The sequence below is a fragment of the Altibacter sp. HG106 genome (assembly GCF_028561755.1).
GTDB lineage: Bacteria > Bacteroidota > Bacteroidia > Flavobacteriales > Flavobacteriaceae > DFVG01.
Map to the genome: position 1 here is coordinate 288358 of NZ_JAQQTD010000005.1, position 88642 is coordinate 376999.

Genomic DNA, 88642 nt, shown 5'->3' on the forward strand with positions numbered 1-88642 from the left:
CCGATTCGGGCACAAACGCAATACGGACTCTCTTTTAGATATAACCTACAATGAACATAGCGATTCTCGGGTACGGAAAAATGGGACATATCATCCAGCAAAAAGCAGCGGATAAAGGACACGACATTGTGTACACCAAAACCTCTTCTCAAGCGTCAGGCAATTTGGAAGATGCCGATGTGGCCATAGAGTTTTCAGTAGCTTCGGCGGCGCCTAAAAATCTAGAAACTTGTTTTGAAAAGAGCATTCCCGTGGTGTGCGGCACGACGGGCTGGCTCAAAAAATATGAGGAGGTGGCAGCCCTTTGTAAAAAACGTAACGGCGCCCTACTCTATGCGTCTAACTTCAGTGTGGGGGTAAATTTATTTTTCTCCTTGAATAAAAAACTCGCGGAGTTGATGGCACCGTGGAGCGATTATTCGGTAGCGATGGAGGAAATTCATCACACCGAAAAACAAGATGCCCCCAGTGGTACGGCTATCACTTTGGCAGAAGATATCATTGCAAAGACTGCCTACGATCATTGGAATTTAGGAGAGGCTTCATCAAAGGGTATTCCTATTATGGCAAAGCGAAAAGGGGATGTAAAGGGAACGCATAACGTCACATATGCATCCGAGATCGACACGATTTCGATTACCCATGAAGCACATTCGAGAGACGGATTTGCACTCGGAGCTATTCTGGCCGCCGAATGGATCCAGGATAAAAAAGGGATTTTTAGTATGAAGGATGTCCTTCAGATGAAATAACATATTATGACACTTACCGGTTGGTTATTATTTATTTTGATCCTGCAACTTATTCATTTTGCAGGGACGTGGAAATTGTATCAAAAAGCGGGACGCAAAGCTTGGGAAGCGGCGGTACCGGTCTATAACGCTATTGTATTAATGAAGATCATCAATCGCCCGCGCTGGTGGGTGATTTTGCTGTTCGTACCCATCGTCAATCTTATCATGTTTCCCGTGGTTTGGGTGGAAACCATCCGAAGCTTCGGCAGGAATTCTACGACCGATACAGCACTGGTTTTGGTAACTCTCGGACTGTATATTTACTATATCAACTACACTCAGGAGGTGACTCACATCCCCGACCGAAGTCTTAAACCACGCACCTCGGCCGGAGAATGGATAAGCTCTATTCTGTTCGCCGTGGTGGCGGCCACTATAGTACATACCTATGTGATGCAACCTTTCACCATTCCTACCTCCTCCTTAGAAAAGACCTTGTTGGTGGGAGATTTTCTGTTCGTGAGCAAATTCCATTATGGGGCCCGACTTCCCATTACGCCCATTAGTTTCCCTATGGTGCATGACACTATTCCCGTGGTAAAATCACGTTCGTATGCGAAAACAGTAGAATACCCGCATTTTAGATTTCCGGGGTTTCAAAAGATAAAACGAAACGACATCGTAGTATTTAGTTGGCCGGTCGACACCTTAGAAAACATCTTGAACCCCTACGGCGGCGTATATATTAAACCGATCGACAAGAAAAGTAATTACGTGAAGCGAGCCGTAGGCTTACCGGGAGACTCCCTGGAAGTCCGAAACGGTTATGTGTACATAAACGGTACTCAGAATGAGCTTCCGGATCGGGCGAAGCTACAGTTTTCCTATGCCTTTAAAACCAGTGGCAATTTAAATCAACGACTCTTTAAAGACCTCGGCATCACCGATGGCGTTGGAACCATCCCACAGGAGAATGCTTATTTTGTTCCCGCAGCTACCGAAGAGGCGGCCGCAAAATTAGCACAGCACCCCAATGTTGCCGAAGTATACCGCTATGAAACAGAACAAGGAGAATGGGATCCACAAGCCTTTCCCCGCGATGATCGCTATGCTTGGAATCACGATTTTTACGGGCCTATTTACATACCGAAAAAAGATGCTACCGTAGCGCTTACCCCTGAAAGTTTGCCCTTGTATAAACGAATCATCGAAGTGTATGAAGGACGCGAACTCGGTATTGACAATCAATTGAGTGTTGCCGGAGATCAAGTGTTGCTAAACGGAAATCCTATTTCAGAATATACCTTTAAAATGGACTACTACTGGATGATGGGAGACAACCGAAACAATTCACAGGATGCCCGCAATTGGGGATTCGTACCGTTTAATCATGTGGTTGGAAAGCCCGTATTTATCTGGATGAGCATCGACGGAATCAACAACGGAATGAGCAACTGGAAGTTCAAGTGGGACCGTTTCTTTACTACCGTTGGAGGAAGCGGGAAACCGGTGTCTTATTTCACTTACTTTATTGTATTACTCATTGGGTGGTTTGTCTTTGACTTCTTCAGAAAACGAAAGAAGAAAAAGAAATAGTAGCACCTATGGAAATTGTGGTTCAACCCTCTTACTTTCCATGCATCGCGCAGATGGCGGCCTGTGCGCAAGCTACTACCGTTATCTTTGAAGTATGCGACAATTACCAAAAGCAAACCTACCGCAATCGAGCCCGTATTGCGCACGCAAACGGCAGACTTCAGCTAAATGTTCCTATTCAGCACAGTAGGGACGGAAGACGACAGAAAACGGCAGAAGTAGCCCCCGACAACAATTTTCCATGGCAATCGCAGCATTGGAAAAGCTTGCAAAGCGCCTATAGAACATCTCCCTTCTTCGAGTTTTACGAAGATGACCTGGCACCGCTCTTCAAAAAACGAGTGAACAAACTCCTATCGCACCATCTTGAGATTTATGAAGTCCTTTGTGAATTGATCGGGATGGAAGGAAGCTATGAGCAAACGACAACCTATCAAAAGGAAATTGAGCCCGTCGATCTCCGGCATTGGGTGCGTGGCAAGAAGGAGCGTTCGTATGCATTAGCGCCTTATACACAAGTTTTAGAAGAAAAGCATGGGTATCTGGAGAACTTATCGGTACTCGACCTATTGTTCAATGAAGGACCTAATGCCTTGAGCTATTTAGAGCGACAGCAACTTAGCTGGGCGTAAATCGGATTGTGGTCTGAGAAGGTTTCAGTGATATTCTTAAAGCCGGTAACTTCAAAATCAGATGACGTAAAGATGTAATCAATTCGCAACGGATAAGAATCGAACGAGAAGGTAGTTCCCAGTCCGCTACCCTTTTCCTTAAAAGCATCGGTATAGCGCTCTGCCACCTGCCGGTAGATATAAGAATGACGCGTATTGTTGAAATCGCCTGCCAGAATCGTCGGATAAGGTGAGGTTTCGGCATGGGAAAGAATTTGCTCGATCTGTGCTTGCTGTTTCTTAAAATTAACGGTCATGCGACGCAGCATGCGTTCCGTATTTCCCTCTTGAATATATTCTACGGAAGGCATTACACCCATAGATTGCAAATGCAAATTATAGAGGCGGATGGTATCCTGTCCTTTTACCACATCGGCGTATAGGCTATTGTTATAGGTATTCGAAAAATTGAAAGCGCCCGTGTGATGCAAAGGGTATTTGGAGAAAATGGCATGCCCCAATATGTTTTTTTCCTTGAAGTGAATGTACCTAAACGGATAGGCCGAAAAGGACACCTGATGCTCTCGATAGAATTCTTGAAGCAGTACCACATCGGGGTGGTACGTTTCGAGCAGCGATGCGATCACTTTCTTGGGGTCTTCTTTGGGAGATTCTTCATAGGCATTGAACAATCGAACGTTGAATGAAAGAATACCGAGGGAAGCTTCCGATGTAGTTGTAGCCTCCGGAGCCGAAAGCCGCAAGGCTGTTTTACTTAGGAAAAAAGTCGCCGAGAGCATTAAGAAGGAAAGCCAAGCATGGCGTCGTTTCCGAAGCAACCAATAACCAAAAAATGCGATATTGATAAGCACCAGGGGAGACACTGCTAAACTGAGCAGGGATAGAGCAGCAAATTGTTTTGGAGGCAGGTACTGGGCACAACTGGCCAATAGTAAGAGTAGGGCGAAGATACCATTCACCCCAAATACGATTGTATTGAAAAACCCCAACTTTTTCACGCCTCAATTACTCTTCTTTTCCTGCCTGAAACAAGAAATCTTTTTCAGCCTTGGTGAGACTGTCGTACCCACTTTTGCTAATCTTGTCTAAGATAGCGTCTACTTTCTTCTGATGCGTGCTTTTGTTTTCTTTTTCCGGAAACCCCTTCGCTTTTTTCTTGGATGCCTGATTGCGATGCACTGTTTTGAAAGGACGCTGCTTTCGTGTTTTAAAGAGATTCGCCACTCCATCCATTAAGGTTTCAAACCAGGCACCAATATCGTTCCCTTTCGCCATTTGCACCGCATAGAAATACCCAAAAATGGCACCACCAATATGCGCTAATAATCCACCCGCGTTGCCTGAAGTGGGCAATCGAACCAGATCCATAAGAATAAAGAAAACAGCGATGTGCCATAACTTTACTGTAAAGAAAAAGACACGTACCTCCGTATTCGGACTGTAAGTAGCCATAAACACCAGCAGCGCGGTCACCGCCCCGGAGGCCCCCAGCAGATACCCACGTTGAAAATCAAATAACGGAAATAAATTATAACTCAATACAAATAGAACTCCCCCGCTTATAGCCCCTAAGAAGTAAATGGTGAGAAGTCGTTTTTCACTAAACAAATTCAGAATAATTCTTCCGAAGTAATACAACAATAGCATGTTGAAAAGTATATGGAAGAAATCAAAATGAAGAAAGCTATAAGTGATGAACGCCCAGGGTTGCAGGATAAATTCACCGAAGGCATCCGGCAATACAAACCACCCCATCAACTCCGCAATCGGAATCCGAAAGAAGGCTGAAATAATGCGAGAAACTAAAAATATGATGGCATTGATCACAATCAACTTGATGGTGATATCGGCCCTTTTGAATTTATATGTGAGATTGTTGGTACTCATGTCAATTCCAACGCGTATGATTAAAGCTATCTTTTCGCCAATAATAGGCCATCAGGAAGCCAAACAGCGCCCCACCAATATGCGCCCAATTCGCAATATTCTGTCCAAATAACGAGAACCCAGTCACTCCCGAGAACAAATCGAGCAACAATAAGCCAGGAATAAAATATTTTGCTTTGATAGGCACGGGTAAGAAGATCAGCATTAATTCGGCATTCGGGAACATCATCCCAAAGGCTACTAACACCCCGTACACCGCTCCGGAAGCGCCTACCGCCGTACTCATATAACTAGAAATCATGCTTCCTACAGTATCGCCGTCTACACCTTCCGGAATATTAATGGAGTAACGTCCTAAACTTCGCCCTTGGGATTCGGCATCACGCATCAACTCAAATATCTGGGACTCAGACATGCCTGCTTGAAGCAGCTCGGTAAAACCGGCATTAACATGATAATAATTAACCAACGAATGAATCAACGCTGCTCCGAGTCCGGCCGAAAAATAAAAAAACAAAAAGCGTTTCCGGCCCCAGCGCATTTCTAAGGGGGAACCAAAGGCCCAAAGCGCATACATATTGAACAGTATGTGCAAGAAACCACCATGCATGAACATATGCGTCACCGGCTGCCAGTACTGGAAATTAGGGTGTTCTACGTAATACAGTGAAAACAGTCGATAGGCAAGATCGGAACTGAGCAACGTAAACCCAAAGAAGAGAACGTTGACAATGATTAGCGCTTTGATGGTTTCGGTAATTCTTCCCATTTACATAAATTTTGCGTCGAGATCGGTTCCTTCTAACGTGATCAGCACCGGTTTATTTTCGGGGGAAACACTGGGTTCCTTACACGCGAATAGTTGATGAATTAAATGTTCGCGAGCTTCTTTGTTCAAGGGGGTTCCGGTACGCACTGCCATGGAGCGCGCCAGCGATTTCGCCAAAACATCGTTTAAACTGAATCCGGCATCGGGTACTTCTGCCAGAAGGTCGTCGGCCAACCGTTGTAAAATAGGCGCTACATTGCTCTCGGAGATCCCCACGGGTATTCCTGAAATGGCCATTCCGTCACCGTCTTGTTTTTCAAAAATAAAGCCGGTATGCAACAGCGCCTCTTCCAAAGGCTCGAGCACCGCCCATTGCTTTTTGGTAAGCTCCAAGGCGATAGGAAATAAGAGTTGCTGACTTGTGGCTTCTTGCACCGTAATGTTTTTAAGTAGCTCTTCGTACAACACCCGCTGATGTGCCAGGTGCTGATGGATCACCATGAGACCGCTTTTTATCGGGCTCACAATGTATTTGTTTTGTATCTGAAAGGTGGTCTGTACGGTTTCTTCCTCCTGCGGAAAAAGCTGCCCGGTTTCGGGATCACTCTCCACCGTAATTTGTTTGGAAGTATTCCAGTCTTCAGAGGTAGTGAGCGTTTCTGAAGCACTGTCATCATTGAGTCCGATATACAACGATTCCCACCCCTTCTCTTGTTTTTTAAAACGAGGAGCTGCTTTTGTAGCAGTATCGGTGTGAAACGGATTGAAGTTACGATCTACCGAAACATGAGGCTGTTGGGGAGCTTTTTTGCTGTATTCATAGGGTGTCTCAAAGCCGCTATCTTTGTTGAAATCTAACACAGGCGCGACGCTAAATTGCCCCAGGCTATGCTTTATAGTTGCCCGCAACATGGTGTAGATGGCGTATTCTTCTTCAAATTTGACCTCTGTTTTGGTAGGATGAATGTTAATATCGATGGCTGCGGGAGGCAGGGTAAGAAAAAGAAAATAGCCGGGATGGGTTCCGTCTTTAATCAGGCCTTCAAAGGCATTAACTACCGCATGATGTAAATAAGTGCTTTTTATAAATCGATCGTTTACAAAAAAGAATTGCTCGCCCCTACTCTTTCTAGCGAAGCTCGGTTTCATTACATAGCCTTCTACCTTTACGATCTCTGTTTCTTCGGAAACAGGTACTAGTTTCTCGTTCGTTTTATTTCCGAAGATATTCACAATACGTTGCCGAACATTACTCACCGGAAGGTTGAATACATCACTTCCGTTGTGAATCATTTTAAAAGCTACTTGAGGATGTGACAGAGCGACGCGATGAAACTCATCGATGATGTGCCGTGTTTCTACAGCATTGCTTTTTAAAAAATTACGCCGCGCCGGAATGTTATAGAATAAGTTTTTTACGGCTATAGTAGTACCGATAGGAGTTACGGTAGCCTCTTGATGAAGTACTTCGCTACCGGAAATGGCAATTTCGGTGCCTACTTCTAACTTGCTTGTTCTCGTTTTAAGGGTCACCTGAGCGATAGCCGCAATAGACGCTAACGCTTCCCCGCGAAAGCCTTTGGTATTCAGTTGAAAGAGATCTTCAGCAGATTTAATTTTAGAGGTAGCGTGTCGCTCAAAAGATAGGCGTGCATCGGTAGGACTCATTCCGCAGCCATTATCGGTCACTTGAATAAGCGTCTTCCCAGCATCTTTCACAAGTAAGGTTATGTGGTCGCTTCCGGCATCAATGGCATTTTCCAAAAGCTCCTTCACTACAGACGCAGGTCGTTGTACCACCTCGCCTGCCGCAATCTGGTTCGCTACATGATCGGGAAGTAACTGAATGATATCTGCCATCTATCGCGTTTGCGTAAAAATAGAAAGGTCGAAATCAATAATGTAAAGAAATAAAAAGACTAAGAGTGCGGCTATGAAAAGAATCAATCGATTGCTTTTTCGATTGTTGCCTTCCCGCAATTCCTGAAAGGCCGATTTGAACTTACTTTTCAAATTTCCACTAGAACCAACCGTCTTGCGATACGCGTCGAATTTGTGTTCCATTTGAAACGGACTCCCCTCTTTATCACTCTTGTAATACCGAGGTTCATAACTGAATTTCTTGTTCTTTCTTCTACTTATTAATCCCATAATTGTTACATGTCAAAGGTACTTAAATTTCACTGGTTTTAGAAGTGAAATCCCCTCTATTCTGTCAACAATTACCGTACCGTTATTGTAAGCTGAGCGTATTCTGATAGCAATGCCGCTTATTTGTAGAAGGCGCTGTCTTTCTTAAGTTGCGCCATTTTCAAGGCAGCAATGGCGGCTTCTGTGCCCTTGTTTCCGTGCGCACCACCACTTCTGTCCTTGGCTTGTTGCCAATTGTTATCGGTAAGTACGCAAAAAATCACCGGGATATCTCCCGAAACATTGAGATCCTTAATGCCTTGTGCTACCGCTTCACAGACATAATCGAAATGCTTGGTTTCGCCTTGAATAACACTCCCAATGGCTACAATCGCATCAAGCATGTCGAAACTTTCCGAAAGTTTTTTACAGCCATAGATAAGTTCGAAGCTTCCCGGCACATTCCAACGAACAATGTTTTCCTTCATCGCACCACAATCAGTTAACGCATCAAAGGCACCTTGAAACATTCCTTGGGTGATCTCGCTATTCCATTCTGAAACGACGAAGCCGAACTTAAAGGGTTTGGCATCGGGTAATTCCGATTTATTATAGGTAGAAAGATTTTTAGACGCGGTGGCCATGACTATTGCATTGCCTGGGCCTTCCCGAGATACACTTTGGCATCTGCGGCTTCGATGGCGTCGCTGTACTCCTCGGTGATGGTCTCAAAATACCCTACTGCTTCTCCGGTTTTCCCGAGGTTGAGTGCAGTAACACCGGCTTTCAATAAAAAGCGTGGAGTGGTCACTTCGTTGTCGCGCATGTTGGCCGCTTCTTTGTAATAGCTTAAGGCCTCATCGTTCTGTCCTAACTGAATAAACGCATCGCCAATAGCTCCTTTGGCTAAGGGGGCCAACATATCGTCATCGCTTTTAAACGCATCTAAGTAGTCGATAGCTGCCTGATAGTTGTTTGTATTCAAGTAGGCCATTCCCGCGTAATAATTGGCTAAGTTGCCAGCGGGCGTACTTCCATAATTATCAATAATGTCTAAGAAACCGTATTTTCCAGCACCACCGTTCAACGCTAAATTGTACAACGAATCGCTTTCCTCGGCAGCTACTGCCTGCTCAAAATACGACTGAGCGCGGTACATTTCGTTCATGGCTTCAGCCGACTTAGGGTTCTGTACAAACTGCTGATACCCTAAATATCCCAAAACACACACAGCGATGGCTCCCACCACGATCAGGATGTACTTTTGGTTCTTCTCCACCCAGGCTTCCGTTTTAGAAGCTCCTTCGTCCAGGGTGTTAAACACCTCAGCCGTTGCACTTCCGTCTTCAAGCTGCTCTTCCTTCTCTGCCTTCGTTTTCGGTTTGTATCCGCGTTTTTTGTACGTTGCCATAGTTTCTGTTTATTGCGGGGCAAAAATAAAATTTTTATTAGAAATTAAAAGGGAAAAAAGTTGTTATTTTTAGATCTTTGGCAGGGGTAAAAGCAGGCGTAATCGCTTTACTGTTTTTAATTTCTTGACATCTAGAATTGCGAAACATTCATGATATTAACTTCCTTATCTTTAATAAATTATAAGAATTTCGAATCTGAAACCTTTGCGTTCGATCCAAAGATCAATTGTTTCGTAGGACCTAATGGCGTTGGAAAAACCAATGTATTGGATGCTATTTACCATCTTTCCTTCGGAAAAAGTTACTTCAACCCCATAACGAGTCAGAATATTAAACACGACGCCAATTTTTTTGTAGTGGAAGGTCATTATGAAAAAAGTGAGCAGCCCGAAAAGATCATTGTCAGTGCGAAACAAGGACAAAAAAAACTGATCAAACGCAACGGAAAAACCTATGAAAAGTTTAGCGATCATATTGGTTTTCTGCCGTTAGTCATTATTTCTCCAGCCGATCGCGACCTCATCATCGAAGGCAGCGAAACACGACGCAAGTTTATGGACGGCGTGATCTCACAAGGTGATTCCAATTATTTAAAAACATTGATTTCTTACAATAAGGTACTCGCCCAGCGCAACTCCTTATTGAAATATTTTGCCGCGAATAATACCAACGACCCGGACACCCTTGCCATCTACAACGAACAGTTGGACGCCTTGGGTAAAGTAATATATGACAAACGAGAACATTTTTTGTCCATCTTCACGCCTATCTTCCTAGAACGTCATCAAGCCATTAGTCAGTCGAAAGAAACGGTATCGCTTCACTATAAGAGTCAGTTTCATGAGACCGACCTCTTATCCCTCTTGGAAGATAACATTCAAAAAGATAGAATGCTTCAATATACTTCGGTGGGAATTCACAAGGACGACCTCTCCTTTGAGATAGAAGACCATCCCATCAAAAAATTTGGATCTCAGGGACAACAAAAATCATATCTGATTGCGCTAAAACTCGCGCAATTCGATTTTATCAAAGCACAAAGCAAGGTAACCCCTATTTTACTCCTGGACGATATTTTTGACAAGCTCGATGAACACCGTGTTGAACAAATCATTTCTTTGGTTGATAATGAAAATTTCGGACAATTATTTATTAGCGATACCCATGGCGACCGAACCGAAGCGGTCATTAAAAAAGTACATCAAACCTATAAAATGTTTCCCCTTGAACACGATTCATAACCTTCTCTTGTGCTTTTTTTTGGTCCTTTTTGTTTCCTGCGGATCTGAGGATCCGGAGACCATGATCCCTTATATTGAAGGGTATTGGGAGATCAAAGAGGTAACATTGGATGATGGTTCGGTAAAATCATTTCGCGTCAATACGACCATCGATTATATAGAACGTACCGATCGTGAAGGATTTCGAAAGAAGCTACAACCCAATCTGGATGGTAGCTTTCGAACGTCGAATCTGGCGGAATCGTTTACGCTAAGTATTTCCGAAGACAGTCTCCGTATGCATTATACAACACCGTACGATAGCTGGACCGAAACCGTACTTCAAGCCGAAGATTCGCTCCTGCAAGTGTTAAACCGCGATGGAAAAATATATACCTATCAAAAGTTTCGTACCTTCTCAAATAAGCTAGAAATAAATGAGTAAACGCACACGAGAACATATGTCTTTGGCCGAAGGCCTGCAAGACTTTCTTGGCAACAGTAAATTGAAAAAAGGTCTTAATAAAGTGTCGGCAGAAGAGGCCTGGCATCAAGTGATGGGCGATGCCATTTCAAAATACACGGCACGCGTCAACTTAGATCGCGACACCTTGTATGTTGATCTTACCTCCTCGGTGCTACGAGAAGAATTGAGCTATGGAAAGGAAAAAATCATCAGATTGCTCAATGAGGAGTTGCAAAAAGAGCTCATTAAAAAAATTGTCTTAAAATAAAAAAGCCTCCCATGGGAGGCTTTTTTGTGTGGTCTTGTATCGCTATTAGAAGATCTCTCTTCCTGCAAAGTGAAACTGACTTTCAATTTCAGCATTTTCGTCACTATCACTTCCGTGTACGGCGTTTTCACCAATAGAAGCCGCGTATAATTTACGGATCGTACCTTCGGCTGCCTCTTCTGGATTGGTCGCTCCAATCAACGTACGGAAGTCTTCTACCGCGTTGTCTTTTTCTAATACCGCTGCCACAATGGGACCGCGGGTCATGTATTCTACCAATTCTCCAAAGAACGGACGTTCCTTGTGAATGGCATAAAATTGCTTCGCATCATCTTGTGTCATCTGCGTAAGCTTCATGGCTACAATTTTAAATCCTGCTGCCGTAATTTTTTCTAAAATAGGCCCGATGTTACCTTTTTCAACACTATCAGGCTTTAACATGGTAAACGTTCTGTCTGTTCTCATGAGCTGTTTTAAATTTGGTGCAAAAGTACATATTTACCGTGTACTGGCAAGTCCTTAACGGTTCTTTAATATTGCTGCTGAAATTGCTCATAGAGAAAATTATCCCGCCCTCGAATTTCGAAAGTGACTCGCTTCGTTTTAAAATCGAAGTGCATCACCCCAAAATTAAGGCGTTTGATGATATTGCTTACGCGGTATTCATTGCCCTCGGTCCCGTAGGTAGGCCACGTATGAGTGAGTCCGCTGCTGGTAAAATCCACCAAAGGATAGGGCAACGGCACTTCCAAATTCACTGAGATTTCCGCCATATGCCGATCGCCACTTACGAAAAAGATATTGCGGGCCTTCGCCCTTTCCAGTACCTCGTACATTTTTTGAACTTCCGAAGGATGATTGCCCCATTTCTCCCAACCGTGTTCCTTACTTAAAAACTGAATGCTACTAACGATCATGGTAAAATCCGGAATCGAGTCTTGCAATTCGCTTTGCAACCATTCCCATTGCGGTTCGCCTAAAATGGTGCCACCCTCTCCAAGACTCCATTCGTCATAGCGCCGTCCTTCTGTGTTGCTTTCTTTCAAGGGATCACGGAAGTATCGCGTATCCAGCAAGATTACTTTTACGGTACCGCCTTCCCCCTGAATCGTTTCGGAAGTATACACCCCCGGTCTCGTTCTTCGTATATCATCTTCCGGAACGTCTAGAAAGTTCAATAGCAAGGTTTGCGCTTCTTTTTTCTTCTCCCATTCCCTACCGGCATCATTCTTCCCAAAATCATGATCGTCCCAGGTGCCAATTACAGGCACCGATTTCCGAAGAACTTGATAATCGGGATGCCTCTTGACTTTTTGATAATCGGATGCCATTTTCGCCATGTCGTTGGTATCGGCATAGATATTATCGCCCCCCCAAATAAAGAGATCGGGTTGGATTTCTAAAATGGGTTTCCAAAGCGGTTGATCGCGTTCCTGATCGCTACAACTGGCAAAGACCACGGTGAGATCGTGTGCTTCCCGTGCCGCGGTGGTTTGAGAAGCAGCCGGATTAGGGGTTTCTGACTTGGATTCTGGTTGTTTGCAATTCAGTAGCAGCAAACAAATAAAGAGGAGTAATGGTGGTTTCATAAGCGTTGTTTCTACTTCAAAAATACAATGAGAAGTTTACAACCGTGTTAATAAATTGTATCTTCGCACCTTTATGAATACACAAACTACGTCGGCGGTCAAAAAAGCGCTGGATTCGGCTCAAAACATTGTCATTATTGGTCACAAAAACCCCGATGGCGATGCCATTGGTTCTTGTTTGGGACTGGCTGGTTTTCTTCGGAAAAAAGACTACTCAGCTACGGTGGTAATGCCCAATGATTTTCCGGAATTCTTAAAATGGATGCCCGGCTGTGATGACGTCCTTATTTTTGAAAAGCAAACCGAAACCGTCAAAACGATCCTGGACGCCGCCGATGTTATCTTTACGTTAGATTTCAATGCGCTCAATCGCAGTGGCGATCTGACACCGCTTCTGGAAGATTCTGAAGCCACTTTTGTGATGATCGATCATCACCAACAGCCGGACGACTATGCGGCTGCTACCTACAGCGATGCGAGCATGAGCTCTACCGCGCAAATGGTGTTTCATTGTATCGAAGCCCTGGAAGGCGTTTCAGAAATCGACGCAGACATCGCAACCAACCTATATACCGGCATCATGACCGATACAGGGTCATTTCGTTTTCCTGCCACTACGGCAACTACGCATCGCGTGATTGCTCAGTTGATCGAAAACGGTGCCGTTCCCAATGTGATCCACGAGAACATCTACGATACGGCAAGTCAGAATCGAATGAAACTTCTGGGCGTCGCCTTAGATAATCTTACGGTTCTTTCAGAATATCGAACGGCCTATATTACATTGTCGCAAGAAGAACTAGACAGGCACGAATTTAGAAAAGGAGATACTGAAGGTTTTGTAAACTACGCCCTTTCCATTAAAGACATCGTATTCGCCCTGATATTTATTGAAAACCGACAAGAAAATATAGTAAAGATATCCCTACGAAGTAAAGGGCCCTTTTCAGTCAATGAATTTTCGCGCAAACACTTTCATGGAGGCGGACACAACAATGCGGCCGGGGGAAGAAGTTTACAGTCGTTGGATGAAACCGTTCATGAATTTATTAGTATCTTGCCGCAATACCAAAAAGCCCTGATCGATGCATAAATTCATTGCTATATTTGGCAGTGTGCTCTTATTATTAGTTTCCTGCCAAACGCCGGAAGCACGCCGACCGCTACAACGAAGTTCGGGCTCGTTTATTAAAGAATCCACCGCGCGAAACAAAGAACTCTTAAAACAGGAGGAAGAACGCATTCAGGCGATGATCAACGCCGATACAACGCGTGATTATATTACTTCTGAAAGTGGATTTTGGTATTACTACAATGTGAAGGACTCCCTCGCCACTCCCATGCCGGAAGTGGGAGATCAAGTAGCCTTTCGGTATGATATCAAGGACTTAAACGGAAACGTGATTCTTTCCGAAGAAGAAAATGGCACACAAAATTACGTGATCGATCAAACCAATCAAGATCTTATTTCGGGTATTCGAGATGGCCTCAAATTAATGAAAGAAGGCGAACAGGTTACGTTCTTATTTCCGTCTTATAAGGCCTATGGATACTACGGAATTCAAGAAAAGCTCGGTGTGAACGTACCCGTTCAAAGTACGGTTACCCTACAATCAATAAAACAAACATTAGAAAATCAATAAGCAAATCATGAAGAAACTCACTTTTTTAGTTGTTTTACTTACGCTCACCTTTGGCGCCTGCCAAGACAAATATCCCGACTTGCAGGAGGGGGTGTATGCTGAATTTATTACCAACAAAGGAACGTTTGTCGCAAAACTATATCACGATCAAACCCCGGTGACCGTTGCCAACTTTGTATCGTTGGCGCGTGGAACCAACCAAATGGTTGATTCTTCGTATAAAGAGCAACCGTTTTATAACGGACTTACCTTTCACCGTGTAATTAAGGACTTTATGATCCAGGGGGGAGATCCTATGGGCGATGGTACCGGCAACCCGGGATATCGTTTTCCAGATGAAACCACTCCAGAACTTACCCATAGCGGAAAAGGAATTCTTTCGATGGCAAACAGCGGTCCCGACACCAACGGAAGTCAGTTTTTCATCACGCTGAAAGAAACGCCATGGCTCGATAACAAGCACACCGTTTTTGGTGAGATCGTGATGGGTCAGGAAGTTGTTGATTCTATCGGAATGGTTGAAACGACCAAACCTGGAGACAAACCGGTAAATCCTGTGGTGATGGAAGAAGTAAACATTATCAATAAAGGAAATATCAAGGTGGCGTCTTTCAGCAAAGCGATGGAAGATATTGAGCGGCAGCAAAAGGAAAAGGAAGAAGCCCTGGCAAAGGTTGCTTCGGAAACCGCAGCACGATTAAATCCGTTGATGAATGATGCCGAAGAATTAGAAAGCGGACTAAAGATCTACTGGAATCAACGGGGTAAAGGTCAGAAGCCTGACGAAGGTGTTAAGGTGATGATGAACTATGCCGGTTATTTCAGTGACGGACGTCTGTTCGACACCAGTATGATGGACGTAGCCGAGCGTTACGATGCCGTAGACCCACAACGTGTGGCGCGTAATCAATATGGCCCAATGCCTTTCGATTACAGCAAAGAAGCCCGACTCATCCCAGGATTCAGAGAAGGAGTGCTGCAAATGAGCGTAGGTGATAAAGTCACCTTATTCATCCCATCGCATCTTGCTTATGGAGAAAAAGGATATCCACCGGTAATTCCACCAAACGCCGATTTGATCTTCGAATTGGAACTTCTTGAAATCATGGAGTAACATCTTCGAAACACCCATAAAAAAAGCCCCAATCTTGGGGCTTTTTTATGGTAGGCAGTGCGTTATTATTTCTTCGGAATATTCGCCAAAATAGCCTTGGTAAACGTCCAAAATTTCTGAGTAGATGTGATACTGGCGCGCTCGTCGGGTGAATGCGCCCCTTTGATAGTAGGTCCATAGGAAATCATATCCAGCTCAGGATAGTGTTGTCCTATGATACCACATTCCAATCCGGCATGACAGGCAGCGACATTTGCTTTTTCTTCATGAAGTTCTTCATACAGGCGATCAAGCACCTTTAAAATCGGACTTTCCATATTGGGTGCCCAGCCCGGATAAGCGCCTGAAAACCGAACCTTGCATCCCGCCAGCTCGAAAACCGACTGTAACGCATTTGAAAGATCGGTTTTAGAAGATGCTACCGAAGATCGGGTAAGGCATTCTACCGTAATATTTCCTTGCGACACATTAATCTTTGCAATGTTGTTGGAAGTTTCTACCAGTCCTTGCATTTCCGGACTCATGCGATATACGCCATTATGAGCTGCGTAGATCATCTTGATAAAACGTTCTTGTGCTTCCGCATTCATTCCTTTGGAAAGGTCATGACCTCCCGCCTTCCATTCAATGGCAAGGTTGGGCTCCAGTCTTTTAAATTCTGCTTGAAGGGCTTCCGTAGTACGTGCCACTTGTTCAGAAACCTTTTCGAGTGCCGATTTCGCAACGGCAACCTTCGCCACACTTTCTCTCGGAATGGCATTCCGAAGACTTCCTCCTTCTAACGAAACAAGCATGACCTGCTCCCGAAGATCGTACAACAATCGATTCATCAATTTATTGGCATTTCCCAAGCCTTTGATGATATCCATACCACTATGACCTCCTTGTAGCCCCTTTACCGTCAGGGTATACGCAATGGCATCTTCAGAAGGCGACACCTCTGTATACGATTGGGTCGCAGTAATATCTACACCTCCGGCGCAGCCCACACCAATTTCGTCATCCTCTTCGGTATCGAGATTTAACAGAATGTCTCCCTTCAACAATCCACTTTCCAAGCCCATGGCACCCGTCATTCCGGTTTCTTCATCAATAGTGAACAACGCCTCTAAAGCAGGGTGCGGAAGGTCTGTACTGGCTAAAATAGCCATGATAGTGGCCACGCCAAGCCCATTGTCGGCGCCTAATGTGGTGCCTTTCGCTCGTACCCAATCTCCGTCTACATACATCTCAACACCTTGTGTGTCAAAATTGAATTGAGTATCGTTATTTTTCTGATGAACCATGTCCAAATGACTCTGAAGCACCACCGTTTGACGATCTTCCATACCGTTCGTAGCCGGCTTTTTTATAATCACATTTCCTACCACATCTTCTATAGTTTCCAACCCTAAAGAAGCGCCAAAATCTTTCATGAATTGGATCACTCTACCCTCATCCTTGGACGGGCGTGGCACCGCGTTCAGATCGGCAAAATGGTTCCATATATCAGTAGGCTCTAGTTGTCGAATAGCTTCGTTCATACGTCTTCTGTTTTTCACAAAAATACGGCTTTCGACACGCTGTTGCCAAGAAAAGCAATAAGGATTTTCGTATGTTTGACGCATGCAAAATCGAACGCGTGTTATTTTGGCGTTGCTGCTACCGGTGCAGTATATCGTGCTTAAAGTATTGCTTCAGTTCCCTGAGTTTGTGGAACACGCGTACAGTCGCGGACTCTACCCCATGCTCTCAACAATGGCGCGGTACCTCTTTGGCTGGGTTCCGTTTTCTGTGGGTGATATTTTTTATTTACTGATCGGAATACTCGCGATTCGGTGGTTACTTCTAAATGCGAAGCGTCTTAGACGAGAACCGCTTCGTTTTTTCGTTGATATTTTTGCGACGGTTTCTATCGTATACTTTATGTTTCATATGCTGTGGGGACTCAATTACTATCGGGTTCCGCTGCACGAAACGCTAGCTCTCGAGCGAGATTACACTACCGAACAGCTCGTCAGCACCACGAAGCGTTTGATTCAAAAATCAAACGAGATGCATCGGGCACTGGGCTACGAGGAGAGCGTCAAAATAGATCTTCCCTATTCGCAAAAAGAGATTTTTGAAAAGTCGTTGAATGGGTATGAACATTTGTCAAAAGAGTTTCCCGCCCTAAGCTATCATCCTAAAAGCATCAAGAAAAGTGGGTGGAGTCTTGGTTTAACCTATATGGGCTACAGTGGATATTACAATCCTTTTTCAGGAGAAGCCCAGGTCAATAATTTGATTAAGACCTACAAGTTTTCGGTGGTAAGTTGTCACGAAATGGCACACCAGCTGGGTTATGCCGCAGAAAATGAGGCCAACTTTATTGCCACGCTAGCGACCATTAACAATACTGATCCCTACTTTCAATATACCGGATACATCTTTGCCTTACGATATTGTGTAAACGAAGTGGCGCGAAGAGACATGGACACCTACAATCAATTGATTGAAACTATCTATCCGGGAATTCTGGCGAGCTATAAAGAAATGCGTGATTTTTGGGATCGGTATCAAAACCCATTTGAAACGTTCTCAAAAAATTTCTGGGACCAATTCCTCAAAGCGAACAACCAATCAAAAGGAATCATGAGTTACAGTTACATGGTGGCATTGGTCATTAATTACTTCGAGGACCGACCGTTTTAAAGAAATCATAACAATTTGTTAAAGACGTCCTAAGAGAGGGACAAAACGCTTTCGATTTCTATCTTTAGAAAACAATAATTTCAACCACAAAAAAATGAGAAAAAGTCTCCTCCTCATGGCTTTTTTCGTGGGAATTTTTTCCGCATCTGCGCAAGAGTATTTTCCGAAGAATGACGGCCTGAAAGAAAAAAACACAAACTACACCCTATTTACCAACGCTACCATACACGTTTCTCCTACTCAGGTGATTCGCAAGGGTAGTCTATTAATTAAGGACGGAAAGGTCGCCGAAGTAGGGCGCTCGGTTTCCGCTCCCGAGAATTCGTTAGCGATCGATCTGGAGGGAAAACATATCTACCCTTCCTTTATTGATCTGTACACCGACTTCAGCGTTGAAAAGCCAAAACGCGCCGAAGGAAGTGGGCGTTCCCCTGTCTACGAAAGTACCCGCGAAGGGTTTTACTGGAATGATCACATCATGCCTGAAAAAGACGCGATCAATTCGTATGAATACGATAAAAAATCGGCTGATGAATACCGTAAGGCGGGATTTGGCGTTCTGGGAACGCATGTCATGGACGGAATCGCCCGCGGTTCTGGAATGCTTGTGGCCCTTAACGATGAAGGTGGAGACGCCGCTCGAATTTTAGACGACCGCGCGGCGCAGTTCTTCTCTTTTGAAAAGAGCCGGGCGAGTCGACAATCATATCCTACGTCCCTCATGGGTGCAATGGCGCTCTTACGACAGTTCTATTGGGATGCCGAATGGTATGCCGAAGGAAATAGTGATTCTAAGGACCGCTCACTAGAAGCGCTGAATGCGAACAAAGGAATGGTCTCCATTTTTGAAGCAGGAAGCAAAGACAACAACCTGAGAGCCGATAAGATAAGCGATCAGTTCAACCTGAACTACATTATTGTAGGAGGTGGTGACGAATACGAATGGATCGATAAAATCAAAGCCAGTAACGCGAAATATATCATTCCTATCAATTTCCCGGATGCCTACGATGTTAGCAATCCATATGCGGCGAAGTATATCTCACTGGCTGATATGCGTGAATGGAACCAGGCGCCCATGAACCCTAAAGCACTGGATGAAAACGACATTACCTTTGCCTTGACCACCTTCGAACTAAAAAAGCCTTCAGAGTTTAAGGATAAGCTCATGAAAGCAATTGCCTACGGACTTAATAAAGAGACGGCTTTAGCGGCTTTAACGACAGTACCGGCTGCTCTTCTGGGGAAAAGCAATGAACTTGGGAGTTTAGAAAAAGGACGCTATGCGAACTTTTTGATTACCAGTGGCGATATATTCGACAAAAGCACCACCCTTTTTGAGAATTGGGTGCAGGGTACAAAAAATGTAATCAATACGCTTGATCAGAAGGATATTCGAGGGAATTATAAAATTACCGCTGGCGGAAAGACCTATGACGTAGCCATTAGTGGAGATGCAGCAAAACCTAGTTCTGAAGTAAAAATCGGAGAGACCAGTTACCCCTCCAAATTAGACTACAGTGACAATTGGGTGAGCCTGTCATTTACCGATGAAAAAACAAAAGAAGTTTTTCGAACGACCGGTATTGTTCCGAAAGATGAGCAAAACTTCTCGGGTCGACTGCTTTTACCGGACGGAAGCGAAACCGAGTTCACAGCAACCCGGCAAAAAGGAAGTACGGAGGATAAAAAGGACGATGCAGATGAAGACGAAGGTCCTTCCGAAATCGTTCCCCTCACCTATCCCAATATTGGATATGGCTATGCCACCACACCAAAACAGCAAAATGTACTCTTTAGAAACGCAACGGTGTGGACCAGCGAAGATGCGGGAGTACTGGAAGGCACCGATGTTCTTGTAAAGAACGGAAAGATTGCTGCCATTGGAAAAAACCTGGGAGCTGGCGGCGCCAAAGTAATTGATGCCACCGGAAAACACCTTACCGCGGGCATCATCGATGAACATTCGCACATCGCTGCCTTAGCCATTAACGAAGCAGGACACAATTCTTCCGCAGAGGTAACCATTGAAGATGTGGTTGATCCCGAAGATATCAATATCTATCGCAACTTGGCCGGTGGTGTTACCTCGATTCAGATTCTTCACGGGTCTGCAAATCCAATAGGCGGACGTTCCGCAATCATCAAGTTAAAGTGGAGCGAAGATGCCGATGCTATGATCTATGATAATTCGCCCAAGTTCATCAAATTTGCTCTTGGGGAAAATGTCAAACAATCGAATTGGCAGAGCTACAGTAGATTTCCACAAACGCGAATGGGTGTGGAGCAGGTCTATATGAACTACTTTACCCGTGCCAAAGAGTACGATGCCAAAAAGAAAAGCGGTCAACCGGTTCGCTACGATGAAGAAATGGAAGTATTGGCCGAAATTCTGAATGGGGAACGCTACATCAGTTGTCACTCTTACGTACAAAGTGAGATTAATATGCTGATGAAAGTAGCGGAAAAGTTTGATTTCCGGGTGAATACCTTTACCCACATCTTGGAGGGGTATAAGGTCGCCGATAAAATGGCGGAACACGGAGTGGGCGGTTCTACCTTCAGTGATTGGTGGGCGTACAAATTTGAAGTAAATGATGCGATCCCTTACAATGCGGCCATTATGAACAGTCAAGGAGTAACCGTAGCCATTAACAGTGATGATGCCGAAATGAGCCGCCGTCTTAATCAGGAAGCGGCCAAAACGGTAAAGTACGGCGGAGTTAGTGAAGAAGAAGCCTGGAAAATGGTCACCATCAATCCCGCCAAGCTATTGCATATCGACGCTCGTGTAGGCAGTATTAAGGAAGGGAAGGATGCCGACTTGGTATTATGGAGCGACCATCCGTTATCGGTATACGCGAAAGCGGAAAAAACCATGATCGAAGGCCGTACGTATTTCGATCTTGAAAAAGATAACGACATGCGCACCAAAATTGATTCCGAACGAAATAAATTAATGAAAATGATGCTTTCCGAAAAGAACGGCGGAGGAAAAACCAGACCTCCCCGTGGTAAAGACAAGCAATATTTTGAATGTGAAACTATAAATTAAACCCCATGAAAAAAGTAACACTATTTATTACCCTATGTCTTTTTGCGGTTGGATTTATAGGAACTGCACAACAGACCCCTGCTCCTAAGCAAAGTGAAGTCATCACTATTAAGGGAGCCACCGCCCATATTGGAAACGGAAATGTGATCGAAAACAGCGTGATCGTTTTTGAAAACGGAACCATTACCGCTATCGGTGGAAGCACCACTGGAACACAAGGCCGTGTTATCGATGCCACGGGAAAACATGTGTATCCCGGATTTATCGCACCGACAAAGTCATTAGGTCTGGTGGAAGTAGATGCGGTTCGCCCCAGCGACGATCAGGACGAATTAGGAGAAATGATCCCAAACGTGCGTAGCTTGATTGCCTATAATGCCGAAAGTAAAGTAGTAGAAAGCATGCGCCCCAATGGTGTATTGATCGGGCAAACCACTCCCAATGGTGGACGTATCAGCGGAACTTCTTCTATTGTGCAATTTGATGCATGGAACTGGGAAGATGCTGCGATAAAGACAGACGATGGTATCCACCTACATTGGCCGAATACCTTCAGACGTGGACGCTGGTGGGTTGGCGAACCTCGAGGTTGGCAGCCTAACAAAGACTATCAAGAAGACGTGACATCGGTTCGACAGTTTTTGCTCAATGCAAAAGCCTACGGCGATGGAAATGCTTCCGAAGCGAATAACGAATCGTTTAAAGCAACTCAGGGTGTTTTCGACGGCAGTAAAAAAGTATTTGTGTATGCACACGGAGAAAAGGAAATGATCGATGCCGTAACGGCACTTAAAGAAAGTGGTGTTCAAGACGTCGTTGTGGTAGGTGGCTATGAAGCCCATAAAATCATTCCGTTTTTGAAAAAGAACTCCATTCCGGTACTGGTTCGGGAGCCCCATTCGCTTCCGTATCGCGAAGATGACGATTACGATCATTCTTATAAACTTCCGAAGCTCCTGGCAGAGGGAGGCGTATTAGTGGGTATTCAGAACGAGGACATGGCTAATTTCCAGACACGGAATATGGCCTTCTATGCCGGTCATGTGGCGGGACAGGGACTTGAAAAGGAAGAGGCCTTGAAGCTCATCACTTCAAATAGTGCGAAGATCTTAGGGATCGACGATCGTTACGGAACCTTAGAAACGGGTAAAAGTGCCACACTCTTCGTAAGTGAAGGCGATGCGCTCGACATGCGTACCAACAAACTTACCCATGCCTTTATCGATGGGCGTGAAATTTCGCTAGAGACACACCAAACCGAACTCTGGAAGCGCTACATGGATAAATACGAACGGGAACAATAATCAGAAAGCGGGCCAAGGCCCGCTTTTTTTATGGGGTTTGGAAACCAACTTCAATGTGGGTGTTTTCTATGGTTGAAAGTAATTGAAGAGAATCTTCCTGAAACCAATCGTCTAGTTCATGTAACGATACCTCTACCGTTTCGGGTTTGAAATTGCGATAATCTACAAATCGAATGCCGTTTATGACGCGAGGGTTATAGGCTTCACGAAAACGAATTCCGCCGCCATCGGTCGCATATGAATAGGCTAAGTAGTCCACGGTATACTCCTGCGCATGGATCCAGTAGACAAACTCATCTTCAAAATCGGTACCGCCGCCTTCCTGCTTGAACGTCACTTGTATTTCATAATAGGGCTGATTGAAAATGGTATCTCTTCCTAACACTTTCTTCTGAACCGCTGGATCATTGAGTCCGAATGGAAGCTGTGTAAAGTAATGTACCGAATTCACGCTATTACCGTACAAGGTCTTCAAAGAGTCTGAAAGGTGGACCACCGTATCATTACGCTTTCTTATAAACCCATTATTATCCAAAACATCAACGATAGAGCCGGTGCTATCCACAAAGCGACGTTCCAATCGATATGCACCCGCCTGGCGTTTGCTTGTATACTGTTTCCCCCGAAATTCAAATGAAATCTCTGCGTGCTCACATCGGCCGGAACAGGCATTCGCAATGGCCTTATCTATAATTTGCCGCGCGGTTTCAGGCGTCTTTGGTTGGCACCCTGTTAAGATGATTCCTACACTGAGGAGAACAAACTTCCAGTTCATACGAGTATCTTTGTAACAAATGTAGCCAATGGGTCACAGATGGCTATAGAACCTTACACCTTTTCAGAATGAAAAATTATATCACACTTATTGTGTTGCTACTTCTGGCAGTTACTTCGGTAGCGCAAACTGAATCGTACGTGGCGATGCTCAACGTCTTTCAAAAGCATTTTAATGGCCAGAAAGGGGCCACCATCTACCAAATGATGAATCCCCAAATGCAACAGGCATTAAGTGAAGAACAAGTGATCAGTATCGTAAAGATGCTGAACTATAATCTAGGTACGATGGAATCTTTTGAGTATGTAGAAAAAAAAGGGCGTACCGAGATTTATGAGGGCCGTTTCAAAGAAGGAAACCAATACATAGCCATTTCGCTGGATGAGGAAGGGATGCTCAGTGGACTCCGGTTTTTACCCGTTCCGGAAGCTGAAAAAAAGGCGACCATGGATCGCAACGTCACTCCCCTTGCCCTTCCCTTCAAAGGTACCTGGTTTACCTTCTGGGGTGGAGATACAAAAGAACAGAACTACCACGTAGTCTCCCAACCACAGAAACATGCCTTCGATTTCCTGATCATCGGACAGTACAATCGCACCTATCGACGAAGCGGTACCCGCAATGAAGACTATTACGCCTTCGGAAAACCTATCTACGCGGTCTGCGATGCAACTGTTTTTAGGGTTGAAACAGGAATACCCGATAACAAACCGGGAACGATGAATGCCGCCCAACCGCTAGGAAATAGTGTGGTTCTTAAAACCGAAGCAAACGAATATATTGTCTATGCGCATTTCGAAGAAGGTACTGTGAAGGTTGTAGAGGGACAACAAGTAACCAAAGGGCAGTTACTCGGAAGATGCGGTAATTCAGGGAATTCTTCAGAACCCCATTTACATCTGCACATTCAAGACGGCCCGAACATGATGACCTCTGTTGGCGTCAAATGCTATTTTGAATCCCTGCTCGTCAATGGAACGCAAAAAACGGATTATTCACCGGTACGGCTCGACGTCATTGCCCCAGTAGAAAATTAAGATGCGTACTACTTTTCTTCGTGAAACCTTCTTAAAATGGCTATTTTTGTGTGATTATGGCGCAAACAGGAAACGTATCAATTAAAAACCGTAAAGCGAAGTTCCAGTACGAACTCATGGACACTTATGTGGCGGGGATTGTACTGCAGGGAACAGAGATCAAAGCGATTCGCGAAGGAAAAGCTTCGATTGCTGAAAGTTTTTGTGAGTTTAATAGCAAAGGCGAACTGTTCGTAATCAATATGACGGTTCAGGAATATTCGCACGCTACTCACTTTAATCACAACCCCAAAAGTGAGCGGAAGTTATTGCTGAATAAGAGCGAATTAAAAAAATTATATAAAGAGGTAAAAAATAGTGGACTTACCATCATTCCGCTGCTGCTATTTACGAACGACCGGGGACTGGCAAAATTGAAGATCGCGCTCGCCAAAGGAAAGAAACAATTTGACAAGCGGGAGAGCATTAAAGATCGCGACAGTAAACGCCGACTCAGTCGGATCAAAAAGTCCTTCAACAATTAAATGCTAAAGTTTTGTAAATCGGGCACGGGTTCCAGCGCCTTTTCTATTTCTTTGAACATCATGACTATATTTCTACGAAGCATTTTCGTATGCCTTGCGTTTATAGCAAGTTTTAGTGTTTCCGCGCAAATTGTTGGAAAAGTAACCGACGCAAAAGGCAATTCACTTCCTTATGTGAATATTTATTTGGAAGGAAGCTATCAAGGCACCACTTCAAACGAAGAAGGAAATTATGAGCTCACGCTTTCCAAACAGAGTAGCTATACCATCTCATTCCAGTATTTGGGCTACAAAAAATTATCGAAGACCATCCAGCCAAAACAGTTTCCGTTTGTGTTAAATGTAATGCTCGAAGAAGAATCCATCAGTTTAGACGAAGTGATCCTTAGCAATACTGAAGACCCCGCCTATCGCATCATTCGTGAAACCATCGCTCAACGGAGAGAAAATCTGGCGAAGATTTCTGAGTTTACTGCGGATTTCTACTCACGCGGACTCTGGCACGTGGAGAATATTCCGGAACGGGTTATGGGACAGGAAGTGGGTGATTTCAATGGGGCCTTAGATTCTACCCGTAGTGGGATTGTATACCTTTCAGAAACCATTTCAGAAATTGCCTATCAGCATCCTAACGAATTCAAAGAAACCATCATAGCGAGCAAAGTGAGTGGGGATGACAACGGCTTTAGCTTTAACAGCGCCCAAGAGGCCAATTTTTCGTTCTACGAGAACTCCATTGAACTCTATAGCGCTATGGTATCGCCTATCGCCAATAATGCGCTGAACTACTATGAGTATCAGCTGGACGGCGTGTTCTACGAAGGAAACAAAATGATCAATAAGATCAAGGTCATCCCAAAACGCCCTAAAGACCGGGTGTTTAATGGCTATGTGTACATTGTAGAAGATGATTGGCAGCTCTACGGCCTCGAACTCGCTACCAATGGGCAAGCCATCCAAGTGCCTATGGTGGAAGATTTGGTGTTTAAGCAGAATTTTAAATACGACGAAACACATGATTTTTGGGTGAAAATTTCGCAATCTATCGACTTCGGTTTCGGCTTTCTAGGGGTTGATGGCGACGGAAGGTTTATCGCGGTATACAGCAATTACGATTTTGAACCTCAATTTGAAAAACGTTCGTTTACCAATGAAGTGCTATCTTTTAAACCGGAAGCTAATAAAAAAGACAGTCTGTTTTGGAAAGGATCGCGCCCCGTGCCGCTTACCGATGAAGAACTCAATGACTACATCCGGAAAGATAGTATTCAGACCTTACGAAATTCGAAGCCATACTTAGATTCTATTGATCGTAAAAACAACAAACCGGGAATTCTCAGTTTGTTGACCGGTTACTCGTTTAAAAATAGTTTTGAAAAATGGAGTCTCAATTATGACGGCCCCCTTTCGGAAACACGTTTTAATACGGTTCAAGGATGGAATAGCAAGGCAGGCGTTTCCTATTATAAATGGTATGACGACAACCAGACAAACTGGTTTCGAGTGGGCGTGAATGCTGCCTACGGAATCGCAGAAGATCGCGTACGCTTTACGGCTAGTGTATCCCGAATGTTCAACTTGAGAGACCGCTTGCGGTTTTCCCTTTCGGGTGGAAGTGAACTCACACAATTCAATCCCAGTGAACCTATCTCTCCCTTAATCAATAGTGTGTCTACCCTTTTTTTTGAACGGAATTACATGAAGCTATACGAGCGAAATTATGCACAACTCAACTACAGTCAGGAAGTGGTGAATGGACTGCATCTCTATGCGCAAGTAGCCTATGAAAATCGACAAGCAGTATTCAATAATACCGGCTATACCATCTTTCCGCAAGACGACGTTCAATATACCTCTAATAATCCACAGCTTCCGTTGAATGAAGGAATTCCGGGAGTTATAGACCACAACATAGTAAAAACACAGCTTTCCGCACGGATCAATTTTGGGCAGAAATATTTCAGCAATCCTGAAATGAAATTTAATATCGGAAACGAAAAATATCCGGAACTCATTGTTACCTTCGAGAATGGCACCAGTACCAATCGGTCTAATTACGATTTTAGTCAGCTGCGCGCCTCTTTGTATCAGAGCATCGGACTCGGAAACAAAGGTCAGTTTTATTATCGCTTAAAAGGAGGCACCTTCTTTAATGGAGACGGCATTTCCTTCATCGATTATCAACATTTTAATGGCAATCAAACGCGGGTAGGTACCTCGATAAATTACACCAATAATTTCAACCTGCTCCCCTATTACGACCTAAGCACCAATTCACACTATTTTGAAGGTCATCTGGAGCATGATTTCCGCGGTTGGATTCTCGGAAAGATTCCGGGCATCAATCAATTGAACTTTAATCTCATTGCCGGAGCACACGTCTTATCAATCGATTCAAAAAAACCGTATACCGAGTTTTCCATTGGTATCGATAATCTGGGGATCGGGAAATTTCGGTTGCTTCGGTTAGATTATGTACGTTCCTATTACAACGGTGTTGGCGATGGCGCGTTTATCTTCGGACTCAAGTTTTTAGACCTACTCGACTAACACGCAACCGTTTGAGCATTCTAGCATCTTAAAAATAAAACGATATGAACCTCGGCTACGTTCTTTTATATCTCTGGGTGGGGCTCAATATTTCATCATGTAATAATAATGACAATATTGCACAAGATGACACAACTTCTTTTACGCTACGCTTGAAAACCAATCCCTTTGGCGGAGCTAGTACCGAATACCCTTCAGAAGCGATCATTTGGAAGATAAATTTTGACAAGCAACGAATTGAAGTAATCCTAAAAGATGACAGCACCCCGGTTTATCTCGAGCAAGGAACCTATTCGTATCAACTCATTGATCATCCTTGCAATTATGGTGAGAATCAATTTCTTCGGGTCGACAATCAGGATATCGGACTGATGATCTTAGATGATCTGGCCTCTGGAACTTTGATTATTACCGGCGAATGTTATGACGGCGACCGCCTTACCTTCCAGAAAATAGAATAGGAATTAGTTCTTATCTTCCAACATAGGCACAAAACGGTATTCGCCAAATTCTTCTTTTTCGAAAGAAGTAGCATCCGTTCTCGTGAAAACGGTCATGATCTGTACCCCTTCCCCCACAGGAATGACGAGTCGGGCACCAATTTTCAATTGTGCGAGTAAGTCTTTAGGAACATGCGGTGCACCAGCAGTTACAATAATACCATCGAAAGGCGCATCGTCGGGCAGGCCTTTATAGCCGTCACCAAATACCAGTTTTTTGGGACGATACCCCAACCTGGGTAAAAACCGTTGTGCTTTTTTGAATAATTCGTTTTGTCGTTCAATAGAATAGACCTGTACGCCCATGGCTAGTAAAATAGCGCATTGGTACCCACTTCCGGTACCAATTTCCAAGACGGTATCGCCAGCGCTTACCTTCAGCAATTCGGTTTGTCGGGCCACTGTATAGGGCTGTGAAATGGTTTGATTGGCACCAATGGGAAAGGCCTTATCGACATAGGCGTGATCTATAAAACCGGAATCCATAAACAAATGCCTGGGCACCTCATTGAACGCCTCCAACACTCGAGAGTCGGCAATACCCTTGTCTTTTAAAGTGGCCACCAAACGGTTGCGCATGCCCTTGTGAGTGTAGGTATCCTTCATGACTACAAATATGAAAAACCATGGGGCAATACGCAAATATGCGTCGAAAAAAGATGCCGAATTGACCCCATACGGTTCCTTCGAGTTACACGAAAAACCGTTACCTTTGTGAAAAACACGAAAGTATGCTAAAAGCAGGCGTTTTGGGGGCTGGACACCTCGGAAAAATTCACTTGAAGCTCCTACAGCAATCGTCCCGTTACGAGCTCATAGGATTCTTTGATGCCGATACAAAAGCTGCAAGAAAAATTGAAAAGGAATTGGGGTATCAAAGTTTTCCTTCCATGGAAGCGCTTATTGATGCCTGCGATATGATCGATGTGGTAACTCCAACGGTATACCACTTCGAATGTGCCCAAAAAGTGATTCAGGCCGGGAAACACCTATTTATTGAAAAACCGATTACACAAACCGTGGACGAGGCGCAACAGTTGTTGGCCCTGGTTGAAGAACACGGAGTGAAGGGGCAGGTGGGGCACGTAGAGCGTTTTAATCCGGCCTTTCGCGCTGTGCATCACATGATCGATAACCCTATGTTCATCGAAGCCCATCGCTTGGCAGAATTTAATCCGCGTGGTACCGATGTTTCGGTGGTACTCGACCTGATGATCCACGACATCGATGCCATTCTCAGTGTGGTTGATTCCGAAGTAAAACAAATTAGTGCCAGTGGCGTGTCTGTCATCTCTGAAACACCCGACATTGCCAATGCTCGCATTGAATTTGAGAACGGCTGTGTGGCAAACCTTACAGCGAGTCGGATTTCCATGAAGAAAATGCGAAAAGCGCGCTTTTTTCAGCGAGATGCGTACATTTCGGTAGACTTTCTAGACAAGAAGGTGGAAGTGGTTAAAATGAAAGACGCGCCTAAAAAACCAGATGACTTTGCGATGGTGCTCACAAATGCCGAAGGCGTAAAAAAACAGATCTATTTCGACAATCCCACGATTCATCCTAACAATGCCATTCTAGATGAATTGAACGCTTTTGCCGAAGCCATCGAAAACAATACTACTCCTGTGGTCACACTAGCACAGGGAACTCAGGCGCTCACCGTCGCCATGCAAATTATTGAACATTTTAAAACCTTATAACTAATGAAACAGGTAGCTGTTATTGGTGCAGGGACCATGGGAAATGGAATTGCCCATACCTTTGCGCAATTCAATTATAACGTTCGACTTATTGATATCTCACAAGATGCCTTGGATCGCGGGCTTGCCACCATTGGTAAGAACCTCGACCGAATGGTCGCCAAGGAAAAAATTTCGGAAGACGACAAACAACAAACCCTCGACAACCTGAGCACCTATACGTCCTTAGAGGCGGGTGTCAAAGGAGCAGAATTGGTTGTGGAAGCCGCCACTGAAAATTTAGAACTAAAACTGAAGATCTTTAAGGAATTAGATTCGCTTTGTTCCGAAGAAACCATCCTTGCGAGCAACACCTCCTCTATCTCAATTACGCAGATCGCTGCGGTGACTTCTCGGCCTGAAAAGGTGATTGGTATGCACTTTATGAATCCTGTACCCATCATGAAATTAGTAGAGGTCATTAAGGGATATAGTACCAGCGACGAAACGTACCAAGCGGTAGCTACGCTTTCCGAAAAGCTCAACAAAGTACCGGTGGAGGTAAACGACTACCCGGGCTTTGTGGCGAATCGAATTTTGATGCCTATGATCAACGAGGCGATCGAAACACTGTACAATGGCGTGGCCGGTGTACAAGAAATCGATACCGTAATGAAACTGGGGATGGCACATCCTATGGGGCCCTTGCAATTAGCTGATTTTATTGGGCTAGATGTCTGCCTCTCCATTCTGAAGGTAATGCACGACGGCTTTAAGAACCCAAAATACGCTCCTTGTCCGCTGCTAGTCAATATGGTCATGGCAGGTAAACTAGGCGTAAAAAGTGGCGAAGGCTTTTATGACTATTCTGAAAGCCGGAAAGCCGAACAGGTTGCCGCAATGTTTAAATAAGTCCAGACATGCCTACCATTCTTCCATTTCGTGCGGTACGGCCAACGCGAGATAAAGTGAGCCTTTTAGCGGCACGCTCGTATGAAAGCTATACGGAAGCCGAACGGGAATCGCGACTGCGGGACAACCCTTTTTCATTCTTACATATCGTGAATCCCGGATACAAGTATCAAAAGGAGATCTCGGGTGTAGAGCGCTACCAATTGGTACGTAATCGGTATTTAGAATTTAAAGAGGACGGCATTTTTATTCAGGAGGAACAACCGTGTTATTATATCTATAAGATCGTGAATCGCGACGGACTCGAATTTAACGGTATTGTGGGGGCAACACAGGTTTCCGACTACGAAGAAGATCGGGTGAAACGGCATGAGGATACCATTGAGTTCAAGGAAACCTTGTTCAAACAATATCTCAAGACCGTGGGCTTTAATTCCGAAGCGGTACTCCTCACCTACCCAGACAATCCGTCACTGGAAGCCATCATGCAGCAGGTGATGGAAACTCGAGCAGAATACGAATTTACGACCACCTATAGAGACACCCATTATCTATGGTGCATACAGGAACCGCAAATGGTGGCTAAGATTCAGAACATTTTTTCGCAGATGGAGGCGGTCTATATCGCCGATGGGCATCACCGCACCTCCTCTTCCTATCTGTTGGCTAAAGAATGGAGAGAAGAAAACCCAGACCATAACGGAACGGAACCATATAATTATTTTATGAGTTTTCTCATTCCGGAAAGCGATCTGAAGATCTACGAATTTAATCGGTTGGTAACGGATCTTAAAGGGATGTCGAAAGAAGAGTTCTTGATCGCTCTCGATACGCACTTCCGTATTGAAAAACGTGGCACAGAATATTATAAGCCTTCGAAGAAACACCACTTTAGTATGTACTTGGACGGTGCCTTTTATTCTTTGTACCTTCGAAAGAGTGCGCACGAATTTAAAAGTGCTCTGGATGCCTTAGACGCCCACATTTTACATCAGCTTGTGCTGAAGCCGCTCCTGGGGATCACAGATGCCCGAAACGATCAGCGACTCACCTATGCTCATGGAAAAAAAGATCTGGCCTATGTGAAAACACAAGTAGATTCGGGAGAAGCTGCGGTGGGCTTTGGCTTACTTCCGGTGAGTACCGATGAGATGAAACAAATAGCTGATGAAGGAGGGATAATGCCTCCAAAAACCACCTATATTGAACCTAAGTTGCGTAGTGGGGTGACGATATATGAATTTTGACATGAGTATTTCAGAAAATGTAATCGCTTTCAAAAAACAACTTCCGGAATCGGTGACACTGGTTGCCGTTTCCAAAACCAAGCCTGCTTCAGACATTCAGGAGGCGTACGATAGTGGACATCGAGATTTTGGGGAGAATAAAGTACAAGAGATGGAGAGCAAATGGGAAACGCTTCCGAAGGACATCCGTTGGCATATGATTGGTCATGTACAGCGGAACAAAGTAAAGTATATGGCACCCTTCGTTCATTTGATTCATTCTATTGACAGTCCGAGATTGCTAAAAGAAATCAATAAACAAGGAAAAAAAGCCGAACGCGTCATTCAGGGGTTACTTCAGCTTAAAATTGCCGATGAGGACTCTAAATTCGGACTTACCGTCGCAGAAGCAGAAACCTTGCTCACTTCCGAAGCCTTTCAGAAATACGAACACGTTAAGATCGTCGGACTCATGGGAATGGCAACATTTACCGAGGACACGGAGCAAATTTCCAGAGAGTTTCAACAATTAAAAACTGCCTACGACCGTTGGAAAGATCGGTACGGGTTTCACACCTTATCCATGGGAATGAGCGGCGATTATACCATCGCGTTAGAAAAAAACACCACGATGGTGCGCGTAGGAAGTGCCATCTTTGGGGAGCGAAATTATTCGTAACTTCCCGATTAGACAATTGCTACATGTACGCTATTTTAGATATTGAAACCACCGGAGGAAAGTACAATGAAGAAGGTATTACCGAAATTGCTATCTATCGATTTGATGGTCATGAGACGGTTGATCAATTTGCCAGCCTCGTCAATCCGGAACGAAAAATACAGCCCTTTGTTGTAAACCTAACGGGCATTAACAATGAAATGCTGAGAAACGCTCCGAAATTCTACGAGGTGGCAAAACGCATTGTAGAGATTACCCAGGATTGTACCCTTGTGGCACATAATGCGCAGTTTGACAATAGGATTCTCACCACCGAGTTTGAACGTCTGGGCTTCAGTTTCGACAGAGATACGCTTTGTACGGTAGAGCTTTCCAAAAAGCTTATTCCCGACCTTCCCTCCTACAGCCTGGGGAAACTCGTCCGATCGTTGGGCATACCTTTAAGCGACCGGCACCGTGCTCAGGGAGACGCTAAAGCTACGCTACAATTATTCAAAATGTTATTGAATAAGGATAATGAGAAAGAGATCATTAAAAAAACAGTACGCAAAGATCCGAAACGTCAATTAGAGCCAAAGTTGCTCGATATGATTGAAGCGGCTCCAACGAAAACAGGGGTGTATTATATGCATCGGGAGGACGGGGAAATTATCTACATCGGGAAAAGTAAAAATATCCGGAAGCGATTGGTACAGCACTTTACCAGCGACAATCGTAAATCGAAACGCATCCAACTGGAAGTGGCGGCGGTAAGCTATGAAGAAACCGGCAATGATCTAATCGCTCAGCTCAAGGAGAGTCAGGAGATCAAACAAAACAAACCCACCTACAACCGCGCCTTGCGTCAGACCCTGTTTAAATATCAATTGCGGTCGCAACTGGATGCAGATGGCTATCGAACGCTTCATATTGAAAAGGCAGACAAACGGAAAGCGGCCATTACCACCTTTACGACCTATCAACAAGCCAAAAACGTGGTACATCGCATTACGGAAGAATTCGGACTATGTCAACAAAAGACAGGGATTCACAAGACCTCCGGCAACTGTTTCAAATACACCATTAAAGAGTGTGCGGGGGCATGCATCGGAGAAGAATCACCCGAATCGTATAACGAGCGTGTTTCCGAATTCATAGAAAAGCACAGTTACCACAACAAGGATATGCTTATTATCGATAAAGGGAGAAGCGTGGAGGAACGTTCTGTGATCCTTATCGAAAATGGCGCTTACAAAGGTTATGGTTATTACAATTTGAATTATCAGATCAACCAACCGGATGTACTTCGATCGATCATCACTCCGATGAAAAACGATCGAGACGCCCAACATATCATTCAAAGTTACTTGCGGAAACACAAAGTTCATAAAATCGTAACTTTAGATCCGAAACATCAAACATAAGCGAGCAACACCATGGGGGTTCCGTTAGAAAAACCAAAGAGCGCTTGGCGCAAGCGACTACACGACATTATCTATGAGGCAGACACGCCCATGGGGAAGCTGTTCGATGTGGTCTTACTGGTGCTCATCTTTATTAGCGTGATCTTCGTTATGGTAGAGAGTGTACGCGGCCTCCCGGAACATGTGTACGATCTTCTGTATTACGGAGAATGGGTGATCACCATCTTTTTCTCGTTAGAGTACATTGCCCGAATCATTACGGTAAAGAAACCGTCTTCATACGTCTTTAGTTTCTACGGAATTATTGACCTGTTATCTACCCTGCCACTCTATCTATCGTTTATTCTGGTGGGAAGTAACTACTTGCTTACCGTACGTGCGCTGCGCCTGCTCCGGGTGTTTAGAATTTTAAAGGTCACTCGATACATAGGCGAATCCAACAAACTGAAAAAGGCCCTGATTGACAGTCGGCCTAAAATCCTGGTCTTCCTTTTTGCCGTACTCATTGTTTGCATTATTGCCGGAACCTTGATGTATTTGATCGAAGGGGAGGCCAGCGGATTCAAAAGCATCCCGGTAAGTGTGTATTGGTGTATTGTAACCTTAACCACTGTAGGTTTTGGAGACATTGCCCCGGTCACCCCTTTCGGACAGTTTCTGGCGGCCATAATTATGATCATGGGGTATGGAATTATTGCGGTACCCACGGGGATTGTAAGTGCCGAATATACGAGAAGCAGTGATTACGTTCACGTTAATAGCAAGGCCTGCCCCAATTGCAACGCTCTGCGCCACAGAGACGACGCAAAATTCTGCCATAAGTGCGGAGAAGATCTCTATCCTGAAACTTCAGAAAATGCCTCCTAAACCGTTACTTATTGCGGTGGTAGGCCCAACTGCGATTGGCAAAACGCGAATCGCTATCGCACTTGCCAAAGCGTTTCAATCGGAAATCATCTCAGCCGACTCGCGTCAGTTTTTCAAAGAAATGCGTATTGGAACGGCGGTGCCTACTTCGGAAGAATTGGAGGCGATACCGCATCATTGCATTCAGCACAAATCGATTCACCAATCGTATAATGTAGGTGATTTTGAAACGGAAGCGCTCACCGTATTAGAGCAACTTTTTCAGCGACATCAAATCGCTATAATGGTAGGCGGCTCGGGTTTGTACGTAGATGCGGTGGTTAACGGACTCGATCATTTTCCGGAAGTACCCAAAGAAGTCCGTGATGTTCTCATGACCCAATGGAAGCGTGATGGTATCGAAGCCTTGCAGCACGAGCTACAGGCCACCGACCCTGACTATTATGAAGGGGTTGATATCAATAATCCACATCGATTAATTCGGGCCTTAGAGATCATTCGGGCGACCGGACAGCCGTTTTCTTCTTATTTGCATCAAGAGAAGCCCCAGCGACCTTTCGAAACACGCTATATAGGGTTAACGGCTCCTAGAGAAACTGTCTACGACAGAATTAACCAGCGGGTAGATGCGATGCTTTCCGAAGGACTTATAGAAGAAGCCCGAAAGTTATTTCCATATCGATCGTTAAACGCGTTGCAGACGGTAGGATACAAGGAATTATTTCAATATTTTGAAGGTCATTGGAGTTTCGACAAAGCGATCGCTGAAATAAAGAAAAATACGCGGCGTTTTGCCAAACGACAAGGCACCTGGTTTCGAAAAAATGAAACCATTCAATGGTTTGAACATACGGTAGCGCCAGAGGAAATTGCACATGCTATAAACGAAAAAAACGCCTAGAATCCAGGCGTTTTTTTTACACTTAACGTTTTCTATTATTGGTCGACTTCATCTTTTACTACCAATCGGAATCCTTCTCCATGGATATTGATGATCTCAACACCATCGTCTTTCCCTAGATATTTCCGAAGCTTTGCAATATAAACATCCATACTTCTCGAGGTAAAATAGTTATCGTCACGCCAGATTTTGGTAAGCGCTAATTCCCGTGGCATAAGATCGTTTTTATGCAAGGCTAGCAAACGCAATAGATCATTTTCCTTAGGCGATAATTTTACCGGATCTTCTTTTTTATAAGTAAGGAAACGAAGCTTAGAATTGAGGTGGAAGTTTCCAATTTCAAACTCGAATTGTTTGCTGTCTGCGATAGAGTCGGTTGCTTTTCGCTGGATGATGGCCTTGATCTTCATGAGAAGCACCTCACTGTCAAAGGGCTTATTCAAATAATCGTCGGCACCCACCTTATATCCTTTTAGGACGTCTTCCTTCATGGCCTTAGCGGTTAGGAAGATAATGGGAATATCTTCATTCTTTTCTCGAATTTCTTTCGCCAATGTAAATCCGTCTTTATACGGCATCATTACATCTAAAATACAGAGGTCGAAATCGTCTTTTTTAAACTTCTCGAAGCCTTCCATTCCGTTTTTCGCATGGGTTACTTCATAGTCGTTCATGGACAAATAGTCCTTTAATACGGTTCCAAAGTTTGGATCGTCTTCAACCAATAAGATTTTTTTATTCTCAGTTTCCATATATTAAGATATTAAGTGTACTTTAATGATAAATGTGCTGCCTTTGTTCTTTTCGCTTTCCACGTAAATATCTGCATCGTGATCTTTTAAGATACGCTGCACATACGCGAGACCAAGGCCGTGTCCCTTTACGTTGTGTATATCTCCCGTATGTTCACGGTAGAATTTTTCAAATATTTTTTTCTGTGTGCTTTTGCTCATTCCAAGTCCCTGATCGCGAATCTTAAGTATGATGCTATTCTTGACGTTTTCGGTATAAATGTCAATTTTAGGAGGTTCTTCGGAATATTTGATCGCATTATCCAAAATATTGACCACCACATTCTCGAAATGAGAGGGGTTGGCAAGGATAGAAGATTTCAATGCGCCAAAATGTGTTTTAATATATCCCTGTCTGTCTTCCATGATGAGACTCACATGAGAGATGGCGTCTTCCACAATGTCATGTAATTTGATACGCTCCTTAGGTAGGTCTAGTTCGTTCTTTTCGAGTTTCGAAATACGCAACACATTTTCTACTTGCGCGTGCATTCGTCTGTTTTCATCGCGGATCATCTTCAAATAACGCTCTAAATACTCCTTGTTATCTGTGATCTTTGGGTTCTTCATCGCATCTAACGCCAAATTGATCGTAGCGATAGGCGTTTTGAATTCATGGGTCATGTTATTGATGAAATCACTTTTGATCTGAGAGATCTGACGCTGTTTAAAGATCTGTGAGAGTGCGCTCGCATAAGCAATGATAATCACCGACGTAAACGCCAGCGACAAAACGGCCATTCCTAAAATAGAACTTAGTACCTGCTTCTGCTTATCAAAAAAGTTGACATAAAGGTTATAGTTGTTTCCGTCCTCTTCTTCACCAAATAAAGGTACCAAATACGTAGTTTCCGGATCTAGTTCAAAATCCTGACTTCGCACGCGAGTAGCGAGACTTTTACTGTACACGGCAAATTCGAAATTGGCGTCTAATCCGCGTTCACTGACCCCTTTTTTAAGTAGGGATTCGATCTCTTCTTTGGTAACCCGTTTGTGAATGGGAAGTTTGGCAGAAATATTCTTAACAGCACTTTCAAATTGTTTCTTTTCGTATTCGGGTAGCCGTTTAAACGACTCGACGGTCGATTTCGTTCCAGCTCCACCATCCACGCCATCACTAAAGCGTTGCGTCTTTTTGGAATTGATTATTTTTTTGAATTGTACGCTGTCTAATTCGGAATCTAAAAAACTAGATGATAATTTAAAGTCTTCTTCGGAAATTCGATCGGTATAAATGATGGTCTCATTATTGTCGTTATTCCGAATGGTGTAAATAAGTTCTGTAATGCTAACATTTTCTGGGGCTTCAATGCTATCTAATAAAGAGTTGTAAACGTTGTAGTAATCTTCCACCTCTCTATTCCGTACTTTTTCAGCAACATGTAGTAAAATTTGCCGTGCATTGAATGAAAACTGATCTTTTTTCTGCTGATATGAATTTCGAATCCAATAGCCCTGAATAAAGATAATTCCAAGCAGGGCCAGACTCATGAGCGCGATCAGTAAAGCGAATAGCTTTTTATTCATAGCTCAAAAGTAAGATTTTAACATTTAGGCAATGGGGTGTTTAACCAAATGTTAACAAAATCAATAAAACTAAGGCTTCAGGGCATTTTTAACAGCTTTCTATGGAGGGCTTCTACCTGTGTTTTCGTGGCTTCGAGGTCTAGATTTTCAATAACGAAATCGGCTCTGGCTACGCGCTCGGCATCCGATAGTTGGTGTGCCATTCTAGCTTTAATGGAAGCTTCATCGGTATCATCTCGTTTCAAAACGCGCGCTAGTCTTGTTTCTTTCGGTGCCGTTACTACCACGACCGCATCGCACTGTTTATAGGCTCCGCTTTCAAACAATATGGCCGCTTCTTTAATACAATAAGGAGCGTCTAGCGATTGTGTCCACGCTTTAAAATCGGCTCCCACCGCCGGGTGTATAATTTGATTCAATTGTTCCAACAAGGCAGTATCCTGAAACACTTGTTGTGCGATCCAGGCCCGATTCAAAGTGTTGCCCTCGTACGCTTCCTTTCCTAGCAATTTGCAAATCTCGTTGCGAATAGCATCAGACGTGTTCATAAGTCGTTTTGCGGCTTCATCTGCGACGTATACAGGAATACCTAAGGCTCCAAACATCGTTGCCACGGTAGTCTTTCCGCTACCAATTCCACCGGTAAGTCCGATAATCTTCATAGCATCACTTTTTACTTAAAGATTAGAAAGTCGATCTTTTTATCTTCAAACTCGACATTCCGCAGCCAATCTGGCTTTTTTAGCAATTCCGGAAGCATAAAGTTTTCATCACGATTTCGTTTCGAATAGTCACAAACCACAGAAAAATCATTGGCGGTGACCTCCTGAAACTCATTGATGGGAAGGTTCATACGAAGTAAGACGGTTTCCGGAACTAACTTCACCGAAACATCTGAGGGCACATTAATTAATTGGATGGGAACTGTTACTTCCTTTTGCACAAACTCGGCCACCTTGAGGGCAACCTTCACCTGCACAGGATCCCAGGTAACATGTTCGCGTTCTGGTAGGTCCAGGCGAACCGTTTCTGATAGATCGTTGTCTACATTCTGTGCCTCTAGCGGCAACGTACTAACGGTCCCTAAGGAATCGATAGAACTTTTAGGCGCACGTACCGAAACAGAATCTGGTATCGCATAAGCACTATCAATAGCTTGAAAGCCTTCACGAAATACAATGTCGGTCATAGGCATTACGGCCACTTTCTTAGAAATCATTTGGTCGAAGGTGATTTGTACGGAAGTTGGTTGCAGGTTTCGCACCACCACATCACTTCCCAACTCACGTTGAATCAAGCCTAATAACTGTTCGTTCGATAGCGTAATGCTGTCCTTACCTTGCTCAAAATAGGTGCTCACTGAAACGGGTATTTCAGGGCGTCTTAGCTTGAATAGCAACAATTTGAACCCATTGGCGCTGATATCAAAAGTGATTTTTTCGGAAGAAGCCTCCGATAATATTACTTCTTGCGGAATGGAAACATAGGAAAGCATGACGGAGGAGCTGCCATTGATTTCTTTAGAAAATTTGGTAAGAATCCAAAATACAATGGCTAAAATCAAAAAGAAGATGAACACTCGAGGTTTGGTGTTCTTATAACTTCTGCGCGGCTTTCTTGAGTCCTTCATGAACGCTAAAATTACTCAAAAAATAAGTGAGGAAATTGTGTTTTAGGATCTTTCTTGCACCAACGAATATGGTAGGTAGATCGAAGGAAGGCCCAACCATATCCAAAAAACTGAACAAATACGGCGGCCACGGAAAGTAGCCCAATGTAGGCACTTTTATTCTGAAGAGTGGAAAGCAGAAAAACGGTTAGTACGTACAGCAATAATGGCACTGCAAAAAAATAGTGGATGCCGGCAGCGAGTAGTACTGAGCTAATGACAAATACAATAAACCAGGTAGGAAACCAATACGTAATCTTTGCACTCTTGGGATGCCAAGACGTGAGAATCGGACGTACGAGTCCGAATTTCTTTACCTGTAGATGAAACTTCTCCCAGGAAATACGGCGTTTGTGAAAAACCGCAGCATTGGGGATAAAAGCAGTTTCAAAACCCTTAGCCTTGATGCGCTGGGATAAGTCGGGATCTTCTCCCGGGTGAATTTTTCCAAACCCTCCGGTAGCTTCAAAGGCTTTTTTAGATATGCCCATATTGAAACTTCGTGGTTCGAAAGAATTGACGCGTTGTTCTTTTCCTCGAATTCCTCCCGTGGTTAAAAAAGATGTCATGACAAAGTTGATCGCTTTTTGTAACGGACTAAAACTGGGGTGTGCAGCATCGGCCCCACCAAAACAATCTACGTAGTGAGATGCTAAAAATGCTTCTACGGTTGGTAAATAGTGTTTTGGCATTAAGATGTCTGAATCCAATATGATAAAATAATCACCTTTGGCGTTCTTCATTCCAAAATTACGGGAGTCTCCGGGACCCGAATTAGGCTTGAAATAATAAGAAATGGGAAGTTGTTCAGAATAATGTGCCACGACAGCTTCGGAAGTTTCCGAAGAGCCATCTTCAACAATGACGATCTCATAGGGAATATCCCACTTGGCATCAGCAACGCTCTCTAGCAATTCCTGAATTTCCTGCGGCCGATTGTACACAGGAATGATAAATGAATAACGGCGATTCATGCCGTCAAAAATAGTCAAAAAAAAAGCCACCTACCTCATGGTAGATGGCTTTTGGTTCTAAGGTTTTAGAACTTATTGCTTAATGATCTTGTACGTTCCTAGCTGACCATTAACAGATACTTGCATAATGTAAGCACCTACTGGCAGTTGTGAAACATTCAATTGACCTGAAGTCGCATTCACATTTAGGTCGATCACTTTTTGACCAACGATATTGAATACTTGAGCGCTTTCAATAGGCTCTACAGATCGTAGATTGATCATGTCATTCGCAGGGTTCGGATAGAAATCAAACCCTTGAATGGTATTGTCTGCAGTACTTAGGTTTTCACCATCGATAATAATATCGGTAGCATCTCCTGAATTCACTACAAATACATAGTAGGTTTGTCCTGCTGTAGTATTGATTGTAGTTTCCGTACCTGGAAGACATTGGTTAGCAGTTTGATCTACTAACACTAGGTCATCTTCAGTTGCATTCTCGTCTGGAGCTTCAAACCAAATAACAACACTTGTTCCAGAAGGATTATCAATAGTTGCGGTTACGGTTCCATCTCCAAATGGAGTAATGTTATACCATACACCGGCAGCACCAGAGATATCACAATCTGTTGGAACACCACCTTCGGTAGTAGCCGCTGGAGTTACTACACCTGGATCGGTATAAGGAACACCTGCATCATCTACGTCGATAGAGTTCACAATCATATCGTTTGGTGGTGGTACTGGGATACAGTCTACATTTAATGAGTAGTTACCTGTTGCACCGCCAAAGCCGTGAACTAAGATATAGTACGTGCTATTTCCGTCACCTGTGAAGGTTACTTCCGACTGAAGACCACAAGAGTCATCATTGTCAGTTACACACACAAGGTCACCACAGTCACCGGTATATACAGTAAGCTTAGAATCATAGTCGGTTCCACCATCACATAGAGAAACTACATAATCGCTTGGGAATCCGAAGTCATCTGTAAATACATACCACTCACCTGGAGAAGTAATTCCGGTAGCACATACGGGAGAGTTATCCACTGTTGCATCAGACGTATTTCCAGTGACGGTATCTCCACAGCTAAGCTCGATTGCTCCTTCACAGAAATCTTCTGTTACAGGACCACAAGTGGCTTCAAGGCTGAAGTTACCTGATGCGGTACTAAATCCTTCTACCATTACGTAGTAGGTAGAAGTTCCGTCTGAAATAAAGGTAAGCTCTGATTGAAGACCACAAGAGTCATCGTTAGAAGCTACTTCTTCCGTGAGGGTACAATCTGTGAATACGCGTAGTACAGAATCGTAATCCGTTCCACCATCACACAATGAAAGTGTTACTGCTTCTTGTGAACCACTACCTGTGAAGGCGTAGAATACATCTGGAGCCGCATTTCCACCAGAGTCGGTAGCCAATGCAGTGCTTCCAGTTACTACGTCACCACACGTTAGATCGTATGCATTATCACAAAGATCGTTTGTAGGACAGAAAGTAATGGAGAATGCATTTACGGTACCAGAGTCTCCACTGGCCGTATCACAAATCTTCAATTGCCAATCACCTGCAGTATCTTCTCCTGCAAACGTAGCCGCGAAAGAACCACCTTCAGCAGCATACGGACCTGCACCATAAGGAGCAGTTGCTGCAGTAATATCGGCACCACCATCCTGGAACATAGTTCCGTTATAGGCGTCGTCTGTGTTACCACTATTGTTGTCACTTAACAATAATTCGGTTCCAGCAGGAGAAACTAATGAAATTTCAAGGTCTCCAGACCAAGTGTGTGCGATGTCGATCATTACATTGTCGATCATTACACTTCCACCGATAACATTAGAATCCGGTACGTTTACAGGAATTAGGTTGGGTGCAGCAGCACAATCGGCTGTAGTGGTAGCTCCACCGTCGATATCGAATGGTACCGCAGCAGAATCGTAGGTGTCACAAGGACCTCCACCACCACCTCCGGGTACTCCGTCGAGTGAGAACATACCTAATTCAGAACCAGCTGTGTTGTACACTAGCGTAGTAGCACCTGTAGCAGTATCTACGATATATACGTTACTATCACCAGAGAACAAATAACCGCCCATGTATAGGGTATTGTCGAAGTGATCGAAGGCTACATCCTGTGCAAATGAAATATCAATTCCCAAAGCACCAATAACGGTAGAGGTTCCTGTAGTTAAATCTACAGAGTAAAGGCTATCGTCTCCGATATCCGCCATAAAAGCGTTACCGTCATTATCGATCGCTAACCAGATACCAAGAGCGTTCCCAGTACCCGATCCGATGGTGGTAAGTGTTCCTGTAGAAAGATCTACCGAATACAATTGTGTGATCACGCCATCGGTACTAGAAGCGTACATCGTATCGGTTGTAAAGTCCCAAGAGAGACCTGTTACCGTATGCGCCGCTAGCAAGTTCGTAAGTGGACCTACTACGGAAGAAGTTCCAGTTGAGGTATCTACAGTAATTAGTTGATTTGCAAGGAAGTCTAAGGCATATAAGGTTCCGCTTCCGTCGAAATCATCAGCAAATGGCTGCTCATTCAAACCAGGTCCGATAGGTGAAATGGCGTATGGACCTGCAATAGGAGTCGTTCCGAATGGAAATGGAGCGGTTGCTGGGAAAATTTCCGCAACGTAGAAATCGGTTGGACCGGTTCCTCCACCGCCTCCACCGCCACCGCCACCGGCGGATAGGATTTCAATTTCCCAACCTAGGTAGTTGATCACAGCGGAAGCGCTAAACTCGAACGTTAGGTCTCCAGAAGTACCACTAAACGTCGTACCACCAAATTCAGCAATTAATTCCGCAAGGTCGTCAACGTCCCCTGGTCTACTATCAAAAATAACAGGATCTGCTGTTGAGGTTCCGTCATAGATTACCAACCAATCGAAGGTATTGTTGACACCGTAATCGATAAAGTCAATTTCATCTACCCCTTCCAAGGTAGTCACTGTAATACAACCACAGTTTGGGTAGTTTCCTGGAGTTCCATCAGAGTTAGCTCCTCCTGGTCCTCCCGGATCAAAAAAGAAGTCTCCTGTTGCAGGAGTAAACGTTTCGGTTGCTCCGGCCGTAGGAATAATATCCGCCTCCGGATTTCTATTTTGCATTCTGAAATGTCCTCTTAGGCGCGTCGCTTCCGCTTCAGAAAGAACATCCATTATACTACCGACATGATTCTTAGCCGCAGCCAATTTGGCCTGAATATCACCAATGGTGGCTTGAGGCGTACCTTGTCGATTCGCCGCAGCTTGCAATTCTTCCTTTTCCGAAGAAGAAGTCGAGGCTATTTGAGCACTCATTGTCCCCACAAGACAGAACAAAAAGCACCATAACAGAGTAATTCTTTTCATAATTAAATTTAAATTATAGTTAATAAGTCTTAAAAATATCCAAAAAATGCTGAATGACAAAAGAATTTAAACAACTTATTTATTCTTCCGATGTACTTCTCAAAACATCGACCATCATCAAAAAAGCCCATTCTTCAATGGGCTTCAGTATATTAGTTATGTCAATTGGTGTTATTCCTCCTGCTTTAAAAAGGGCTCCATGACAGCATCACTCACTCCCATATTCGAGAAACCACCGTCATTGTATAAGTTTTGAAGCGTCACCCGCTTGGTAAGATCACTAAACAAGGAAATGGTATAATTGGCACAATCCATCGCGGTGGCATTGCCCAACGGAGACATTTTGTCCGCATACGCGATAAAGCCATCGAACCCCTTTACCCCTTGCCCTGCGGTGGTGGGTGTAGGCGATTGAGAAATGGTATTGACGCGTACTTTTTTGTCTCTTCCGAAGAAATAACCAAAACTGCGTGCAATCGATTCCAAATAGGCTTTGTTATCGGCCATATCATTGTAATCGGGGAATACGCGCTGTGCTGCCATATAGGTAAGCGCGACGATACTACCCCATTCATTCATCGCATTTTGTTTGTACAACACTTGCATGGTCTTATGGAAGGAAAGCGCCGATACGTCCCAACCTTTGTGTGTCCAATCGTAGTTAGATTCAGTGTAATGTACGCCTTTTCGAACATTTACAGACATTCCGATACTGTGTAATACAAAATCTAATTTGCCTCCTAACACTTCTTGGGCCTTGCTTACCAAATTTTCCAGATCCTCCAAGTTGGTCGCATCTGCTGGAATGATTTCGGATTCGGTCTTCTCAGCCAGTTCTTTGATTTTTCCCATTCGCATCGCAATGGGCGCATTCGTTAATACAAAGGCCCCACCTTCTTCTTTTACTCGCTCGGCCGTTTTCCAGGCAATAGAGTTTTCGTCTAGCGCCCCAAATATAATTCCTCTTTTTCCTTTCAATAAATTGTACATATCGTATCCTAGTTTTTCTGAAACCCACGCTTTTCGTGGGAGTTGGTTGTTCAAATATACGTTAATTCAATAATTCTTTCGCATGCGCAATGGCCGAATCGCTTAATTGCTTCCCTCCTATCATCTCTGCAATTTCCGCAATGCGTTCTTCCTTCGTTAAGCGTTTCATTTGCGTTATGGTAGTAGTGGCCGTTTCCTCTTTGAAAACCTTTAAATGATTTGTGCCTTTGGCGGCAATTTGCGGAAGGTGTGTTATACTCAACAGCTGCATCTCTCCGCTCATGCGCTGCATCAAATTGGCCATTTGCTGCGCTATCTCTCCGGAAACTCCTGTATCGATCTCGTCGAAAATAAGAGTGGGCATGTGCTTGTATCGCGATAATATCGCTTTGATCGCCATCATAATCCGACTCAATTCGCCGCCGGAGGCGACTTTTTTCAAGGGGCCTAGTCGGCTGCCTTTATTAGCCGAGAAGCGTAATTCTAAGTGATCCATCCCGATTTCTCTGAAGGTTTCAGAACGTTCCAAATGAAAGTCGAATTGCGCATTGGGCAAGCCGAGTTCCCCAAGAAGAGCGATCAATTCTTCCTGAAGTGCCGGAATGGCCGCTCGCCTCTTTTCTCCCAGTTCGGTTGCCGTACGGGTTGCTTTAGATTTCCATTCGGTCTCTTCTTGCACCGCGTTTTCTATTTTCTCGGCAAGGGTTTCGGTTTCGTGCTGCGCCTCAGATAACTCCTTCTGAATGGCAACAAGTTCCGCTACCGTCCCTACCGCGTGTTTCTGTTGCAATTGATGGATACGTTGTAATTGTGCGTTCGTATCGTAAAGCGCTTGCGGGTCGCTTTCGATTTCTTCCGCCAACTGTACCAGGGTTTCTTCCAGGTCTTCTAATTCAATGATCACACTGTGAATGCGCTCCCAGGCTTCCTGATATTCGCTGGCAAAACCTTGTAGCCTTGCGAGCTCTTTTCGCGCTTCCTTCGCATTTTCTAGGATTCCCGCTGGCTCCTGAGAGAAGAGCTGCACCGTTCTTGACAGTCCTTCAGTAATGCTTTCTGAATTGTTGAGCTTCTCATAGGTTGCTTCCAAGGCTTCCTGATCGACACCTTCTAAGCGGGCTTCCTGAAGTTCGTTCAATAAAAACGTGTTGTAATCTGCCTCCTTTAACGAGGCTGCCTGTCGTTCTCGAAGTGTTTCCAAGGCTGTACTCGCCTGAAGATAGCGCTGTCTTTCCTGTTGATATTGCGCTACGATTGCTGAAGTATTGGCAACCGCATCGATCATTTCCAACTGAAAGGTTTCTGAGTTTAAGGATAGGGTTTCATGCTGACTGTGAATATCGATCAAATAAGGGCCAATGGCTTGCAATTGTTGTAGGGTTACCGGCGAATCGTTCACAAAAGCACGTGACTTTCCGCCCGGTAAGATTTCGCGACGCAAAATAGTATGTGCGTCGAAGTCCATATCATGTGCTACGAATAGTGGTTCCAGATCGTATTCGGCGATGGAAAACTCGGCCTCAATAACACATTTCTTGTCAGGATTTTTGGCGCTGTTTAAGTCGGCTCGTTTTCCCAACAATAACGAGAGCGCTCCTAGTAAAATCGACTTACCCGCTCCGGTTTCACCTGTGATAATGGTGAGTCCGCCCTCCATATTCACCTGAATATCTTCAATGAGGGTATAGTTTTTTATGGTAAGGCGTGTAATCAAGCAGTACTAGAATTAGATCTCTTTCTAGGTAAAAATACAAGGGTTTTTACACCGCCGCAAGAAAAAAATACCTAGTATTTAATTTCGCTCCAAAAGGTGTTTTTGGTAGGCGCCATGCGGTTCAATATTTCTGTGAGACGCGTAATATCCACCTTGGGCCCGCCGCCGTAGATTCCGGCAATCTCCTCGGCCTTGGCATCAAAGAACGTTCTCAGGAGAAACGAGTTAGGACGTCGATCGTTGATGTTCTTCAGTTTTTCTAAGGCAAGGATGATGTTTTGTTTGGCATCCAATTGATTGGAAGTCATATTGTCCATTCCAAACCGATGATAGTCGTACATCGCGGTGTGAAATTCAGCATACACGGTCGATAACATGGCATCATTATACTGAAAGCGAGACTGCCTTCCACTCGTGGCTTTCCAACCTGCGAAATCCGACGCACTGGCAGTATTTACAATCTGTTTTGCGGTTTGAAAGTATTCGAGGCCGCCATTCTCTTGAAAAGTATCTGCATCCAGGCCAATGATTGTATACACGTGATATGCGAGTACCGAAACTAAATTGCTGCTGAAGGTGTTCGGGTTGAAGTTCAACGGTTGGAATTCAACATAATCAAAATTGAACTGTTGATCGTTGTAGTTGTAAATAGGCGAATCGTACGTAGAGCCATACACCGGTCGCGACGCCTGAATTTGTAGGGAAGCCAGAAAGGTGGTGCTTTCAAAGCTCGAAATAATAATCGAGAAATTACAATCGATGCGCTCCTGGTTTTTATACACTCGATTGGTCCATTGCGTTTGATTCAAAAACTCGGTAAGCTGTTGTTCTAAGGTTCTAAACACCTGAAGGTTTGGCTGCCCGGTTTGAACAGCATCGATAACTACAGAAGCATTTAATTCTTGCGCCTGCGCGCCAGCAATAGTACCTAGAAATAGTAGGGTGAGTAAAAAATTACGCATAAAATTGATCCAGTATATATTTAAAAATATCGTTAGCCACCTCGGCCTTTGGTTTAACTTCAAAAGATACTACATTATTGTGATAGTCTATCAAAGTTATCTTGTTGGTATCTCCCTGAAATCCCGCGCCCTCGTCTTTGAGCGAATTTAGCACAATTAAATCTAAATTCTTTTTTTTGAGTTTGCTTTTTGCATTTTCGAGTGCGTTCTCGGTTTCCATCGCGAACCCCACTAAGATCATGTTTTCTTTCTCTGCACCCAAGGAAGCCAAAATATCTTGAGTTCGTTCTAGTTCGAGCGACATGCCAGAAGCCTTCTTTTTTATCTTTTCTGAAGCCACCTGCTTAGGTCGAAAATCGGCTACGGCAGCACTTAAAATGGCAATATCACAATTTGTTTTGTGGTCGTGAACGGCGGAGTACATTTCGGCTGCGGAAACCACACGTACTACCGTGATGTGGTCGTGATTTAATTCGAGAGTCGTGGGTCCTGACACCAACACTACATCAGCACCCAGCGTGGCCGCCTTGGAAGCAATCGCATACCCCATCTTACCGCTGGAATGATTGCCAATAAAACGCACGGGGTCGATGGCTTCATAGGTAGGACCTGCTGTTACTAGTATTTTTTTATCTCGAAGCGGAAGTTTTGAACGAAGGTCCGTTTCCAAAAAGGAAACGATGTTTTCCGGTTCTGCCATACGTCCCTTTCCTACAAGTCCGCTGGCCAGCGCGCCCTCTTCTGCTGGAATTTGAATGTTTCCGAAGGAGGTCAGGGTTTCAAAAGAATGTTGGGTAGAAGGATGCGCGTACATATCAAGATCCATGGCCGGCGCGTAATAAACGGGGCATTTGGCCGAAAGATAGGTAGCTAATAATAGATTGTCTGAGGTGCCTTGGGCCATCTTGGAAAGCGTATTGGCCGTGGCCGGAGCGATCACAAACAAATCGGCCCACAAACCTAGTTCTACGTGGTTGTTCCAGGTAGCACCCTCTCGTTCTTCGGAAACAAAATCTGACCAAACTTCGTTGTTCGAGAGGGTGGATAGGGTCAGTGGTGTGACAAAGTCTTTGGCAGCCGGAGTCATAACGACACGCACATCAGCGCCCTTTTTCACCAGTAATCTCACTAAGAAGGCGGCTTTATAGGCAGCAATACCGGCAGTTACGCCAAGGAGTATTTTTTTACCGCTTAAAACCGACATGTTTCTTATTGGTTTTCCAGGTCTTCCTGAGTGTTTCGGTGATAGATTTTATCTTCTAACCACTCTTGGATCGCGATGGCATGCGGTTTCGGCAAACGCTCGTAGAATTTAGAAACTTCAATTTGTTCTTTATTCTCGAAGATCTCTTCTAAACTATCGTTATACGTAGCGAACTCATCTAATTTTTCAAGGAGTTCCTTTTTGATATCAGAATTGATCTGTACCGCTCTCTTTGCAATAATAGAAATTGCCTCGTAGATGTTGTCTGTAGGGTCGTCTACACGATTCTTATCGATCGTTACCGTATTGATAGGGGCTTCAGAATTTTTTACGTCGCTCATAATGATACTGCTCTTTTAACTTGTAGGTTGTTGTGCTGCGAGACCTTCATTGATCGCCTCCAAAATTTGATTGGCTTCTTCTCCGTACTCGCCTTCTTGATAATATTTTGTAAATGAATTATACTCGTTTTTCGCTTCTTCAAGTCGCTCCTGTACTAAGGAAGGCAGACTGTTAATAGCGAATAAATAGGTGGCTTTCAACTTTCCGAACGCGGCTTGCTCTCTATAGATAGAACCCGGATGGTCTGAAATGAAATTTTCAAAGCTCTCAATGGCCGGTCTGAAACTTCCAAGGTAATCTCCTAATTCTAACATCTGCTCGGCAACCTCAATGTCTTTCTTCTCTAGCTTCTGACGGAGCTCCACTACCAATTCATTCGCTTCAGGGCGATAAGGAGATTCGGGATAGGTGTTAACAAACTCCTGTAACTTTTCAAGCGCCGTGTTGGTTTCTTCCTGATCTAAACTGAAACGAGGTGATAGTTGATAGTAGCTCTTAGCCGATTTATACGCAGCCACCTCCGCACTGTCGCTTTGAGGATAAGACGTCTTAAATCGATCAAACTGATAGCCGGCCAAATAGTAATCTTCTAATTGGTAGAAGGTATTGGCATATTGGAACATTAACGGTTCTGCCTGAGGCTTCCCGCGGTAGATCGGCACAATTTGCTCCATGAGCTTCAGTGCCTTCTTGTATTTTCCAATCTCATACAAGCTATCCGCAAAGGCGTATTTTTCAGACGGACTCTCACTTCGTAAGACCGACTGATATTTGCTGCAAGACCCGAACATCACTGCCACTAAAAGGAAAAACAATAGGCTTCTCATAGAATTCAAAAACATCGTGCAAAAATAAGGAATTAAAGCGTATTATAAAAACTTATTATTAGGGGGGATTATTGTGCGTCCCACAGCAAATTTTAGACGGAGAAGTCCTTCACAAAGGCGGCGATTCTTTGCTGCAATCCTTCCGAAGCAGGCACTAATGGCAGCCGTACTCCCGATTCGCATAATCCGAGCGTTTGAAACACGGCTTTAATACCAGCCGGATTCCCTTCGGCAAAAATGTAATCAATGGCCGGCGCTAGTTGATAATGCAATGCATAGGCTTTGGCCACCTTGCCTTTTAAACCCAAGCGTATCGCTTCTGAAAATTCCTTCGGAAAGCCTTGGCCGATTACCGAGATCACACCACTTCCCCCGGCCAATGTCATAGGAAGCGCTAGCATGTCGTCTCCCGAGATCACCATGAATGCATCTGGCGTTCCGGCGATCATACGCATGGCTTGTACCAAGTCTCCCGCCGCTTCTTTTATGGCCACAATATTTTGGAAATCCGTTGCCAGGCGAATCACCGTATCGGGCAACATATTACTCGCGGTACGGGCAGGTACATTGTATAAAATGATAGGAAGTGGCGACGCTTGAGCAATGTGTTTAAAATGTTGATAGATCCCTTCTTGCGTAGGTTTGTTGTAGGAGGGAGACACCGAAAGTAGGGCCGTAAAGGGCGACAGGTCCGTCGCTTCTATTGTGTTTATCACGGCTTGCGTGTTATTTCCGCCGATGCCCAACACCAGAGGTAATTCTCCCGCATTTGCTTCCACCACTGTTTCTATTACTGTTTTCTTTTCAGCTGTCGTCAACGTAGCGCTCTCGGCAGTGGTTCCTAGTAACACCAGATAATCAATACCATTATCAACTTGATAGCGCACGATGTTTTGTAATGCCTTCACATCCACGCTTCCATTCGCTGTAAACGGTGTGATTAGGGCGACTCCGGTTCCTTTCAATTCATTCATCATAATTTATTTAAAACAATCATATATTTTTTTAGCTCTTCCAAAAACAAGGCGTTCTGTTCGGGAGCAATGTCTAACAACAGATCATAAATACCGGGAGTCCCTCCTTTACACCCTACTTTAAATTTGGCCTTACTTCGCGACATCATCAGGTCTAGCATCGGTTGTGTTCCCGCATAATATCCTACCAACACATCAAACGGTCGATCGAGAAATTCTACGGCATTTACATTGCTAATGACACCCTTCCAACTTACGTCCTTATTGGTCATTTGATTGCTTCGTAAGCTAGGGGCCGATTTTTTTACTTCCAAAAAAGAAAACACCTTGACATCCTTCGGCTGCAATTCAAAAAACTGCCAACTTTCCTGCAGCGTCTCCAACTCGTTGAACATGCCTTCGTGCACCAAAAACCCCAAGGTTTTTAGAGGATCATTGATGTGAGAAGTATCTCGTTTTTCTAACAATTGGCGCGTTTGCCTCTGTATCGCCTTTCGTTTTAAACTATCAAACATGGTGTGCTACGGTGCTTCGTGAACAAAAATACAGGAAAGCGGCTACTTCCGTATGCCTTTAACGGATCATTTGCATAAAATCATCCTCAGAAATTACAGGGATACCCAGATTCTCGGCCTTTGCCTTTTTACTTGGCCCCATATTTTCTCCGGCGACCACATACGAAGTTTTTCCTGAAATGCTTCCGGAGACTTTACCGCCATTGTCTTCAATCAGTTTCTTTAAGGTATTTCGAGGCATCTCAAAAACTCCGGAAACCACAAACGTCTTCCCTTGTAAAAGATCGGTTTGGTTCGCCAGTTTTTCTTCGGAAATAGCCAACTGAACGCCATACGTTTTAAGTCGATTCACTATTTCTCGATGCTCTTCGGAAGCAAAAAAGGCCACTACACTTGCTGCAATCCGATCACCAATTTCGTCAACAGCTACCAACTGCGCTTCGGAAGCCCCCATCAAGGCCTCGATGGTCTTAAAGTGCTTCGCAAGTTTCTTGGCGACCGTTTCTCCGACATACCGAATTCCCAGCGCGAAAAGCACCCGCTCAAACGGAATTTTTTTCGAGGCCTCAATCCCCTCAATCAAGTTATTCGCGCTTTTTTCAGCCATACGCTCCAACGGAAGTACCTGTTCCACCGTGAGTGTGTAGAGATCGGCGTAATTTTCTATTAACTGATGGGTTACCAGCAAAGTAACCGTTTCACTGCCCAAGCCTTCAATATCCATTGCCTTTCGGGAAATATAGTGCTGAATCCGTCCCACGACCTGTGGCGGACAACTTGCCGCATTCGGACAATAATGCAGGGCTTCTCCTTCCGCTCGCACCAAGGCGGTTCCACATTCAGGACATGTCTCAATATACGCCGTGGGCGAACTTTCCGGATCTCGTTCCTGAAAATCAACACCTACGATCTTGGGAATGATCTCGCCTCCTTTTTCCACAAAGACCGTATCGCCTTCTCGAACATCCAGTTTCGCAATCTGATCGGCGTTGTGCAACGACGCTCGCTTTACGACCGTTCCGGCGAGCGTAACAGGCGCTAAATTCGCAACCGGAGTGATGGCTCCGGTACGCCCCACCTGATAGGTAATAGCTTCTAGTTGGGTACGTGCCTGTTCTGCCTTGAACTTGTACGCCATGGCCCAACGCGGCGCTTTGGAAGTATATCCCAATTCCTCCTGCTGCTGTAAGCTATTAACTTTGATGACCACTCCATCGGTCTCATAAGGCAGGTCGTGACGGTGCTGGTCCCAGTAGGTAACAAAGGCCAGGACTTCTTCCATGTTCTTCGCCAGCTTGGCTTCCTTTGGCACCTTAAATCCCCAGGAACGCGCTTTTTCTAAACTTTCAAACTGAGTAGCAATCGTTAATTTTTCCGCTTTAATACTGTAGAGTAAACAGTCCAGCGGTCGCTTCGCAACTTCGGCGCTGTCTTGTAGTTTCAAACTTCCGGAGGCCGTATTTCTCGGATTTCGATACGGCTCCTCCCCGGCTTCTACGCGGGCCGCATTCATTTGTGTAAAGCCTTCAAACGGCAAGACAATCTCCCCGCGAATCTCAAAAGTTTCCGGAAAATCTCCTTGTAAATGTAGGGGCACCGAATTGATGGTCTTAACGTTGGCGGTCACCTCGTCGCCCTGGACGCCATCGCCTCGGGTGACCGCACGAACTAATTGTCCTTTTTCATAGGTCAAATTAATCGAGGCTCCGTCGTATTTAAGTTCACAGGTGTATTCCACCGGACCTTCTACCCGTTTTTTAATTCGCTTTTCCCAATCTTCCAGATCATCCTTAGAATACGAATTATCCAACGAGTACATACGAAAGGTGTGCGTCACCGTGTTGAAGTTTTTTGTGACCGTACCCCCTACTCGTTTAGTGGGCGAGTTTGGGTCCTCAAATTCGGGATGCGCTTCTTCTAACGCTTGCAGCGCTTTCAGTTTTTGATCGAATTCGTAATCGGAAATCGTTGGGGCGTCGAGTGTGTAGTATTGGTAATTATGTTGGCGTAATTCTTCGCGAAGTTGCTGGATCTGATCGGCTATTTTCATGAACACAAAAATAGTATTTTATCGCAAGTACCCTACCGGCAAATTACGAACGTTCTTCATTCAGCCAATGGGGTTGTTGCGGAGGTTTAAAGGCATCCATTTTTTCTAATAATCCTTCTACGGTAGGAGCTACCAAGAGCAACTCGTAGGTCTCCATGGTAACAAAACCGGAGCGCACCATGTGCTCTAACTGTGACAATAGGGCATCGTAAAATCCATTGACATTGAGCAATCCTATGGGCTTGGCATGCAGCCCTAATTGGAGCCAGGTGATGATCTCAAAAAGCTCCTCTAAGGTACCCAAACCTCCCGGCAACGCGATAAAACCATCGCTTCGTTGTTGCATCAACAATTTACGATCGTGCATGCTCTCCACGGTAACGAGTTCGGTTAGTCCCAAATGAACCACTTCCTTCTTTTTCAGAAATTCCGGAATAATACCTACCACGCGGCCATGGTAATCGAGTACCGTTTTCGCAAGAACTCCCATGATCCCGATTTTGGCAGCGCCATAGACCAAGGTAATTCCTTCCGAAGCCAATACCTTCCCTAAAGAAATAGCCGACTCCGTAATGACAGGATCATTGCCTTCACTACTGCCGCAAAAAACACAAATGTGATGTAATCTACTCATAGGCTACAGCGAATCATTCGAGGCTTTGAAAATAGATCTTTTCTCAACACAACCTCTTGAAAACCAATAGTTTTTAGTTCTTGTATCAATTCACTTCCAAGATACTCATTAATCTCGAAATAGAGTGCTCCAGAAGCTGTTAAATGTAGGATGGCAAGTTGTGCGATTTTTCGGTAAAACAGCAACGGATCCTCATCTTCTACGTATAGCGCTGATGCGGGTTCATAGCGGAGTACGTTGGGTTTCATCCGGGCTTTTTCGGAATGTCTTACATACGGTGGGTTCGACACGATGATGTCATATTGGGCTGGCAGAGATGTTTCTTGTAAAATATCTAGTTGCTGAAACGAAATGACTACCTCCTGTGAACTAGCATTGGTAGCGGCGATTGTAAGCGCCGCTTCTGAAACATCTATCGCCGCTACTGCAGCTTCCGGCCAGTGCCTGGCGAGTGCGATGGCGATGCAACCACTCCCGGTCCCTATGTCAAGGATGCTGCCAGGTACTTCTTTAGTGTCCTCAGCTATCCAGCGTACCAAAGTCTCGGTTTCAGGACGGGGAATTAACGTGTGCTTATTTACCTTCAGCTCCATTCCCATCCATTCTGTGGATCCTAAAATGTGTTGTATGGGTTCAAAGCGTGCGAGTCGGTGTAACGCTTCTTCAAACTGCTGCTGCTGCGCTTCTGAAATTTCCGACTCTTTATGGAGAGAAGCCTCAAATCGATTCCAGCCCAAATACGCTTCTGTGAGCCAGGCAAAAAAAGTGGTGACTTCTTCTTCCGGATACTGTTCTAGCAGTCTGGTTTCAAAGTGTTTTTGAAGTTCTCGCAGTTGCACCCTATAAGGTTTTTATCATATGCACAGGACAGGCATGGTGTCCGGTATTACCCATGGGACCATCAATATATTCGAAACCCGCCAATTGATATAACTTTTGAGCATTCTCCATGTTGGGCATGGTTTCTAGATAGCAGGATTCAAAACCGTATTTCCGTGCTTCTAAAAGACACAGTTTCATCATGGTCTGACCGATTCCACGACCGCGCGCCGCTTTCAGAAAGTACATCTTTTGCAATTCACACACATTGCCATCGTAATTATCTAAAGGAGCAATGCCCGCGCCACCTATGAGCGTTCCATTCTCTTCCACTACGAAGTAGGTAGCGCGTTCTTTTTGATAGGTCTCGAACATCTCATCTAAGGCTTTATCGGCATAGGCGGTTCCTACTTTAGGAACGCCGTGTTCGATAAGCACAGTACGAATCACCTTGGCGATCTCAAGGTTGTCTTTTTTCTGAATAGGCCGTAAGGTAGGAGTGATCATTTGGCTAATTACTTGTACTTTTACGCGGTGAAATTACAAGAAAAATACATGAATCGCTGTATCCAATTGGCAAAAAACGGATTGGGTACTACCTACCCGAATCCCTTGGTGGGAAGTGTGATTGTATGCGATGATAAGATCATTGGTGAAGGCTGGCATTTTGCCGCCGGGAAGGCACATGCTGAAGTCGTTGCCATTCAGAGCGTAGCTCCTCAGAATGATCTTTCGAAAGCGACCTTGTTTGTGAATCTCGAACCCTGTAGCCACTTCGGAAAAACACCTCCCTGCGCTGATTTGATTATCGAAAAAGGCATCAAAAAGGTGGTGGTAGGAACCACCGATCCAAATCCGAAGGTTGCCGGACGCGGGATAGACCGATTGAAAAAAGCAGGATGCGAGGTTACTGTTGGGGTTCTGGCAGAAGAATGCGAAGTGCTTAACAAGCGTTTTTTTACCTTTCAGCAGCAACAACGACCCTATGTGTTTTTAAAGTGGGCGCAAACTCGTGATGGCTTCATCGCTCCACCAGACAAGAAACGAACCACAAAAGCACCGGAGTGGATCACACAACCGCTGGCACAACAGCAGGTACACCAGCAAAGAGCTCAGGAGGCAGCCATTCTAGTAGGTACTACCACGGCAGAAAAAGACAACCCCAGCCTCACCACGCGACACTGGAAAGGGCTTAATCCCGTACGGATAGTGCTCGATAGAACCTTGCGACTACCTTCCTCCGCTACCCTATTTAATGGGGGTACCTCTACCATCGTCTGCACGGAAAAACAAGTCGCGAATACCGAAAAGGTAACCTACCGACGTCTCGACTTCTCCAAACCGCTTCCGAAACAACTATTGGAAATGCTTTTTGAACAAAACGTACAAAGCCTGATCGTGGAAGGAGGTGCACAAACGCTTCAGCAATTTATTGATGACGAAGCCTGGGATGAAGCCTGGGTGTACGAAGGAGCGACTTGCTTTGAATCGGGAATGCCCGCTCCCACCTTCCGTGGAAACAAAATAAAAACTACCGGCATCGGTCCCGACTGGTTACATCACTACAAAAACAGCGCTTCTTGATCTATTTAATTTTAAGCATTCTAGCGTCTACCCTCATTTTTGTGGTGTTCAAATTATTTGATCGGTTTCAAATAAACACCCTGCACGCCATTGTGGTGAACTATGTAGTAGCCTGTAGCTGCGGCCTTGTTGGGTATGAGGGGGCGCTATCTCTGGCAGCCATTCCAGAACGGGGTTGGTTCTATTTTACCTTAGGATTAGGGGCCCTTTTTATACTCATATTCAACTTAATGGCCATTACCACTCAGCGAAGCGGACTCTCGGTGGTTTCGGTAGCGACGAAGATGAGTGTGGTAGTGCCGATTGTATTCGGACTCCTTTACTACAAAGAGCAACTGGGCGTCTTCAAAGCTATCGGGATCGTGTTGGCGCTGGTAGCGGTATATTTAGCCTCAATAAAGAACAAAGAGGGCCTCCACGTTCAAAAAAAGAATTTGATCTTTCCCATTCTGGTATTCCTTGGCAGTGGCATCATTGATACCAGCATCAAATTTTTGGAAGATCGATATGTAGCCAACGATGAAGTACCGCTTTTCTCAGCAACCATTTTTGCCGCAGCCGCGGTCATCGGACTCATCATCGTGGGTGCACAATACTTCAAAGGTACCTTTTCCTTCACCTGGAAAAATGTTTTGGGCGGACTCGCATTAGGAGTACCAAATTACTTTTCCATCTACTTTTTAGTAAAAGCCCTTCGAAGTGGTATTTTGGAAAGTTCGGGTATTTTCACCGTCAACAACGTGGCTATCGTCATGTGCTCGACCCTCCTCGGAATCGCATTGTTTAGAGAACGATTGCTTCCGAAGAATTGGCTTGGGATCGCCTTGGCCATCGTAAGTATTATCCTGGTCGCAGTAACTAAATTGTAATATGGAAGAACGCAAAGCCGATCAATACCGAACCCTGGCAGCGCCGTCTGAAGGTGCGATTTTCAAAGATAGAGGCAGTAAGTTCTATGGGTTTGCTTTTCCGGTCACTTCCGAAGAAATCATCAAAGAACGTATTGAAGAAGTGAAGAAAACGCATTATAATGCGCGGCATTGGTGTTATGCCTGGCAACTGGGAAAAGCCTACGAACATTACAGAGCGAATGATGACGGTGAACCCAACAACAGCGCAGGCATGCCTATTTACGGACAATTACAAGCTTTTGATCTAACCAATACTTTGGTGGTGGTAGTCCGTTATTTTGGAGGCACCAAGTTGGGCGTAGGCGGACTCATACAAGCGTATAAAACTGGAGCTCAATACGCCTTAGAAGCTGCAAAAATAGTCACCCGTACCATCGATGAAGAATTCCTACTCAGCTTTGAATATCCCGAAATGGACCTCGTAATGAGAACTTTAAAAGAACACCAAATTGACATACTCGAGCAAGATATGCATCTGACGTGCCGCTTTCACATTAGCGTTCGGAAAACAGAGGCGGCTCACATGTTCGAGCTCTTTTCTGAGATGTACAAGGTTACTATTAAAAAGGTGGAGGAATAACTAGGAGCTCGTAAGCTTTTGGAGCAGATAGTCGGGTGCCTTTCTCAATTTTCTGCTCTCGGCATCCACGAATACCAGGGTGGTACTTGCAGTGATTAATAACTCGTTTTCTTCATTGTGAATTTCATAGTCAAATTCAATTTTAACCGTGGGTTCTTTCTTGAGTTTTGTGGTTATTGTAATAATGTCATCATAACGTGCGGGTAACTTGTAGTTAATGTGGAGTTCGGTCACTGGAAGCAGAATGTTATTGGCCTCCATCCACTTGTAGGAAAAGCCTAACGCACGAAGCCATTCGGTCCTTCCCTGTTCTAAATATTCGGCATAGGCACCATAGTACACCACGCCCATTTGATCGGTCTCGCCGTAACGCACACGTAATTTTGTTCTATTATTTTTCAAGATTTAAAGAGAAAGAGTGGTTGGTTTTTTGTATGTTTGAAGTAGCAACATATTGCGAAAAAAAAACAAGATAATCAATAGGGTTTCCGTTTTTTTTTTAAATATTTTGTTCACATATTTGCACTGTTAAGGAAATGTTAGAAAAGACCTTTTCTATCTCCCTAACCTTCTATAATAACTAACTGAATATCTACTAATTTCACTATGGGCAAAACTGCGGAATCGGTTTGGAAAAATTGTTTGGCTTTTATTGAAGATAATATAACCTCACAAGCATACAAGACCTGGTTCGAGCCCATCAAAGCGGTGAAACTTACGGACAACGCGCTAAGCATTCAGGTTCCTAGTAAATTCTTTTACGAGTGGTTGGAAGAGCACTATGTAAAATTGCTCAAGGTAGCACTCACAAAAGAATTGGGTAAAACAGCTAAATTGGTGTACATCATCAAGATGGAAAACACCTACGGGAACAAACAACCGTTTACCGAACGCATTCCAAGTGCCGATCGATCTCAAGTCCGTTCCCAAGAAGTAGATGTTCCAGTAAAAAACAAAAGTCCTGAGCTCAAAAATCCGTTTGTCATTCCGGGCATCCGAAATGTCAAGATCGAGAGCCAGTTGAACCCCAACTATAATTTCGATAGCTTTCTAGAAGGTGAATCGAATCGTTTGGCGCGCTCAGCGGGAATGGCGGTTGCCAACAAACCCGGCGGCACCTCCTTTAATCCGCTATTGATTTTTGGCGGAGTGGGTTTAGGAAAAACCCATTTGGCGCATGCCATTGGCGTTGAGATCAAAGAAAAGTACCCAGAGAAGACGGTATTATATATTTCCGCGGAAAAATTTACACAACAATACATCGAATCGGTTAAAAAGAACAATCGAAACGATTTTATCCATTTCTATCAAATTATTGATGTTTTGATCGTTGATGACATCCAATTGCTTTCCGGAAAAGCGGGAACACAAGATGTATTTTTTCATATTTTCAATCATTTGCATCAAAATGGGAAGCAGGTCATTTTAACCAGTGACAAGGCTCCGGTAGATATGATCGATATTGAACAACGGTTGCTGTCTCGCTTCAAATGGGGACTATCTGCCGAGCTCAATCACCCAGATTACGATACACGGGTTGCGATTATTAAGAATAAACTCTATCGCGATGGCGTGGAAATGCCGGAAGATATAATCGAGTTTTTGGCCAATAATATTAAAACCAATATTCGCGAGTTGGAAGGCGCCATCATTTCCTTGATCGCTCACTCTTCGTTCAACAAAAGAGAAATCACTATTGATCTCGCTAAAAAGATCGTTGACAATTACGTAAAGCACACCAAGCGCGAAGTATCTATCGATTATATTCAAAAAGTGGTGAGCGAGTATTTCCAAATGGATGTGGAGACGCTACAATCGAAAACTAGAAAACGTCACATCGTTCAAGCACGCCAACTGGCCATGTTTTTTGCAAAGAAGTTTACCAAGGCGTCCTTAGCTTCTATCGGTTCTCAAATCGGTCAGCGTGACCATGCAACGGTACTTCATGCTTGTAAAACGGTCGACAATCTTTCGAGTACCGACAAGCAATTCCGGAAATATGTAGAAGACCTCAATAAAAAATTAACCTTATAATAGAAACCGACCTAGTGTCGGTTTTTTATTTTTACTCCTATGAAGAAAATAAACGTCTTGATGGTATGCCTAGGCAATATTTGTCGTTCTCCCCTAGCGGAAGGCATTTTGCGATCAAAAGTGAATAGCAACGAAGTGGAAGTCCGTTCCGCTGGTACCGGTGGCTGGCATGTGGGCGAACAACCCGACCCGCGAAGTATCGCAGTAGCTAAGAAAAACGGACTGGACATTACCGACCAACGCGGTCGGCAATTTAAAGTATCCGATTTTGATGCGTTCGATCATATTTTTGTGATGGATGCTTCCAACAAGAGCGATGTACTCGCCATGGCGCCTTCCGAAGAAGCGAAAGAAAAAGTACAGATGATATTGGAAGAACTATTTCCTGAGGAACACGTAGATGTGCCCGACCCTTATTATGGGGGCGATCGCGGTTTCGATCAGGTATATGACATGTTGGAAAAAGCGTGTACCAAAATTGCGGCACGCCTCTAGTTTCATATTACATCCCTTTTGCGTATTTTTAGAAAAAAGACACTCGTTATGAAACATGCCTTGACCCTACCCCTACTACTTTTTTGTGCTACGCTGCTACATGCACAGTCCATCGACCTCAGCCTAACGCTGGTTTCTGATGAATTTTCTTCACCCCTAAACCTGCAACATGCCGGCGATGACCGCTTGTTCGTTGTTGAACAGGGCGGATTGATTCGAATTCTAAACAATGATGGTTCGGTAAACGCCGTTCCGTTTTTAGATCTCTCGGGACAGATTTCAGTTGGAGGGGAACGCGGACTCTTAGGATTGGCCTTTCACCCAGACTATGATACGAACGGGTTCTTCTATGTAAATTATACCGATACCGCCGGAGATACTCAAGTGTCTCGTTTTTCGGTAAGTACTGGCGATCCTGACGTCGCCGATCCGGGGAGTGAGCTTCCTATCCTTGGTTTTGACCAACCGCAATCCAATCACAATGGAGGATGTTTGGCCTTTGGACCCGACGGCTATCTCTACATTTCATCTGGTGATGGTGGCGGAGGTGGCGACACCAACAATCGCGCGCAGAATACTGAATTATTACTCGGAAAAATGCTGCGAATTGATATCGACACGCCTTCAGGTGGCGAGAATTATAGTATTCCGGCGGATAATCCTTTCGCAGGAGATCCCTCGAAGGCAGAGGAAATTTGGGCTTATGGACTTCGGAATCCGTGGAAGTTTTCTTTTGATGCTGATACCGGAGATATATGGATTGGCGATGTAGGGCAAGGAGATGTTGAAGAGATCGATCGAGCCGGAAGCACCGAAGCGGGTCTAAACTACGGCTGGCGGTGCTATGAAGGATCCGATCCGTTCAACACCTCGGGATGTCCTGACCCTTCTGAGTTAACCTTTCCAATTGCAGAATACTCCTCCTCTACTGGTTCGGGGAATCAGGCGGTTACAGGAGGCTATGTTTATCGTGGAGATACCTATCCGGCCATGGAAGGCCTGTATTTTTTCGCCGACCTTACCGGTGGTTTTATCGGAACGGTAGATGATAGTGGCACCCTTACCGAATACGATGGCTTTCCTGGTTTTTGGGTGTCTTTCGGAGAAGATGTGAACAACGAACTTTATATTATTGATTTGAATGGGGGGGTGTATCAAATGGAGGCCACTTTTGGGGTGGAGGACGTTGTGAATACTTCCGTAGCGCTTTATCCCAATCCAACATCAGATCGTGTTACCCTGTCAGTTTCGCAAGGCGTAATGGAGCGCGTCGTGATTACCGGTGTTCAGGGAAATCGCATGATGGAAAGGAGCGATATTTCTTCCGAAGAAATAACTGTTACTACGGCTTCTTTGGCCACGGGCATTTATTTTGTACGGGTCACCTTAGACTCTGGGGCCTCGATCGTAAAAAAACTAGTGGTCCGTTAATCGTGGAAGCGCCCAAAGGAAACGTATACCTTATTCCGTGTACTCTTGGGGAAACTCCTCCCCTGGAGGTGTTGCCACTGCTCGTAAAAAAAGCGGTAGAGCATATTGATCATTATATCGTAGAACATGAAAAAACAGCGCGACGCTTTATCAAAAGTATTGTCCCTAGAAAATCGCAACCCGATCTTCGCATATCGATGATCAACAAATTTACTGATCCCTTGGAAATCCCGGAGATGTTATCCCCCTGCTTAGAAGGACTTGATGTGGGCGTCATTAGTGATGCCGGGTGTCCTGGAATCGCCGATCCCGGTGCGCTGGTGGTACAATCTGCCCATCGCCAGGGAATTAAAGTGGTGCCCCTGGTAGGCCCTTCTTCTCTACTATTGGGAATGATGGCAAGCGGTTTCAACGGACAGAATTTTGCCTTCAATGGGTATTTGCCTATTGACAAGCAAGAGCGGAAGAAAGCCTTGAAGCGCTTGGAGAAACGCTCGCAAGAAGAGGCACAATCTCAGTTGTTTATAGAAACTCCTTATCGAAACAATCAACTGCTGGAAAGTATGATGTCTGTATTGCATCCCGACACTCAGATTTGCGTGGCTTGCGACATCACCCTACCCTCGGAATACATCAAAACAGCCACCGTCTCAGAATGGGCCAAAATAAAAGTGGATCTCAACAAGAGACCCACTTTATTTATCCTTCAGAAATAAGTTTCTTAGAGCAATCGAACTTTCGGGCGCTGATTCGGAAGAATCGGTGTCATATCGAACCCGCTAAACTTCTTCAAATAATATCCAATGGTGGTTCCAAAGGCATCGCTAAAGGCATGCGCCCCGCCGCTACGAAGGTACTTTTTTACGTTCCCAGCTCCCGCCAAGTGGGCTGCGGCCAGTATACCAGACTCCGTAACCCGTACCCCATTAATCTTCTTCCCTACGAAACGTTTGATATCACGACGTAAAATCCATTTGTTGCGAGAGGTATAAGCATCAAAGGCAGCTTCCTGTAATCGAGTGTCCGATAAAAAGTCGGTCGCATCATAGATACCAATCATTTCCAGCGTACTGGCAGAGAATTGATATTTCCCCATGTATCCAAACGGATTTACCACGGAGTAATCTCCTTGGGATTCTTTAAATCCGAGCGCTTCTTTAAAGCCAAAATAGGTATTCCCTAAATAAAGTTCGAATGGGCGCGTCGGTTTTTTAACAACCTTTAACACCTCGTCTTCGTTCGGCACCGTATAAAACAACTCCATGTCATCTACACGATACTTTGAGAGATCAATTGTACTGTTATCTGCCGAGAACCCCATAGAGAACTGGATGATGACAGCCATAATTCCACAAAAAACGATTATTTTAGTTTTCATATAGTTAAAATTAAGAACCTGATAACGTTCTAATTTCAGCGCGCAAAAGTACGATAAATTTTACAAATTTGATATTCAGGTAGTTAAAAAATGTTAAAACCCAGCATTCGCTGTAGTGTAGCCCGTCACATCAAACAATGTAAAGACGGAGTATCCAGTAATTTGTTACAGGAGTACTATAAAAACTAAGGAAGATCATGCTCAATTCGAAATGTCTAGCATCATGTGTAGGAAAAGGTGTAAAATGAAAAAATCAGGCTGTCAACCTGATTTTTTCAATAATTATAATGCCACCTTGGCATTTGGATCGGGGAGAATTGATGATAGGTCATAGTGCGCGAACTTCGTCATGTACTTTGTGATCGGTACATTGTTAGCGTCTGCAAAAATGTTATCACCATTACTCTCCAAAAATCTTTTTACATTTTCGGCTCCCCCCAAATGAGCTGCGGCAATTAAGCCCGATTCGGTTACTTTAACACCATTCACTACTTGGCCGTCGTAAGCTGCAATATAATCTCGTAACACCCATTTATTCAGGGAAATTAGCGTTTCTAACGCCTGTTCCTGCAACAAAGGGGATTGTAAGAATTTACTGCGACTACGAATACCTACCCAATCAAGGGCAGAACGACCAAATTGGTATTTACCTGCGTAACCCAATCTGTTCACAGCTCTGTAATTTCCACTGCTCTCACTAAAGCCGAGGTCCTCACAAAATCCAAGGTAAGACTTCCCAACAAAAGGAACATTCTGCTGGGGACTCATGTCTAAATCAATTATATCAGGAACATAGGCAAGTTCACCGATAACATTTAACTTAAACATTGAACTGCTGAAAGTTTCTGCTTTTTTGGCAGAAAACCCGGTGGCTACAAACGTAGCTACCAGCAGCAGCACAGACAATTTCATAAAACGTTTTGCCATGTTCTACTTATTTTAGAATTATAATTATTGCCCTAAGGCTTCGTGCCAAAGGGAAATAAATTCTAAGTAGACATAATTGCGTGAACAATATGTCCACTCGAATTATTCAATGTCTGCGCAATAATATTTTTAAGAACGTTATACGCTTTCTCAACGTATACCCCTAATATACGGCCGCTACAGTTGCTACACCCGCTCCTTAACAATCTTTAACCGGTATATTTACAAAGGTTTAACGGTATCAAATCGACTATCGATTTACCCCTTGCTGTGAAAGCCATCGCACATAGGCGGCCTTATTTTGATTGTGTTGCGCCAGGGTTTTGGCGAATTTGTGATAGCCGAAGTTAGTTACATCAGCAACAAAATATAAGTAATCGTGTTGCTCGTAATTTAGAACGGCATCTATGGAAGAAATGTCGGGCATGGCGATGGGCCCGGGCGGAACTCCGCGATATTTGTAGGTGTTGTAAGGAGAATCAAGGGTGAGGTCTTTATATAACACCCGTTTGATCACCTGATCGAAATCGCCATCCATTCGCTTTTTGGCATAAATAACCGTAGGGTCGGCTTGTAACGGCATCCCCAACCTAAGTCGGTTGATATAGACCCCAGCCACTCGTGGACGCTCGTCGGTCTTAGCAGTTTCTTTCTGAACGATAGCGGCTAATGAAATCACTTGCATGGGAGTCATGTCCAGGTCGGCTGCCTTTTGTTTTCTACTATTTGTCCAAAAGCGTTGGTACTCTTCACGCATGCGGTCGCGAAATGCTTCCGCGGAAGTATTCCAATAAAATTCATAGGTGTTGGGCACATACATACCGAGCGCAGTATCTTCAGAATACTCGGTGTTCTCAAGAAATTCCGCCGCGCGAAAACCCTGTAGTAACGAAAGGCTATCGGCTTCAATTTGCTGGGCTACATGGCCCGCTAAATCTTCCAATCGCTCCTGATTATTAAACTTCACCTGAATAGGAATGTTCTTACTGCGAATAGTATTTATAATGTCATTGTTATTCATTCCCTTCCGAAGTACGTAATGCCCGGCTTTTATATTGGACACATATCCTTTTCGTTCTGCGGTGCGCTCAAAGGTGGCCTCATTCTGTAGCAACGGACTCAATTCTTCCATTACCTCGGCGAAGGAAGCATTGGTAGGAATATATACATGCGCTTCATCGTTATTGAACGCGGTATTGGGTGCAAATATGTTGTGATAGACGTAATAGGCAAAGCCGGCCATGCCTATAAGCCCCAAAAGGGCGACTGCTACTAGAATTTTTTTCAGATACATGGTATTAGACAGTGGGTTGAAAACATTGGTAAATTGCTTCGTCCTTAAATCCTTCCTTGGTCTTTATCCAGTCCTTACGGACCGAGGTTTGTGAAAACCCGCAGGCGGTAAACAATTGTTTACTTCGTTCGTTATCGGTGGTAATGTGCGCGTATAATTGATGTACCTCCAAGGTACGAAACGCATAACCGCACAATTGCTGTAAGGCCATGCGTGCAAACCCCTTCCCGCGTGCGTCCTCGTCAAAAATAATAATTCCTACGCCGGCACGACGGTGCTTTGGATCAAAATCAAACAAATCGACACACCCTACAGGCGCATCGTCACTTGTTGTTGTGATGACCAGTCGCAGTTGTTTGACTTCATAGATGTCGCGATGGGAATTTTTGAGGTACTCTGTCAATATGTGCTTGGAAAAGGGCGTAAGTGTATGACTTACTTCCCACAAAGATTCGTCATTCTCCAGCGCATGCAACCAGTGAATATCTTCAGGCTCCAAGGCGCGAAGGGTAATCGTATCTCCCTCTAACGTGATCATAGTGTGAATGTACCTTTGAATACTTCTTTCGCCGGACCTTTTAGATAAATGTTTCGGAAGCCTACTTCGGAAGCATCAAATTGCACCTCAAGCATGCCTCCCATGGTTTCAATGGCAATGGTTTCCGCTTGCGCCTTTCCCATGGAGTACATCGCCAGAGCGACTGCCACCACTCCGGTTCCGCAGGAAAGTGTCTCATCTTCTACCCCTCGTTCATAGGTGCGCACCGTAAAAGTGTCACTTTCTTTGGCGCTCACAAAATTGACGTTGGCCCCTTGTGCGCCATAGACTTCGTTTCTTATACGCCTTCCTTCGGAAACGACCGCATGTTTAAAAACATCGTCTACCATAGTCACATGATGTGGCGATCCCGTGTCTAAAAAGCAATGCGACGCTTCCACGGAAACATTGGAAACTTCCTGCATTTTCAGGGAAACCGTCTCGCCTTCAATAGTGGCATAATGCATGCCGTCAACAGCTTCAAAAGAAGCTTCTGTATCAATAATTCCCAACGTTTGTGCGAACAGAGCAATACAGCGCCCACCATTACCACACATCGAGCTCGGCCGACCATCAGCATTAAAATACACCATGGTAAAATCGGCCTCAAAATGATCTTCCAAAAGTATCAGGCCGTCTGCCCCTATGCCAAATTTTCGGTCGCACATCATTGCGATTGCTTTGGTATCATTTTTGGGGAATAGTTCCTGACGATTGTCAATAAGTATAAAGTCGTTTCCGGTTCCTTGATATTTGTAAAAAGTTAGTTCCATGTAGGAACAAAGGTACAAAAAGCCTGTGGCAATCGCCGGGGGCTGTGCCTGTTAAATACTCGTTAAATAGGAAACAGCGGCGCAATACTGTCGTCATTAATATGTTATTTTAATAGTAAAACTTTGAAGATATGAAACAGACCATGCGATTACTTTTAGTGGCCTTGGTAGCCGGGGCTGTCACCTTAGGAGGCTACAAATTATTTGTAGAAGAAGCCAATACGATTGCCTATGTACAATCTGATGAGAATGCTTCCTTTATTCCTACCTCAAACACCAAAGCAGCGGCCTTCGCTTCGGGAGTAGAATTTACCGAAGCAGCTGAAAAAACGGTGAATGCCGTGGTGCACGTAAAAAACACCACCATCAGCAGACAGCCATCCAACATCATGGAATACTTTTACGGCGGTGGCGAACCTCGTGCCATGTTAGGAACGGGAAGCGGAGTGATCATTTCTCCCGATGGCTATATCATTACCAATAACCACGTGATCGCTAACGCATCACAATTGGAGGTTACCCTTAACGATAACCGAACCTACGAAGCCGAATTGGTGGGAACCGACCCCAAAACTGATATTGCACTGATCCGTATTGATGCCGAAGGCGACCTACCTTTTGTTCCCTTTGGTGACAGCAATTCGGTTAAAATTGGCGAGTGGGTGTTGGCCGTAGGGAATCCGTTTAACCTCACCTCTACGGTGACCGCCGGAATTGTAAGCGCCAAGGCGCGTGACCTTAATGAATTCGACCGCAACCCGCAGTCCTTTATCCAAACCGATGCCGCGGTGAATCGCGGTAACAGTGGTGGAGCCCTCGTCAATACGCGCGGAGAGTTGATCGGGATCAATACAGCGATCACTTCGGAAACAGGTTCGTATGTGGGATACGCTTTTGCAGTACCTAGTAATAATGCCCGAAAAGTGATTGAAGATATCATGGAGTACGGAAATGTACAACGCGGGATTCTTGGTATTTCCGCAGCCAATGTAAGCAACCCTGCCCTGCGTCAGCAAGGCATTAATGAAACCGAAGGGGTGTATGTGGCCGGAATCGAGCCCGGAAGCGGAGCCGATAAAGGCGGAATCAAAGAAGGCGACATTATTAAAAAATTAGACGGCTATAAAATTGGCAAGTTTTCGGACCTCAGCGGATACCTGGGAGCCAAACGCCCTAATGACGTAGTACAAGTTACCGTCTTGCGTAATGGAAGGGAGAAAGTAATTCCGGTAACCCTCATTAAACTGGAGACCTATGAGATGAGTGATATCGGACTCGAAGTACGAAATACCTCCCAAGCGAACTTGCAACAACGCAACTTAGAATATGGCGTAGAAGTATCGCGTTCACTTACACAGGAAATGCAACGCTATAATTTAGTAGGCATTATCATTACACAAATCAATGATCAGCCGGTACGCGACATTGATGACGCCAAACGCATCATGAATCGACGTGACGGTCAAGACCCTATTAAAGTTACTTTTGTTGATCAAAAAGGAGAGAAAAACTCCTTTATTTTCAGATAAATAGAACTGCATAATAACAAAACCCGCTTCCTACGTAGCGGGTTTTTTATTTTTGTGAAAATTGCTTCTCGAAAACGTTTTAGTTAACTATTTTTGCAGCCAAATAGAAACACCCTAAACCCTTTTAACTATGTCTTCTGACAACGTGTACGAAAAAGAGCTTTCCTTTCAAACCGATCGTCGTAAAGCTTCTGTTGAATTCATTCAAGCCGTAAGCGAATTATGGTACGATAAATCAATTGAACTGGTGCTCTTTCGCAATACGCTTATCGACCGTAATGTGAGTGAAATTTTACAGCTGCATGAGTATGCTGGAGCCTTCGTTCAGAAACCTATTTCCATCTTTGATTCCGTAGAAATCGCGGAAGCGATCAAAACATTAGATCTTCCACCGGCGAAACTCGATATCGGAAAATTGACGTACGAATATCATTTAGAGGACAATAACTATGCAAATGCTATGGCGTTTGTAAGCGATAAGTTGAAAGATGCCAAAAAACAAAAAAATATCGTTCCTAAGGATGTGGTGCTGTATGGCTTCGGAAGAATTGGCCGATTACTCGCTCGTGAGCTAATGACGCGCACCGGAAAGGGTAACCAAATGCGCCTTCGTGCCATCGTAACTCGTGGCGCTATCGATCAAACGGTGTTGGAAAAAAGAGCGTCGCTGTTAGAGTGTGATTCGGTACACGGTGATTTCCCTGGAACGGTTTCCGTAGACCTGGAAAATAGTGCCTTGATCATCAACGGAACAACTGTCCACATGATCTCTGCCAACCAACCGGAAGACATAGATTACACTCAATATGGTATTGATAACGCTCTGGTGATTGACAATACCGGAGCCTTTAGAGACGAAGAAGCTTTGTCTCGCCATCTAAGCGCCAAAGGCGCTGCCAAAGTGTTACTCACGGCTCCCGGCAAAGGAGTACCGAACATCGTACATGGTGTCAACCATAAAGAATACAACCCAGATGAAATAGATATCTTTTCGGCAGCCTCCTGTACCACCAATGCGATTACTCCGGTGCTGAAAGTTATGGAGGATAGTTTTGGGGTGCATCACGGACATTTAGAAACCATTCATGCGTACACCAACGATCAGAACCTGGTGGATAACATGCACAAGAAATACCGAAGAGGTCGTGCGGCAGCGTTAAATATGGTGATTACCGAAACTGGCGCGGGAAAAGCAGTATCCAAAGCGTTGCCTTCTTTTGAAGGTAAACTCACATCGAATGCAATTCGGGTTCCCGTTCCTAATGGTTCGTTAGCGATCTTAAACCTATCGTTAGAAAAAACCACTTCGGTAGATGCGATTAATGCGACCATGAAAAAATACGCGCTAGAAGGTGATTTGGTAGAACAGATCAAATACTCCTTGAGCAATGAGTTGGTATCTAGCGATATTGTAGGGACTTCGGCTCCTGCAATTTACGACAGCAATGCGACCATCGTGACAGCCGACGGAAAGAATGCCATCTTATATGTTTGGTATGATAATGAATATGGCTATAGCCATCAGGTAATTCGCCTGGCAAAGTATATTAGTAAAGTACGTCGTTATACCTATTATTAACAGCTAGGTTTAAAAGGTAACTTCAATAAAAACCTCGCAATGCGCGCTTCTGCATTGCGAGGTTTTTTTATGGTCTTAGTGAATGATTATTCGTTTCTGAATGGTGCGATCATCGCTTTTGATGCTTAAAAAATACATGCCTTTGGAAAGCCCTGCTACGGAAAATCGAGTATTACTCCGGCCATACACCTTGACAGTTTGACCTCGAAGGTTTGTAAGGCTTACCTCAGTCACTTCAGAAAGTCCGTCAACATAGAAAAAATCGCGTGCCGGATTGGGATGTATCGTTAGCGCTGATAAGGTAGTTTCCTCAGTTCCTAAATCGTCGCATTTGGCTTCGGTTTCTACAAAGGTGGTTACAGGGTCTACCTCCGTCCAGTTGGCGGTGCTATAAGCCGCACCATCTACAAAAACACAAATTAAGTTGGGAGTGTTGGTGGTATTATAATTGGTAACATTGGTGTTATTGCCATTTCGCAAATCTAGATATTCAATAGGTGTATTGCGAGCGTCAAAAGACACCAAATTGACAGTATTCTCAAGATTCAAAGAAACAATATCACTGAAGGAACAAACTAATTGTAATAACTCATGGTTATTACTAACGTCAATCTCTGTGATAGGGTTGTCACCCACAATTAAATTTTCTAACAATTCATTTTGAGTAACATCAAACTGTGATAGGATATTACTTGAAATATCGCATGACTTTAGCGCTGTACACCCGACAGTGGTAATGGCCGCTAAGTTCAAGTTGAAGTTTGCTAAAACAATCTCTAATGAATTGTTTGTTCCAAAATCGATAGAAGAACAAGATGTTGCTATAGCCTGAAAATTAATCATTGATGAAAACGCTTCAATCCCTGAAAAGTCAGCTACATCGTAAGTGGCACCATCAACTATCACTTCCGTTATGGCTTGAGCATCGGTGGTAAGAATCTGTCCATCTAACACCCCTTCACTGTCATACGCACTGTCTATTAAATATTGTTCAAAAGCAGGGTCGGGGATCTGGGTGTATTGGGCGTGGACAATAGTGACGCTGAGAAGCGTGAGTAAAAAGAGTAAATGTTTCCTCTTCATTCGATCAATGAATAATAAGTTTTTCAATTGAAACTCCGTGAAGAGTCTGAATGTTTAGAAAATACATCCCTTCGGAAAGCCCAGCTACGGAAAATCGAGTATCACCCCTGCGATACACCTTGACAGTTTGACCGCGAAGGTTTGTAAGGCTCACCTTAGTCACTTCAGAAAGCCCATCCACATAGAAAAAATCGTGTGCCGGGTTGGGATGTATGGTAATCGTTGGCAAGGTGACTTCCTCAGTTCCTAAATCGTCGCATTTGGCTTCGGTTTCTACAAAGGTGGTTACAGGATCTACCTCCGTCCAGTTGGTGGTGCTATAGGCCACATCATCTACAAAGACACAAAATAAGTTGGGAGTGTTTAAGGTCCGATACGTTTGGATATTAGTGTTATTTCCATTTCTTAAATCTAAAAAAGATAAATTTGTATCATTAGCATTGAATGCGATCAGGTTAACATTATCGGAAAGATCTAGAGCCTCCAGCGGGTTTTCCGTACAAAGCAACGAAAGTAACGAAAGATTCATGGATACATCTAAACTGGATATATTATTTCCATCGATGGATAAGGATGTTAATACTGAATTCTGACTTGTATCCAAGCTTTGTAAATCATTAAAAGCGATATCTACTGTGCGCAAATTAATACATCCAAGGATATTAATGCTTGTCAAATTTGGATTGTCCGTTATATTTAGATCCTCGACTGAGCTGTTCATTCCGAAATCAATGCTAGTACAGGATGTTTCAATAGCTATAAAAGTTATCATTGACGTAAACTCCTCAATCCCGCTAAAATCTGCTACATTATAAACAGCACCATCAACCATCACTTCCGTTATGGCCTGGGCATCGGTGGTAAGAATCTGCCCATCTAACACTCCTTCACTGTCATACGCGCTATCTATTAAATACTGTTCAAAAGCAGGGTCTGGAATCTGGGTGTATTGGGCGTGGACATTGGAGATGCCAAGCACAATACATAATAATATAGCAAGGTGTTGCAAATCGTGTGTTATAAATTCAACAATCTAAGCGTTTATTATATCATAAGCCGGTGGTATTCCCTTACTCTTTGTAGGGTATTTTGTGTTTTAACTATAGCTCCCATCCTTCGCGATAGTCGCGCTTCACCCAATTATTGGCAAAGTCCCAATTGGTTACCTTCATATTTTCACCATCCCATTTAATGGTGCGACGCCCCGGATAGTTATACGGCGCCCAATCGCCCACTTTCTTTCCTTCCTTTAACGTCTTGTATTGATAAGCTTTGATCGCCAGATTTCCCATAAGTACCGCTTCCGTTAACGGTCCGCCGTACGAAAAGGGTGAGGTCGTTTCTCCTCCATTCAAACAAGCGTCTACAAATACTCCGGCATGTGATGTTTTTACTCGTGGCAAGCTAGGCGCCGGAGGCGTAAAGTTCGCCATACGTTCCGCAGGTAACAGTCGCGGGTTTGCCGAGTAGGTATCGGTTACCATGATACCTTTCGTTCCGTAGAAAATACTTCCACCACCATTATCTCCGGGTACTTCGCCATCTCCTAATTCAGGCGGAAGATCAGGCATAATACCTCCATCGTACCAGTTCAGTGATAAGTCACCGTGTTTTTCGGTATCAAATTGTAAGCGAACGATAGAGGAAGGCGGGCATGCTTCGGAAAAATCTGCTTCCACAAAATCGCCCGACCAAACCGTGGTGCAACTAGCTTCCGCTTCGTACGGAAATTTTAGGCCTAAGGTCTTAAAAGGCGTTTCCATAATGTGACAGCCCATATCACCCATGGCACCCGTTCCGAAGTCCCAGAACCCACGCCACTTAAACGGTAGATAATTGGAGTTGTACGGGCGCATCTTTGCGGGCCCCAGCCATAGGTCCCACGCTAATGTTTCCGGAATGGGTTCCCCTTCGGTAATATGTTTAAAGCCTTGCGGCCATACAGGGCGATTTGTCCAGCAATCCACACGTTCTACCGTACCGATTACCCCGGCATCAATCCACTCCTGCGCCTGGCGAATACCGTCCCCAGAGGAACCTTGATTCCCCATCTGAGTTACGATCTTATTTTCCGCAGCGACCTGCGTCATGAGTCGGGCTTCATAAATATTATGCGTCAACGGCTTTTCTACGTAGGCATGTTTTTTCGCACGCATAAACGGCAAGGCAATGGTCGCATGGGTATGATCGGGTGTCGCTACCATCACCGCGTCGATATCTTTTAAGTGAGCATCATAGACCTTCCGAAAATCTTTGTACTGTTTCGCATTTGGATAAGCGGCAAAAGTGTTTGCAGCGCGTTTGGCATCCACATCACATAACGCCACAAATTTGACCTTTCCGGTTTGATTGAGTTCGTTGATGACTCCGGCACCTCTTCCGCCGACGCCAATAGCGGCGATATAAAGCGTGTCACTGGGGGCCGTGTGCGTACCGCCTAATACAAAGCTTGGCACTATGGAAAAAGCGGCTCCAGCGGCCGCCGATTTCTTGATAAAGGATCGTCTTTTCATGGTTGGATGTTTTTGATGCTTCTAAAGGTACAAAATGACGGCAAATCATTTTTGAAGAAATATACATTTGCGTTCTTTCAACCGATTTATGACTTCATTAACTGTATACCATGGGGTAATGACGGAAATTTGTTAAAAAAGGTGTGATGGCTACACAAGAGAAAAAGAAAAGACGGGCATACCGAAAGAAGCGGTATACGATACCAATCATCATTATTGTATTGCTTATCGCATTTCGAATTTATTTACCTACGCTGGTTAAAAACCGAATCAATAAGGTGTTGGCAAATATTCCCGGCTATTATGGGTATGTGGAGGATGTGGATATTGCGCTGTATCGCGGGGCCTATGTGTTGAATGGTTTTTATCTGAACAAAATCACCAAGGAAACGGAAGTCGATTTTCTTGATTTTCCAAAAACCGACATCTCTATTGAATGGAAATCGCTGTTCAAAGGAAAGATCGTCAGTGAGATCGATATGTTCGATCCTACGGTGGTGTATATATTTGAAGATCAACAACAGGAAACACCTGGAGAAGCCGACGTGGACGACTGGACGCAAGCCCTAAAGGATATTGTACCGATTGATATCAACAATTTTGAAGTGTACCGTGGAACAGTAGCCTTTGTGCAATTGCAAGCCGACCCCAATATCGATGTGAATATTCACGATATCCGACTCACCGCCAAGAACCTTCGTAATGTGGTGGATACCGAACGAGCGCTCCCCTCACCTATCAACGCCACTGGAGTGTCTATCGGAAATGGTAATATGACATTAAACGGTAATTTGAATCTCTTGAAACAAATACCAGATATGGACCTGGCCTTCAGTCTGGAGGAAGTCGATGCCACAGCGCTGAACGAATTTACGCGTCATTATGCGGGATTAGACTTCGATAAGGGTACCTTTGCACTCTATAGCGAGGTGGCAATAGCCGACTCTTATTTGAAAGGCTACATCAAACCTTTGTTTATAGACACCAAGCTAATTGGGGAAGATGACGGATTTTTAGGAGTTCTTTGGGAAGGCTTTGTTGGATTGTTTAAATTTATACTGAAAAACCAACGAACTGATACCGTGGCTACTCGGGTTCCTATTGAAGGAGACTTGAGCAATGTGGACGCTGGCGTGTGGACGACGGTGTTTAGAATTTTTGAAAATGCGTGGTTGCGTGCTTTTCGGGGAGAAGTAGACGATGATATTAATTATGAAGATGCGTTGAACGATCCTACCCTCACCAGAGAAGAAAAGAGAGCCCTTCGGAAGCAACGCAGAGAAGAACGACGGGAAGAACGTAAAAATGATACGACCGGGTTCTTCGACAAGATCTTTGGGGGTGATGGTGATGAAGGTGATGAAGAAGACCCCACAGATGATGGTTGGTTTGGTGGTGAAGAAGATACAACAGACGACGGACAATAAATTTTATTATGACAGTACAACGAGCCAACGAACAACATCTCGACCTATTAGTACCCTTATTTAACGCCTATCGCGTGTATTACAAACAACCCAGCAATCTGGACAAAGCCCGCGAATTTCTCTCGGAACGGATCAAAAATGATGATTCCGTGATTTTTATTGCGTTAGATGACGACGGTGCCGCATTGGGCTTTACACAGCTCTACCCTATTTTCTCTTCGGTATCTGCACAGCACATCTATGTATTGAATGATATCTATGTGGATTCTTCAAGACGCGGATTGGGGACTGGGGCAGCCTTGCTGAACAAGGCGAAAGAATACGCCACCGAAAAAGGCGCAAAACGCATTGAACTGGAAACTGATATTGGTAATCCGGCACAACGTCTCTACGAACGTATGGGTTGGGTGAAAGACACCAAATTCTATCATTTTTATTGGGATGTCTAGTTAATAGATTTCTGTGTATTTTTACGGTCTAAACATTTACGTCATGGACCACCTTACCAAACTGGAAGAAATGCTTGACCGTGCTAATATGGATATTAAAAACGGTAAGTACGAAGAAGCGTCTAATACCCTGGAAGAGATCATCAATATTGATCCTAACTTCGGAAAGGCGTATAATCACCTTGGGTATTTGCATGAAGTAAAGTTCAAAGAATACGATAAAGGAGAGACGCTCTATAAACTGTGTTTGGAAAAAACTCCGATGTATCCTTCGGTGTATTACAACTATGCTGTTTTGCTTTCTACCATTGGCAAATGGGAAGAATTGAAAGAATTGTTAGATCAATCACTCAACGTTCCCGGCATAGCGAAAGCAACCATCTACAACGAATACGGCATCATGTACGAACAGCAAGGCGAGTTGGATAAAGCGATCGAGTATTACAAGAAAGCCGGACTCAACACCTTGGATAAAAACGTGTTAGAACGCGCCAAAGGATCTATTGAGCGCTGTAAATCGAAAAAAGACCTGTTTTAATGCGTATTGACATCATTACGGTATTGCCCGAGCTATTAATGAGTCCGTTTGAAGCTTCCATCCTTAAACGTGCTCAGGACAAAGGATTGGTTTCGGTACATCTGCATAATCTGCGTGATTACAGCAACAATCGGTATAAGCAGGTAGACGACTATCAATACGGAGGAGGTGCCGGCATGGTAATGATGATAGAACCCATCGATAAATGTATCAGCAAGCTGCAGGCGGAACGGGCTTACGACGAGGTTATTTATATGACACCCGATGGCACGACTTTGAATCAAGGGATCGCTAATGAACTCTCCGTTAAAGAAAATATTATTGTGTTGTGTGGTCATTACAAAGGTGTAGATCAACGGGTACGCGATCAAATTGTAACCCGGGAGATCTCCATCGGGGATTTTGTATTGAGCGGTGGCGAATTGGCCGCGGCTGTGCTTTGTGATAGTGTCATACGATTGTTGCCGGGCGTTTTGAATAATGAAACCAGTGCGCTAACCGATAGTTTTCAGGATAATCTACTAGCGCCGCCCATCTATACCCGACCGGCAGAATACAAGGGATGGACCGTACCGGAGATCTTGACCAGTGGTAACACCCCAAAGATTGAAGAATGGCGTGAGGAGAAAGCGCTGGAACGTACCCGCGAACGACGTCCAGATCTCTTGGAAGGTAAAGAATAACCGCATTGCCTGCGTTAGGGATGGCAACGGCATCCAGCCGGGCACGGCTGATATAGTGGACAGCCCGGCGAAGGCGCGAAAAGCGCCATCGCAACGCCCAAATAAAAATACATTTACCGCTTGGTACTTTTCTAAAAAAACGTATTTTTGCATCCGATTTGATTCAACCTCTGGCGAGCATCGTGCACGTTGTTTCGATAAAACCATAACAAAACGACCATGGAAGCGTTAGTAAAATTTGTACAAGACGAATTCATCACCAAAAAGGACTTTCCAGAATTCCAAGCCGGAGATAACCTAACAGTGTATTACGAAATTAAAGAAGGGGCGAAAACCCGTACACAGTTCTTTAAAGGAACCGTGATCCAGATTAAAGGAACGGGAGCCAGCAAAACCTTTACCATCCGAAAAATGTCGGGAACGGTAGGTGTAGAGCGAATTTTCCCGATCAATTTGCCAGCCCTTCAAAAAATTGAAGTGAACAAACGAGGTAGCGTACGTAGAAAACGTATCTACTATTTCCGCGGACTTACCGGTAAAAAAGCCCGTATTCGCGAGAAGAAACAATAAGCACTTCCTTCATTATTGCACAAGCAGCCCAACGGGCTGCTTTTTTTATTCACAAATGTTAATAACTCAGGTTAACAAGATGTTATTATTTAGGAAGTTAGAATCCTTGACATTTTAAATTTTTGATCTACATTAGCAATATCAAAACGGAATAAACCCCGTAGCGATAAACATAAAGTAACGTTCTTTATACCTTTTGTTAATTCGTTGGACATGCTAACTCGGTAAAAGGAGTTAGGATGGAGAGTTGAGAAAAGTGTGATTCATACATCACTTCACGACATAGATTGATTTCACATCAATGGTTCGAAAAGAGTATGAATTGGTTGAAATAGATCACAACTGCAAGGGTTTAATAAACTTGCTTCGCGTTGTAAAAGACGAGTTGGTAACGATGTATTTCACAAGAAGCCATAATACGTGTTCCACACTGTATTATGGCTTTTCTTGTTTTTGGCGGTAGCGCATCGCATTCCCTCTTTTTTTACGCCTTACAAATCCGTATATTTGCAAGCCTTCAACCTAAATTTCTAAGGATATGGAAGGATTATTTTCCAAACCAAATATTGAATAACACATGAGCCAAACTGCGAAGATCATTTATACTAAAACAGACGAAGCCCCTTTTTTAGCCACCCATTCCCTACTTCCTATTATTGAAGCCTATACCGGTCCGTCTGGTGTGGCTATCGAGACCCGTGATATTTCCCTTGCGGCTCGAATTTTAGCGGTTTTTCCCGAATACCTCACAGAAGACCAACGTGTGAATGATGCCTTAGCCGAACTGGGCGCTCTTGCTAAGACTCCCGAAGCGAACATCATCAAACTTCCCAATATCAGTGCGTCTATTCCGCAGTTAACTGCAGCCATTTCTGAACTTCAAGCGCAGGGATATGACCTGCCCGATTATCCGGACGACCCGAAGAACGACGAAGAAAAAAAGATCAAGGCCACCTACGACAAAGTAAAGGGGAGCGCCGTAAACCCTGTTCTTCGCGAAGGAAACAGTGATCGCCGTGCGCCCAAGGCCGTGAAGAATTTCGCAAAGAAAAATCCGCATCGCATGGGCGCCTGGAACGCTGATTCAAAATCACATGTGGCTACCATGAACGCGGGTGACTTCCGACATAATGAGCAATCGGTTACGATTCAGAAAGAAGGTAGTGTATCGATTGTCCATACCGATGCTAACGGAAAGGAAACGAAACTAAAAAGCGATATAGCGGTGTTAGAAGGTGAAGTGATCGATGCCACGCTCATGGAGAAGAAAGCACTCCTATCCTTTTTAGAGGCTCAGGTAAAAGACGCCAATGAGCAAAACGTTCTCTTTTCGCTACACATGAAAGCTACGATGATGAAGGTGAGCGATCCAATCATTTTCGGGCATGCCGTTCGAGTGTATTTCAAAGAATTGTTTGACAAGTATGGCAGTACGTTCGAGGAACTTGGCGTCGATGTCAATAATGGCTTCGGAAATCTATTACACGAGATTGGAAATCTTCCTGAAGACAAGCGTAACGCTATTCTTTCAGACATAGACACCATTATGGAAAGCAACCCCGATCTCGCCATGGTAAATAGTGACAAAGGAATCACAAACCTACATGTTCCGAGTGATGTGATCATCGATGCTTCCATGCCTGCAATGATCCGCACCAGTGGACAGATGTGGGATAAAAACGGAGACACTAAAGATACCAAGGCAGTAATTCCGGATAGTAGTTATGCTGCAGTCTATCAAGCCACCATAGATTTCTGTAAAGAACACGGCGCGTTCGATCCCACTACCATGGGTACCGTTCCCAACGTGGGGCTAATGGCGCAAAAGGCTGAAGAATACGGATCACACGATAAAACATTTGAGATTCCGGCAGCCGGAACGGTTTCCGTGGTAGATCAAGACGGAACTACTCTAATGCAGCATTCGGTAAGCGAAGGGGATATTTGGCGCATGTGCCAGGTGAAAGACGCGCCTATTCAGGACTGGGTAAAGCTTGCCGTGAGCAGAGCACGTGCCACGGGTTGGCCAGCCGTATTCTGGCTGGATGAAGATCGAGCACATGATGCCGAGTTGATTAAAAAAGTAAACCAATACCTACCAGATCACGACACCAACGGACTGGAAATCAAGATCCTTTCTCCCGAAAAAGCGACGCAATACACCTTAGAGCGAGTGAAGCGCGGAGAGAATACCATTTCGGTCACCGGTAACGTACTTCGCGATTATCTCACCGACCTCTTCCCTATTTTGGAACTAGGTACCAGTGCGAAAATGCTGTCTATTGTTCCGCTAATGAATGGTGGTGGTCTGTTTGAAACCGGAGCTGGAGGTTCAGCCCCGAAACACGTGCAACAGTTTGTAGAAGAAGGACACTTGCGATGGGATTCCCTCGGTGAGTTTCTAGCCTTGGCCGTTTCCTTAGAACATCTAGGAAATACTTATAACAACCAGAATGCGCTGTTACTGGCAGAAACCTTGGACGATGCGACCGAGAAGTTCTTAGAAAACAAAAAGTCACCTTCGCGAAAAGTCAATGAGCTCGACAATCGTGGAAGTCACTTTTTCCTAGCTAAATATTGGGCAGAGGCGCTAGCAGCGCAAGATAAGGACGCTTCCTTACGGGAGCGGTTTGCACCCGTTGCCAAACAATTGGCTTCCAATGAAGAAACGATCTTACAGGAATTGATCGAGGCGCAAGGAAGTCCGGTAGACATTGAAGGCTACTACTACCCAAGTGTAGCACGCGTCAATGCAGAAATGCGCGCTAGTAAAACGTTTAATGATATCCTCGCATCCATTCAATAATTAACAAGCCTTCAGCAATGAAGGCTTTTTTGATACGTTACATCTAAAGGAATCGTACCGTGAAACAGTATTTCTTTACTTTTCTAGTATTTTTCGGAATTGTAGTCGCTTCCGCTCAAAACAAGGTTACCTTGAGTGGAACAGTGACAGAGGCAGCCACCGGAGAAACTCTAATTGGAGTAAACGTGTTAATCCCAAGTTTACGAACGGGGGCCATCACGAATGAATACGGTTTTTACTCGATCACCATTCCGTCGGGAACCTATGATGTTACCTACAGCAGTCTTGGTTTTCAGTCGAAAATAACCTCGGTAACCCTCACCGAAACGAAAACCTTGAATATTGCCTTAACAGAGCAAACAGAGCAATTAGAGGAAGTGATCATTCGCAACGATGTAGAAGAGCTCAATCTGCGAACACCACAAATGAGTGTGAATGCCTTAACGTCGAAGACCATCAAAAGTATTCCGGTAGTCCTGGGAGAGTCGGATGTGATCAAAGCGATTTTACTGCTTCCCGGCGTAACCAATGCGGGAGAAGGTTCATCGGGCTTCAATGTGCGGGGAGGCGCAGCCGATCAGAACTTGATCCTTCTAGATGAGGCGACCATCTTCAATTCTTCCCATCTTTTTGGCTTCTTTTCAGTATTCAATCCAGATGCGATCAAAGACATCAAATTATATAAAGGAGGCATTCCCGCACGGTATGGCGGACGGGTTTCTTCGGTACTGGAAATTTTTCAGAAGGAAGGGAATAGTAAAGAATTTAAAGTGAATGGCGGAATAGGCGCTGTCGCTAGCCGTGTCTTGGCTGAAGGACCCTTGGTGAAAGATCGCGGCGCGTTTTTGATAGGTGGCCGTGCTTCCTACGCCCACTTATTCCTCCCCCTTTTTGATATTGATAATAAGGCGTACTTCTACGATCTAAATACAAAACTAAATTATCGCCTGAATGATAACAACAACATCTTCTTGTCTGGATACTTTGGGCGCGACCTATTTGCGATCAACGATACCTTTACCAATCTCTACGGAAATGCGGTGGTTAACTTTAGATGGAATCATATTTTTTCTGAAAAACTGTTTTCCAACCTAAGTCTGATCTACTCTGATTATTATTACGGACTGGAACTGGACTTCGTTGGGTTTGAATGGAATTCGGGAATTCAAAACTTTAACCTCAAGTACGACCTCCAACATTATCTCAGCGATACCTTTCAATTAGATTATGGATTCAACTCCATCTATTATGTGTTCCACCCCGGAAAAATAGAACCCAATGATGCAGAATCGGGTATTATTACCGAACAGCTTACCAAGAAATACGCAAGCGAAAATGCGGTGTATGTCGCGGCAGATCATGATATTACCGACCAGCTTAGTGTACAGTACGGGATTCGATTGTCTCATTTCCTACGGTTAGGCCAGGATGAACTCAACGTATATGCGAACAACCAACCTGTAGTATTCGATCCCTTGACGTTAATCTATAAAGAGGCCGCTCCCATAGATACACTTACCAATACCAAGGGAACCACACTTAAAACCTTTACCAATATTGAACCGCGTATCGCGGCCGCCTTTTCATTTGATGACAACCATTCGGTGAAAGCAAGTTACACCCGACTTTCACAATACTTACATCTGTTGTCGAATACCAGTTCGCCTACGCCATTAGATGTTTGGACGCCCAGTGGACCATTCGTAGAACCGCAATTGCTCGATCAATACGCCCTCGGTTTCTTCAAAAACATTAAGGAAGGCGCCTATTCTTTGGAGACGGAAGTGTATTACAAGGACATTCAAAATAGAATAGACTATATAGATGGCGCCAACCTCATTGCCAACGACGCCATCGAGCAGGTAATTTTAAACGGAGAAGCCAGAGCCTATGGTTGGGAGGTCTTATTCCGTAAAAACGAAGGCAAGTTTACCGGATGGCTAGCCTATACCCTTTCCAAGAGCGAGCAACGAACGCCACCTCGAAATGAAAATGAAATTGGTATAAATTACGGTAATTGGTATAACACACCTTATGATAAACCACATGATATTGCCCTTTTTGCGCAATATGAATGGAATGACAAATGGACCTTCAATGCGAATTTTGTCTATCAAACCGGGCGGCCAACCAACTATCCGATCGGGCAATTTGAATTTCAAGATATTGTGGTGCCGTATTACGGCCTTCGAAACCAAGAGCGACTGCCCGATTACCATCGGATCGATATCTCGGCTGTCCTAACGCCTCGCAAAAACCGCGATCGAAGCTGGCAAAGCGAATGGGTTTTTAGTGTATATAATGTTTACAATCGCCGTAATGCCGCCTCTATCAATTTCCGAAGAAATGAAGATACAGGCGCTAATGAAGCGGTTCGCACCTCAATTTTCGGAATTGTTCCGTCGGTAACCTATAACTTTAGCTTTTAACTATGCGCTTGTTTTGTTCCATAATAGCTATATTCACGTTACTCCTATCTATCGTAGCCTGTGAAGACGTGGTGGAAATCGAAACCCCGTCAGACACCCCTCGACTTGTGATCGACGCTCTGATTCGAGTGGACACTTCCCGAGCCCTGACTCCAATTGCTGTAAAAGTGAGTCAGACGAATAATTTCTTCGAATCGATTCCTCCTGCCAACCTGCAGCAAATTACGCTCACCGATGCAGTGAATGGAGGCGGAGCGATACTCAACGAGTTTGAAGCAGGTAGTGGTATTTATTTGGATACAGTAAGCACGCGATTTTTGATTGAGAATGAATTGATTCTGCAAATCGATTTTGAAGATGAATTCTATGTGGCCTATGCGCAGTTTCAACCTTCAGTACCTATCGATTCGTTAGCTATAGGTGATGGTGTATTGATTGAAGATGAAACCGAACTAGTGGTTTCATTTACTGATGTTGGAACACGAGATGATTATTATTTATTCGATTTTGATTTCCGAAGTTATTTGGTGACAGAAGATGAATTTTACCAGGGACAACCTTTTACATTCTCCTATTTTTATGATGAAGAGTTTGAAGTAGGACAAGAATTGGAAATCGGACTCATGGGTGTTGATAAAGCATTCTACGATTACATGGCCTTGTTGATCGAGCAAAGTGAACCGCCCTTCGGACCGTTCGAAACTCCGGCGGTCACGGTGCGTGGCAACTTTATCAATGTGACCGATATCGATAACACAGACGCTTCCGACAACGTGAATAACCCAGATAATTATGCCCTGGGGTACTTTGCCATTGTTCAGGAATACAAGCGCTCCATTACTATTGAGGAGTAGCGGTATATTCCTTCCGAAGCATTTCCACTACACGTGCTTGTATTAAATTTTTGGCGTGGGTATACGAATAGCCTTCCGGAAGTTTGGGGTCGTAAAGTTCCCGCGCAGCTGTGAGTCCGAGTCGCGCTAGTTCTTGCTCGTTCATTTCTAATTTCCCACAAACGGCATACACCGGAATCCGGTATTTTTTAGCAAGCTCAGTTAGGCCGTTGATAAACTTTCCATGACTGGTTTGGGCATCTATTTTTCCCTCCCCTGTTATGATGAGATCAATGTCGTTTTCTGAAAGTAGCGTTTCCAGGCCACTGAGTGTAAAGATAAATTCAGTTCCTTTGATAAATTCGGCACCAAAGAACACTTTGAGTCCGAATCCTGTTCCACCCGCAGCGCCAGAACCGGGGGTCGATGCTTGCTGTTGTTGAAGATAGCGCTGAACGTTCGCGTCTAAATTTCGCAGTCCCTGATCCAATCGTTCAATCGTGGCGTCGGAAGCTCCCTTTTGTTTGGCGAAGGTATAGGCCGCGCCCCTGGGTCCGAAGAGCGGATTTTGAACATCATTGATGGCGACAAAACGAACGTTTGAAAGGGGTTCTTTTGGAGCAACAATTTCACCTATTTGATCTAAGGAGGCACCTTTAGGTTCGAGCAGTTCGTTGTCCTTATTCTTAAAGCGATATCCTAATGCATGGGCGATTCCGATTCCACCATCATTGGTCGCACTGCCTCCGATCCCTAAGAATATGCTGGTAGCTCCTTTTTCAATAGCGTGCTGTAGTAACACTCCCGTCCCTAGTGTGCTTGTTTTGAGCGCATCGCGTTCTGCCAACGTCAAGAGTTCGATTCCGGAGGCAGCAGCCAATTCTACGTACGCCCTGTGTTCTTTTGAATCCCATAGGTATGTTGCCTCAATGGATCGGCCCAAAGGATCGGTAGTCACCACAACTACTGATTCAACGTGCGGCTGGTAGCGTGCCACCGCAGCTAAAAAGCCTTCTCCGCCATCAGAAACGGCCATCGTATGGGTGTTAGCCTTTGAGTTAAACGCGAGCACGCCGCGCTTCATGGCCTCCGCGGCCTCCTGGGCGGTCAAACTATCCTTAAAAGCATCCGGTGCAAGCAATACCTTCATATTAGCCAAAGATGGATGGGATGAAATAACTAAAAACTAAAATCACTATAAAAAAGCCTAGAAGGATGAACACTTCCTTAGATAGCACATCAGATCGGAGGATCTTAAAATCAATGATTTTTGTTGTCTTGGCCGGCGTGTTAGTCGCTGCTGAAACTACATAAGCAACAAGCAACGAGATAAGAACCCCCGTAAAGTTTAACCAGATCCAAAAGATATCGAAGCCTAGATCGATGTTGAAAATCTCCTGAATGGTACTTGAGAAGATCAAGTTGATCAATACGGCGGAAATAATTCCGGCGTTCATTCCAATATGATTTACTTTTTTGGAAAAAATAGCAAGTAAAAAAGTGACCAAAACCGGACCATAGAATACAGATCCAATCGCGTTTATAATCTCGATCACCGCACTTTTGCTTCCGCCGAAAAGAAACGAAAACGCTATACAAACCGTTCCCCAAAAGACCACGGCCACTTTTGAAAGCCGCATGTACTTTTTAGTTTCCATCTTTTTTTCGCCGCGATTAAAAAAGTCTTCCATACTCACCGCCGATAATGAATTAACGGTAGAACTAAGAGAAGACATGGCGGCAGACAAGATGGCTACCATTAATAATCCAATAAATCCGTGAGGGAGGTATTGTGTAATGAAGACTGGAATCATTAAGTCGGCTTTTACGCCTCCATTGACTGCCGCTTCGGGGAAATGACGTTGAGTGGTCGCAGTAATTTCGGCCAGGAAGTCGGGTGCTAGGGTAACTAATGAACCAACGATGAGCCCCATGGTACAATAAATCAATACCACGGGAAATCGAAGAAGACCGTTAGCCAATAGCAACTGACGGATGGTTTTCTCGTTTTTTGCGGAAAGCATTCGCTGTGCTTGTGTTTGATCACAACCGTAATACGAAACGTACAGAAAAAAACCGCCTATGAGCATGGGCCAGAAACCGTATTCCTGATTTTCACCGATACCTAAATTATAATCAATTACCTGTAGTCGTTCCGAAGAAAATCCGTTTTGTAATCCGCCGGCTTCCTGCACTAATTCCCAACCGTAAACCAAACAGATTAAGAGTCCGCCAAAAAGTAAGATCATCTGTATGGCATCGCCCCAAACAACGGCTTTCATTCCGCCTTGCCAACTATAAATAATGGTAATAATACTAATGATCAAGATGGTGTATATGTAATCAATATCGATGACAGCTTGCAGTATGATTGCAATGGTATACACCATCACGCCAGTTCCCAGAGCCCTACTTATTTGAAACACCACGCTCAAAATGAGACGTGTCGAAGCAGCGAAGCGACGTTCTACAAACTCGTAAATACTTACCACTCCCGATCGAAATAGCGGGGGAATGATAAAAAGCATAATAAAGATCATGGCCAGGGGCACGGCGAATTCGAAGGTGAGCCATTTCATCCCACCGCCTAATTTAAGGCCCACAAAGGCCGGAGCGGAAATAAAGCTGATTGCCGAAAGCTGGGTTGCCATGGTCGATAAACTCAAAGGAAACCAGCCCATACTCTTACCGCCTAAAAAATAATCATTCGAATCTTTGTTATTCTTGAAAAAGTAGCCCATACCTAAAAAGAATACGATGTAGGTGGCTACCAAGGTGTAGTCAAGCCAATTCATAATTATTGGGTGTTGGTTAGTAAGTCGATGGTCAAGGCGGCACTCCACGAAAAATTATGTCCGCCATATCCTTTGGAAAGCGTTTCATTTTTGCGCTTGGAAGGTTCAAAGTATTCATAAAACCCGTATTTCTCAATGAGGGATAGGGTGTCGTTTTTAAGGGTTTCTGCCACATCGCTAAATTCATAACGTAACAAGCCATTATAAATCAACCAATTCAAATTAATCCAGATGGGCCCCCGCCAGTATTTTTCAGAGTTATATCGGGGACTTGTAGGATCAAAAGAGGCACATAAATAACGTTCGTTGTTTTTACCGCTAAAACGTCCATTTTTCAGATGCGCTATTAGTTTTACAGCCTGTTGTGGCGTAGGAATTTCAGCGAATAATGGCGTAAAACTAGAAGAGGAAAGATAGGGCAATGAGCATTCGTTTCGAAGATCGTAATAAATATACCCTCCCAACGCGTCGTCAAATAATTTAGTGTTCATAGCTTGTATTGCGTGATCGTTCCAACCTTGTAACTGTGAAACAGCGTCGGTTCTCCCCAGCTCGGTTCCCAAACGTATCAAACTTTTATTAGAAGCGATAAGCATACTATTGAACAAAGGGTCTTGAATTAAAAATGGCGACTTTTCAGCAATAAGTAGATCGTTATACTTCCATTTCTTAAAAAGTTCAATGAGGTGAATATAGTAGGCATATTCTTTATTGGTAGGTCGATGGCTAGCGTCAATGAGTTGGGTGTCGCGTCTAGGAAGATCGTACTCCGGCACTTCGAAGGTAGCCCAGATATCATCCCAAACCGGAGTATTATCGGTACCAGCCTCCCAGTTATGGCAGATATAGACTAAGCCTTCTCCTTTCGGGTCGCGGTTCGTATAGAAGTAATGATGGTTATGAAAGACCGCGTCAAAAACTTCCTCCAAAAAGGCTAAGGAAGCTTGGGTATCCTTCGAATTCTGATGTATTTTTTCGAGCACGAATCCCAATACGGGTGGTTGTGTAATTCCTGAGGTAGGGATATTAGGGCTATGCGGACTCAAAGAAGCCTGATGAACTTTGGGGCCTGGATAGTAGGTATCAGACGGATTGTGAAAGATGATATGCGGAATAAATCCGTTAGACCATTGTCCTTTTAACAAGGAACGGATTTCCATTTGGGCGCGTTCAGGGTTCAGGTGCATCCAGCCCAAGGCGATAAAACCTGCATCCCAGTTCCATTGAAACGGATACAATCCTTCGCAAGGAATGGTGAATCCATTCTTCCAATTTTCCTCTAATACGTTGGCGGCTTTTTGGATGAGAGCGTTGTCCAAATTCTATTGATTTGTGATATAAATATAGCCTTTAATATTTACTTTTGAAGTGAACCAAAATTTCCCGCCTTGAATTTTAAGAAAACTACAGAGTCTTCTTCTCTATATGATCAACTGGAACTGCAATCGGTAGGAACATTATTAACGCAGATTAATAGAGAAGATCAAACCGTTCCACATGCGGTGCAAAAATCGATACCTCAAATTGAAAAGCTCACGGAAAAAGTCGTGGAACAATTAAAAAACGGGGGACGCCTCTTTTATATAGGGGCGGGTACCAGCGGTAGACTGGGTATTGTAGATGCAAGTGAGTGTCCTCCTACCTTTGGCGTGCCTCACGGACTTGTGGTTGGTATTATGGCCGGGGGTGATACAGCAATACGTAAGGCAGTTGAATTCGCGGAAGATTCTAAAGAGCAAGGATGGCAGGATCTTCTGGCGCAGCAGATTTCTGAAAAGGACATCGTAATTGGTATTGCCGCCTCAGGAACCACACCTTATGTGATTGGGGCTTTAGAGCAATCGAATGCTAAGAAAATACCTACAGGATGCATTACCTGTAATGCTGGGAGTCCCTTAGCAGTTACGGCTCAATATCCTGTAGAAGTTGTGGTGGGTCCAGAGTTTGTTACCGGTAGCACTCGTATGAAAGCGGGCACCGCTCAAAAACTGGTGCTAAATATGATTTCTACCACAGCGATGATTCAATTGGGAAGAGTGAAAGGCAATAAAATGGTCGATATGCAGCTCAGCAATAACAAACTGGTAGAAAGAGGTACAAAAATGATCATGGAAAAACTTTCTATAGAAGAAACAGAAGCCCTTCAATTATTGAAACAACACGGTAGTGTTAGAAAGGCAATTATCGCATATGAAGAGAGAAACTGAACAACGAGGCCACACCAATAAGAAGCTACTTGTAAAGGGGCTGAAGCGCTTAGCAGTTGCCCTGCCTGTATTAGTATTGAGTACTTATGTGATTACTTTTTCATTTCTCAATAAAGAAACCTTACCTCTTTATATAACGCTTACCTTGGGGATTATTTTTATGGGGATCACCTTATTCTTGTTATTTAATGGACTCCGGTTGGTTATTCGGTCTGTGTTTGGAGAGCGGTAACCGTGCTATTTATTTCTGAAGAGATTGTTTCTGAAAGTAATGTTGAATTATGGGAATAAAAAAACCCAACCGATTATGGTTGGGTTTTATTTATAAAAGAAGGCGGCGACCTACTTTCCCGCGATGCAGT

85 protein-coding genes (1 of these 85 cut by a window edge) are annotated in these 88642 nt (G+C 44.3%); 43 read left to right on the plus strand and 42 right to left on the minus strand.

Annotated elements, in window-relative coordinates:
- The 4 genes in view from PO830_RS10460 to PO830_RS10475 are tightly spaced (at most 8 nt apart) and all read left to right on the plus strand, a layout consistent with a single transcriptional unit that may run on beyond the window.
- On the plus strand, positions 1–54 hold the final stretch of the coding sequence (locus tag PO830_RS10460) for a DUF5683 domain-containing protein (RefSeq protein WP_272853511.1). It extends 555 nt beyond the left edge of the window; 54 of the gene's 609 nt are visible here — the last part of the coding sequence; its start codon lies off the left edge, out of view; its stop codon occupies positions 52–54.
- On the plus strand, positions 51–752 hold the full coding sequence (gene dapB, locus PO830_RS10465) for a 4-hydroxy-tetrahydrodipicolinate reductase (RefSeq protein ID WP_272853512.1): 702 nt from the start codon (positions 51–53) through the stop codon (positions 750–752). Before PO830_RS10460 ends, dapB begins: the two co-directional genes overlap by 4 nt.
- A 6-nt stretch (positions 753–758) precedes the next feature.
- Positions 759–2330, plus strand: coding sequence for a signal peptidase I (gene lepB, locus PO830_RS10470; RefSeq protein ID WP_272853513.1), 1572 nt, complete (start codon positions 759–761; stop codon positions 2328–2330).
- An 8-nt stretch (positions 2331–2338) separates the two neighbouring features.
- A complete protein-coding gene (locus PO830_RS10475; protein WP_272853514.1) occupies positions 2339–2962 on the plus strand; it encodes a WbqC family protein in 624 nt (207 codons plus the stop codon).
- On the opposite strand, the gene PO830_RS10480 is transcribed toward PO830_RS10475, so the two are convergent.
- The 7 genes from PO830_RS10480 to PO830_RS10510 form a co-directional block, all read right to left on the minus strand.
- On the minus strand, positions 2929–3960 hold the full coding sequence (locus PO830_RS10480; protein WP_272853515.1) for an endonuclease/exonuclease/phosphatase family protein: 1032 nt from the start codon (positions 3958–3960) through the stop codon (positions 2929–2931). The genes PO830_RS10475 and PO830_RS10480 overlap by 34 nt on opposite strands.
- A 7-nt stretch (positions 3961–3967) precedes the next feature.
- Entirely contained in the window at positions 3968–4849 is an 882-nt protein-coding gene (locus tag PO830_RS10485; RefSeq protein WP_272853516.1) for a rhomboid family protein, read from the minus strand.
- A gap of 1 nt (position 4850) precedes the next feature.
- Positions 4851–5618, minus strand: a complete 768-nt coding sequence (locus PO830_RS10490; RefSeq protein WP_272853517.1) for a rhomboid family intramembrane serine protease — start codon at positions 5616–5618, stop codon at positions 4851–4853.
- The gene (gene mutL, locus PO830_RS10495; protein WP_272853518.1) at positions 5619–7478 is read right to left on the minus strand and encodes a DNA mismatch repair endonuclease MutL; all 1860 of its coding nucleotides are present in this window, start codon (positions 7476–7478) and stop codon (positions 5619–5621) included. It abuts the gene before it with no gap.
- A complete protein-coding gene (locus PO830_RS10500) occupies positions 7479–7769 on the minus strand; it encodes a riboflavin synthase subunit beta (protein WP_272853519.1) in 291 nt (96 codons plus the stop codon).
- A gap of 119 nt (positions 7770–7888) precedes the next feature.
- Positions 7889–8392, minus strand: coding sequence for a 6,7-dimethyl-8-ribityllumazine synthase (gene ribH / locus PO830_RS10505; protein WP_272853520.1), 504 nt, complete (start codon positions 8390–8392; stop codon positions 7889–7891).
- A gap of 2 nt (positions 8393–8394) precedes the next feature.
- Positions 8395–9159: a tetratricopeptide repeat protein gene (locus PO830_RS10510; RefSeq protein WP_272853521.1), complete on the minus strand. Its 765-nt coding sequence runs from the start codon at positions 9157–9159 to the stop codon at positions 8395–8397.
- 150 nt (positions 9160–9309) lie between these two features.
- On the opposite strand from PO830_RS10510, the gene recF reads away from it, so the two are divergent.
- The 3 genes from recF to PO830_RS10525 are packed head-to-tail and all read left to right on the plus strand — an operon-like array spanning position 9310 to position 11114.
- The gene (gene recF, locus PO830_RS10515; RefSeq protein ID WP_272853522.1) at positions 9310–10401 is read left to right on the plus strand and encodes a DNA replication/repair protein RecF; all 1092 of its coding nucleotides are present in this window, start codon (positions 9310–9312) and stop codon (positions 10399–10401) included.
- Complete coding sequence (locus tag PO830_RS10520; protein ID WP_272853523.1) at positions 10385–10825, plus strand: lipocalin family protein; 441 nt, start codon at positions 10385–10387, stop codon at positions 10823–10825. The genes recF and PO830_RS10520 overlap by 17 nt, the downstream gene beginning before the upstream one ends.
- Positions 10818–11114: a DUF721 domain-containing protein gene (locus PO830_RS10525; RefSeq protein WP_272853524.1), complete on the plus strand. Its 297-nt coding sequence runs from the start codon at positions 10818–10820 to the stop codon at positions 11112–11114. The genes PO830_RS10520 and PO830_RS10525 overlap by 8 nt, the downstream gene beginning before the upstream one ends.
- 45 nt (positions 11115–11159) lie before the next feature.
- Here PO830_RS10525 and PO830_RS10530 read toward each other — a convergent pair whose 3' ends face one another.
- Positions 11160–11579, minus strand: coding sequence for a nucleoside-diphosphate kinase (locus tag PO830_RS10530; protein WP_272853525.1), 420 nt, complete (start codon positions 11577–11579; stop codon positions 11160–11162).
- A 65-nt stretch (positions 11580–11644) separates the two neighbouring features.
- Complete coding sequence (locus PO830_RS10535) at positions 11645–12703, minus strand: alkaline phosphatase D family protein (RefSeq protein WP_272853526.1); 1059 nt, start codon at positions 12701–12703, stop codon at positions 11645–11647.
- Between the two features lie 73 nt (positions 12704–12776).
- Here PO830_RS10535 and PO830_RS10540 point away from each other — a divergent pair, with 73 nt between their 5' ends.
- The 3 genes from PO830_RS10540 to PO830_RS10550 are packed head-to-tail and all read left to right on the plus strand — an operon-like array spanning position 12777 to position 15460.
- Positions 12777–13796, plus strand: a complete 1020-nt coding sequence (locus PO830_RS10540; RefSeq protein ID WP_272853527.1) for a DHH family phosphoesterase — start codon at positions 12777–12779, stop codon at positions 13794–13796.
- Complete coding sequence (gene gldI, locus PO830_RS10545; protein WP_272853528.1) at positions 13789–14346, plus strand: gliding motility-associated peptidyl-prolyl isomerase GldI; 558 nt, start codon at positions 13789–13791, stop codon at positions 14344–14346. The genes PO830_RS10540 and gldI overlap by 8 nt, the downstream gene beginning before the upstream one ends.
- A gap of 7 nt (positions 14347–14353) precedes the next feature.
- On the plus strand, positions 14354–15460 hold the full coding sequence (locus PO830_RS10550; protein ID WP_272853529.1) for a peptidylprolyl isomerase: 1107 nt from the start codon (positions 14354–14356) through the stop codon (positions 15458–15460).
- Between the two features lie 65 nt (positions 15461–15525).
- On the opposite strand, the gene PO830_RS10555 is transcribed toward PO830_RS10550, so the two are convergent.
- On the minus strand, positions 15526–16983 hold the full coding sequence (locus PO830_RS10555; RefSeq protein WP_272853530.1) for an aminoacyl-histidine dipeptidase: 1458 nt from the start codon (positions 16981–16983) through the stop codon (positions 15526–15528).
- Between the two features lie 82 nt (positions 16984–17065).
- Between PO830_RS10555 and PO830_RS10560 the strand changes: the two genes are divergently transcribed.
- The 3 genes from PO830_RS10560 (at position 17066) to PO830_RS10570 (ending at position 22492) form a co-directional block, all read left to right on the plus strand.
- Positions 17066–18133, plus strand: a complete 1068-nt coding sequence (locus PO830_RS10560; protein ID WP_272853531.1) for a DUF3810 domain-containing protein — start codon at positions 17066–17068, stop codon at positions 18131–18133.
- Positions 18134–18227: 94 nt separating this feature from the next.
- Positions 18228–21188, plus strand: coding sequence for an amidohydrolase family protein (locus PO830_RS10565; RefSeq protein WP_272853532.1), 2961 nt, complete (start codon positions 18228–18230; stop codon positions 21186–21188).
- A 5-nt stretch (positions 21189–21193) separates the two neighbouring features.
- Positions 21194–22492, plus strand: coding sequence for an amidohydrolase family protein (locus tag PO830_RS10570; protein ID WP_272853533.1), 1299 nt, complete (start codon positions 21194–21196; stop codon positions 22490–22492).
- Between the two features lie 28 nt (positions 22493–22520).
- On the opposite strand, the gene PO830_RS10575 is transcribed toward PO830_RS10570, so the two are convergent.
- On the minus strand, positions 22521–23267 hold the full coding sequence (locus PO830_RS10575; protein WP_272853534.1) for a DUF6503 family protein: 747 nt from the start codon (positions 23265–23267) through the stop codon (positions 22521–22523).
- Between the two features lie 68 nt (positions 23268–23335).
- On the opposite strand from PO830_RS10575, the gene PO830_RS10580 reads away from it, so the two are divergent.
- Genes PO830_RS10580 through PO830_RS10595 form a run of 4 tightly spaced genes read left to right on the plus strand, consistent with a single transcriptional unit; the run spans position 23336 to position 27839 of the window.
- Positions 23336–24304, plus strand: a complete 969-nt coding sequence (locus PO830_RS10580) for a M23 family metallopeptidase (protein ID WP_272853535.1) — start codon at positions 23336–23338, stop codon at positions 24302–24304.
- A gap of 56 nt (positions 24305–24360) precedes the next feature.
- On the plus strand, positions 24361–24828 hold the full coding sequence (gene smpB, locus PO830_RS10585) for an SsrA-binding protein SmpB (protein WP_272853536.1): 468 nt from the start codon (positions 24361–24363) through the stop codon (positions 24826–24828).
- Between the two features lie 60 nt (positions 24829–24888).
- Positions 24889–27378: a DUF5686 and carboxypeptidase regulatory-like domain-containing protein gene (locus PO830_RS10590; protein WP_272853537.1), complete on the plus strand. Its 2490-nt coding sequence runs from the start codon at positions 24889–24891 to the stop codon at positions 27376–27378.
- Positions 27379–27422: 44 nt separating this feature from the next.
- The gene (locus PO830_RS10595) at positions 27423–27839 is read left to right on the plus strand and encodes a hypothetical protein (RefSeq protein WP_272853538.1); all 417 of its coding nucleotides are present in this window, start codon (positions 27423–27425) and stop codon (positions 27837–27839) included.
- A 3-nt stretch (positions 27840–27842) separates the two neighbouring features.
- Here PO830_RS10595 and PO830_RS10600 read toward each other — a convergent pair whose 3' ends face one another.
- Complete coding sequence (locus tag PO830_RS10600) at positions 27843–28484, minus strand: protein-L-isoaspartate(D-aspartate) O-methyltransferase (RefSeq protein ID WP_272853539.1); 642 nt, start codon at positions 28482–28484, stop codon at positions 27843–27845.
- 125 nt (positions 28485–28609) lie between these two features.
- Between PO830_RS10600 and PO830_RS10605 the strand changes: the two genes are divergently transcribed.
- From PO830_RS10605 to miaA, 7 genes are read left to right on the plus strand one after another with little or no spacing between them, the layout of a single operon-like run.
- Entirely contained in the window at positions 28610–29578 is a 969-nt protein-coding gene (locus PO830_RS10605) for a Gfo/Idh/MocA family protein (protein ID WP_272853540.1), read from the plus strand.
- A gap of 3 nt (positions 29579–29581) precedes the next feature.
- Positions 29582–30469, plus strand: coding sequence for a 3-hydroxyacyl-CoA dehydrogenase family protein (locus PO830_RS10610; RefSeq protein ID WP_272853541.1), 888 nt, complete (start codon positions 29582–29584; stop codon positions 30467–30469).
- An 8-nt stretch (positions 30470–30477) separates the two neighbouring features.
- Positions 30478–31716 carry a DUF1015 domain-containing protein gene (locus PO830_RS10615; RefSeq protein ID WP_272853542.1) on the plus strand — a complete coding sequence of 413 codons (1239 nt, stop codon included), beginning with the start codon at positions 30478–30480 and terminating at the stop codon, positions 31714–31716.
- A 1-nt stretch (position 31717) separates the two neighbouring features.
- The gene (locus PO830_RS10620; protein ID WP_272853543.1) at positions 31718–32374 is read left to right on the plus strand and encodes a YggS family pyridoxal phosphate-dependent enzyme; all 657 of its coding nucleotides are present in this window, start codon (positions 31718–31720) and stop codon (positions 32372–32374) included.
- 23 nt (positions 32375–32397) lie between these two features.
- Positions 32398–33777, plus strand: coding sequence for an exonuclease domain-containing protein (locus PO830_RS10625; RefSeq protein WP_272853544.1), 1380 nt, complete (start codon positions 32398–32400; stop codon positions 33775–33777).
- Between the two features lie 12 nt (positions 33778–33789).
- A complete protein-coding gene (locus PO830_RS10630) occupies positions 33790–34644 on the plus strand; it encodes an ion transporter (protein ID WP_272853545.1) in 855 nt (284 codons plus the stop codon).
- A complete protein-coding gene (gene miaA / locus PO830_RS10635; protein WP_272853546.1) occupies positions 34634–35545 on the plus strand; it encodes a tRNA (adenosine(37)-N6)-dimethylallyltransferase MiaA in 912 nt (303 codons plus the stop codon). The genes PO830_RS10630 and miaA overlap by 11 nt, the downstream gene beginning before the upstream one ends.
- A 35-nt stretch (positions 35546–35580) precedes the next feature.
- On the opposite strand, the gene PO830_RS10640 is transcribed toward miaA, so the two are convergent.
- From PO830_RS10640 to PO830_RS10725, 18 genes are all read right to left on the minus strand, one after another.
- A complete protein-coding gene (locus PO830_RS10640) occupies positions 35581–36297 on the minus strand; it encodes a response regulator transcription factor (RefSeq protein WP_272853547.1) in 717 nt (238 codons plus the stop codon).
- Between the two features lie 3 nt (positions 36298–36300).
- On the minus strand, positions 36301–37863 hold the full coding sequence (locus tag PO830_RS10645; RefSeq protein ID WP_272853548.1) for a sensor histidine kinase: 1563 nt from the start codon (positions 37861–37863) through the stop codon (positions 36301–36303).
- 77 nt (positions 37864–37940) lie between these two features.
- A complete protein-coding gene (gene coaE / locus PO830_RS10650) occupies positions 37941–38525 on the minus strand; it encodes a dephospho-CoA kinase (protein WP_272853549.1) in 585 nt (194 codons plus the stop codon).
- A gap of 11 nt (positions 38526–38536) precedes the next feature.
- Complete coding sequence (locus tag PO830_RS10655; RefSeq protein ID WP_272853550.1) at positions 38537–39493, minus strand: hypothetical protein; 957 nt, start codon at positions 39491–39493, stop codon at positions 38537–38539.
- A gap of 11 nt (positions 39494–39504) precedes the next feature.
- Positions 39505–40506, minus strand: coding sequence for a glycosyltransferase (locus PO830_RS10660; RefSeq protein ID WP_272853551.1), 1002 nt, complete (start codon positions 40504–40506; stop codon positions 39505–39507).
- 72 nt (positions 40507–40578) lie between these two features.
- Complete coding sequence (locus PO830_RS10665) at positions 40579–43863, minus strand: proprotein convertase P-domain-containing protein (protein WP_272853552.1); 3285 nt, start codon at positions 43861–43863, stop codon at positions 40579–40581.
- Between the two features lie 171 nt (positions 43864–44034).
- Complete coding sequence (locus PO830_RS10670; protein WP_272853599.1) at positions 44035–44853, minus strand: enoyl-ACP reductase FabI; 819 nt, start codon at positions 44851–44853, stop codon at positions 44035–44037.
- A 61-nt stretch (positions 44854–44914) separates the two neighbouring features.
- Entirely contained in the window at positions 44915–46567 is a 1653-nt protein-coding gene (gene recN, locus PO830_RS10675; RefSeq protein WP_272853553.1) for a DNA repair protein RecN, read from the minus strand.
- A 71-nt stretch (positions 46568–46638) separates the two neighbouring features.
- Positions 46639–47529, minus strand: coding sequence for a type IX secretion system protein PorD (porD, locus tag PO830_RS10680; protein WP_272853554.1), 891 nt, complete (start codon positions 47527–47529; stop codon positions 46639–46641).
- Positions 47522–48733 carry a bifunctional phosphopantothenoylcysteine decarboxylase/phosphopantothenate--cysteine ligase CoaBC gene (gene coaBC / locus PO830_RS10685; RefSeq protein ID WP_272853555.1) on the minus strand — a complete coding sequence of 404 codons (1212 nt, stop codon included), beginning with the start codon at positions 48731–48733 and terminating at the stop codon, positions 47522–47524. Before coaBC ends, porD begins: the two co-directional genes overlap by 8 nt.
- A 5-nt stretch (positions 48734–48738) precedes the next feature.
- On the minus strand, positions 48739–49074 hold the full coding sequence (locus tag PO830_RS10690) for a DNA-directed RNA polymerase subunit omega (RefSeq protein ID WP_272853556.1): 336 nt from the start codon (positions 49072–49074) through the stop codon (positions 48739–48741).
- A gap of 15 nt (positions 49075–49089) precedes the next feature.
- A complete protein-coding gene (locus PO830_RS10695) occupies positions 49090–49902 on the minus strand; it encodes an outer membrane protein assembly factor BamD (protein ID WP_272853557.1) in 813 nt (270 codons plus the stop codon).
- A 92-nt stretch (positions 49903–49994) separates the two neighbouring features.
- A complete protein-coding gene (gene dapA / locus PO830_RS10700) occupies positions 49995–50876 on the minus strand; it encodes a 4-hydroxy-tetrahydrodipicolinate synthase (protein ID WP_272853558.1) in 882 nt (293 codons plus the stop codon).
- Entirely contained in the window at positions 50876–51391 is a 516-nt protein-coding gene (locus PO830_RS10705; RefSeq protein WP_442870096.1) for a DUF6913 domain-containing protein, read from the minus strand. Before PO830_RS10705 ends, dapA begins: the two co-directional genes overlap by 1 nt.
- A 58-nt stretch (positions 51392–51449) precedes the next feature.
- A complete protein-coding gene (gene ligA, locus PO830_RS10710) occupies positions 51450–53441 on the minus strand; it encodes an NAD-dependent DNA ligase LigA (protein ID WP_272853560.1) in 1992 nt (663 codons plus the stop codon).
- A gap of 43 nt (positions 53442–53484) precedes the next feature.
- Positions 53485–54075 carry a TIGR00730 family Rossman fold protein gene (locus PO830_RS10715; RefSeq protein WP_272853561.1) on the minus strand — a complete coding sequence of 197 codons (591 nt, stop codon included), beginning with the start codon at positions 54073–54075 and terminating at the stop codon, positions 53485–53487.
- Complete coding sequence (prmC, locus tag PO830_RS10720) at positions 54072–54914, minus strand: peptide chain release factor N(5)-glutamine methyltransferase (RefSeq protein ID WP_272853562.1); 843 nt, start codon at positions 54912–54914, stop codon at positions 54072–54074. The genes PO830_RS10715 and prmC overlap by 4 nt, the downstream gene beginning before the upstream one ends.
- Before the next feature lies 1 nt (position 54915).
- Positions 54916–55401 carry a GNAT family N-acetyltransferase gene (locus tag PO830_RS10725; RefSeq protein ID WP_272853563.1) on the minus strand — a complete coding sequence of 162 codons (486 nt, stop codon included), beginning with the start codon at positions 55399–55401 and terminating at the stop codon, positions 54916–54918.
- A 48-nt stretch (positions 55402–55449) separates the two neighbouring features.
- On the opposite strand from PO830_RS10725, the gene ribD reads away from it, so the two are divergent.
- Genes ribD through PO830_RS10740 form a run of 3 tightly spaced genes read left to right on the plus strand, consistent with a single transcriptional unit; the run spans position 55450 to position 57969 of the window.
- Positions 55450–56478, plus strand: coding sequence for a bifunctional diaminohydroxyphosphoribosylaminopyrimidine deaminase/5-amino-6-(5-phosphoribosylamino)uracil reductase RibD (gene ribD / locus PO830_RS10730; RefSeq protein ID WP_336375872.1), 1029 nt, complete (start codon positions 55450–55452; stop codon positions 56476–56478).
- On the plus strand, positions 56475–57347 hold the full coding sequence (locus tag PO830_RS10735; protein WP_272853565.1) for a DMT family transporter: 873 nt from the start codon (positions 56475–56477) through the stop codon (positions 57345–57347). Before ribD ends, PO830_RS10735 begins: the two co-directional genes overlap by 4 nt.
- A gap of 1 nt (position 57348) precedes the next feature.
- Positions 57349–57969 carry an IMPACT family protein gene (locus tag PO830_RS10740; RefSeq protein ID WP_272853566.1) on the plus strand — a complete coding sequence of 207 codons (621 nt, stop codon included), beginning with the start codon at positions 57349–57351 and terminating at the stop codon, positions 57967–57969.
- On the opposite strand, the gene PO830_RS10745 is transcribed toward PO830_RS10740, so the two are convergent.
- On the minus strand, positions 57970–58371 hold the full coding sequence (locus tag PO830_RS10745) for an acyl-CoA thioesterase (RefSeq protein ID WP_272853567.1): 402 nt from the start codon (positions 58369–58371) through the stop codon (positions 57970–57972).
- A gap of 204 nt (positions 58372–58575) precedes the next feature.
- Here PO830_RS10745 and dnaA point away from each other — a divergent pair, with 204 nt between their 5' ends.
- The 4 genes from dnaA to PO830_RS10765 are packed head-to-tail and all read left to right on the plus strand — an operon-like array spanning position 58576 to position 62645.
- Positions 58576–60003 carry a chromosomal replication initiator protein DnaA gene (dnaA, locus tag PO830_RS10750; protein ID WP_272853568.1) on the plus strand — a complete coding sequence of 476 codons (1428 nt, stop codon included), beginning with the start codon at positions 58576–58578 and terminating at the stop codon, positions 60001–60003.
- Positions 60004–60042: 39 nt separating this feature from the next.
- A complete protein-coding gene (locus tag PO830_RS10755) occupies positions 60043–60498 on the plus strand; it encodes a low molecular weight protein-tyrosine-phosphatase (protein ID WP_272853569.1) in 456 nt (151 codons plus the stop codon).
- Positions 60499–60546: 48 nt separating this feature from the next.
- Complete coding sequence (locus PO830_RS10760; protein WP_272853570.1) at positions 60547–61929, plus strand: PQQ-dependent sugar dehydrogenase; 1383 nt, start codon at positions 60547–60549, stop codon at positions 61927–61929.
- 2 nt (positions 61930–61931) lie between these two features.
- Positions 61932–62645, plus strand: a complete 714-nt coding sequence (locus PO830_RS10765) for an SAM-dependent methyltransferase (protein ID WP_272853571.1) — start codon at positions 61932–61934, stop codon at positions 62643–62645.
- 5 nt (positions 62646–62650) lie between these two features.
- Here the strand turns inward: PO830_RS10765 and PO830_RS10770 are convergent, their stop codons facing one another.
- The 5 genes from PO830_RS10770 to dapF all read right to left on the minus strand — a co-directional run bounded on the left by PO830_RS10770 (position 62651) and on the right by dapF (position 66839).
- Positions 62651–63307: a peptidoglycan-binding protein LysM gene (locus PO830_RS10770; RefSeq protein ID WP_272853572.1), complete on the minus strand. Its 657-nt coding sequence runs from the start codon at positions 63305–63307 to the stop codon at positions 62651–62653.
- Between the two features lie 282 nt (positions 63308–63589).
- On the minus strand, positions 63590–64234 hold the full coding sequence (locus tag PO830_RS10775) for a hypothetical protein (RefSeq protein WP_272853573.1): 645 nt from the start codon (positions 64232–64234) through the stop codon (positions 63590–63592).
- A gap of 250 nt (positions 64235–64484) precedes the next feature.
- A complete protein-coding gene (gene mltG, locus PO830_RS10780) occupies positions 64485–65528 on the minus strand; it encodes an endolytic transglycosylase MltG (RefSeq protein ID WP_272853574.1) in 1044 nt (347 codons plus the stop codon).
- 4 nt (positions 65529–65532) lie between these two features.
- Complete coding sequence (locus PO830_RS10785; RefSeq protein WP_272853575.1) at positions 65533–66066, minus strand: GNAT family N-acetyltransferase; 534 nt, start codon at positions 66064–66066, stop codon at positions 65533–65535.
- Positions 66063–66839, minus strand: a complete 777-nt coding sequence (gene dapF / locus PO830_RS10790) for a diaminopimelate epimerase (RefSeq protein WP_272853576.1) — start codon at positions 66837–66839, stop codon at positions 66063–66065. The genes PO830_RS10785 and dapF overlap by 4 nt, the downstream gene beginning before the upstream one ends.
- A 131-nt stretch (positions 66840–66970) precedes the next feature.
- Here dapF and PO830_RS10795 point away from each other — a divergent pair, with 131 nt between their 5' ends.
- Both PO830_RS10795 and PO830_RS10800 read left to right on the plus strand, forming a co-directional pair.
- Positions 66971–68368 (plus strand): trypsin-like peptidase domain-containing protein, encoded by a 1398-nt coding sequence (locus tag PO830_RS10795; protein ID WP_272853577.1) that lies wholly within the window; start codon positions 66971–66973, stop codon positions 68366–68368.
- A 130-nt stretch (positions 68369–68498) separates the two neighbouring features.
- Positions 68499–69947 (plus strand): glyceraldehyde-3-phosphate dehydrogenase, encoded by a 1449-nt coding sequence (locus PO830_RS10800; protein WP_272853578.1) that lies wholly within the window; start codon positions 68499–68501, stop codon positions 69945–69947.
- A 75-nt stretch (positions 69948–70022) separates the two neighbouring features.
- Here the strand turns inward: PO830_RS10800 and PO830_RS10805 are convergent, their stop codons facing one another.
- From PO830_RS10805 to PO830_RS10815, 3 genes are all read right to left on the minus strand, one after another.
- The gene (locus PO830_RS10805) at positions 70023–71030 is read right to left on the minus strand and encodes a T9SS type A sorting domain-containing protein (protein WP_272853579.1); all 1008 of its coding nucleotides are present in this window, start codon (positions 71028–71030) and stop codon (positions 70023–70025) included.
- A gap of 4 nt (positions 71031–71034) precedes the next feature.
- Positions 71035–72039 carry a T9SS type A sorting domain-containing protein gene (locus PO830_RS10810; protein WP_272853580.1) on the minus strand — a complete coding sequence of 335 codons (1005 nt, stop codon included), beginning with the start codon at positions 72037–72039 and terminating at the stop codon, positions 71035–71037.
- 91 nt (positions 72040–72130) lie between these two features.
- A complete protein-coding gene (locus PO830_RS10815) occupies positions 72131–73543 on the minus strand; it encodes a Gfo/Idh/MocA family protein (RefSeq protein ID WP_272853581.1) in 1413 nt (470 codons plus the stop codon).
- 146 nt (positions 73544–73689) lie between these two features.
- On the opposite strand from PO830_RS10815, the gene PO830_RS10820 reads away from it, so the two are divergent.
- The 8 genes from PO830_RS10820 (at position 73690) to PO830_RS10855 (ending at position 83299) form a co-directional block, all read left to right on the plus strand.
- Positions 73690–74970 carry a DUF748 domain-containing protein gene (locus tag PO830_RS10820; protein ID WP_272853582.1) on the plus strand — a complete coding sequence of 427 codons (1281 nt, stop codon included), beginning with the start codon at positions 73690–73692 and terminating at the stop codon, positions 74968–74970.
- 8 nt (positions 74971–74978) lie between these two features.
- Entirely contained in the window at positions 74979–75419 is a 441-nt protein-coding gene (locus PO830_RS10825) for a GNAT family N-acetyltransferase (RefSeq protein ID WP_272853583.1), read from the plus strand.
- 43 nt (positions 75420–75462) lie between these two features.
- Positions 75463–75957, plus strand: a complete 495-nt coding sequence (locus tag PO830_RS10830) for a tetratricopeptide repeat protein (RefSeq protein WP_272853584.1) — start codon at positions 75463–75465, stop codon at positions 75955–75957.
- Positions 75957–76640: a tRNA (guanosine(37)-N1)-methyltransferase TrmD gene (gene trmD / locus PO830_RS10835; RefSeq protein ID WP_272853585.1), complete on the plus strand. Its 684-nt coding sequence runs from the start codon at positions 75957–75959 to the stop codon at positions 76638–76640. The genes PO830_RS10830 and trmD overlap by 1 nt, the downstream gene beginning before the upstream one ends.
- A gap of 219 nt (positions 76641–76859) precedes the next feature.
- The gene (rplS, locus tag PO830_RS10840) at positions 76860–77210 is read left to right on the plus strand and encodes a 50S ribosomal protein L19 (protein ID WP_272853586.1); all 351 of its coding nucleotides are present in this window, start codon (positions 76860–76862) and stop codon (positions 77208–77210) included.
- A gap of 577 nt (positions 77211–77787) precedes the next feature.
- Complete coding sequence (locus PO830_RS10845) at positions 77788–80016, plus strand: NADP-dependent isocitrate dehydrogenase (RefSeq protein ID WP_272853587.1); 2229 nt, start codon at positions 77788–77790, stop codon at positions 80014–80016.
- A 59-nt stretch (positions 80017–80075) separates the two neighbouring features.
- Entirely contained in the window at positions 80076–82445 is a 2370-nt protein-coding gene (locus PO830_RS10850; RefSeq protein ID WP_272853588.1) for a TonB-dependent receptor, read from the plus strand.
- Between the two features lie 2 nt (positions 82446–82447).
- On the plus strand, positions 82448–83299 hold the full coding sequence (locus PO830_RS10855) for a DUF4249 family protein (RefSeq protein WP_272853589.1): 852 nt from the start codon (positions 82448–82450) through the stop codon (positions 83297–83299).
- Here the strand turns inward: PO830_RS10855 and PO830_RS10860 are convergent.
- Genes PO830_RS10860 through PO830_RS10870 form a run of 3 tightly spaced genes read right to left on the minus strand, consistent with a single transcriptional unit; the run spans position 83286 to position 87392 of the window.
- Positions 83286–84428 (minus strand): glycerate kinase, encoded by a 1143-nt coding sequence (locus PO830_RS10860; RefSeq protein ID WP_272853590.1) that lies wholly within the window; start codon positions 84426–84428, stop codon positions 83286–83288. The genes PO830_RS10855 and PO830_RS10860 overlap by 14 nt on opposite strands.
- A 1-nt stretch (position 84429) precedes the next feature.
- A complete protein-coding gene (locus tag PO830_RS10865) occupies positions 84430–86073 on the minus strand; it encodes a sodium:solute symporter family transporter (protein ID WP_272853591.1) in 1644 nt (547 codons plus the stop codon).
- Positions 86074–86075: 2 nt separating this feature from the next.
- A complete protein-coding gene (locus PO830_RS10870; protein ID WP_272853592.1) occupies positions 86076–87392 on the minus strand; it encodes an MGH1-like glycoside hydrolase domain-containing protein in 1317 nt (438 codons plus the stop codon).
- Between the two features lie 69 nt (positions 87393–87461).
- On the opposite strand from PO830_RS10870, the gene murQ reads away from it, so the two are divergent.
- Together murQ and PO830_RS10880 are read left to right on the plus strand one after the other, a co-directional pair.
- Positions 87462–88280 (plus strand): N-acetylmuramic acid 6-phosphate etherase, encoded by an 819-nt coding sequence (gene murQ / locus PO830_RS10875; RefSeq protein ID WP_272853593.1) that lies wholly within the window; start codon positions 87462–87464, stop codon positions 88278–88280.
- A complete protein-coding gene (locus PO830_RS10880) occupies positions 88264–88512 on the plus strand; it encodes a DUF6095 family protein (protein WP_272853594.1) in 249 nt (82 codons plus the stop codon). Before murQ ends, PO830_RS10880 begins: the two co-directional genes overlap by 17 nt.
- Positions 88513–88642 lie beyond the last annotated feature (130 nt).

Coding starts and splice junctions, on each gene's coding strand:
- PO830_RS10815 (WP_272853581.1), bottom strand. CDS start 73,543: ATGAAAAGACGATCCTTTATCAAGAAATCGGCGGCCGCTGGAGCCGCT.
- PO830_RS10530 (WP_272853525.1), bottom strand. CDS start 11,579: ATGAGAACAGACAGAACGTTTACCATGTTAAAGCCTGATAGTGTTGAA.
- PO830_RS10485 (WP_272853516.1), bottom strand. CDS start 4,849: ATGAGTACCAACAATCTCACATATAAATTCAAAAGGGCCGATATCACC.
- PO830_RS10800 (WP_272853578.1), top strand. CDS start 68,499: ATGTCTTCTGACAACGTGTACGAAAAAGAGCTTTCCTTTCAAACCGAT.
- PO830_RS10600 (WP_272853539.1), bottom strand. CDS start 28,484: ATGAAGGATACCTACACTCACAAGGGCATGCGCAACCGTTTGGTGGCC.
- PO830_RS10595 (WP_272853538.1), top strand. CDS start 27,423: ATGAACCTCGGCTACGTTCTTTTATATCTCTGGGTGGGGCTCAATATT.
- PO830_RS10580 (WP_272853535.1), top strand. CDS start 23,336: ATGAAAAATTATATCACACTTATTGTGTTGCTACTTCTGGCAGTTACT.
- PO830_RS10560 (WP_272853531.1), top strand. CDS start 17,066: ATGCAAAATCGAACGCGTGTTATTTTGGCGTTGCTGCTACCGGTGCAG.
- PO830_RS10630 (WP_272853545.1), top strand. CDS start 33,790: ATGGGGGTTCCGTTAGAAAAACCAAAGAGCGCTTGGCGCAAGCGACTA.
- PO830_RS10665 (WP_272853552.1), bottom strand. CDS start 43,863: ATGAAAAGAATTACTCTGTTATGGTGCTTTTTGTTCTGTCTTGTGGGG.
- PO830_RS10615 (WP_272853542.1), top strand. CDS start 30,478: ATGCCTACCATTCTTCCATTTCGTGCGGTACGGCCAACGCGAGATAAA.
- dapB (WP_272853512.1), top strand. CDS start 51: ATGAACATAGCGATTCTCGGGTACGGAAAAATGGGACATATCATCCAG.
- PO830_RS10760 (WP_272853570.1), top strand. CDS start 60,547: ATGAAACATGCCTTGACCCTACCCCTACTACTTTTTTGTGCTACGCTG.
- PO830_RS10690 (WP_272853556.1), bottom strand. CDS start 49,074: ATGAGCGACGTAAAAAATTCTGAAGCCCCTATCAATACGGTAACGATC.
- trmD (WP_272853585.1), top strand. CDS start 75,957: ATGCGTATTGACATCATTACGGTATTGCCCGAGCTATTAATGAGTCCG.
- PO830_RS10695 (WP_272853557.1), bottom strand. CDS start 49,902: ATGAGAAGCCTATTGTTTTTCCTTTTAGTGGCAGTGATGTTCGGGTCT.
- PO830_RS10805 (WP_272853579.1), bottom strand. CDS start 71,030: ATGAAGAGGAAACATTTACTCTTTTTACTCACGCTTCTCAGCGTCACT.
- PO830_RS10625 (WP_272853544.1), top strand. CDS start 32,398: ATGTACGCTATTTTAGATATTGAAACCACCGGAGGAAAGTACAATGAA.
- lepB (WP_272853513.1), top strand. CDS start 759: ATGACACTTACCGGTTGGTTATTATTTATTTTGATCCTGCAACTTATT.
- PO830_RS10825 (WP_272853583.1), top strand. CDS start 74,979: ATGACAGTACAACGAGCCAACGAACAACATCTCGACCTATTAGTACCC.
- dnaA (WP_272853568.1), top strand. CDS start 58,576: ATGGGCAAAACTGCGGAATCGGTTTGGAAAAATTGTTTGGCTTTTATT.
- PO830_RS10565 (WP_272853532.1), top strand. CDS start 18,228: ATGAGAAAAAGTCTCCTCCTCATGGCTTTTTTCGTGGGAATTTTTTCC.
- PO830_RS10525 (WP_272853524.1), top strand. CDS start 10,818: ATGAGTAAACGCACACGAGAACATATGTCTTTGGCCGAAGGCCTGCAA.
- PO830_RS10660 (WP_272853551.1), bottom strand. CDS start 40,506: ATGAATCGCCGTTATTCATTTATCATTCCTGTGTACAATCGGCCGCAG.
- PO830_RS10725 (WP_272853563.1), bottom strand. CDS start 55,401: ATGATCACTCCTACCTTACGGCCTATTCAGAAAAAAGACAACCTTGAG.
- PO830_RS10605 (WP_272853540.1), top strand. CDS start 28,610: ATGCTAAAAGCAGGCGTTTTGGGGGCTGGACACCTCGGAAAAATTCAC.
- gldI (WP_272853528.1), top strand. CDS start 13,789: ATGCATAAATTCATTGCTATATTTGGCAGTGTGCTCTTATTATTAGTT.
- coaBC (WP_272853555.1), bottom strand. CDS start 48,733: ATGTCGGTTTTAAGCGGTAAAAAAATACTCCTTGGCGTAACTGCCGGT.
- PO830_RS10610 (WP_272853541.1), top strand. CDS start 29,582: ATGAAACAGGTAGCTGTTATTGGTGCAGGGACCATGGGAAATGGAATT.
- mltG (WP_272853574.1), bottom strand. CDS start 65,528: ATGTATCTGAAAAAAATTCTAGTAGCAGTCGCCCTTTTGGGGCTTATA.
- PO830_RS10670 (WP_272853599.1), bottom strand. CDS start 44,853: ATGTACAATTTATTGAAAGGAAAAAGAGGAATTATATTTGGGGCGCTA.
- PO830_RS10550 (WP_272853529.1), top strand. CDS start 14,354: ATGAAGAAACTCACTTTTTTAGTTGTTTTACTTACGCTCACCTTTGGC.
- PO830_RS10490 (WP_272853517.1), bottom strand. CDS start 5,618: ATGGGAAGAATTACCGAAACCATCAAAGCGCTAATCATTGTCAACGTT.
- PO830_RS10775 (WP_272853573.1), bottom strand. CDS start 64,234: ATGGCAAAACGTTTTATGAAATTGTCTGTGCTGCTGCTGGTAGCTACG.
- mutL (WP_272853518.1), bottom strand. CDS start 7,478: ATGGCAGATATCATTCAGTTACTTCCCGATCATGTAGCGAACCAGATT.
- PO830_RS10705 (WP_442870096.1), bottom strand. CDS start 51,391: ATGTTTGATAGTTTAAAACGAAAGGCGATACAGAGGCAAACGCGCCAA.
- PO830_RS10785 (WP_272853575.1), bottom strand. CDS start 66,066: ATGATCACGTTAGAGGGAGATACGATTACCCTTCGCGCCTTGGAGCCT.
- PO830_RS10740 (WP_272853566.1), top strand. CDS start 57,349: ATGGAAGAACGCAAAGCCGATCAATACCGAACCCTGGCAGCGCCGTCT.
- rplS (WP_272853586.1), top strand. CDS start 76,860: ATGGAAGCGTTAGTAAAATTTGTACAAGACGAATTCATCACCAAAAAG.
- PO830_RS10555 (WP_272853530.1), bottom strand. CDS start 16,983: ATGAACGAAGCTATTCGACAACTAGAGCCTACTGATATATGGAACCAT.
- PO830_RS10755 (WP_272853569.1), top strand. CDS start 60,043: ATGAAGAAAATAAACGTCTTGATGGTATGCCTAGGCAATATTTGTCGT.
- smpB (WP_272853536.1), top strand. CDS start 24,361: ATGGCGCAAACAGGAAACGTATCAATTAAAAACCGTAAAGCGAAGTTC.
- PO830_RS10860 (WP_272853590.1), bottom strand. CDS start 84,428: ATGAAGGTATTGCTTGCACCGGATGCTTTTAAGGATAGTTTGACCGCC.
- PO830_RS10640 (WP_272853547.1), bottom strand. CDS start 36,297: ATGGAAACTGAGAATAAAAAAATCTTATTGGTTGAAGACGATCCAAAC.
- PO830_RS10620 (WP_272853543.1), top strand. CDS start 31,718: ATGAGTATTTCAGAAAATGTAATCGCTTTCAAAAAACAACTTCCGGAA.
- recF (WP_272853522.1), top strand. CDS start 9,310: ATGATATTAACTTCCTTATCTTTAATAAATTATAAGAATTTCGAATCT.
- coaE (WP_272853549.1), bottom strand. CDS start 38,525: ATGAAGATTATCGGACTTACCGGTGGAATTGGTAGCGGAAAGACTACC.
- PO830_RS10845 (WP_272853587.1), top strand. CDS start 77,788: ATGAGCCAAACTGCGAAGATCATTTATACTAAAACAGACGAAGCCCCT.
- PO830_RS10770 (WP_272853572.1), bottom strand. CDS start 63,307: ATGAAAACTAAAATAATCGTTTTTTGTGGAATTATGGCTGTCATCATC.
- PO830_RS10475 (WP_272853514.1), top strand. CDS start 2,339: ATGGAAATTGTGGTTCAACCCTCTTACTTTCCATGCATCGCGCAGATG.
- ligA (WP_272853560.1), bottom strand. CDS start 53,441: ATGAAAATAGCCGATCAGATCCAGCAACTTCGCGAAGAATTACGCCAA.
- PO830_RS10880 (WP_272853594.1), top strand. CDS start 88,264: ATGAAGAGAGAAACTGAACAACGAGGCCACACCAATAAGAAGCTACTT.
- PO830_RS10830 (WP_272853584.1), top strand. CDS start 75,463: ATGGACCACCTTACCAAACTGGAAGAAATGCTTGACCGTGCTAATATG.
- PO830_RS10510 (WP_272853521.1), bottom strand. CDS start 9,159: ATGGCAACGTACAAAAAACGCGGATACAAACCGAAAACGAAGGCAGAG.
- PO830_RS10795 (WP_272853577.1), top strand. CDS start 66,971: ATGAAACAGACCATGCGATTACTTTTAGTGGCCTTGGTAGCCGGGGCT.
- porD (WP_272853554.1), bottom strand. CDS start 47,529: ATGCGTAATTTTTTACTCACCCTACTATTTCTAGGTACTATTGCTGGC.
- PO830_RS10645 (WP_272853548.1), bottom strand. CDS start 37,863: ATGAATAAAAAGCTATTCGCTTTACTGATCGCGCTCATGAGTCTGGCC.
- PO830_RS10570 (WP_272853533.1), top strand. CDS start 21,194: ATGAAAAAAGTAACACTATTTATTACCCTATGTCTTTTTGCGGTTGGA.
- PO830_RS10535 (WP_272853526.1), bottom strand. CDS start 12,703: ATGAAACCACCATTACTCCTCTTTATTTGTTTGCTGCTACTGAATTGC.
- PO830_RS10540 (WP_272853527.1), top strand. CDS start 12,777: ATGAATACACAAACTACGTCGGCGGTCAAAAAAGCGCTGGATTCGGCT.
- PO830_RS10590 (WP_272853537.1), top strand. CDS start 24,889: ATGACTATATTTCTACGAAGCATTTTCGTATGCCTTGCGTTTATAGCA.
- PO830_RS10715 (WP_272853561.1), bottom strand. CDS start 54,075: ATGAGTAGATTACATCACATTTGTGTTTTTTGCGGCAGTAGTGAAGGC.
- miaA (WP_272853546.1), top strand. CDS start 34,634: ATGCCTCCTAAACCGTTACTTATTGCGGTGGTAGGCCCAACTGCGATT.
- ribH (WP_272853520.1), bottom strand. CDS start 8,392: ATGGCCACCGCGTCTAAAAATCTTTCTACCTATAATAAATCGGAATTA.
- PO830_RS10855 (WP_272853589.1), top strand. CDS start 82,448: ATGCGCTTGTTTTGTTCCATAATAGCTATATTCACGTTACTCCTATCT.
- PO830_RS10500 (WP_272853519.1), bottom strand. CDS start 7,769: ATGGGATTAATAAGTAGAAGAAAGAACAAGAAATTCAGTTATGAACCT.
- dapA (WP_272853558.1), bottom strand. CDS start 50,876: ATGAATGAATTGAAAGGAACCGGAGTCGCCCTAATCACACCGTTTACA.
- PO830_RS10575 (WP_272853534.1), bottom strand. CDS start 23,267: ATGAACTGGAAGTTTGTTCTCCTCAGTGTAGGAATCATCTTAACAGGG.
- PO830_RS10655 (WP_272853550.1), bottom strand. CDS start 39,493: ATGAAGGACTCAAGAAAGCCGCGCAGAAGTTATAAGAACACCAAACCT.
- ribD (WP_336375872.1), top strand. CDS start 55,450: ATGAATCGCTGTATCCAATTGGCAAAAAACGGATTGGGTACTACCTAC.
- dapF (WP_272853576.1), bottom strand. CDS start 66,839: ATGGAACTAACTTTTTACAAATATCAAGGAACCGGAAACGACTTTATA.
- PO830_RS10820 (WP_272853582.1), top strand. CDS start 73,690: ATGGCTACACAAGAGAAAAAGAAAAGACGGGCATACCGAAAGAAGCGG.
- PO830_RS10865 (WP_272853591.1), bottom strand. CDS start 86,073: ATGAATTGGCTTGACTACACCTTGGTAGCCACCTACATCGTATTCTTT.